Source organism: Olsenella kribbiana (assembly GCF_036408795.1).
Classification (GTDB): Bacteria; Actinomycetota; Coriobacteriia; order Coriobacteriales; family Atopobiaceae; genus Olsenella_L; species Olsenella_L kribbiana.
In genome coordinates, this window is record NZ_JAZGJP010000001.1 from 57,260 (window position 1) to 169,240 (window position 111,981).

General features: G+C 60.2%; 107 protein-coding genes and 3 pseudogenes (2 of these 110 only partly in view). 62 read left to right on the plus strand and 48 right to left on the minus strand.

Annotated features, from left to right (window positions below):
- The 5 genes from VXJ24_RS00235 to VXJ24_RS00255 all read left to right on the plus strand — a co-directional run.
- Positions 1-64, plus strand: the end of a protein-coding gene (locus VXJ24_RS00235) for an Asp23/Gls24 family envelope stress response protein (RefSeq protein WP_330970910.1). The gene continues 731 nt to the left of window position 1, outside the view; only the last 64 of its 795 coding nucleotides appear in the window; its start codon lies off the left edge, out of view; it ends in the stop codon at positions 62-64.
- Positions 57-419, plus strand: coding sequence for a DUF2273 domain-containing protein (locus VXJ24_RS00240; protein WP_330970911.1), 363 nt, complete (start codon positions 57-59; stop codon positions 417-419). Before VXJ24_RS00235 ends, VXJ24_RS00240 begins: the two co-directional genes overlap by 8 nt.
- Before the next feature lie 32 nt (positions 420-451).
- Complete coding sequence (locus tag VXJ24_RS00245) at positions 452-1,021, plus strand: Asp23/Gls24 family envelope stress response protein (protein WP_430623799.1); 570 nt, start codon at positions 452-454, stop codon at positions 1,019-1,021.
- 166 nt (positions 1,022-1,187) lie between these two features.
- Positions 1,188-2,105 carry a nucleoside hydrolase gene (locus tag VXJ24_RS00250; protein ID WP_330970912.1) on the plus strand — a complete coding sequence of 306 codons (918 nt, stop codon included), beginning with the start codon at positions 1,188-1,190 and terminating at the stop codon, positions 2,103-2,105.
- Positions 2,106-2,219: 114 nt separating this feature from the next.
- The gene (locus VXJ24_RS00255; protein WP_330970913.1) at positions 2,220-3,881 is read left to right on the plus strand and encodes a serine hydrolase domain-containing protein; all 1,662 of its coding nucleotides are present in this window, start codon (positions 2,220-2,222) and stop codon (positions 3,879-3,881) included.
- Between the two features lie 86 nt (positions 3,882-3,967).
- Here VXJ24_RS00255 and VXJ24_RS00260 read toward each other — a convergent pair whose 3' ends face one another.
- The 5 genes from VXJ24_RS00260 to dltA are packed head-to-tail and all read right to left on the minus strand — an operon-like array spanning position 3,968 to position 8,484.
- The gene (locus tag VXJ24_RS00260; RefSeq protein ID WP_330970914.1) at positions 3,968-4,168 is read right to left on the minus strand and encodes a hypothetical protein; all 201 of its coding nucleotides are present in this window, start codon (positions 4,166-4,168) and stop codon (positions 3,968-3,970) included.
- Positions 4,165-5,397, minus strand: coding sequence for a D-alanyl-lipoteichoic acid biosynthesis protein DltD (gene dltD, locus VXJ24_RS00265; RefSeq protein WP_330970915.1), 1,233 nt, complete (start codon positions 5,395-5,397; stop codon positions 4,165-4,167). Before dltD ends, VXJ24_RS00260 begins: the two co-directional genes overlap by 4 nt.
- A gap of 13 nt (positions 5,398-5,410) precedes the next feature.
- The gene (dltC, locus tag VXJ24_RS00270; protein WP_330970916.1) at positions 5,411-5,671 is read right to left on the minus strand and encodes a D-alanine--poly(phosphoribitol) ligase subunit DltC; all 261 of its coding nucleotides are present in this window, start codon (positions 5,669-5,671) and stop codon (positions 5,411-5,413) included.
- Position 5,672: 1 nt separating this feature from the next.
- Positions 5,673-6,848 (minus strand): D-alanyl-lipoteichoic acid biosynthesis protein DltB, encoded by a 1,176-nt coding sequence (dltB, locus tag VXJ24_RS00275; RefSeq protein ID WP_330970917.1) that lies wholly within the window; start codon positions 6,846-6,848, stop codon positions 5,673-5,675.
- 13 nt (positions 6,849-6,861) lie between these two features.
- Positions 6,862-8,484, minus strand: a complete 1,623-nt coding sequence (gene dltA, locus VXJ24_RS00280; RefSeq protein ID WP_330970918.1) for a D-alanine--poly(phosphoribitol) ligase subunit DltA — start codon at positions 8,482-8,484, stop codon at positions 6,862-6,864.
- Between the two features lie 181 nt (positions 8,485-8,665).
- Here dltA and VXJ24_RS00285 point away from each other — a divergent pair, with 181 nt between their 5' ends.
- On the plus strand, positions 8,666-9,346 hold the full coding sequence (locus VXJ24_RS00285; RefSeq protein ID WP_330970919.1) for a response regulator transcription factor: 681 nt from the start codon (positions 8,666-8,668) through the stop codon (positions 9,344-9,346).
- Positions 9,343-10,602, plus strand: coding sequence for a sensor histidine kinase (locus VXJ24_RS00290; protein ID WP_330970920.1), 1,260 nt, complete (start codon positions 9,343-9,345; stop codon positions 10,600-10,602). Before VXJ24_RS00285 ends, VXJ24_RS00290 begins: the two co-directional genes overlap by 4 nt.
- Here the strand turns inward: VXJ24_RS00290 and VXJ24_RS00295 are convergent.
- Together VXJ24_RS00295 and VXJ24_RS00300 are read right to left on the minus strand one after the other, a co-directional pair.
- The gene (locus tag VXJ24_RS00295; RefSeq protein ID WP_330970921.1) at positions 10,599-11,255 is read right to left on the minus strand and encodes an HAD family hydrolase; all 657 of its coding nucleotides are present in this window, start codon (positions 11,253-11,255) and stop codon (positions 10,599-10,601) included. The two genes, VXJ24_RS00290 and VXJ24_RS00295, sit on opposite strands and share 4 nt — an antisense overlap.
- A gap of 103 nt (positions 11,256-11,358) precedes the next feature.
- Positions 11,359-11,541, minus strand: a complete 183-nt coding sequence (locus VXJ24_RS00300) for a helix-turn-helix domain-containing protein (RefSeq protein ID WP_330970922.1) — start codon at positions 11,539-11,541, stop codon at positions 11,359-11,361.
- A 139-nt stretch (positions 11,542-11,680) separates the two neighbouring features.
- On the opposite strand from VXJ24_RS00300, the gene VXJ24_RS00305 reads away from it, so the two are divergent.
- Both VXJ24_RS00305 and VXJ24_RS00310 read left to right on the plus strand, forming a co-directional pair.
- A complete protein-coding gene (locus VXJ24_RS00305; RefSeq protein WP_330970923.1) occupies positions 11,681-12,613 on the plus strand; it encodes a ribokinase in 933 nt (310 codons plus the stop codon).
- A gap of 1 nt (position 12,614) precedes the next feature.
- The gene (locus VXJ24_RS00310) at positions 12,615-14,366 is read left to right on the plus strand and encodes an AAA family ATPase (protein ID WP_330970924.1); all 1,752 of its coding nucleotides are present in this window, start codon (positions 12,615-12,617) and stop codon (positions 14,364-14,366) included.
- A 3-nt stretch (positions 14,367-14,369) separates the two neighbouring features.
- Here the strand turns inward: VXJ24_RS00310 and VXJ24_RS00315 are convergent, their stop codons facing one another.
- Positions 14,370-14,699, minus strand: coding sequence for a NifB/NifX family molybdenum-iron cluster-binding protein (locus tag VXJ24_RS00315; RefSeq protein ID WP_330970925.1), 330 nt, complete (start codon positions 14,697-14,699; stop codon positions 14,370-14,372).
- A 150-nt stretch (positions 14,700-14,849) separates the two neighbouring features.
- On the opposite strand from VXJ24_RS00315, the gene VXJ24_RS00320 reads away from it, so the two are divergent.
- The 3 genes from VXJ24_RS00320 to VXJ24_RS00330 are packed head-to-tail and all read left to right on the plus strand — an operon-like array spanning position 14,850 to position 18,651.
- On the plus strand, positions 14,850-16,394 hold the full coding sequence (locus VXJ24_RS00320) for a P-loop NTPase family protein (RefSeq protein WP_330970926.1): 1,545 nt from the start codon (positions 14,850-14,852) through the stop codon (positions 16,392-16,394).
- Positions 16,391-17,839, plus strand: a complete 1,449-nt coding sequence (locus VXJ24_RS00325; RefSeq protein WP_330970927.1) for a P-loop NTPase family protein — start codon at positions 16,391-16,393, stop codon at positions 17,837-17,839. The genes VXJ24_RS00320 and VXJ24_RS00325 overlap by 4 nt, the downstream gene beginning before the upstream one ends.
- Positions 17,840-17,847: 8 nt before the next feature.
- Positions 17,848-18,651 (plus strand): alpha/beta hydrolase family protein, encoded by an 804-nt coding sequence (locus VXJ24_RS00330; RefSeq protein WP_330970928.1) that lies wholly within the window; start codon positions 17,848-17,850, stop codon positions 18,649-18,651.
- Here the strand turns inward: VXJ24_RS00330 and VXJ24_RS00335 are convergent.
- The 3 genes from VXJ24_RS00335 to VXJ24_RS00345 all read right to left on the minus strand — a co-directional run bounded on the left by VXJ24_RS00335 (position 18,648) and on the right by VXJ24_RS00345 (position 20,613).
- A complete protein-coding gene (locus VXJ24_RS00335; protein WP_330970929.1) occupies positions 18,648-19,421 on the minus strand; it encodes an alpha/beta fold hydrolase in 774 nt (257 codons plus the stop codon). The genes VXJ24_RS00330 and VXJ24_RS00335 overlap by 4 nt on opposite strands.
- Positions 19,422-19,503: 82 nt before the next feature.
- Positions 19,504-20,265 (minus strand): Pr6Pr family membrane protein, encoded by a 762-nt coding sequence (locus VXJ24_RS00340; RefSeq protein WP_330970930.1) that lies wholly within the window; start codon positions 20,263-20,265, stop codon positions 19,504-19,506.
- Positions 20,266-20,289: 24 nt separating this feature from the next.
- Entirely contained in the window at positions 20,290-20,613 is a 324-nt protein-coding gene (locus VXJ24_RS00345; RefSeq protein WP_330970931.1) for a hypothetical protein, read from the minus strand.
- A 180-nt stretch (positions 20,614-20,793) separates the two neighbouring features.
- Here VXJ24_RS00345 and glmM point away from each other — a divergent pair, with 180 nt between their 5' ends.
- Positions 20,794-22,131, plus strand: a complete 1,338-nt coding sequence (gene glmM / locus VXJ24_RS00350) for a phosphoglucosamine mutase (protein WP_330970932.1) — start codon at positions 20,794-20,796, stop codon at positions 22,129-22,131.
- 79 nt (positions 22,132-22,210) lie between these two features.
- Here glmM and VXJ24_RS00355 read toward each other — a convergent pair whose 3' ends face one another.
- The 5 genes from VXJ24_RS00355 to VXJ24_RS00375 form a co-directional block, all read right to left on the minus strand.
- A complete protein-coding gene (locus VXJ24_RS00355) occupies positions 22,211-23,167 on the minus strand; it encodes an alpha/beta fold hydrolase (protein ID WP_330970933.1) in 957 nt (318 codons plus the stop codon).
- Between the two features lie 168 nt (positions 23,168-23,335).
- Complete coding sequence (locus VXJ24_RS00360; protein ID WP_330970934.1) at positions 23,336-24,559, minus strand: ATP-grasp domain-containing protein; 1,224 nt, start codon at positions 24,557-24,559, stop codon at positions 23,336-23,338.
- Positions 24,560-24,720: 161 nt separating this feature from the next.
- The gene (locus VXJ24_RS00365; protein WP_330970935.1) at positions 24,721-25,947 is read right to left on the minus strand and encodes an esterase family protein; all 1,227 of its coding nucleotides are present in this window, start codon (positions 25,945-25,947) and stop codon (positions 24,721-24,723) included.
- Positions 25,948-26,084: 137 nt separating this feature from the next.
- A complete protein-coding gene (locus VXJ24_RS00370) occupies positions 26,085-26,387 on the minus strand; it encodes an AzlD domain-containing protein (RefSeq protein ID WP_330970936.1) in 303 nt (100 codons plus the stop codon).
- Positions 26,384-27,187, minus strand: a complete 804-nt coding sequence (locus VXJ24_RS00375; protein WP_330970937.1) for an AzlC family ABC transporter permease — start codon at positions 27,185-27,187, stop codon at positions 26,384-26,386. Before VXJ24_RS00375 ends, VXJ24_RS00370 begins: the two co-directional genes overlap by 4 nt.
- A 103-nt stretch (positions 27,188-27,290) precedes the next feature.
- On the opposite strand from VXJ24_RS00375, the gene VXJ24_RS00380 reads away from it, so the two are divergent.
- The 3 genes from VXJ24_RS00380 (at position 27,291) to VXJ24_RS00390 (ending at position 29,801) form a co-directional block, all read left to right on the plus strand.
- Positions 27,291-28,193: a LysR family transcriptional regulator gene (locus tag VXJ24_RS00380; RefSeq protein ID WP_330970938.1), complete on the plus strand. Its 903-nt coding sequence runs from the start codon at positions 27,291-27,293 to the stop codon at positions 28,191-28,193.
- Positions 28,194-28,306: 113 nt separating this feature from the next.
- Positions 28,307-28,783: a hypothetical protein gene (locus VXJ24_RS00385; protein ID WP_330970939.1), complete on the plus strand. Its 477-nt coding sequence runs from the start codon at positions 28,307-28,309 to the stop codon at positions 28,781-28,783.
- 196 nt (positions 28,784-28,979) lie between these two features.
- Positions 28,980-29,801 (plus strand): coiled-coil domain-containing protein, encoded by an 822-nt coding sequence (locus VXJ24_RS00390; RefSeq protein WP_330970940.1) that lies wholly within the window; start codon positions 28,980-28,982, stop codon positions 29,799-29,801.
- Here VXJ24_RS00390 and VXJ24_RS00395 read toward each other — a convergent pair.
- A complete protein-coding gene (locus tag VXJ24_RS00395) occupies positions 29,798-30,346 on the minus strand; it encodes a hypothetical protein (protein ID WP_330970941.1) in 549 nt (182 codons plus the stop codon). The two genes, VXJ24_RS00390 and VXJ24_RS00395, sit on opposite strands and share 4 nt — an antisense overlap.
- A gap of 77 nt (positions 30,347-30,423) precedes the next feature.
- Between VXJ24_RS00395 and VXJ24_RS00400 the strand changes: the two genes are divergently transcribed.
- Both VXJ24_RS00400 and VXJ24_RS00405 read left to right on the plus strand, forming a co-directional pair.
- A complete protein-coding gene (locus VXJ24_RS00400; RefSeq protein ID WP_330970942.1) occupies positions 30,424-31,776 on the plus strand; it encodes a Y-family DNA polymerase in 1,353 nt (450 codons plus the stop codon).
- The gene (locus VXJ24_RS00405; protein WP_330970943.1) at positions 31,748-31,927 is read left to right on the plus strand and encodes a hypothetical protein; all 180 of its coding nucleotides are present in this window, start codon (positions 31,748-31,750) and stop codon (positions 31,925-31,927) included. The genes VXJ24_RS00400 and VXJ24_RS00405 overlap by 29 nt, the downstream gene beginning before the upstream one ends.
- A 27-nt stretch (positions 31,928-31,954) precedes the next feature.
- Here VXJ24_RS00405 and VXJ24_RS00410 read toward each other — a convergent pair whose 3' ends face one another.
- Complete coding sequence (locus VXJ24_RS00410) at positions 31,955-32,494, minus strand: NAD(+) diphosphatase (RefSeq protein ID WP_330970944.1); 540 nt, start codon at positions 32,492-32,494, stop codon at positions 31,955-31,957.
- Positions 32,494-33,459 (minus strand): hypothetical protein, encoded by a 966-nt coding sequence (locus VXJ24_RS00415; RefSeq protein WP_330970945.1) that lies wholly within the window; start codon positions 33,457-33,459, stop codon positions 32,494-32,496. The genes VXJ24_RS00410 and VXJ24_RS00415 overlap by 1 nt, the downstream gene beginning before the upstream one ends.
- Before the next feature lie 415 nt (positions 33,460-33,874).
- Here VXJ24_RS00415 and VXJ24_RS00420 point away from each other — a divergent pair, with 415 nt between their 5' ends.
- From VXJ24_RS00420 to VXJ24_RS00435, 4 genes are all read left to right on the plus strand, one after another.
- Positions 33,875-37,192 carry an ABC transporter ATP-binding protein/permease gene (locus VXJ24_RS00420; RefSeq protein ID WP_330970946.1) on the plus strand — a complete coding sequence of 1,106 codons (3,318 nt, stop codon included), beginning with the start codon at positions 33,875-33,877 and terminating at the stop codon, positions 37,190-37,192.
- A gap of 195 nt (positions 37,193-37,387) precedes the next feature.
- Positions 37,388-38,323, plus strand: coding sequence for a quinolinate synthase NadA (gene nadA / locus VXJ24_RS00425; protein ID WP_330970947.1), 936 nt, complete (start codon positions 37,388-37,390; stop codon positions 38,321-38,323).
- A gap of 5 nt (positions 38,324-38,328) precedes the next feature.
- Positions 38,329-40,557 (plus strand): L-aspartate oxidase, encoded by a 2,229-nt coding sequence (locus tag VXJ24_RS00430; RefSeq protein ID WP_330970948.1) that lies wholly within the window; start codon positions 38,329-38,331, stop codon positions 40,555-40,557.
- An 11-nt stretch (positions 40,558-40,568) separates the two neighbouring features.
- Complete coding sequence (locus VXJ24_RS00435; RefSeq protein ID WP_330970949.1) at positions 40,569-41,123, plus strand: transcription repressor NadR; 555 nt, start codon at positions 40,569-40,571, stop codon at positions 41,121-41,123.
- Positions 41,124-41,208: 85 nt separating this feature from the next.
- Here the strand turns inward: VXJ24_RS00435 and VXJ24_RS00440 are convergent, their stop codons facing one another.
- Complete coding sequence (locus VXJ24_RS00440; RefSeq protein WP_330970950.1) at positions 41,209-42,435, minus strand: MFS transporter; 1,227 nt, start codon at positions 42,433-42,435, stop codon at positions 41,209-41,211.
- Between the two features lie 219 nt (positions 42,436-42,654).
- Here VXJ24_RS00440 and VXJ24_RS00445 point away from each other — a divergent pair, with 219 nt between their 5' ends.
- Positions 42,655-43,599, plus strand: a complete 945-nt coding sequence (locus VXJ24_RS00445) for a hypothetical protein (RefSeq protein WP_330970951.1) — start codon at positions 42,655-42,657, stop codon at positions 43,597-43,599.
- Between the two features lie 260 nt (positions 43,600-43,859).
- Entirely contained in the window at positions 43,860-44,063 is a 204-nt protein-coding gene (locus VXJ24_RS00450) for a cold-shock protein (RefSeq protein WP_154434155.1), read from the plus strand.
- A gap of 98 nt (positions 44,064-44,161) precedes the next feature.
- Here VXJ24_RS00450 and VXJ24_RS00455 read toward each other — a convergent pair whose 3' ends face one another.
- Positions 44,162-44,872: an HAD family hydrolase gene (locus VXJ24_RS00455; protein WP_330970952.1), complete on the minus strand. Its 711-nt coding sequence runs from the start codon at positions 44,870-44,872 to the stop codon at positions 44,162-44,164.
- 98 nt (positions 44,873-44,970) lie between these two features.
- On the opposite strand from VXJ24_RS00455, the gene VXJ24_RS00460 reads away from it, so the two are divergent.
- Positions 44,971-46,383, plus strand: coding sequence for a Sapep family Mn(2+)-dependent dipeptidase (locus tag VXJ24_RS00460; protein WP_330970953.1), 1,413 nt, complete (start codon positions 44,971-44,973; stop codon positions 46,381-46,383).
- 78 nt (positions 46,384-46,461) lie between these two features.
- On the opposite strand, the gene VXJ24_RS00465 is transcribed toward VXJ24_RS00460, so the two are convergent.
- Entirely contained in the window at positions 46,462-48,894 is a 2,433-nt protein-coding gene (locus VXJ24_RS00465; protein WP_330970954.1) for a tetratricopeptide repeat protein, read from the minus strand.
- Between the two features lie 151 nt (positions 48,895-49,045).
- Here VXJ24_RS00465 and VXJ24_RS00470 point away from each other — a divergent pair, with 151 nt between their 5' ends.
- Positions 49,046-49,399, plus strand: a complete 354-nt coding sequence (locus VXJ24_RS00470; protein WP_330970955.1) for an ArsR/SmtB family transcription factor — start codon at positions 49,046-49,048, stop codon at positions 49,397-49,399.
- On the opposite strand, the gene VXJ24_RS00475 is transcribed toward VXJ24_RS00470, so the two are convergent.
- From VXJ24_RS00475 to serC, 4 genes are all read right to left on the minus strand, one after another.
- Positions 49,396-50,640 (minus strand): diphosphate--fructose-6-phosphate 1-phosphotransferase, encoded by a 1,245-nt coding sequence (locus VXJ24_RS00475; RefSeq protein WP_330970956.1) that lies wholly within the window; start codon positions 50,638-50,640, stop codon positions 49,396-49,398. The genes VXJ24_RS00470 and VXJ24_RS00475 overlap by 4 nt on opposite strands.
- A 107-nt stretch (positions 50,641-50,747) precedes the next feature.
- Positions 50,748-52,031, minus strand: a complete 1,284-nt coding sequence (locus VXJ24_RS00480) for a DUF1015 domain-containing protein (RefSeq protein WP_330970957.1) — start codon at positions 52,029-52,031, stop codon at positions 50,748-50,750.
- Positions 52,032-52,049: 18 nt separating this feature from the next.
- Entirely contained in the window at positions 52,050-53,240 is a 1,191-nt protein-coding gene (locus tag VXJ24_RS00485; protein ID WP_330970958.1) for a 3-phosphoglycerate dehydrogenase family protein, read from the minus strand.
- 37 nt (positions 53,241-53,277) lie between these two features.
- Positions 53,278-54,363, minus strand: coding sequence for a 3-phosphoserine/phosphohydroxythreonine transaminase (gene serC, locus VXJ24_RS00490; protein ID WP_330970959.1), 1,086 nt, complete (start codon positions 54,361-54,363; stop codon positions 53,278-53,280).
- A 306-nt stretch (positions 54,364-54,669) separates the two neighbouring features.
- On the opposite strand from serC, the gene VXJ24_RS00495 reads away from it, so the two are divergent.
- The gene (locus tag VXJ24_RS00495) at positions 54,670-55,029 is read left to right on the plus strand and encodes a phasin family protein (RefSeq protein ID WP_330970960.1); all 360 of its coding nucleotides are present in this window, start codon (positions 54,670-54,672) and stop codon (positions 55,027-55,029) included.
- Positions 55,030-55,032: 3 nt separating this feature from the next.
- Positions 55,033-56,775, plus strand: a complete 1,743-nt coding sequence (locus VXJ24_RS00500) for an ABC1 kinase family protein (RefSeq protein WP_330970961.1) — start codon at positions 55,033-55,035, stop codon at positions 56,773-56,775.
- Positions 56,776-56,855: 80 nt separating this feature from the next.
- On the opposite strand, the gene VXJ24_RS00505 is transcribed toward VXJ24_RS00500, so the two are convergent.
- The 5 genes from VXJ24_RS00505 to VXJ24_RS00525 all read right to left on the minus strand — a co-directional run bounded on the left by VXJ24_RS00505 (position 56,856) and on the right by VXJ24_RS00525 (position 63,708).
- The gene (locus VXJ24_RS00505; RefSeq protein ID WP_330970962.1) at positions 56,856-57,860 is read right to left on the minus strand and encodes an RlpA-like double-psi beta-barrel domain-containing protein; all 1,005 of its coding nucleotides are present in this window, start codon (positions 57,858-57,860) and stop codon (positions 56,856-56,858) included.
- Positions 57,861-58,192: 332 nt separating this feature from the next.
- Positions 58,193-59,311 carry an aldo/keto reductase gene (locus VXJ24_RS00510; protein WP_330970963.1) on the minus strand — a complete coding sequence of 373 codons (1,119 nt, stop codon included), beginning with the start codon at positions 59,309-59,311 and terminating at the stop codon, positions 58,193-58,195.
- 109 nt (positions 59,312-59,420) lie between these two features.
- Positions 59,421-61,271: an ABC transporter ATP-binding protein gene (locus tag VXJ24_RS00515; protein WP_330971159.1), complete on the minus strand. Its 1,851-nt coding sequence runs from the start codon at positions 61,269-61,271 to the stop codon at positions 59,421-59,423.
- An 80-nt stretch (positions 61,272-61,351) separates the two neighbouring features.
- On the minus strand, positions 61,352-63,190 hold the full coding sequence (locus tag VXJ24_RS00520; protein ID WP_330971160.1) for an ABC transporter ATP-binding protein: 1,839 nt from the start codon (positions 63,188-63,190) through the stop codon (positions 61,352-61,354).
- 26 nt (positions 63,191-63,216) lie between these two features.
- Positions 63,217-63,708 carry a MarR family winged helix-turn-helix transcriptional regulator gene (locus tag VXJ24_RS00525; protein WP_330970964.1) on the minus strand — a complete coding sequence of 164 codons (492 nt, stop codon included), beginning with the start codon at positions 63,706-63,708 and terminating at the stop codon, positions 63,217-63,219.
- A gap of 391 nt (positions 63,709-64,099) precedes the next feature.
- Between VXJ24_RS00525 and VXJ24_RS00530 the strand changes: the two genes are divergently transcribed.
- The 12 genes from VXJ24_RS00530 (at position 64,100) to VXJ24_RS00585 (ending at position 76,109) form a co-directional block, all read left to right on the plus strand.
- Positions 64,100-65,032: a phosphate ABC transporter substrate-binding protein PstS family protein gene (locus VXJ24_RS00530; protein ID WP_330970965.1), complete on the plus strand. Its 933-nt coding sequence runs from the start codon at positions 64,100-64,102 to the stop codon at positions 65,030-65,032.
- A 100-nt stretch (positions 65,033-65,132) separates the two neighbouring features.
- Positions 65,133-66,074, plus strand: a complete 942-nt coding sequence (gene pstC, locus VXJ24_RS00535; protein WP_330970966.1) for a phosphate ABC transporter permease subunit PstC — start codon at positions 65,133-65,135, stop codon at positions 66,072-66,074.
- Entirely contained in the window at positions 66,067-67,002 is a 936-nt protein-coding gene (gene pstA, locus VXJ24_RS00540; protein WP_330970967.1) for a phosphate ABC transporter permease PstA, read from the plus strand. The genes pstC and pstA overlap by 8 nt, the downstream gene beginning before the upstream one ends.
- Positions 66,999-67,823, plus strand: coding sequence for a phosphate ABC transporter ATP-binding protein PstB (gene pstB / locus VXJ24_RS00545; RefSeq protein ID WP_330970968.1), 825 nt, complete (start codon positions 66,999-67,001; stop codon positions 67,821-67,823). The genes pstA and pstB (VXJ24_RS00545) overlap by 4 nt, the downstream gene beginning before the upstream one ends.
- Complete coding sequence (gene pstB / locus VXJ24_RS00550) at positions 67,823-68,575, plus strand: phosphate ABC transporter ATP-binding protein PstB (RefSeq protein WP_330970969.1); 753 nt, start codon at positions 67,823-67,825, stop codon at positions 68,573-68,575. Before pstB (VXJ24_RS00545) ends, pstB (VXJ24_RS00550) begins: the two co-directional genes overlap by 1 nt.
- 1 nt (position 68,576) lies before the next feature.
- Complete coding sequence (gene phoU / locus VXJ24_RS00555; protein ID WP_330970970.1) at positions 68,577-69,242, plus strand: phosphate signaling complex protein PhoU; 666 nt, start codon at positions 68,577-68,579, stop codon at positions 69,240-69,242.
- Positions 69,243-69,244: 2 nt separating this feature from the next.
- Entirely contained in the window at positions 69,245-69,922 is a 678-nt protein-coding gene (locus tag VXJ24_RS00560) for a response regulator transcription factor (protein ID WP_330970971.1), read from the plus strand.
- A gap of 1 nt (position 69,923) precedes the next feature.
- A complete protein-coding gene (locus VXJ24_RS00565; protein ID WP_330970972.1) occupies positions 69,924-71,342 on the plus strand; it encodes a sensor histidine kinase in 1,419 nt (472 codons plus the stop codon).
- Between the two features lie 182 nt (positions 71,343-71,524).
- Positions 71,525-72,604 carry an N-acetyl-gamma-glutamyl-phosphate reductase gene (gene argC, locus VXJ24_RS00570; RefSeq protein WP_330970973.1) on the plus strand — a complete coding sequence of 360 codons (1,080 nt, stop codon included), beginning with the start codon at positions 71,525-71,527 and terminating at the stop codon, positions 72,602-72,604.
- Between the two features lie 87 nt (positions 72,605-72,691).
- Positions 72,692-73,966: a bifunctional glutamate N-acetyltransferase/amino-acid acetyltransferase ArgJ gene (gene argJ, locus VXJ24_RS00575; RefSeq protein WP_330970974.1), complete on the plus strand. Its 1,275-nt coding sequence runs from the start codon at positions 72,692-72,694 to the stop codon at positions 73,964-73,966.
- A 21-nt stretch (positions 73,967-73,987) separates the two neighbouring features.
- Positions 73,988-74,869, plus strand: coding sequence for an acetylglutamate kinase (argB, locus tag VXJ24_RS00580; protein ID WP_330970975.1), 882 nt, complete (start codon positions 73,988-73,990; stop codon positions 74,867-74,869).
- 4 nt (positions 74,870-74,873) lie between these two features.
- Positions 74,874-76,109, plus strand: a complete 1,236-nt coding sequence (locus tag VXJ24_RS00585; RefSeq protein WP_330970976.1) for an acetylornithine/succinylornithine family transaminase — start codon at positions 74,874-74,876, stop codon at positions 76,107-76,109.
- Here VXJ24_RS00585 and VXJ24_RS00590 read toward each other — a convergent pair.
- Positions 76,106-76,978 (minus strand): alpha/beta fold hydrolase, encoded by an 873-nt coding sequence (locus VXJ24_RS00590; RefSeq protein ID WP_330970977.1) that lies wholly within the window; start codon positions 76,976-76,978, stop codon positions 76,106-76,108. The two genes, VXJ24_RS00585 and VXJ24_RS00590, sit on opposite strands and share 4 nt — an antisense overlap.
- 57 nt (positions 76,979-77,035) lie before the next feature.
- On the minus strand, positions 77,036-79,069 hold the full coding sequence (locus VXJ24_RS00595; protein WP_330970978.1) for a methionine--tRNA ligase: 2,034 nt from the start codon (positions 79,067-79,069) through the stop codon (positions 77,036-77,038).
- Between the two features lie 103 nt (positions 79,070-79,172).
- Between VXJ24_RS00595 and VXJ24_RS00600 the strand changes: the two genes are divergently transcribed.
- Positions 79,173-79,703, plus strand: coding sequence for a DUF3267 domain-containing protein (locus VXJ24_RS00600; protein WP_330970979.1), 531 nt, complete (start codon positions 79,173-79,175; stop codon positions 79,701-79,703).
- 3 nt (positions 79,704-79,706) lie between these two features.
- Here the strand turns inward: VXJ24_RS00600 and VXJ24_RS00605 are convergent, their stop codons facing one another.
- Together VXJ24_RS00605 and VXJ24_RS00610 are read right to left on the minus strand one after the other, a co-directional pair.
- Positions 79,707-80,066: a P-loop NTPase family protein gene (locus VXJ24_RS00605; RefSeq protein WP_330970980.1), complete on the minus strand. Its 360-nt coding sequence runs from the start codon at positions 80,064-80,066 to the stop codon at positions 79,707-79,709.
- A gap of 264 nt (positions 80,067-80,330) precedes the next feature.
- Positions 80,331-81,077: a beta/alpha barrel domain-containing protein gene (locus tag VXJ24_RS00610; RefSeq protein ID WP_330970981.1), complete on the minus strand. Its 747-nt coding sequence runs from the start codon at positions 81,075-81,077 to the stop codon at positions 80,331-80,333.
- A 152-nt stretch (positions 81,078-81,229) separates the two neighbouring features.
- Between VXJ24_RS00610 and VXJ24_RS00615 the strand changes: the two genes are divergently transcribed.
- The 3 genes from VXJ24_RS00615 to VXJ24_RS00625 all read left to right on the plus strand — a co-directional run bounded on the left by VXJ24_RS00615 (position 81,230) and on the right by VXJ24_RS00625 (position 84,373).
- Positions 81,230-81,850 (plus strand): epoxyqueuosine reductase QueH, encoded by a 621-nt coding sequence (locus tag VXJ24_RS00615; protein WP_330970982.1) that lies wholly within the window; start codon positions 81,230-81,232, stop codon positions 81,848-81,850.
- Positions 81,851-81,916: 66 nt separating this feature from the next.
- Positions 81,917-83,080: a tRNA preQ1(34) S-adenosylmethionine ribosyltransferase-isomerase QueA gene (gene queA / locus VXJ24_RS00620; protein WP_330970983.1), complete on the plus strand. Its 1,164-nt coding sequence runs from the start codon at positions 81,917-81,919 to the stop codon at positions 83,078-83,080.
- Between the two features lie 207 nt (positions 83,081-83,287).
- Positions 83,288-84,373, plus strand: coding sequence for an IS110 family RNA-guided transposase (locus tag VXJ24_RS00625; RefSeq protein WP_330970984.1), 1,086 nt, complete (start codon positions 83,288-83,290; stop codon positions 84,371-84,373).
- A 292-nt stretch (positions 84,374-84,665) separates the two neighbouring features.
- Here the strand turns inward: VXJ24_RS00625 and VXJ24_RS00630 are convergent, their stop codons facing one another.
- The 3 genes and pseudogenes from VXJ24_RS00630 to VXJ24_RS00635 form a co-directional block, all read right to left on the minus strand.
- Positions 84,666-85,121, minus strand: a complete 456-nt coding sequence (locus VXJ24_RS00630) for a HipA domain-containing protein (RefSeq protein WP_330970985.1) — start codon at positions 85,119-85,121, stop codon at positions 84,666-84,668.
- Between the two features lie 141 nt (positions 85,122-85,262).
- A pseudogene (locus tag VXJ24_RS11450) lies at positions 85,263-85,523 on the minus strand (HipA N-terminal domain-containing protein); the annotation flags it as partial.
- Positions 85,520-85,813 carry a helix-turn-helix transcriptional regulator gene (locus tag VXJ24_RS00635; RefSeq protein ID WP_330970986.1) on the minus strand — a complete coding sequence of 98 codons (294 nt, stop codon included), beginning with the start codon at positions 85,811-85,813 and terminating at the stop codon, positions 85,520-85,522. The gene VXJ24_RS00635 and the pseudogene VXJ24_RS11450, both read right to left, overlap by 4 nt.
- A 381-nt stretch (positions 85,814-86,194) precedes the next feature.
- Between VXJ24_RS00635 and VXJ24_RS11455 the strand changes: the two are divergent.
- The 4 genes and pseudogenes from VXJ24_RS11455 to VXJ24_RS00655 all read left to right on the plus strand — a co-directional run bounded on the left by VXJ24_RS11455 (position 86,195) and on the right by VXJ24_RS00655 (position 89,690).
- Positions 86,195-86,782: pseudogene (locus tag VXJ24_RS11455) on the plus strand (IS30 family transposase).
- A gap of 78 nt (positions 86,783-86,860) precedes the next feature.
- A complete protein-coding gene (locus VXJ24_RS11460) occupies positions 86,861-87,151 on the plus strand; it encodes an NUDIX domain-containing protein (protein ID WP_430623800.1) in 291 nt (96 codons plus the stop codon).
- Between the two features lie 405 nt (positions 87,152-87,556).
- A complete protein-coding gene (locus VXJ24_RS00650) occupies positions 87,557-88,912 on the plus strand; it encodes a MurT ligase domain-containing protein (RefSeq protein ID WP_330970988.1) in 1,356 nt (451 codons plus the stop codon).
- On the plus strand, positions 88,905-89,690 hold the full coding sequence (locus VXJ24_RS00655; protein WP_330970989.1) for a type 1 glutamine amidotransferase: 786 nt from the start codon (positions 88,905-88,907) through the stop codon (positions 89,688-89,690). The genes VXJ24_RS00650 and VXJ24_RS00655 overlap by 8 nt, the downstream gene beginning before the upstream one ends.
- 107 nt (positions 89,691-89,797) lie before the next feature.
- Here VXJ24_RS00655 and VXJ24_RS00660 read toward each other — a convergent pair whose 3' ends face one another.
- Positions 89,798-90,163 carry a hypothetical protein gene (locus tag VXJ24_RS00660; protein WP_330970990.1) on the minus strand — a complete coding sequence of 122 codons (366 nt, stop codon included), beginning with the start codon at positions 90,161-90,163 and terminating at the stop codon, positions 89,798-89,800.
- Between the two features lie 130 nt (positions 90,164-90,293).
- On the opposite strand from VXJ24_RS00660, the gene VXJ24_RS00665 reads away from it, so the two are divergent.
- From VXJ24_RS00665 to VXJ24_RS00675, 3 genes are all read left to right on the plus strand, one after another.
- Positions 90,294-90,650, plus strand: coding sequence for a DUF2200 family protein (locus tag VXJ24_RS00665; RefSeq protein WP_330970991.1), 357 nt, complete (start codon positions 90,294-90,296; stop codon positions 90,648-90,650).
- Positions 90,651-90,659: 9 nt separating this feature from the next.
- A complete protein-coding gene (locus tag VXJ24_RS00670; protein ID WP_330970992.1) occupies positions 90,660-92,288 on the plus strand; it encodes a hypothetical protein in 1,629 nt (542 codons plus the stop codon).
- A gap of 86 nt (positions 92,289-92,374) precedes the next feature.
- The gene (locus tag VXJ24_RS00675) at positions 92,375-93,178 is read left to right on the plus strand and encodes a 2,3-bisphosphoglycerate-dependent phosphoglycerate mutase (protein ID WP_330970993.1); all 804 of its coding nucleotides are present in this window, start codon (positions 92,375-92,377) and stop codon (positions 93,176-93,178) included.
- A gap of 135 nt (positions 93,179-93,313) precedes the next feature.
- On the opposite strand, the gene VXJ24_RS00680 is transcribed toward VXJ24_RS00675, so the two are convergent.
- Positions 93,314-93,970, minus strand: coding sequence for a putative ABC transporter permease (locus VXJ24_RS00680; protein ID WP_330970994.1), 657 nt, complete (start codon positions 93,968-93,970; stop codon positions 93,314-93,316).
- Between the two features lie 318 nt (positions 93,971-94,288).
- Here VXJ24_RS00680 and VXJ24_RS00685 point away from each other — a divergent pair, with 318 nt between their 5' ends.
- The 4 genes from VXJ24_RS00685 to sdaAA all read left to right on the plus strand — a co-directional run bounded on the left by VXJ24_RS00685 (position 94,289) and on the right by sdaAA (position 100,474).
- Positions 94,289-95,428 carry an ABC transporter substrate-binding protein gene (locus VXJ24_RS00685; RefSeq protein WP_330970995.1) on the plus strand — a complete coding sequence of 380 codons (1,140 nt, stop codon included), beginning with the start codon at positions 94,289-94,291 and terminating at the stop codon, positions 95,426-95,428.
- Positions 95,429-95,580: 152 nt separating this feature from the next.
- Positions 95,581-97,293, plus strand: a complete 1,713-nt coding sequence (locus VXJ24_RS00690; protein WP_330970996.1) for an ABC transporter permease — start codon at positions 95,581-95,583, stop codon at positions 97,291-97,293.
- Positions 97,294-97,296: 3 nt separating this feature from the next.
- Positions 97,297-98,391 carry an ABC transporter ATP-binding protein gene (locus VXJ24_RS00695; protein ID WP_330970997.1) on the plus strand — a complete coding sequence of 365 codons (1,095 nt, stop codon included), beginning with the start codon at positions 97,297-97,299 and terminating at the stop codon, positions 98,389-98,391.
- Between the two features lie 418 nt (positions 98,392-98,809).
- Positions 98,810-100,474 carry an L-serine ammonia-lyase, iron-sulfur-dependent, subunit alpha gene (gene sdaAA / locus VXJ24_RS00700; protein WP_330970998.1) on the plus strand — a complete coding sequence of 555 codons (1,665 nt, stop codon included), beginning with the start codon at positions 98,810-98,812 and terminating at the stop codon, positions 100,472-100,474.
- A gap of 250 nt (positions 100,475-100,724) precedes the next feature.
- Here the strand turns inward: sdaAA and VXJ24_RS11465 are convergent.
- Together VXJ24_RS11465 and VXJ24_RS00705 are read right to left on the minus strand one after the other, a co-directional pair.
- A pseudogene (locus VXJ24_RS11465) lies at positions 100,725-100,958 on the minus strand (DUF5655 domain-containing protein); the annotation flags it as partial.
- A 42-nt stretch (positions 100,959-101,000) separates the two neighbouring features.
- Positions 101,001-101,462, minus strand: coding sequence for an RpiB/LacA/LacB family sugar-phosphate isomerase (locus tag VXJ24_RS00705; protein ID WP_330970999.1), 462 nt, complete (start codon positions 101,460-101,462; stop codon positions 101,001-101,003).
- Positions 101,463-101,738: 276 nt separating this feature from the next.
- Here VXJ24_RS00705 and VXJ24_RS00710 point away from each other — a divergent pair, with 276 nt between their 5' ends.
- The 4 genes from VXJ24_RS00710 to VXJ24_RS00725 are packed head-to-tail and all read left to right on the plus strand — an operon-like array spanning position 101,739 to position 104,835.
- Positions 101,739-102,194 (plus strand): MATE family efflux transporter, encoded by a 456-nt coding sequence (locus tag VXJ24_RS00710; protein ID WP_330971000.1) that lies wholly within the window; start codon positions 101,739-101,741, stop codon positions 102,192-102,194.
- 29 nt (positions 102,195-102,223) lie between these two features.
- Positions 102,224-102,616, plus strand: a complete 393-nt coding sequence (gene tnpA, locus VXJ24_RS00715) for an IS200/IS605 family transposase (protein ID WP_330971001.1) — start codon at positions 102,224-102,226, stop codon at positions 102,614-102,616.
- Positions 102,617-102,620: 4 nt separating this feature from the next.
- A complete protein-coding gene (tnpB, locus tag VXJ24_RS00720) occupies positions 102,621-103,808 on the plus strand; it encodes an IS200/IS605 family element RNA-guided endonuclease TnpB (protein ID WP_330971002.1) in 1,188 nt (395 codons plus the stop codon).
- On the plus strand, positions 103,732-104,835 hold the full coding sequence (locus tag VXJ24_RS00725) for an MATE family efflux transporter (RefSeq protein ID WP_330971003.1): 1,104 nt from the start codon (positions 103,732-103,734) through the stop codon (positions 104,833-104,835). Before tnpB ends, VXJ24_RS00725 begins: the two co-directional genes overlap by 77 nt.
- 63 nt (positions 104,836-104,898) lie before the next feature.
- Here the strand turns inward: VXJ24_RS00725 and VXJ24_RS00730 are convergent, their stop codons facing one another.
- Positions 104,899-105,921 carry a dipeptidase gene (locus tag VXJ24_RS00730; RefSeq protein ID WP_330971004.1) on the minus strand — a complete coding sequence of 341 codons (1,023 nt, stop codon included), beginning with the start codon at positions 105,919-105,921 and terminating at the stop codon, positions 104,899-104,901.
- 200 nt (positions 105,922-106,121) lie between these two features.
- Here VXJ24_RS00730 and mazG point away from each other — a divergent pair, with 200 nt between their 5' ends.
- Positions 106,122-107,069, plus strand: coding sequence for a nucleoside triphosphate pyrophosphohydrolase (mazG, locus tag VXJ24_RS00735; RefSeq protein WP_330971005.1), 948 nt, complete (start codon positions 106,122-106,124; stop codon positions 107,067-107,069).
- A 123-nt stretch (positions 107,070-107,192) separates the two neighbouring features.
- Here the strand turns inward: mazG and VXJ24_RS00740 are convergent, their stop codons facing one another.
- From VXJ24_RS00740 to VXJ24_RS00760, 5 genes are all read right to left on the minus strand, one after another.
- Positions 107,193-107,987 (minus strand): ABC transporter ATP-binding protein, encoded by a 795-nt coding sequence (locus VXJ24_RS00740; protein WP_330971006.1) that lies wholly within the window; start codon positions 107,985-107,987, stop codon positions 107,193-107,195.
- Positions 107,987-108,904: an ABC transporter permease gene (locus tag VXJ24_RS00745; RefSeq protein WP_330971007.1), complete on the minus strand. Its 918-nt coding sequence runs from the start codon at positions 108,902-108,904 to the stop codon at positions 107,987-107,989. Before VXJ24_RS00745 ends, VXJ24_RS00740 begins: the two co-directional genes overlap by 1 nt.
- Before the next feature lie 105 nt (positions 108,905-109,009).
- The gene (locus tag VXJ24_RS00750; RefSeq protein ID WP_330971008.1) at positions 109,010-109,978 is read right to left on the minus strand and encodes an ABC transporter substrate-binding protein; all 969 of its coding nucleotides are present in this window, start codon (positions 109,976-109,978) and stop codon (positions 109,010-109,012) included.
- A gap of 364 nt (positions 109,979-110,342) precedes the next feature.
- The gene (locus VXJ24_RS00755; protein WP_330971009.1) at positions 110,343-110,861 is read right to left on the minus strand and encodes a type 2 periplasmic-binding domain-containing protein; all 519 of its coding nucleotides are present in this window, start codon (positions 110,859-110,861) and stop codon (positions 110,343-110,345) included.
- A complete protein-coding gene (locus tag VXJ24_RS00760; protein ID WP_330971010.1) occupies positions 110,858-111,016 on the minus strand; it encodes a hypothetical protein in 159 nt (52 codons plus the stop codon). The genes VXJ24_RS00755 and VXJ24_RS00760 overlap by 4 nt, the downstream gene beginning before the upstream one ends.
- A 135-nt stretch (positions 111,017-111,151) precedes the next feature.
- On the opposite strand from VXJ24_RS00760, the gene VXJ24_RS00765 reads away from it, so the two are divergent.
- Both VXJ24_RS00765 and VXJ24_RS00770 read left to right on the plus strand, forming a co-directional pair.
- Positions 111,152-111,280 carry a hypothetical protein gene (locus VXJ24_RS00765; RefSeq protein WP_330971011.1) on the plus strand — a complete coding sequence of 43 codons (129 nt, stop codon included), beginning with the start codon at positions 111,152-111,154 and terminating at the stop codon, positions 111,278-111,280.
- A 350-nt stretch (positions 111,281-111,630) separates the two neighbouring features.
- Positions 111,631-111,981 carry the 5' portion of a pyridoxamine 5'-phosphate oxidase family protein gene (locus VXJ24_RS00770; protein WP_330971012.1) on the plus strand. It continues 129 nt past the right edge of the window, so 351 of the gene's 480 nt are visible here — the first part of the coding sequence; the start codon lies at positions 111,631-111,633; its stop codon lies beyond the right edge, outside the window.

Genomic DNA, 111,981 nt, shown 5'->3' on the forward strand with positions numbered 1-111,981 from the left:
GGGCGACGGCGTGACGATCTCCATGAAGGGCAGGACCCCGAGGGAGGAGGAGGCGCATGAATAGGCCGAAAGTGACGGTCGACGAGGACGAGCCCAAGCGTGATGCGAAGGGAGCATCGGAAGCCAGCAGGGACGCTGTAGCAGACACGGCTTCCACGAAGCAGAAGGCTGGTGCCCGTCCTCTCGAGGCAGCCGAGGCGTGGCTCCACAAGACGTTTCCGGGCCACGAGAATGCGGTGCTCTGCGGCTTTTTGGGCCTCATCGTCGCAATCCTTCTCTTTGTGATCGGCTTCTGGGCAACGCTTCTTGTTGCGCTCTGCGTGACCATAGGCGTCGCAATAGGCCAGATGCTTGACGGCGACCCGAAGATCATCTCATTCTTCCGTGGCCTCATGGGTCCGAAGGATGACGGAAGATAGCTGGAAAATCGAGACGAGCAAGGAGTGGATGTATGGATACAGAGACGAAGGACACAGCAAAGGCCACGTATGCTGCTCCTGATGGACAGGAGAGCATGACCGATACGGAAGACATCGTGGCAGCAGAGGAGGATGACAACTCCGAGGATTCGCTGACGTTCAGCAACGGCGTGATCGAGAAGATCGTCGCCCTCGCCGTACGCGACGTTCCTGGCGTTGTCGGCATGAAGGGCGGCTGGGTGAACCGCGTGCAGGATGCCCTTGGTGCGACCGACCCCAGGAAGGGCGTGACGGTCGAGGTGACGCCTGATGCTGCCGTGCGCGTGAACATCTCCGTCCTGATCGAGTATGGTGCCTATGCACCGCAGATCTTCGAGGACGTGAAGAAGGCCGTCGTGAAGCAGGTCATGGGGATGACGGGTCTCGAGGTTGCAGGCGTGAACCTGCGCATTGAGGATGTCCTCACGCCTGAAGAGGTCTCCCGCAACGCGAAGCGCGCAGCCGAGGAAGAGGCAGATGCCGATGCCGAAAGTGAGGCCGAGGCACAGGAGTCCGAGGAGGATGTGGCACCGGTCGCTTCGACGGAGCCTGCCAAGGCCTAGGAAGCTGAAAAGTCAGCATCTGAACAGCCGAGCAAGAAAAGATAAGCCTGCATGCCTTGCATGCAGGCTTTTTATATATGATTTGTAACCAGGCAGGTCCAGTCGGTTGCCAAATGTCCCCGCTGCGGTATATTTGTCAGAAATCTGGAAACGTTGAGGAGGAGCTATGAGCACATGCGGCACCCCTGCAATCATCGATGTGGATCCAGGTGTCGATGATGCGGCTGCGCTCTTCATAGCGCTGACCTGCTCACGTCTCGATACGTCGCTTGTGACGACCGTCGGGGGATCGATCGGCGTCAACCAGGCAACAGCCAATGCGCTGAAGCTCGAGGCCTTCCTCGGCACCCGTGCACTTGTTGCCAGGGGACGCGACCTTCCGAATTCCGAGAAGCGCCACTACATGCAGCCGACGCTCGGACCGTCCGGTCTGGGCTCCTGGGTCTTTGCCGATGAAGCATGGGACCTCTTCTACAACGTGCCTGCGAAGGATGCCATCTGCCAGACGGCGAAGAGCGCAGCAGCAAAAGGCCAGCGTGCCTGTATGATCTGCCTTGCACCGCTCACGAACCTCGCCGATGCACTCGAGGCGCACCCCGATCTGCCCGATATCCTGGGGCCCGTCTTCTGCATGGGTTCGACCATGGGAACAGGAGATACGCTGCAGCGTGCCGGCAGGAATGTCGCAGCAGACCCTGCAAGCGCGAAGGCGGTCCTTGCCTCCGGTCTCGATGTCTTCCTCGTGCCGGTCGAGGTAGCGGCAGCGGTTCGCATGTCCGATCTCGATATGGCCGATATCGCCCTTTCGGGCCGTGTCGGCAATGCCGTCTATACGATGCTCTCCGGTGCCCAGAGCCTCGACGGCAAGGGCAAGGAGATTGCAGACCCCATAGCGGTCGGCCTTGCGACCCATCCCGAGTTCTTCACGGTCGTGCCCGGCGAGCTTGAAGTCGAAGACGACGGCTCCTGCGGCATGAAGATAGGGGAGGAAGCGGCACATCCGAACTGCCGTGTCGCTACGGCTATCGATGTGCATGCATTCCGTGCCTGGTTCAAGTGGGCTCTGGAGCGCGCCTCCCGCTAGCGGATATCTTCAGCGCACGCTCAGCTGTGCGCCCATTTGTGCTCCTTTGCCGCTTGCCCTCCAATATGCGTCCCATCTCGCCTAGAGTAGATAGGTCGAAGGGGGATGTGGAGCTTGGGTCAGACAAGGATGCGCGATATCTGGATCAAGTCAGCTGTGGGCGTGGCTGCTGCGGCATTCCTCGTTGCTGCAGCCTATGCCGGAGGCGGCTGGGAGCCGCAGGCACCGGTCTATCCCGAGCCAGACGATGCGTGGGATGCGCAGTGCATCGAGGAGGGCATAGAAGGCCCTGCGGTTGGCACCGATGCGCCGAATGCCGTGCAGGACTATTTCCCCGACGAGCCGACCTTCGGCATCCTTTCGGACAACCCCACGACCGATGAGACGCAGGACGCAACAGAAGACGGTACGGCGACTGCCCCGACATCCGGAAAGAAGAGCTACTCCACGTATCGTGCGCTCGACGAGTATCTCGATGAGAACTTCGATGTGGCTGGCACGCCTGGCATAGGCGTTGTAGTCGTCGATGCAGCAGGAGCCGAGTACGAGAGAACGATGGGCGACATCGAGAGCGACCACGACACGATGCTCATAGGCTCGCTCACGAAGTCGTTCACGGCCCTCTCGATCATGCAGCTCGTCGAGGATGGCAAGATCGACCTCGATGAACCGGTGGCAACCTACTGCGACGCCTATGGGACGCCGGACAATGTGACCATCAGGATGCTCCTCAACCAGACAAGCGGATTCGGCTACTACGACTCGCTTGCCGAGGCGACGCCGGGCCTCACGCAGGGCACGTTCTCCTATTCGAATGCGAACTACGACCTTCTCGGCAAGGTCATCGAGGCCGTCTCGGGCGAGGCGTACGACGAGTATGTCGAAGAGCATATCCTGGAGCCGCTCGAGATGGACGACTCCTCGGCGAGCCTTGAGGCGCGTGCCTCTGCCCATGCCTGGAGAAACTACTTCGGCTGGAATGTCCAGGATGGCTTTGTGCACGAGGACGGCGATGATTCCTGGGGCAGCTGGAGCTCGGGCTATATGGCCACAAGCACGGCCGATATGGGCAAGTACCTCATGATGTACCTGAACCAGGGCACCCAGACCGCTACAGGCGGCGCCCAGGTGCTTTCTGCCGCAGGCATACGCCAGATGTTCCTGTCACGTGCTGCCGACCCCTACAGCGATGCCTTCTATGGTATGGGCTGGATCTCGTTCTACTGGGACGATGGGGAGCTCGTGCTCTCGCATGACGGAGATGTCGAGAACGGCGTAGCACGCATGATGATCTTCCCTGAGCGCGGCATCGCGATTGCTGTGCTCGGAGACGCGGCGGATGCCTTCGGCGGCAATACGGCCTTCTACGAGCTTGCGGACGGCGTCGTCGCAAATGTCGTCGGCGGCAAGGCAGAGCCTGTGAGCGCCACGGAGCGCATCGCGACGCACGCACAGGAAGATGCCTTCCTTGCCCTCTTCGTGCTGCTTGCCGTAGCTCCCATCGTGCGCCTCAGACGCTGGCGGAAATGGATAGGCAGGCTTCCGCACGATGTCTCGCTCTGGCGCCTCGTGTGCCTCCACGTGCTGGCGCCTCTGGGCATACTCTGCATGCCAGTATTGCAGGGCTACAAATGGCGGGATGTCCTTACGTTCATGCCAGATGTAAGCATCGTCTATATCGGATCTGCAGCAGTGCTCTTTCTGACCGGTGCCGCAAAGCTCCTCTTCATGCTCCATGTCTGGAAGAAGGAGAGAGGAAGAGAGCTGGCTGCGTAGGCGTGGCTTCTTCAAGAGACGAGAAAGGCCTGCCGGATCGCTCCGGCAGGCCTCTTCCATGTCACGGGGTCTTGTGGCAGCTTGCGCTAGAACCCTGCATAGATGAAGGTCGCAGGTGCCATGTAGCCCGAGAAGCTCACGAACCAGTAGAGCAGGAGGCCCATTGCGATGATGGCAGCGGCAGTCCCGATATAGGTCAGCGTCTCATGGGTCTGCCCGAAGTCGAGTATGCGCTCCTTCGCGGTGGCAAGCGGTGTGAACTCCGCCTTCTCGTCCTTCTTGCTCATAGCTGGATCCCCCTCATATCGTCCGTGCCGGCACCCTCTGCGTCGCCGTAGCCCCAGCCGCCGAGGAACTCGTCGTCCTGGCCGTTCACGAAGTGGTAGACGGCGCGCTCGATATGGACCCAGCCACGCCAGCCCGGGTGCACGGTATCGCAGAAGAAGTAGCGCTCGTACTCGCAGGGGGAGAAGTCGGCGTAGGTGGCACCGGCAGAATCTGCTACATCCCTGACGCGGGCATACCAGGCAGCACGCTGGCTCTCGTCGATGCCGACATGGTCATACCAGGGTCCGTGCATCGGCAGCATGATCATGAGCACGCTCATGCCGCACTCGCGCGTGACATCGAGGAAGAGCGAGAGGTCGGACCACTCGCTCTCGGCCTCGTCGAAGTTCTGGCCACGCTCTGACTGGTAGTTCTTGTTCTTCTCCCAGTAGGAGTCGTAGACACCGATCTCATTGTTCGTGCAGCGCGCCTGGCCATCGGCTGTGGCCTGCTCGAGCCAGGCTTCCCAGTCAGGCTCGCCTGTCGGGATGCCCTGAAGCCTCGTCTTGCTCTTGCTCGGCGAGCCCTGGATCATCTTCTCGAGCTCGCTTCTGATGCGGAGCGTCTTCTCCTCGTGGATCTGGAGGTCGTTCAGCGTATCGAACGGCGTGTCCTGGTTGGCAGCGGCGAGTGTATCGGAGGAGATGCCGAGCTCGCGGGCACGCTCGCGCACTTTGTCCTTCGTCGTCTGCGAGAGCATCGTGTTCTGGCAGAAGTTCCGATAGAGCTCGTAGTTGAACTTGCCGGAGAACTTGTTCTGGGCGCCGCCGCTCTTGAAGAACCACTGCGGGCTCACGAAGAGCACGCACTCCTTGTTCTTTGCATGGGCACAATAGGCGCCTGCCGCGATGGCCTGCCAGAGGCTCTGGTCGAACGGCTCGCCGATGAGCGTCATGTCCACGCCGGGGTTATTGTCTCCGAAGACCTTGAGCGCAATCTCGGGGATGAGGTCGGCATTGAAATAGAACTCGGACGTGCCGAAGCAGAAGCGGCCATCGTCGCTCATGTTTGCGAGCACGAAGTCGACGGCCTCCGATTTCGGCATGCCGTACACATAGTCATAGATGCGCGAGCCATCCGCCTTGTTCTCGAGCTTCGGGTACAGGAACTCGTCTGCACCGACGAGCCCGGCGCCCAGGGCGGCGAGGCTTCCTGCAGTTGTCTTGAGTAGGGTCCTACGGGTGATCATATGCGTGAGTACCTCAGTCGAGCCGCTTCTCCACCTGCTTGATGATGAGATTCGGCGTGTTCATCTCCGAGCGGTCGACCTCGGTCGGCGCAATCGACACATCGAGCTCGTCCTCGAGGGCGACAAGCAGCTCGATGGCGCCCATGGAGTCGAGATAGCCCTCCTCGAAGAGATCGGTGTCCATGTTGTCGGCGACGTCGTCCTCGCCGGAGATATCGCAGAGAAGGTCGATGACCTTCTGCTTCACCTCGTCGTGGCTATACTTTTCTGCCATATCATGCTCCTTTCACGAGCAGCGTAATCTGGCCGCAGAACAGGGCGAAGCCGAAGAACACGAGAGCCATCGTGACGGCCCACGAGCAGATCCGGTACCACGTCTTGTGGCGGTGCGTCTTGTAGAACTTGGTGCGCTCCCAGCTCTGCTCCAGAGCAAGAAGCACGCCGTGGTAGAGGCCGTAGAGGATATAGTCGATCGAGAGCCCATGCCAGAATCCCATGATAAGCATATTGGCGATCATGGCGGTCTGGGCCGTGCGCAGGCGTGCGCTCTTTCCCTTGAAGGCCTTGCGGCGCATGAGGGAGCGGGCTATGCGCATGAAGCAGAAGTCGCGCAGCCACGTCGAGAGCGTGATGTGCCAGCGGTTCCAGAAGTCCGTGATCGAGGTCGAGAGGAAGGGGGCTCGGAAGTTCCTGGGCACGTGGATGCCGAAGGCAAGGCCGGCACCTTCTGCCATCCAGGAATAGCCGGCAAAGTCGAAGAAGAGGTAGAGGCCATAGGCGATGCAGTTCCTGAACTGACGCCAGATAGCGACGGCAGTGCCTTCGTTGTACTGGTTGAAGTACTCGGGCACCCAATACTTCTCGAAGATCGTGGCCAGCACGATCTTGTAGACCATGCCGAGCATGATGAGGAGAATCGCGTTGGCAAGCATGCCGGAGTACTCGTCCTTCGAGGGCACGTTGTCGAGGTCTTCCTCAAAGCGCCTCGAGCGGTCGATCGGGCCTGACGTGAAGGTCGGGAAGAAAATCAGGAAATAGAGATAGTCGCTCATCTTCATGCGCTCGATGAGCCCATCATGCGTCTCGACGAGGACCTGCACCGAGCGGAAGGTCACATATGAGATGCCAGTGAAGCCGAGGATGTTTGCCGAGAAGGCACCCGACACCTTGCAGGCGACGAGCGGCACGAGCGTGAGTGCAAGCGCTATATGGAAGCGCCGGGCGCTCTTGGGGTCGCCCCAGAGGAAGTGCGCACAGAGAAGGGAATCCGCCAGGAAGATGCAGCAGAAAAGGCCCTCCAGAGGCGTCTTCACGAAGAGGGCGAAGAGCATGAAGATCGAGGCATACAGCCCGTATCTCCTCATGCTCCTCTCGTGCAGGCCGAGATAGGCGGCTCCCATCATGAGGAGCGCAAGGATGAAGAAGAAGCTGAAATCGCTGAAGAAAGACATGCGGGATGGACTCCTACGCTTGTGCGAGCATCTTGCGGTCTATCTTAGCATTCGTCGTGAGCGGCATCTCGTCGAGCACCTTCACGGTCTTGGGGACCATGTAGGAAGGGAGATTCTCAGCAAGGCGCATGCGGATCGCACGGGGCGTCTCGTCTTCGGTCGGCTCGGGGTGGTCGAGGACGACGAAAGCCTTGAGCGCAGAGATGCGGTCGTGGCGCTTGACGGGCACGACGGCTGCCATCTTCACGCCCTTCAAGGCTCTGAGCGAGTGCTCGACATCGCCGAGCTCGATGCGGAAGCCGTTGAGCTTGATGAGCGACCCCATGCGCCCCTCGTAGTGGAGCATGCCATCCTCGTCGAGGTGTCCGATATCGCCCGTGCGGAAGGAGCGGACCTTGCGGCCGTCCTCAAGCGTGGCTTCGGAGAAGGCATGCGCGGTCTTCTCGGGCTCGCCGAGGTAGCCCTTCGCCACGGTGTCGCCCACAATCACGACCTCGCCGGACTCGCCGGCTGCGCACTCGGCGCCGAGTGGGCCATCAGGCTCGTCGATGTGATAGACATGGAGCTCCGTGCCAGGACGGGGATATCCGACAGGCAGCGCATCATCGCTTGCGATCATCTCGTCGGTCATCTCGGCGTAGGTGATGGCGACCGTCGACTCGGTCGGGCCGTAGGTGTTTGCGACCACGGCATGCGGGAAGCGCTTCTTGAGGCCCCTAGCGGTACGGTGCGAGAGCGTATCGCCGCAGAAGAGGAAGAGCTTGAGGTCGGGGAGGAGCTCCTCGGAGAAGCTCGGGTCGGCGAGGCACATGTCCGCGAAGGGAGGGGTCGACACCCAGACGTTCATATGGGAGTCCTTGAGCTCGGCAAAGAGGCGCTTGAAGTTCGCGGCCGACTCGGGAGCAAGCGCATAGAGGGAGCCGCCGGTAGAAAGCGCGCCCACGAGCTCGAACTCGGAGAGGTCGAAGGAATAGGGTGCCTGGTCCATGAAGACCTGGCCGCGCTCGCGGATGGCCGGGAACGTATCGAGCCACTCCATGAAGTGGGAGACGTCGTTCTCGGTGACCTCGATGCCCTTGGGCTTTCCGGTCGAGCCGGACGTGAAGATGATGTATTGGGTCTCCTCGCCTGTGACCCAGCCCTGGCTCTCATTCGGCCTGAGCTCGGCCGTCTCGGGAAGCGTGGCTGCCTCGAGCACCTCAGGTGCGCAGATCATGCCCTCCTCATGGTGTCCGGCAGCTGCTGCCTCGTCCCTCGATGTCGCAACAAGGATCGAAGGGGCACATCCGAGCGATTCCTCGATCTCTTCGCACATCGTCTCGACGCGGCTCTGCGGCATGCTTGTGTGCACGGGCACGAAGGCGTGTCCAGCGCGCAGGCAGGCAAGAAGAGAGCAGAGCATGTCGGGGCACTTGCGGCCGAGGACGATCACCGGGATGCGGTCCTGACGGATGCTGGCGAGCCTGTCTGCAAGGACGCCTGAGCGCTTCCAGAGTCCGGCATAGGTGAGCGGCTCCTCGCCGAGCATGCGGAACACCGGCGCCTCAGGGTGGCAGCAGACCTCGATCCAGATGCGCGCCAGAAGGTCGTTTGTCGTCAGGTCTTCCTTCTCCTGTGCCGTACGGACACTCTCCATGAGATGCTCCTTTGTGTCAGCAGCCATAGCGCTTCGGATGATACTGCTGCATCTTAGGCGTCCTCCCTAAACTGGGCCTTAAGCAAGATAAAACCTAAAGACTCCCAAAAGACGGGCCTTGAGGAGCGGATGCAGAATGCGGCCGGGATACGATAGATTCCGGATAAGAGAAAGGGCATCCGTGAAGATTCTTCTGGCAGACGACGAGCGCGAGCTCAGGCAGGCGCTCATAGCGATACTTTCGCATGCAGGATATGAGGTGGAAGGCGCCGCCGACGGCGAAGAGGCGCTCTACGATGCCAAGACCTCTTCCTTCGACCTCATCATCCTCGATATCATGATGCCGAAGATGGATGGGCTCACGGTGCTCAGGAAGCTCCGCCAGGTGGGGATGGATGTCCCTATCCTCATGCTCACGGCCAGGGCTGATATCGATGACCGCGTGGCTGGCCTCGATGCCGGCGCGAACGACTATCTCGTGAAGCCCTTTGCCGCCAAGGAGCTCCTGGCAAGGATCCGTGCAATCACGCACACAAGCCCCGGGGCCGTGAAGGCGCATCCGACGTTTGGGGATATCGAGCTCGACGAGGGGAACTCCGAGATCGTCTCCCACGGCAGGAAGGCGCAGCTCACGGCAAACGAGCTCAAGATCATGAAGCTCCTGCTTGCGCACGCAGGGGGCCTTACCTCGATGGAGGCGATCCGCCGCGAGGTCTGGGGGCTCCTCTCCGATACCGAGCCTTCCGTCATCTGGGTGAACATCTCGAACCTGAGGAAGAAGCTCAAGAGCACCGGTGCCGAAGTGCAGATAGCAGCCGTGCGCGGCCTTGGCTACCGGCTCGAGATGCCGGAGACGAAATGAGCACGCATAGGCTCCAGCGCCTCCTTTTCGGCGGAGCAGATCCGACGGTCCGTGGCATGCGCCGCAAGGTCACGGCAGCAGCGCTTCTTGCCTGTACGCTCGTCCTGGCCTCGGTCCTTGTCGGCATCAATCTCCTGAACTGGAACGCGACGGTACGCAGGCTCGATACCGAGCTCGACTATCTCGAGGATACGGATGGCGAGCTCTCGGCGCTCCTCTCGGATTCCGACGGCTCCTCGCCTGACTACCTTATGGAAGTGCCCTATGACACGCGCTACTTCGTCGTCACGCTCGACTCCGAGGATGCGCCGATCGCCCTCAACATGGACTCGATCGCCTCGGTGCACGATGAAGGCGCGGTCGAGATGGCGCAGGATGCTGTGGCTGCCGGGCAGCCCCGCGGCTTTGCAGGCAGCTACCGCTATCGGGTCGTCTCGACCGTGGGGCAGACGACGGTCTTCTTCCTCTATGCCTACAACGACCTTGCCTACTTCCATTCGTTTCTCATGGCATCGATCGCAATGGGGCTCATCGGACTCGCCGTCTTCATCCTCATCGTCATTCCCTTCAGCTCTGCTGCCATACGCCCTGTCGAGGAGGCGCAGAAGCAGCAGCGCCGCTTCGTGACCGATGCGTCGCATGAGCTGAGGACGCCTCTTTCCATCATCCAGTCGGCGGTCGATGTGATCGAGATCGAGAACGGCGAGAGCGAGTGGACGGAAAGCATCCACAACCAGACGAAACGGCTCGAAGGCCTCACGGACAAGCTCGTTGCGCTTGCGAAGGCAGATGAAGGGGCAGATTCCCTGAAGCTTCAAGATGTCGATTTCTCCTCGCTTGCGATGGAGGTTGCCGAGGACTTCGAAGCGGTATCGGCGGCGCAGGGAAAGCCGTTCACGACCGATATCCAGGAGGGGATCGTCGTGCGCGCCGATGCCGGCATGGCGGGACAGATCGTCTCGATCTTGCTTGACAATGCGTTCAAGCACTCGCCTGATGGTGCTTCAGTCACATTCTCCGTGAAAGGGACCCGTCCAGGCCATGCTCAGATCTTGGTCGCAAACGAGGCGGAAGGGCTCGCTCCCGGTGCACACCCCGAGCTCTTCGACCGCTTCTTCAAGGCAGATCCTTCGCGCACCTACGAAGGGGGCCACGGCATAGGCCTTGCGGTCGTGAAGGCGGCGGCAAAGGCCCATGGTGGCACCGCCGAGGCCGTATCGGATGGACAGGCGCTCACGATCTCGGTCGAGCTCTAGGCAAGTCCCAGGATCTTGCCGAGCTCTTCGGGCGTCTCGGCGATGGCCTCGGCTCCTGCGCCTTCGAGTTCCTCGCGCGGCGCGGTCCTGCCCCAGAGGACGCCGATGCCGGGGATGCCGACCGCATGCGCTGCGTCGATATCGTAGTGGCGGTCACCTATCATCACGGCGCTCTCCGTGCCTGCCTCGTCGAGCACAAGCGCAAGCGTAGCTGCCTTCGTCTGGGGCGCATCGCTCCTCTTGCCTTCGATGAAGGAAAAGAAGGGGGCGATGCCGGCATCCTTTGCCGACTTCTCGACGAGGTGCATCCGCTTCGAGCTGGCAATCGCAAGCATGCGTCCGGATGCCTTGAGAGCTTCTAGCAGCTCCTTCACGCCGGCAAAGGCTGGCCACGCCTCAGGACCGAGCGACGAATAGATCTCGCGGTAGCGGTTCGTGATCTTCTGGGCATCCTTAGCGCTGTAGCCGAAGACCTGGGAGAATGCCTGCGGGAAGGGAGGCCCTATGAGCTGGGGCACATCCTTCATGCGCTCTTCAGGAAGCCCTGCCTCCCGCAGCACCGTCTCGGCTGTACGGATGATGCAGGGCGCGGTATTGGCGAGGGTTCCGTCGAAATCGAAGACGACGAGCTGGCATGCTGCTAGATCTGGCACCGTGATGGATCCTTTCTTCTCGGAATGCCAAGGATACAGCAAAGGAGGCAGCCGGGATATCCTGGCTGCCTCCTTGTGCATTGCGCTTGTACGCACTGCTTCTCTACTTCTCTGCGGGCTCCCACTTGCAGCGGACTGGAGAGACGATGGAACCATCGGCCTTGAGCTTCTTCATGGCCTTGTCGATCTCCTTGCGGTCGATGCCGGTCGCGGTTGCGATCTGGCCTGCGCTCATCGGGGCGCCGTTCTCCTTCATCGTGGCAAGCACTGCTTCGGTGACTTCCATGTGAGGTCCTTTCGACGAATGCATGGCACCTCTGGCCATGCTGGCACCTAGTATACGATGGTGTGAAAACGAAGAGAAGCAGAAACGATACTAGTTATTGATAATTTTCTGGCTGGCAGCCAGCAGGGAGGAGCGCACAATGAACACGGTCGTCGTCTTTGGCAGCCTCAATATGGACCTCTCGATTGCGGCAGAGCGCATGCCGAAGCAGGGAGAGACGCTTGCGGGCGAAGGCTTCTGCACGAATCCGGGCGGCAAGGGCGCAAACCAGGCAGTCGCTGCCGCGAAGGCAGGAGCGCCTACCCTCATGTTCGGTGCTGTCGGAGAGGATGTCTTCGGATCCGCGCTCGTGGATGCGCTGGACAAGGCAGGCGTCGACACCACTGGTGTGAAGAGGCTCTGCGACACGAGCACGGGCGTCGCCGTGATCCTGCGCACGCAGGGAGACAACAGGATCGTCCTCGACCATGGGGCAAATGGCCTCGAAGCGCCCGAGGAGATGGCGGAAGCCGTGGCAGCCGCGGGAGATGCTGGCGACATGCTCCTCTGCCAGATGGAGTGCGACCTCGAGACGACGGCCGCCGTCCTCCATGCGGCCCATGCAAAGGGCATCCGCACGCTCCTGAATGTCGCGCCACCCGAAAAGCTCCCCTCAGGCATCTGGGAAGATGTCGATATCGTCTGCGTGAACGAGACAGAGGCAGAAGCCCTTGTCGGCATCCTGCCCCAGGATGAGGAGAGCGAGAGGCAGGCGCTCTCAGCGCTCTCGGCCCTCGGACCTGCTACGGCTATCATCACGCTCGGCGGCAAGGGGTCTGTCGCGCTCGAGGACGGCAGGTTCCTCGAGGTGCCTGCTGACAGGATCTGTCCTGTCGATACGACTGCCTCGGGCGACACGTATATAGGATATCTGGCCCAGGGGTATGTATCTGGTTTGGGGCTGGACGAAAGCATGCAGCGCGCAACGCATGCCGCAGGACTCACGGCGACCCGTGTCGGGGCGCAGCAGGCCATCCCGTGTGCGGAAGAAGTGGACGCGCTCTTCGGGTCAGCATCCGGAAACAGGCGATAGGATGGATGGTTCTGAGATTCTGGAGAGGGCCCAGGATGCGGGGCTCGAGGATACGCTGGCAGAGCTTCTGGCCCGTCCACGCGACGAGGCCGTGTCAGAGATCGAGCGTACGGTCATAGGCCAGGATGCGGTCGTCGAGGAAGTCGTGGACCTCATGTATGCCTGCCTCGAGCGGATGCTCAGGCGTGCTGAAGGGACCGATGAGCTCGACCTGCCGCGTGCCTGTGCCTTCATGCTTGCCGGCACAACGGCTTCCGGCAAGTCCTTCCTGATGAAGGTTGCCGCGCGTGTGCTGAAGCTGCCGATCGTGACGATAGACTGCACGGGCATCACGGGCGCTGGCTGGGCCGGAGACTCCGTCTCCTCGGAGCTGAGAAGGGTCGCCCATGCGCTCACGCTTGCACCGGGCACGCCGGTCATTGCGTTCTGGGATGAGGCAGACAAGCTCGTCCGCTCCACCTCCGGCCAGAACCGTGGCTTCGATGCACAGGGCAACTTCCTGAAGCTCCTGGACGGCGAGACGATGGTGCTCGAGCCGGAGCAGCCAGGGCAGAAGGAGCTGATGCTCGATACTTCGCGCATCCTCAATGTCTTCGCCGGTGCCTTCATGGGCATCGAGGACATCGTGAAGAAGCGCCTGCTCGAGAACAAGCTCACGGTTGCCGGCACGAAGAGCGCCCATACCTTGATGGACAAGGATGCCCTCTATGCAGAGGCGAATCTCGAGGACCTCATCACCTGGGGCTTCATGCCCGAGCTTGTCGGCCGCTTTGGCGCGGTCGTGAGCGTGCCTGCGCTCTCTAGGGCTGCGCTCAGAAAGATCGTGAAGGGCTCCGAGCGCTCGCTCGAACGCAGGATCCAGAACCTCCTGGGTCCTGGCAAGACGTTCGAGATCGAGGACGATGCGGCCGATGCGATGGCGCAGGAAGCGAAGAGGAGCGGCCTCGGTGCCAGAAGGATCGACCAGCTGGCGAACCGCTATGCAGCCCATGCTATAGCAGGCTTGCAGGACCCGAAGGGCCCGAACAGGGCAACGCTCGTCTGTGCCGAGGATGGCCTCGAGCTTGCCTTCGACCGTGTGGAGGAGCTTGCCGAGGCGGGAAAGGCAGCCAAAGCTGAAGCTGATGCGGCCACGCCCGAGACGGTCGAGCTGCCGAAGAAGAACGTCTTTGCGCCTGATGAAGACCTCGAGAAGCGCGTGAACAAGGCTCTCGCCGGCGCCCGCTTCGGCGATGCGGCGAAGACCCGTGAAGGACGGGAGCTCCTCAGCCGGAGGATCGCTGCCTATAAGGGCCGGCATCTCAAGGACCAGCGCACGCTTCCGGCAGCGGAGCTCCTTCTTGCTTCCGTTATGGGCTATCTGGTCAGGGGCAGAGGGAGTGCGCTCACGCTCGGCGAGACCTGTGCCTACATCCGCTTTGCCGATGTGGCGGTCGCAGGCTCTGTGAGCTACCTCGATATCCTCTTCTTCGGCCGTGTGGATACCTGCGGCATACGTGGGCTCGAGGAGCGTGCCACGGAAGATGCTGCGCTCGCGACGCCCGATACCTTGGCGGCGCTTTCAGCCTATAGGCGCTTTTCTGCCTATCCGGAAGCCGTGCGCAAGGAGGCTGTGAAGCTTGCACAGGCACGTGCGCTTGCGGCCATGACCTCAGAGCAGGAGGCAGCGTGGCTCCGCTCTGATATCAACGATGTCGCGGTAGCGCTCGACAAAGAGAATCCGTTCGGAGACGGCCCCTCGATCATGTTCTGAAGATCAGGCAGACGGGGCATCCTTTGCCTGCGTGAGCTTGTGGGCATAAAGCGCTGCGAGCGCCTCGTCTGCCGTGCCTGACACATTCGGATAGAGGAGGATGCCGGCATCGGCGATGCGCTCCTGCGCTTCGCGGCCGACGGCTCCTGCAATGAGCGCTTCGGCATTGTCGTCCAGAAGGACGCGGATGAGCTCTGAGACGGAGGTCTTGCCGACATGGCGGACAATCCGGCGCTCAGGCTGGTCCTTGCCTGTCTGGCAGAGCATGATGTCGGTCGTATCGGCAAAGCGGGCGGGAATCGTTCCGTCCGCAAGAGAGATGGCACAAAGCATGGGACACTTCCAAGGGTTCTGGCAGATTTCTGCGCTGTTATGGTCAGGTACGTGGATAAGTACCCCTAAATCGGTCTCATGAAACCATGAGTCGGCAAGTGTCTGTCCGGCTTGCTAATATGGAAGGCCGGACGTCGGAAGGAGAGCGCAATGGAGTACCGGAGCATCTTGGGACCAGATGCAGGTGCAGGCGAGCCTCAAGAGATGACAGAGGCCCTTCATGACGGGAGGATCGATTCTCTGATCGATGCTGCCGCTCAAGATCCGCGCTGGGCCGAGGCACGTCCGCTCTTCCTCGCTGCGCCGGCAGGGGAGCGCACCGCTGAGTGGCGGCTCGGCGTCTTTTCAGACCTGATGGCAGACCCTGCTCTGAGGCGCTCGGTCGAGTCGTTCTCTCATGACCTCTCGGCGCTCCTGGACGATCTTGCAGCCGTGCTCGAGCATTTCGGTCCGGCCAAGGCAGCAAGCCTCGACGATGTAAGCCGCTTGGCGCTCCTCTCCTGTGCCGAGCGCTGGTGCACCCTCATCGAGCGCTTCGAGGAGGCGCTCCGCTCTGCGCATCTCGGCGAAGGCCTGGGCTCCTTTGCCCGCTACCTTGCGCGCTACTGTGCGGCTGACAGCTACCTGCGCCTCAAGGACGATATCGCGCATACGAAGAAGCTCCTCGGCTATGTGCAGTGCTCGCTTCTCGTCGACGATATGGGCATGCGTGTCCGCAAGTACCAGGGAGAGCCTGCGCTTTCCCGCGGCCTTGAGGACCTCATCCGCCCCTTTGAGCCTTACGGGACAAAGCCTGAGCCTGAGTGGCCTGCGCCTGCTGCGGCAGAATCTGCGATGGACGCAGCGGTCCTCGAAGCCGCCTCGCGCGACTTCGGCGACCAGTTCCGCGCCCTTCAGACCTTCTGCGAAAGGCACACGGCCTTTGCCGATGAGAAGATCGCACGCTTTGCCTGGGATGTCCGCTTCTATCTGGCCTGGCTCACGCTCACGGACAAGGTCCAGGAAAAGGGCATGCCTGTCTCCCTGCCCACATTTGCGGGAGCAGATGATATCGTGGAGCTGAAAGACGTCTGCGACGGAGCGCTTGCGCTTGGAGACGGATGCGTGCCTATGACGGTGACGCTTGCGCCAGGCGAGCGCCTTGCCGTCATCTCGGGCAGGCCGCACTCCGGCAGGACCACGGCCGCCCGCGCCATCATCCAGGCTGTCTGGTGTGCCTCGATGGGGCTTCCCGTGCTGGCACGCAAGGCGCATCTGCCGTATCGCGGGACACTCTCGACGTGGATGCAGGACACTCACGATGCAAAGCACGGGATGGCAGGAATCCGTGGCGCGCTTGCAGGCGCCGGCGAAGATGCCCTCCTGGTCCTTGACTGCCCTGCGCCTTCTGGCTTTCCTTCAGACCAGCTTGCCTTCACAGAGCTCATCCTGGAAGAGGCACTTGCCTCAGCAGCGTCTGTCGTTGTCACGGCAGGACCTGATGGTGTGACCATTCCCGATGGACTTGCCCATGCCTGCGCGAGCTTTGCCTTCGCAGACGATACGGAGCATCCAGGGGCGCGTTCCTTGAAGCTCGCCCGCCACGCCCCCTGGGGCATGGAGTCCGCTCATGCTATGGCTGAGCGCTATGGCTTGGGGACAGAGCAGCTGAAGGCACGCATCGCCGCAAACAGGCAGGGAGCTGATGCAGAGTGAAGATCCGTCTTCTGTACGCCGACCGCGAAGAGCGGAGCATGGGCGAAGGACCGTTTGGCTGGAACGAAGTGCTCGAGGCGACCGGCACAGATGCTCTCGTGAAGCTCATGGCACAGGGGGATGTAGGCCTGACCGCTGCCGCGAAGCATGCGCTTGCCCACCCGCTTGCCACGGCGACCGAGGTGGCCTATCGCCAGGATGCCGTGCGCGACGCGCTCGAGCATGCACAGGCCGTGAAGCATCTCTTTGCCGTCTGCCAGGGAGAGGCCGTGCATGCGGCAGATGCTGCCGGCACCTCCGATTTCCTCGCGCTTGCCGATGTGGCGGCGCAGCACGTGCAGGCGCTCTCCGAGCTTGCCCAGGTCGCACGCGATATGCACCACGACGTGAAGTCGGTGGCGCTTCGGCGCTTTGCTGACGAGATGGCAGAGCTTGTGGAGGAAGGCTATCTCAAGAGTGCAGACGAGATGCTGCGCGAGATCTGCCGTCCCTCCTCTGCCCTCATGAGCGCCACGCTCGACCCGGAGACGCTCAGGCCCCGCTACGAGCTCAGGAGCTATCCCAGGCGCACCGACTGGCTGCGCTGGAAGGTGACAGGTGCCGTCACGGCTGATATCGAAGACGATGCAGCCGCCGCAGACCGAGCAAGCCGTCTCGCTTCGGCCAGGCGTGCCTTGGCCCCCGTGCTCTGGGAGTGGACAAGCCGCATGGGGAGCTTCTTTGCGGCACTCAGAGACGAGCTTGGCTTCTACGTCGCGGCAATCAACCTTGCCAGCGCCTACAAGGATGCAGGATGTGCCTGGTGCCTGCCTCAGGTCGAGGATGTCCTGCCTGAAGAGAAGCCGGGATACCATGCCCATGCGCTCTCGTATGCGGAGGGCGGCAGCTTCCACCTCATTGCGGACGAGATCTCTGCCAAGGGCATCTCGTGCTGGCTTGCAGGGGGAGCAGACGAGACAATGAGAAGGCAGTTCCTCTCTGCCTGGGGCCAGGCAGAGATTCTGGCGCTCACGGGATTTCCGGTTCCTGCCGAGGAGCTCACGCTTCCGGTAGCGACGCAGGTCGTCTGGCTCTCGTCTGAGGGCAAGGATGTCGAAGAGGGCCTTGCCGAGGCAGGGGAGAAGCTCTCGAAGCTCCTTCCGGGAAGCATCGTGCTCTGGGATGAGCCCTTCTCCTGGTTCAGCCAGAAGGAGGCGGCAGAGCTTGTCTCTGGCCTTATGGGCACCATTGCAGAAGCTGGCGCCGAGCTTGTCATAGCCACCGCGAATCCGCATATCGGCGCCAGGAACCTCGCGCGGCGCGGCGTCTTCCATCTGCGCCTCGAGCAGACGCAGGAAGGCCTGCGTGCGGTGCCGGGCAGGCCCCGCGCCGATACGAGGCTCCAGGACACATTCGAAGAGGTCTTCGGCGAGCGCCTGGATGTGGCGCTCAAAGCCGCACGATAGGGGGATCCATGCCCGAGAAGATGTTCAACACCCATATCCAGTGGACAATCAGGAAGAAGGATGGCCGCAAGATCAAGATATACGGCGAGACGTCGATGCCCAGAGGCTTCGAGAGCGCTCCCTTCCCGCGTCCCACCATCGTAATGGCGCACGGGTTCGGCTCTTCCCATAAGTCCCTCGTGCCGTATGCCGAGGTCCTCGCCCAGCGCGGCTATGTCGTCTACAACATCGACTTCTGTGGCGGCGGACAGGAATCCAAGAGCGATGGCTCATGGGAGGATATGAGCATAGAGACGGAGAAGGAAGACCTGCTGGCGGCTGTCGGCCTCATGCGTGAAGAGCCGTTCTGCGACCCGAAGTGCCTCTTCCTCTTCGGTGCCTCTCAGGGAGGGGTCGTCTGCTCTCTTGCGGCAGACGAGCATCCAGAGCTCTTCCGTGGCATGGTGCTCCTCTATCCTGCCTTCGTGCTGCATGAGGATGCATGCAGGGCCTATCCGGAAGGAGAGCCGCTGCCGGAGCATCTGGAAGCTCTCAGCCGTCCCGTCGGTGCGTCCTATATCGAGGCGGCACGCCGCTATGTGCCCGAGGAGCACATGTCCTATCCAGGGCGTACCCTGATACTTCACGGGGACAAGGATGAGATCGTGCCTCTGGCCTCATCCGAGAAGGCTGCCGCCACCTTCCCGGCGGCGACGCTTCAGACCGTCGAAGGTGCAGGCCACGGCTTTTCGGGCGACGCACAGAAGAAGGCAGCCGAAGCTGCCTTCGATTTCATCTTCCATGTGCTGCATGACAAGGAGAAGAGCGCCTAGCAGGCTGCGGGCACCGGCTCCGCGAGTGCATGCTGGATGCGCAGGCTGTACTCGCGTGCATGATGGAGTGCGAATTCGAGCGGGTGCGCGTCGGGGAACTTCACGATCTTGGCGGTAGGGATTGCCTGCTCGACCGTGCGGATGTCCTGACGGCGGCGCTTCCTGCTTCCTTCGGCGTACCAGTACTCGACGGCCGAGCCGCCTCCGATGGGGCCCTTCGGCAGCTCATAGCTGTGGCAGGAGGCAGAGAGGTTCCAGACGCTTCTTGTCGAGATGCGCTGGAGTGTGCCGCAGATGATGCCGCGCTCCTCTTCAGAGGAGATGTGCTCGGCCAGCCTGCCGAGCCCCTTCGGTACCGAGAGCTTGGCTGCCTCGTAGGAGAGATAGTCTCTCGCTGCCTCGAGCTTCGATACGATCGAGGAGCCCTGATGGGGAAGGACGCCCTCGTCGATGATTGCATGCATGATGCGGATGCGGCTGTCGGCCAGAAGGCGCACGACGACAGATCCTCCGATATCGATGCCAAGAGCACCGAGGATATCGAGATAGCCACGGGCAATGAGCCCGTCTTCAAGCTCCTTTGCCGTGCGCTCGACGCTCCAGAAATCGCCGCCGTCCTGGAAATCATGGCCAGGAAGCACCGGCACGACGACGTGGTAGCGCTCGGAGAGCAGGCGGATGTCAGGAAGGAGCACGTCCCAGGTCACAAGCCTGGGCTGAACCACTAGAAGGATATCGGGAGAGTCTGTCCCGAATTCATGAAATCTCACTGCTTGTCACCTCTGCATCCTTGAAAGACTAGACATAAGAAGCGCCGAGTGCAAGCACACGGCGCTCTGCGGAAGTCTTCTGTCAGGAGCGGAAGTGGCGGGGCGCTGCCGAAAGCGGCGACTGGATCGGCAGCTCTGCTTCGGCTTCCTCCTGGGCCTCGGCGGCACGGGCATCCCTGCCGACCGTCGAAAGCAGGCGGTCGAGGGCAAAGACGACGTAGCCGAGTGCCGTGAAGAAGGCATAGCCGCAGCCGACAAGCAGAAGGACATGCTCGGGGCCAATCTGCGTGACATCGAGCAGGGGATAGGGATAGCGTGAGACGCCCGAGATCTGGAAGTCTCCGGCAAGATCGATGCCTGTGCCGGCAACGAGGAGCTCCGTGATCAGGAGATAGATCAGAAGCGGGCAGGTCCAGACAAGCGGTCCCCACCCATGCATGAGGCCCTTCCGGTCGAAGAGGAGCCAGTCGGCGACGGCAAGCGCCGGAATCAGGTAATGGAGGGCGAAAAACGGGAAGTCCCAGCCGTAACCCCAGAAGGGACCGACCTTCAGAAGGAAGTGCGTGACGGTGCAGGTGACGACAAGGCACATCGTGAGCGCATACTTGAGGCTCGGCTCGATGACAGAGCCGCCGCGGTCCTCCTTGCGATGCACGAGGACAAAGATCGCCTCGCAGAGCCAGTAGATGGCAGAAGCGGCGGCAATGAGGACAGCGAAGTAGTGGAGCCCCTCGAAATGCCAGGAGCCGCTTCTCCAGCCGAAGGTCAGGGCAAGCGCCAGGACGCACAGGGCAGAGATGGCAAGCTTCATCAAGAAGGAGAGGGAAGCGTGATGGATCCGCATGCAGAAGCTCCTTTCTGGGCGCGGCTACGTAAGCGAGAAGGGCAGGCGTGCCGCAAGACGGTTTGCAAGGTCGGAAGCGATTGCCGGCAGGCTCCTCATGGCATTGGCAGCAGACGGTACGAAGAAATAGAGGGCCACGAGCGCGTAGCACACGATGCGCCAGAAGAGGGCAGCACGCGCAAAGCTCCGCCTGTTCATGTTCTTGCTTGCGAAGGCAAAGATGAGGGAAGAGACAAGGCCTACGAGCGGAATGGCAAAGAGGATCGTGAATCCGATATAGCCGCCAGGCGTGATGGGTTCGTCATCCGCCGAGAAGGCTGCGTCCTCTGCTGTGAAATGTCTGGGCATAGCGTGCTCCGATTCTGCTGCGATGATGAGGTGGTATCTACCATATAAGTCCTACTTCTTCCGCGTGGGCAGCCATCGGCAGACGGCAGACGGGAGCGATACCGTTACAATGGGGAAACGAGCTTGTAAGCGATCTGGCCTGCTTGCGTGTGGAGCAGGCGCCGATGCAAGGAGAGAGCGATGAAATATTTCGGTACGGACGGCTTCCGCGGCAGGGCCAATGAAGGCCTCAATGTAGAGCATGCGTTCAGGATCGGCCGCTATGTCGGCTGGTACTACGGAGCGAACCAGGGCAGGAAGGCCCGTGTCGTCCTCGGCAAGGATACCCGCCGTTCGTCCTACATGTTCGAGAGCGCCCTCATCTCGGGCCTCGTGGCATCGGGCGCCGATGTCTACATGCTCCATGTGATCCCGACGCCGGGACTCTGCTATGAGACGCTCGATGGCGGGTTCGACTGCGGCATCATGATCACGGCCTCCCACAACCCCTACACGGACAACGGCATCAAGCTCGTGAACCATGAGGGCTACAAGATGGACGAGGATGTGCTCCTCAAGATCGAGGACTACCTCGATGGAAAGGTCGAGGTGCCGCTTGCGACCGGCAATGCGATCGGCCGCACGATCGACTACATGCAGGGCAGGAACCGCTACATCGCCTATCTGATCGCCTCCTGCGGCTTCAGCCTCCAGGGCATGAGGGTCGGCCTCGACTGCGCCAACGGCGCTGCTTCGAGCGTCGCCCGCCCGGTCTTCGACGCCCTCGGTGCCGATACCTACGTGATCAACAATGCTCCTGATGGCTTCAACATCAATGTCGACTGCGGCTCCACGCACATCGAGACGCTCCAGAACTTCGTGATGTACAACCGCCTCGACGTGGGCTTCGCCTACGACGGCGACGCTGACCGTTGCATCGCGGTCGACGAGAAGGGCGATGTCGTCGACGGCGACCTCATCCTCTATGTCTGCGGCACCTACCTCAAGAAGCATGGCAAGCTTGCCCATGATACGGTCGTCCCGACTGTCATGTCGAACTTCGGCCTCTTCCGTGCCTTCGACGATGCCGGCATCAAGTACGAGGCGACGGCCGTGGGCGACAAGAACGTCTATGCCTGCATGCGCGAGAACGGCTACTCGCTCGGCGGCGAGCAGTCCGGCCACATCATCTTCGGCGATATCGAGACGACAGGTGACGGCGTGATGACAAGCTTGAGGCTCATGGAGGTGCTGCGTGCCGAGAAGGAGAAGCTCTCCGAGCTCACGCGTCCGGTCAAGCGCTATCCGCAGCTTCTCATCAACGTCGAGGTCAAGGATAAGAATGCCGTGATGGAGGCTCCCGAGATCCAGGAAGCAGTGGCCGAGGCAGAACACTTCCTCGAGGGCAATGGCCGCGTGCTCGTCCGTGCATCCGGTACCGAGCCTCTGATCCGCGTGCTTGCCGAGGCACCGGAGCAGGATCTCTGCCAGAAGGCGGACGATATCGTGATCGAGGCGCTCGCACCGTACCGCGTCTAGCACGAACTGAAAGCAGCAAAGAGGCGGGGCGTCTGCATCTGCAGGCGTCCCGCTTCATCTTGATGCTGTCGTTCTGTGCTCAGACGCCGACCTTCTGCTTCGTCCAGACAAGGATGTCGCGCATCACATCGTCCGCATCGGTCTCGTTCAGGATCTCGTGGCGCATGTGCGCATAGATGTGCACGGAGACATCCTTTACGCCGGCATCGCGCGCCATCGAGGCTGCATGCTCGACGCCCTTGCCGCAGGAGCCGACGGGGTCCTCGGCGCCTGCCACGAAGAAGACGGGCAGGTCCTTGTCCCACTTCGCGAAGCAGTCAGGAGAGCAGACGAAGCGGGTGATGGCAGAGACCGTCGCATAGCCGCCACAAGAGAATGGGAAGCCGCAGGCAGGGTCTGCGATATAGGCGTCGACGTTCTCCGTGTTGTAGCTCAGCCAGTCGAAGTCGGTCCTTGCATTCTTGATCTGCTTTGCATAGGCACCGTCGCCGAGCGAATGGAGCATCTCGAGGTAGGCATCCTCGCCGTGGCGCCTTGCCGCCTGCGCAGCGAGGCCATGCATGAAGGCAGAGGCTGCAGGCGGGACGTGTCCCGTGCCGGAAAGGATGCAGGCCTTGAGGTCAGGGTCGCGGTAGGTCGCGAGGTAGGCACGGGCAAGATAGGATCCGAGCGAGTGGCCGAAGAGCACATGCGGCACGCCCGGCACCCTCTTCTCCATCTCCTTTGCCATGCGCCTGATATCGTCGACCATGATCTTGTCGCCGCCCTGGGCAGGAAGCTTGCCCCAGCGCTCTGGAGCTGCGCTCTCGCCGTGGCCTATCTGGTCATGGCCGCAGACGACGTATCCCGCATGGGCAAGATACTCGGCAAAGCGCTCGTAGCGGCTGATGTGCTCCGCCATGCCATGGACGATCTGGAAGATGGCCTTCGGCTCGCCTTCTGGCCACACGATCTTTGCGTGGATCTGGGTGGTGCCGTCTGCACTCGGAAACGTGAGGCTCTCTTTCCTGAGCCTTGCGCTCGTGGATGTATCCATTGCGTGCCTCCCTGCAATCGCTCACGGACCCATCCTAGGCCGAAGCCTCTGATATATACACGGAAGGCAGGCCAGACGGCACAAAAGACGGCGCATGCGGAAGGAAGGACAGGCAGGAAAAAGGCCTGGAAAGAGCTTCCAGGCCAGAAGGAAACTATGCGTGCTTGGCTAGAGCGCGAGGTCTTCCGGACGCGCCGCGTCGTCTGGCGTACGCTCCTGCACGTAGCGGATGAACTCGCGGCGCTCCTCGTCTGTCCTGAGCTTTGCTGTGTATGCCATGTCTCCCATATCGTCGGCAAGGGCAGGGGAGATGCGGTCTGCCTCGAGGAGGCGCTCTCCATAGGTCCGCCTGATATCGGCATCCGAGTGGACATAGCGGTGGCAGTCGCGCTGCGAGGCATAGACGCAGAAGAACTGCTCGCCTTGGGTCACGTCAGTCGCATCCTTCGTGACCATGTCGGCCCATATCTGGTAGACATCGCAGGAGTGTGCATAGTTCATCATGTTCGGCGTGTTGGATCCGGGCGGACGCAGGTTCACCTCGAGGCCGACATAGTCGCCGGCATCTCCCAGGCCTTCCTTGGCCTTATCGAGCCGGAAGAATTCCATGTGGGTGAAGCGGCTCCTGATGCCAAAGGACTTGCCGGCAGCGCGGCCGAGCTTCTGGAGCCTCGGATCGATCGCAGGAAGGCAGGTATAGGCCATATCGAGCTTCTCTTCGGCCACGCGTGCCATGCTCCTCGGGAACTCTTCCATGTTCTCGAAAAGGGGATTGGCGTGGCTGTCGAAGATGGCATCGTAGGAGCAGATGCGTCCCGAGACGAACTCCTCGATCACATAGCTGCCCTTCGGCCTGTCTGCAAAGAAGGCGGCAAGAGCTGCCTCGTCTGCAATCTTGCGGGCACCGAGCGAGCCCATGCCGACTTCGGGCTTCGCGAAGAGGGGATAGCCGACCTGTGCGGCGAACTGCTTTGCATCGTCGAGCGTCGAGGCCTTGATCTGGCGTGCTGTCGGAATGGACCCCATCGCATAGAGCGGCTTCATGCCGGCCTTGCTCTGCCAGACGGCCATCTGCGCGGTCGATGCTCCCGTCACGATATGGAAGTCATCGCGCAGGCGTGCATCCTGCGCGAGCCAGAATTCGTTGTTCGATTCGAGCCAGTCGATCTTTCCGTATTTGTACGAGAAGAAGGCGACGGCACGGAAGACCTGGCTGTAGTCAGCGAGATTCGGTGTGTAGTAGTACTCGGTGAGCGAGCTCTTGAGCTCTGGTGCCAGCCCGTCATACGGGGCATCGCCAATACCGAGGACGGTGACACCGTTTCTCTGGAGCCTGTTGCAGAACTGCCAGAAGACAGGAGGGAACTGCGGGGATATGAAGACGAAATTCATGGACTACCTCTGACGAAGCATTCAGGACTCATTCATGCTAGCGCGTGCAGGGCTACAGGCTTGTTACGGGAAAACATTACGCAATCTTTGCAGGAACTGCCTTGCAGATGAAAAAGGGCCTGTCCCGAAGGACAGGCCCAGATGCATGCAACCGATGCGAGCTACTTTGCGCGGCGCGTGGAAGACCTGCGGGTCGTGGTCTTCTTCGTTGCAGGCTTTGCTGCGGTCTTGGAAGCGGTGGCAGCCGTCTTCTTCGCTGCGGGCTTTGCAGCCTTGGCGGCAGGCTTTGCTGCGGGCTCAGCTTTCTTGGCAGCGGGCTTCGCCTCTGCGGTCTTGGCGGGTGCTGCCTTCTTTGCGGGAGCTGGCTTCTCGGCTGCCTTGACAGCCGGCTTTGCAGCTGCCTTGGGAGCAGGCTCGGCCTTCTTCGCTGCGGGCTTTGCAGCCTTGGCGGCAGGCTTCGCTGCGGGCTCAGCCTTCTTGGCTGCAGGCTTTGCAGCGGGAGCGGGCTTTTCGGCCTTCGGAGCCTCTGCCTTCTTGGGAGCAGGCTTTGCCTCAGCCTTCGGTGCTGCTGCAGGCTTCTCTTCCTTCTTCGGCGCAGGAGCAGCTTCCTTCTTGGCCTCTGCTGCCTCTTCGGCAAGCTCCTTCTTCACGTCCTCGAGGACGATCGGCAGGAAGTAGCGCATCTGCTTCTTCCACCATGGCCAGTCGTGGTTCACATCGTAGCCCCAGAAATCGCACCAGGCACTGATGCCCAGGCGCTTGAAGGAGGCGTCCATGTCGCGCAGGTCGGAAAGGCCATCTTCCCAGGCACCCTGTCCGACGCAGAAGCAGAGCGAGCGGTGGTTGTAGAGGTCGATGTAGGGATGGTCTGCCGGAAGATCATGGAGCAGCTGGACCATATCGTTCATGTAGAGGTTCTCGTCCATCCAGTCGCCGAAGAAGAAGCTCGTGCGATAGACGCCGGAGAGCGCGATGCAGCCCTGGAAGAGGTCCGGACGGCGCAGTGCCGCAATAGCGGAGTGGGTAGCACCCATGGAGCAGCCGGTTGCGAGCGGGCGGAGGTCGGAGCCGTTCCTGTCATGGACATACGGGACGAGCTCGTCCGTCACGAAGCGGAAATAGTCCTCCTGGCGCTGGGCACGCCAGCTCTTGTCGCCGTTCGTGTTCGACCAGGATTCCTGGTCGATGGAGTCGACGCAGAACAGCTGCACCTTTCCACCATCGATGTAGTCGGCAAGCTCGGAGATCATGCCGAAGTCCTCGTAGTTCGTGCACTTCGAGTCCTGGGTCTGGAAGACGATGATGGGGTATCCCGTCATGCCGTACACGATCACGCCGAGATCTTCGCCGAGCACATTGCTGTGGTAGGAAATTGCATCGCGGTACATGAAGCCTCCTCAGATAGCACATCAAACGCTGCCCATGGTAGCAGCACAAATGCCTGGAAGCCCTGCCTGTGCGCATCTCATAACAACAAATTTATAAACTAACGCACAGATATCGGCGAATGAGCCGATTTCTCCGTCTACGCAAGGAAGAGCTCGAGGACAAGCACGGACAGGCAGCAGACAGCGGCGACAGCGAAGAGGCTCTTTCCCCGCCAGGATGCGTAGATGCCAAGGGCAAGCGCGGCTGCGCCTGCCCAAGGCGACTCCGTGCTCTGGAATATCGCCGGTACTGTCATGACTGCCAAGGTCACATAGGGGACGTAGAAGAGGAAGGACTTGAGGTAGGGGCTCTCGATGGGCTTCCTGATGAAGATTACAGGAAGGACGCGCAGAGAGATAGTCGCCGCTCCCATAGCCAGCACATAGAACCACATGTTCATGAGAGGACCTCCTGCGCCTTCCAGGACTGGCGCTTGGCCGCGGCATAGCGGAATGTCGGCACTCCGCCATGCACCGGGAAGAGCCAGGCTGCAGCACCTGCAATCGCGAGCGTCAGGATGATCGTGCGCGTGCCGCTTGAGAGCTCCGAGATGATGGGAGCTGCATCGCAGAGCATGCTTGCGGCAAAGCTCGCGGCCACGACGACGCAGACGGCCTTTTCCTGGTGCGCTGCCGGAATGATCACGGCGAGGAACATCCCGAAGAGGGCGACGGAGAGGGCAGAGAGGATGCGTGCCGGCAAGACATTGCCGAGAAGGGCGCCAAGGGCACCGCCGAGCGCCCAGCCGGGAAGCGCCGGCAGGAAGGAGCCGAAGGAATAGGCCGGGCAGACCTTGCCCGGACGGGCGATCGTGAGCGCGAAGAGCTCGTCGGTATTGTCGTAGGCGATGAGCATGCGCTGCCAGAGCGGCGTCTTCGCATCGAAGCGCTGGGCAAGCGCGGCACCCATGAGGATGTAGCGGGCATTTGCGATGAGGGTCACCGCTACGAGCTCGAGCACGGCTGCTCCCTGGGCGATCGAGGAATAGGCGGCATATTCTCCCGCCGAGGCATTGCAGAGGAAGCTTGCGACGAGCGACTGCAGAGGGTCGAGCCCGGCCCCTGCTGCAGAGATGCCAAGCGAGAACGAGACGGCAAGGTAGCCAAGCGCAATCGGCATGCCGTCATGTGCACCCTGCCAGAAGCAAGATGCTGTCCTTGCCTTCGATGCGCTTCTCTGAGCTGCTGCTGTCTTTTCCATGGTGCCTCCCTGCGCTGTTTTGCATACTTGTACGCCTCGGCAAACCATAAGTAAAACGATTGTATGTAATGGCATAATAAGCAGACCTAATGAAAGGAGCGCCATGAGAGCATCGCGTGCAGGGGTGTGCGTAAAGGTTGCCGAGAAAGGCAGCTTCACGGCAGTGGCCGAGGAGCTCGGCTATACGCAGTCTGCCATATCGCAGCAGGTACGGTCGCTCGAAGAGGAGCTGGGATGCACCCTTCTCGAAAGGCGCCGCGACGGCGTGCGGCTCACGAAGGATGGCTCGGTCCTCATGCCCTATCTCGAAGCCATAAGCCATGCAGAGGATGCGCTCTCGCGCCGGCAGCGGGAGCTCTCAGGCCTTGTCGGCAGCGAGATCTCGATCGGCACGTTCACGAGCGTGAGCCGAAACATCCTGCCTCCCCTCATGAAGGAGTTCAAGGAAATCTGGCCCGAGGTCCATTTCGTGCTGCGCCAGGGAGAGTACACCTCGATTGCAGACTGGGTGCGCGAAGGGGAGCTCGACCTTGGCTTCACCGATATGGAGGATGCAGAAGGCCTCCAGCGTGTGCCGCTTCTCGCAGATGAGATGATGGCCGTCGTGCCGCATGGGCACCGGCTTGCAAGGAAGCGCGCGGTATCGCTCGAAGACCTTGCGGCAGAGCCGCTCATCGTGCTCGATGAAGGCGAATCGTCGGTGGCTCTTCGTGCCTTCGAGCATGCTGGCATCACGCCGAAAGTCGAATATACGGTCACGGACGACTATTCGATACTGCAGATGGTGAGGGAAGGGCTGGGCGTCACGCTCCTCTATGAGCTCATGCTCTCGAACTACGATACGGGCCTTCTCACGAAGCATGTGCGGGAGCGTCCGAAGAGGAACATCTGCCTTGCCTGGCGTTCGGACGAGACCCTGCCTCTGGCCTCGAAGCGCTTTGCGGAGAAGGTCATATCCTCCTCTGCAAGCTCGCCTTACCCGTTCGTCCGTCTGGTCCAGAGCTGAAAGCGCAGTGCCAATTGGTGCCTGATATGGCATGCAAGCGGCTTTTCCTGCAAGGTTTGTGATACGGTCTAGCTAGCTTTCCGCAAGCTTGAACCATCCGGAAGGGGGAATCCGTGTCCAAGAGATTCACGATCAAGAACCACCGGACCGGTTCCGCAGCACATGTGCTCGATATCTTCGATGCAGAGGGGCACATTGCCTACAATGCGAAGATACAGCTTGCAGGCGGTGTCGACCATATGATGCTGCAAGATCCGAATGGCAACGAGATTGCACGCTACCGGGTCCGTGCCTTCGAGGAGCGCGGCATGCTCATGGTGACGATGGCGGACGGCGTGCGCTTTGCGGCAAGCTTTTCAGGCGCCCACCATACGCCGCATCTTTCCGTGCCGGACTACGGCTGGAATCTCGACCGCTCGCCTGTGCGCGGGATGTATCACATCACGAACTTCAGGGGTGACAAGATCGCGACGGTCGTGCGTGGCGAGGAATCTCTCGGCAGCTATGTGGCAACGATCTCCGACTGCCGCCACACGGACGAGCTTCTTGTGCTCGTGCTTGTCGTGCGCTTCCTTCTCGAGCATCGCTGAAGTGAAGAATGCGCATGATGGCAAGTCTTTATGCGCATGGATGAGAGCAAGCGTCGGAATTCTCAGGAATGTGTGGCCGTCGGCCGCTCCATTCCCACCGCTGCCGATTGGGGTGGAAAGGATGAAGCGTTTCCATTAGGCTCGAAGGTAGCGCGGCTCCAAGGCAGGCATTCCGGATGCAGGGAAGTGGTCACGGATGGCAATATTCTCGACAGATCAGGTGAAGGACAAGATCGAAGCGAAGCAGCATGAGCTCGGCACGGTGAAGCAGAGCATCGAGCTGGATCATGAAGAGCTTGCCATGCGCGACGATATCCGGAAGAACTCCGACCAGATGCTTGCCGAATATGCATCACGCGAGAAGGAGCTCGAAGCGACGCTTGCCCACGAGCAGAAGCTTCTGGGGAGCCTCGATATGGTGAGAAAGCCGTTCGAGGAGATGAAGGCCGAGCTTGCCCAGGGCAAGAGCGACTTCACGAAGGACGAGCGGGCGACGCAGGAGAAGAATGCCCGTGCCCTCGAAGAGGCCGAAGAGAGGCTTCGCTCCTTCGACCTCACGCACACGGAGAGGCTCTCGGACGAGGAGAAGGAGCGCCGCTGTGGCCTCGCCGAGGATGTGAAGCTCAGGAACCAGGCGCTTTCGGCTGCCGACGAGGCGCTCAGGCAAGCTGAGAAGCGCTTCGAGGAGAGCCAGAAGCCCGTCTACGACAACATCGCTGCCGTCAAGAACAACCTCGACCGCCACCAGAAGGCCGTCCAGGATGCCCAGATCGAGCTCGAGGACATCGCGCTCAAGCGCGCCTATGTGACAGACTGCATCACGGACAACACGGGAGACGACGAGCTCCACAGCGTGATCCGCCGCAAGGAGAACAAGGCAGAGGCCATCCAGAAGGAGATCGAGAAGCTCGAGAAGCAGCAGCACGCCCATGAGAGCCTGATCCGGTTCCTCTGGGCGTGCCTGATCGTGTTTGCGGCCTTCCTGATCTTCGGCCTTATGCATGTGCTGGGAGACTAGCGCCTCTTGAAATAGATGATGAGCTGGTAGACGCCGAAGACAAGGCAGCCGACGCCGAAGATGACGGCGGACCAGAAGTCAAGACCGGAGAAGGTCTGGTTCATGCCGTAATAGGCAAGGATAGCTGCTGTCGCAAAGCAGACGACGGCATAGCCGATGCGGCGGCTCGTGCGCTTCCGGCGCCTGCCGCGCTCGAGCACCTGCTCGCTTTCGGAGAGCTTCGGCTCCTCGGCCTTCTTGAGGGCCGGGATGAAGCTCAGGTAGAAATAGCCCGACGTCAGGATATAGAGCCCCGCGAAGAGGGCAATGCCGATCCAGAGCGAGGTCGTAGCACCGAAGATCGCTGCAAGCGAGACCGCGAAGATCGTGCGCTGGCGGTCGAAGAAGGCGAGCTGGCGCATCTTCGACTCGGGCACATAGTAGTACTGGTGGAGATAGTCGTTGTAGTAGACATTCCTGCCGGACTTGTCCACCCTCACGACGTCGTCAAGCTGAGGCGATACCTTCTTCGTCGCCGAGCCGGTCGTGGTCTTTCCTTTCGCCATTCCAAACCTTTCTGTCCTGTCCAGGCTGTCGGGCCTGTCTGCTAATATGGGTACATCCGTTCGAAGAAAGGAGCTCCGTGGCAGGCACGCAGAAGCGCTATCTGTGCATAGACCTGAAAAGCTTCTATGCCTCTGCCGAGTGCATCGCGCGCGGGCTCGATCCCTTCACTACCAATTTAGTGGTAGCAGACCCCACGCGCACCGAGAAAACGATATGTCTGGCTGTTTCTCCGGCGATGAAGAAGCTCGGGGTCCCGGGGCGCTGTCGCGTGTTCGAGATTCCCAAAGGCATCGATTACATCATGGCTCCGCCCCGCATGCGCTACTACATGGAGAAGTCGGCCGAGATCTACGGCATCTACCTCAGGAAGATCGCTCCGGAAGACATCTTCGTCTACTCGATCGACGAGGCCTTCTTCGATATCACGCCCTATCTGTCGCTCTATGGGATGACCGCACGCGAGCTCGGCGAGGCGCTCAGGAGCGAAGTTGCAAAGGAGACAGGGATCACCGCGACCTGCGGCCTTGGCACGAATCCCTACCTCGCAAAGATTGCCCTCGATATCACGGCAAAGCATTCGGATGACTTCTTCGGCGAGCTCGACGAGGAGAGCTTCAGGGCGACGCTCTGGAACCATAGGCCGCTCACGGACTTCTGGCGCATCGGCCCTGGCATCGCGAGGCGTCTCGCCGAGATGGGGATACACACGATGGGACAGCTTGCGCATGCCCCGACAGAGCCGCTCTTCCGCGAGTTCGGGAAGGACGCCGAGATCTTGATCGACCATGCCTGGGGCATCGAGCCCGTGACGATGGCAGATATCAAGGCCTACAAGCCGCAGGCGCATTCCCTGAGCTCGAACCAGGTCTTCGGCTGCGCCTATGACGCAGAGGATGCGCTCCTCGTGCTCAAGGAGATGGCAGATGCGCTTGCCCAGCGGCTCACGGAAGGCGGCTTTGTTGCAGGCGGCATCTCGGTCTTTGTAGGCTATGCGATCACGGAGGAGGAGCGCGAATATGCGCAGGAGAGAAGGCGCCTCCACCGCTATGGCCCCGGCGCTTCGGGCTCGAAGTCCTTCCTCGTGCCGACAAGCTCCTCAAGGAAGATCCGGCAGGCGGCAGAGGCGATCTTCCACGACCGGGTGGATCCCGAGCGGCAGATCAAGCGCCTCGGCATCGGTGCCTTCGAGGTCGCTCCTGAGGATGCGAAGGGCGCGCAGATGAGCCTCTTTGCTGAAGAGGAGACAGATGAAGGCGAGCTTTCGCGCCAGCGGACTGTGAACGATATCAGGCAGCGCTTCGGCAAGAATGCGATCCTGAAGGGCATGGACCTCATGCCGAAGGCGACAGCGCGCGAGCGCAACAGCCAGATCGGCGGACACAGATCGGGAGATGAGAACGATGGGGTCGAAGACGTCTGGCGCAGATAGGCCAGGGCGCATCCGCTATGGGCATCCGTCCATGAGCGCAGCAGAGCGGGCAAAGATCTTCATGCCGTTCGATGCGCTGCCGGAATACCGGGGCCTCCTCAAGAAGAAGGAAGAGGAGATCCGCGACAGGCAGAAGCGCGGCCTCATATGAGAAGAGCCTGCTTGTGCAGGCTCTTCGTCAGGCGTTCATGAGATGGTGGCGGGCAAACCACTGGGCAAGAGAGCCCGACACAAGGGCATCGGCAAACTCGTCTTTCGGCACCCAGCGGGCACGGTCGACCTCGCGGTTGAGATGGAAGTCTTCCGTCCTGGCCCGGCAGACGAAGTTCGAGATCAGCGTGTTCGTGCGGGCATAGAACTGGCTTGCATTGAAGCGGAGGTCCGAGACGTCGAGCGCTGTCTCCTCTTTGACTTCGCGCCTGACGGTTTCCTCGAGGCTCTCTCCCTGGGAGACGTATCCAGCCACGAGCACGCCGTGCTTGCCATACTGGTCGATTGCCAGGATCCTGGTCCCGTCAGGGGAGTAGACGATCGTGCTGATGGCAGAAGAAAATGCTGGATAGCGCCATGCATTGCAGGTCGGGCACCACGGCTCCGGGCCGTCTTCTGGCTGCTCCTTCAGCACGAGCTCAGATCCGCAGATGCTGCAGTAGCGCTCATGCGGAAGCGCGATGCCGTCGTTGCCGTGCCATTGAGGCAGCATCTCTTCTTCTGCCATTACAGGGTCTCTCCGGCCTTCTTCGGCCTGCCGTCGAAGTCCTTGCCATGGGTGATGGATTGGGCTTTCTGAGCATCGAAGCCATCATCGAGGAAGCACTTGAGATCGCACTGCAGCTCGCCCTGCGTGCCGTAGTAGAGATCCCAGAAGCTTGCCGTGTGCTCATGGCCCGTATAGGGATCGGTCCACGTCTGGTGCTCCCTGTTCTCGAAGACAGAGGAGGCTTCCTTCCTTGCCCTGTGTGCCATGGCCCGGTAGAGCGAATGGCGGCGGTGCAGGACATTGACCTCGATCGCAGAGGCGATCTGGGACTTCGCATCGGTCAGGTGCGGTGCCCTCATGAGGCGCATGAGGGTCCTGTGGGCATTGATGGCGCCAGAGAAGAGCGCGTGCGGCACGACGAGCCCATAGACCTTCAAGAGCATGTAGCGATACATCCTGTCGCAGATGCCGAGGATGCGCTCGGTGGCATCGAGGCACTCATGGGCTGGGTGGAAGGTCTCGACGGTCTTGCCGGACTTCGTGTAGAGCACCATCTCGTCGAGGTCGCGCTCGACCTCTGCCGTGACGACTTTCGCATCGCGCTCGTCGAGGCCTTCGACGCCTGCCTCGCAGATGCCGCGGGTCCAGCTTGCCACAAACGGTCCGACCCTCGAATCGAGCTCGAAGTGGCTGATATAGCCTGCCACATAGGCACGTCCCGTCGGCCTCTCATGGTCTGAGAGGTAGGCAAGCGAGCCCTTGAAGGCGGCGATGCACTCCTCGATCTTCTCCGTGTGGAGGAGCTTCGCGATATTGCGGTATTCCTTGAGGCGCGGATCGAGATCGAGCGACTCGAAGGGATCGGGGCCCTGGCAGCCCAGAAGATAGGCCTTGCGCTCCTCATCGGAATCGCTCTTGAGCGAGTTCGCTGCCGTGAAATACATGTCCTGCCCGTAGAAGTAGTGCGTGATGATGGCTGGCATGCAGAAGCCCTCCTGTCAATGGTCGTCTGGCCTTGTCGCACTCTACAGTATCGGACATACACGGGCTCCGTGGCGCCGGATGCGTCGAAAAAGCACTAACCTCCGTGTGCGGCAGCAAGAAAGGGCATAAGGTCCTGCCGCCTCCTTTCTGCGCTGGACACTCAGAAGAGGAGATGTCCGGCACCAGACACATGAAAGTGCATCTGTATGAAAGGTTCGAGCAGCTCAGATGTGCCGTGCAGATGCTGGACAGAAGCGGCTGAAAGATTCATGGGGATAGCTGGGATTTGGGCAGAGGGCAGCATCGGCGCGAGCAGCGCCGTGGGCATAATGAAGCGAGAAGACAGAAGCTGCCAGATATTCAGATATCTGCATTGCAGCATTTGCATGAAGGATCTCCGGCTGAAAGGCGGCCATGCTCGAACTCTCCCATATCTCCAAGTCGTATACGACCGGCACGTTCACGCAGAAGGCGCTCGACGATGTGTCGCTCGCATTCCGTGACTGCGAATTCGTCTCCATTCTCGGACCCTCCGGCTCGGGCAAGACGACGATGCTCAACATGATTGGCGGCCTAGACCACTTCGACGACGGCGACCTTCTGATCGACGGCATCTCGACGAAGCGCTACCGCGACCGCGACTGGGACACCTACCGCAACAACAGGATCGGCTTCGTGTTCCAGAGCTACAACCTGATTCCGCACCAGACGGTCCTTGCCAATGTCGAGCTGGCGCTCACGCTCTCAGGCGTCGGAGCGTCCGAGCGCGAGAAGAGGGCGAGAGAAGCGCTTTCCAAGGTCGGTCTTGCCGAACATGCCGACAAGAAGCCCTCGCAGCTCTCGGGTGGCCAGATGCAGCGCGTGGCGCTAGCCCGTGCCCTTGTGAACAACCCTGAGATCGTGCTGGCAGACGAGCCGACAGGAGCTTTGGACTCCGAGACCTCCGTCCAGGTCATGGATCTTCTGAAGGAGGTTGCCCAGGACCGCCTCGTGATCATGGTGACGCACAACCCCGAGCTCGCACGCCGCTACTCGACGCGCATCGTAGAGCTCAAGGACGGCACGATCAGATCCGATACCGACCCTTATGACCCGTCTCTTGATGCCACGCACAGGGCTGCAAAGCCTCCCCGCAAGACTGCGATGTCCTTCCTCACGGCACTCGGCCTCTCGTTTGCGAACCTCATGACCAAGAAGGGAAGGACCTTCCTCACGGCCTTCGCCGGCTCCATCGGCATCATCGGCATCGCTGCGATCCTGGCGCTTGCGAACGGCGCGAACGGCTATATCGAGGATACCGAAGAGAAGATGCTCACGGTCTATCCGCTCCAGATCCAGGGCACGAGCTTCGATATAACGTCCGTCCTCTCGTCGGTGAATGGCACGGCAGGCTCGTCTGGCTCATCTGGCAGCTCCTCTGATGATGGCTCTTCCGATTCCGGCATCAAGGAAGCGCCGACCATCACGAACATGTTCAAGAGCGTCGGAAAGAACGACCTCAGATCGCTCAAGGAATACCTTGACGCCGATGGCGGAGGAATCCGTCAGCATGCCCGCGCCATCCAGTACTCCTACGACGTGAAGCCCGAGCTCTACCTCGAGAATGCCAATGGCACGGTCACGGAGGTGAATCCCGAGTCTTCGTTCACGCAGCTCGGACTCGGTGTCTCCTCCTCGATCTCCTCGAGCATGACCTCGCAGACGAGCGCGTTCCATGAGCTCATGGACGATACCGACCTCATCAAGAGCCAATACAACCTCGTGGCAGGTGAGTGGCCGCAAGCTGAAGACGAGCTCTTGGTCGTTCTCAGGCCTGATGGCACGCTTCCCGATCTCGATGCCTTCGAGCTGGGCCTTCGCGACCACAGCCAGCTCGACTACATGGTCTCGACGCTCACGAACGCCGAGAGCTCCTCCACCGAAGAGTCCGCGATCGATGCAGAAAGCGGAGCGAGCTACTCGACAGACGATATCCTGGCGGCTCACCTCAAGCTTGTCTATCCGACCGACATCTATGCCTATGACGAGCAGTACAGGATCTGGACAGACCGCTCGGATGATGCGGACTTCATGAAGACGCTTGTCTCGTCTGGCAAGGACATCCATGTTGTCGGCATCGTCCAGGCAACAGATTCCTCCTCTTCGCTCGATCCGGGCATCTACTACACGAGCGCCCTCACGAAGGATGTGATGGCACACGCAGCAGATGCCGACATCGTGAAGCAGCAGCTGGCAGATCCTCAAACCGACGTCTTCACCGGCAAGACCTTCGCCGAGGAGGCGGCAGGCACGGCAGGGGAGGATATCGATCTCTCGAACCTCTTCAATGTGGATACGGATGCCCTCAAGGCCTCGTTCTCGTTCGATACCTCGAAGCTCGACCTCGATCTTTCCGACCTCGACATGTCGTCCATGCGGACGCCCACGATCGATGTGCCGGCACTCGACCTTTCGTCTGTCGATATGTCTTCGCTCGACCTTTCCGGCATCGATGTCTCCTCGCTCAGCACGGACGAGATCAAGGAGCTCCTTCCTGACTTCTCCGATATCGATGTGCGGGAGCTCGTCTCCGGCCTCGATATCAAGTTCGACCAGACAGCGGCCCAGGCACTCACAGCCGAGCTTGTGCGAGGCTGGCAAGCCTACATGCAGGAGCATCCAGACGCCCAGGTCCAGGACTACTTCCTCCTCGACAGCACGAAGAAGGAGATCGAGGACGGCGTACGCAAGATTGTGAACTTCGATGAGATCGAGAGCCAGATAGAGCAGCGGCTCTCCGGCATCGTCGACGAGAAGATCCAGAGCTCGGTCGCAAAGGCCCTGGAGTCCCAAATCGTGTCCCAGCTGGCAAGCCAGGTGGAAAGCCAGCTCGAGGCAAAGATCACAACCGCCCTCACGTCCTACATCCAGTCTGCCTTCTCCTCTGTCATGCAGCAGACCTCTGCTGCTATCGAGACCCAGCTCACGAGTGCCCTCCAGACAAGCATGGGCAGGCTTCAGGCCTCGTTCCCGAATGCGATTTCGGTCGATGGGGACAAGATCAAGAGCGCCTTCAGCCTCAATATCGACGAGACGCAGCTCAAGGAGCTCATGGCCGGCATGCTCTCGAACTCGAGCGCCAGCTACGACGACAACCTCGCAAAGCTCGGCTATGCCGATCCTGCAACGCCTTCAGAGATCGACATCTATCCGGGGGACTTCCAGGACAAGAACAAGGTCATAGAGATCCTCGACGACTACAACGACCAGCAGACCGATGAGGCGAAGAAGATCAGCTATACCGATATCGTGGGCACGCTCATGCAGTCCGTGACCCATATTGTCGATATGATCAGCCGCATCCTCATCGCCTTCGTCTCGATCTCGCTCGTCGTGTCTTCGATCATGATCGCCGTGATCACCTACATCTCCGTCCTCGAGCGCAAGAAGGAGATCGGCATCCTCCGCGCGCTTGGCGCGAGCAAGCACAACGTGAGCTCTGTCTTCAATGCCGAGACCGTGATCGAGGGCTTCATCTCTGGCCTCATGGGCATCCTGATCACGCTAGGCGTCTCGGTCCCGGTCAATGCCTATGTGCTTTCGGTCTACGATGTGCCGAACATCATGAGGCTCTCCTGGCAGTCGGCATTAGCATTGATCGGCATCTCGGTCCTGCTCACGTTCCTGGCGGGCCTCATCCCGTCGAGGAAGGCAGCCCATGAAGATCCGGTCGAGGCGCTGAGAAGCGAATAGACTCCGCAGACACCCCTTGTCTGTCCGTCCGGAGATGGCATATTGCAGCCATGCCGCCCGGTGCTTCACCCTTGAGATGGGGAGAGCGCCGGGCGGCTCTCTGTGTGGAGTGTGCAGAAAGCTTTGCATCTGTCTTGTCAGATGACATGACAGCTGCCATACTGCCAACTCGGTGCTGGATACGAGAGGGGATTCATGGACACGAAGACCACAGGCACGATGGCTGCGCGCATCGCCGCGCTCAAGAAGGAGCAGGATGCCGTCATCCTTGCCCACTACTACGTGAAGGACTCTGCACAGGAAGTGGCAGACTATATCGGCGACTCCTTCTATCTGAGCAAGCTTGCTGCCGGACTCGACTGCAAGACGCTCGTCTTTGCTGGCGTGCGCTTCATGGCAGAGAGCGCAAAGCTGCTGTCGCCCGAGAAGCGTGTCCTCATGCCCGAGCCGAAGGCTGACTGCCCGATGGCGCACATGGTCGTGAAGGAGACGGTCGACAACGCTCGTACCGAGTACGGAGACGACCTCGCTGTTGCCTGCTATGTGAACTCGACGACCGAGATGAAGGCATGGTCCGATGTCTGTGTCACCTCCTCGAATGCCGTGAAGATCGTGCGCAGGCTGCCCCAGCACCACGTCCTGTTCATTCCGGACATGAACCTCGGCCGCTATGTGGCTGACCAGGTGCCGGAAAAGCATGTGATCCTGAACGACGGATTCTGCCCGACGCATGAGGCAATCGAGCTTGCCGAGATCGAGAAGCTCAAGGCCGCGCATCCTGATGCCGTGGTCTGCGCCCATCCTGAATGCACGCCCTGGGTCGTCGAGGCAGCAGACTATGTCGGTTCGACCTCAGGCATCATCAAGCGCGTCGCCGAAGGCGAGGAGAAGTCCTACATCATCGCTACCGTGATTGGCGTCCGCCGCACGATCGAGCAGAAGATCGCCGGCCAGGGCAAGGAGATCTTCTTCCCTGAGACGACGCCCATCTGCCCGAACATGGCAATGGTGACAGGCGAGAAGATCCTCTCGTGCCTCGAGACCGGGTCGGGCGAGGTCGAGGTCGATGACGCTGCGACCGAGGGCGCACGCCGTGCGCTCAGGCGCATGCTGGAGCTTGCGAAAGACTAGGAGCCATGGAAACAGAAGAGACTATCGAGGCGGCCCGCACAGCAGAGCCGCAGGACGAATCATGCGATGTGGCGATTGCGGGGTGCGGCGTCGCAGGACTCTTCTGTGCCCTGACGCTTCCTGCCTCCGCCCGCATTGTCATGCTCTCGAAGGGCACGCTCGAGGAATGCGATTCGATGCTTGCGCAGGGCGGCATCTGCGTCCAGCACGACGATAACGACTACAAGGCATTCTTCGAGGATACCCTTCGGGCAGGACACTATGAGAACCGCCGCGAATCCGTGAAGATCATGATTCAGGAGTCGCGCCCGACGATCAAGCGCCTCATCGACTACGGCGTGGAGTTCGCACGCACTTCCGATGGCAGCCTCGCGTTCACGCGCGAAGGCGCGCACTCACGCCCGAGGATCCTCTTCCACGAGGACATCACGGGCAAGGAGATCACGACAAAGCTTCTGGCACAGGTGAAGAAGCTCAAAAACGTCGAGATTCTCGAGAACACTGAGATGGTCGACCTCATCGAGCGCAAGGACCAGAATGGTACGCCGTACTGCGCAGGCCTTGTGGCTGTAAGGCGCGACGGCACGGTGCTTCGCCTGCATGCGCACCATACGCTTCTTGCCACGGGTGGCATCGGCGGCCTCTTCACGCACAGCACGAACTATCCGCTGCTCACGGGAGACGGCGTGCGCATCGCAAAGGAGCACGGCGTCGCGCTCGAGCATACCGACTACATCCAGATCCATCCGACGAGCCTCTGGACGACGAAGCCTGGCAGGAGCTTCCTGATCTCCGAGTCCTGCAGGGGCGAAGGCGCGGTGCTCCTGAACGGCAAGATGGAGCGCTTCACCGATGAGCTCCAGCCGCGCGATGTGGTGTCTGCTGCCATCCACGAAGAGATGAAGAAGGAAGGCACGAACCACGTCTGGCTCAGCTTCAAGAACATCGATGAGCAGACGATCCGCCACCACTTCAAGCACATCTACGAGCACTGCCTCGAGGAGGGCTACGATATCACGAAGGAGCCCATCCCTGTCGTCCCCGCCCAGCACTACTTCATGGGCGGCATACATGTCGGCGAGGATTCCGAGACGACCATGAACCATCTCTTTGCAGCAGGCGAGACAAGCTGCAACGGCGTGCACGGAAAGAACCGCCTTGCCTCGAACAGCCTGCTCGAGAGCCTTGTCTTCTCTGCCCGTGCTGCAAAGAGGATGATCTCTGACCAGAAGGAATTCGGCTCCTGGATGCTCGAGCCGAAGAAGACGGCACCTGCCGCACCCAAAAGGAGGATCGAGATGGACGAGACCATGAAGCACCCTGCCGTGGGCGAGCCGAGGCCGCTCACGCCGAGCTATCAGAAGGGCCACAGCATGGATACCTCTTCGCTGGGCCTCATGATTGACAACCACATCAGGGAGGCGCTTGCCGAGGATATGCCCTACGGCGATGTCTCGACCGAGGCTGTCATGCCCCGTGCCCGCCGTGCCCGCGTGCAGCTCATCTGCAAGCAGCAGGGCATACTTGCCGGCATCGATATCTACTTCCGCGTCTACAAGCTGCTCGATGCCTCTGCCGTGATGGTGGCCCGTGCCGGAGACGGCGACGAAGTCATGCCTGGCCAGGTCATCGCCGAGGTCGAGGCAGACGTCAGGGCACTGCTCTCGGGCGAAAGGACCGCCCTCAATTACCTGCAGCGCATGAGCGGCATTGCAACCTATACGCATGAGATGGTGCAGGCGCTCCAGCAGGCAGGCGCCAAGGCGACGCTCGTCGATACGAGGAAGACGACGCCTGGCATGCGCTACTTCGAGAAGATGGCAGTGAGAATCGGCGGCGGCACGAACCACCGCTTCGGCCTCTCTGATGCTGTCATGCTCAAGGACAACCATATCGCCGCTGCTGGAGGCATCCGCCAGGCTGTGGCAGCAGCGAAGAGGAGGAGCCCCTTCATCTACCGCATTGAGGTCGAGTGCGAGACGATTGCCCAGGTGAAAGAAGCAGTCGCCGCACACACTGATGTCATCATGCTCGACAACATGACGCACGAGCAGATGAAGGAGGCCATCAAGATTATCGATGGCCGTGCCCTCACAGAGTGCTCCGGCAACATCACGCTCGAGAATGCTCCCCAGATGGCAGATCTCGGGATAGACTACATCTCGAGCGGGGCGCTGACGCATTCTGCCGGCATCCTCGATCTCAGCAACAAGAATCTGACGATGCTGGAGTAGAAGCGATGGGAATGGACGGCGCAGCAAGGCGCAGGCAGATCGTGGCAGCACTCGAGGGGAGCGCGCGTCCGCTCTCTGGCAAGGAGCTTTCTGACATGCTCCGGGTGAGCCGCCAGGTCATCGTCCAGGATATCGCGCTCCTTCGGCATGAAGGCCACGAGATCGTGGGGCTCCATACTGGGTATGTGCTCCGCGAGGAGAGGAAGGGGCTTCGCCGCCTCATCAAATGCCACCACACCGACGATCAGCTCGAGGACGAGATGGATATCGTTGTAGATGCGGGGGCCACGATGGAGGACGTGATCGTAAACCACAGGACCTACGGCGTCATCTCGGCCCCGCTCGGTGCCAGGAGCAGGCGGGATGTCCAGGGCTTCCTGGAGGGCATCCATTCAGGGGTATCTTCGCCCCTCATGCTCCTCACAGATGGCTACCACTTCCACCATATCAGCGCGCCTTCCGAGGATATCCTCGATGCGGTCGAGGAGAAGCTGAAAGACCGCGGCTATCTCGTGCCGATCGAGACATGGGAGAGAGACGATATCGAGAGGCACACGAAGCGCTAGAAGCTGCATAAGACAGATGAAAAGGAAGGCCAGGGCGTCTGCCCTGGCCTTCCTGCTATCGATCGGGATTTGTCCGCCGGCTCGCTTACGCCTTTGCGTGCGCGTCTGCCGGGACCTTCAGCATGAAGATGAAGCCGACGACGAAAAGTATTGCGATCGAGAAGACGCCGAGGTTTGCCATGCCCGTGAGCTGCGTCATGACAGCGACAATGAGCGTGCCCATGATGTCGGAATACTTGCCGAAGATATCGAAGAAACCGAAGTACTCGTTCGAGTTCTCCTTCGGGACGAGCTTTGCGAACTCGGAGCGGGAAAGCGCCTGGATGCCGCCCTGGAAGAGACCGACGGCCATGGCCAGGATCCAGAAGTCGATCGCGGTCTGGAGATGGAAGGCAGCGTAGAACGTGATGCAGCCGTAGGCGACGATGCCGACAAGGATCATCTTCTTCGTGCCGACCTTCGTGCCGAGCTTGCCGTAGATGATGGCAGAGGGGAAGGCAACGAACTGCGTTGCGAGGAGCGCCAGCAGAAGCTGCGTCGAGTCGATGCCGAGCTGGGAGCCGTAGCTCGTGGCGAGATTTATGATCGTGTGGACGCCGTCGATGTAGAAGAAGTAGGCAATGATGTAGTAGAGCATCGGCTTGTTGGCGGCGATGCTCTTCATCGTCTTGCCGAGGCCTTGTATTGCCTTCGAGACAGCATGGCGCTCGAGCGGCTTGTAATGCGTCTGGTCGACGTTTCTGAGCATCGGGATCGTGAACGCGAGCCACCAGGCTGCAGTGACGATGAAGGAGAGCTGCATGCTTGCACGGACGGAGATGTCGAAGGGGAGCAGGAGCACGATGGCAAGGCAGCAGATGAAGGGCACGCACGAGCCGATGTAGCCCCAGGCATAGCCCTGGGAGGAGACCTCATCCATGCGCTCGTCTGTCGTGGCATCGACGAGCAGCGAGTCATAGAAGACGAGCGAGCTGTTCAGCATGATCGAGGAGATGATATAGATCACGAGGAACGGCAGCCACGTCGTGGGGATGCCAAGGGCACAGGTCGCGATGACGCCTGTGCCGACCGTGCCGATGATGAACTTCTTCTTCATGCCCTGCATATCGGCAAGAGAGCCCAGGAACGGCATGAGGAGGGCAATGACGAGGGAAGCGATCGTCTGGGCGTAGCTCCAGGCGACAAGCGCGTTTCCTTCTGCCAGGCTGTTGAAATAGATCGGGATGAGCGCTGTCGAGAGCAGGACAAGTGCCGAGTTGCCGACGTCGTAGACAATCCAGCTCTTCTCGCGTTTCGTGAATTTCTGTGCCATAGGTCTTCCGCCTTCCACCGTGTCGTGCACGGTCCCTCTCAAGCAATGGGATAGACTCGTGTGCCATGGACTTTCTAGCGAAATGCGCACCTCCGCATCCGGAGATGTGCGTTGGGGTAGAAAACCCATGAACACAGTACGGTAACGTCTTACCGGACTGAAGGCCTGAACTGGTAAGCGGCAGGTCTTGTTTCGGTAAGGATCATGTGAGGAGCTTCCATGCCTGCAATAATGACGCACGATTTCTTCGGCAAGGACGTCTACGACGAGTGCTTTTCGACGATCGGCATGACGGCAGACGAGCGCGATGCGTTCCTTCTCGGCAACCAGGGACCGGACCCGCTCTTCTACACCCTCATCGATCCTGCGCTCAAGGACTTCCGCAATGTCGGCGACGTGATGCACCATGAGAGGCCGACGTCGCTCATCTGCGCGATGCGCCTGGCCTATGAGGCGCTCGACAGCAGCGACCGTGCAAGCGGGCGTGCCTATGCGCTCGGGTTCCTCTGCCACTATCTCCTCGACTCCGCGATGCATCCGCTCGTCTATGCCGAGCAGTATGCGTTCTGCGATGCTGGCGTCGAGGGGCTTGACCGTTCTGCCGGCTCCTATGTGCACGCAGAGATCGAGCGAGACTTCGACGAGATGGTGCTCTATACGAAGCTTCACCGCACAGTCCAGACCTACAAGCCCTACCGCGAGGTGCTGCGCCTCGACGAGCCGGCGCTCGAAGCCGTGGGCCGCATGTATGCGCTCGTGCTCCAGAGCGTCTATGGCCTCTATGCGCCGCAGAACCTCTATGTGAAGGCTGTGCATGACTTCCGCGTCGTGCAGCATCTGTTCTATTCGAAGAATGGCCAGAAGGCAGGAGTGCTCGGCACTGTCGAGAAGCTTGCGACAAGAAAGCCGTATTCGCTCGAGCGCGCGATGGCGCACCGGGCCCGCGCGGAGGAGACGAGCGACTTCGACAACAGGGGCCACGCTTCGTGGACGAATCCGTTCACGAAGGAGGAGTCGACCGATTCCTTCTGGGACATCTATGACGCAGCCAGGAAGCGCGCTTCGTCTGCGCTTGCGCTCTTCGCCGATGACAGCTTCACGCTCGCGGAGGCAGCAGAGCTCACGGATGGCCTCAACTTCTCGGGCCAGCCAGCGGAAGGTTAAGGGAATAAATTATGCGTCTGGGTTCGGACGGATACGCCGAGCGGCCATATAAATCCGTGAATGGCGACACCGTCTTACTTGACAAGGTATCTACCTGCACTTTTTCTGACCTGTCACAAGAAAGAGATGCCAGAGCGAGATTGTCGGGTTTCGCGAAGGGCGCTTAGGGTATCATAGACAACGCGTTCTTAAGGGCGCAGGTATCGCGCGCAAGCGCACTGTGTTTTGCCCTGTCAGGGCAAATGAAAGAAAGGCACGTCATGGCTCAAGGTACTGTTAAGTGGTTCAACCCCGACAAGGGCTACGGCTTCATCTCTCGTGAGGACGGCGACGATCTGTTCGTCCACTACTCCGAGATTCAGATGGATGGCTTCAAGACCCTGGACGAGGGCCAGGCTGTGGAGTTCGACATCACGACCGGCCAGAACGGCAAGCTCCAGGCTTCCAACGTTCGCAAGATCTAGTCTCAGACAAGACATATCTCTGTGATGCCCGAGAGGCTCCTCTTCGAGGAGCCTCTCGTTTCATATAAAGAGGGATTGTGCTGTCAGGCGTTTCCGACCTAGTCTGTGCCGAGCGGGATGTCGCGCCAGTCTTCGAGATAGATGTCGGCGATGCGGCGTACCTCGTTCGTGTCCTGGAGGGCATCGCCTGAGCAGACGGCACAGGTCGTGCAGCCGGCACGGTGGGCTGAAAGAAGGGCTTCGGCGAGGTCCTCGAAGACGATGCAGCCAGATGGTGCCACGCCGAGCCTCTTCGCTGCCTCCTCGTAGATGTCGGGGAAGGCCTTCGAGCGTGCGACCTCCTGCCCATAGACCTTCACGGGGAACCACTTCTGGATATCGATCCTGTGCATGGACTCGAGGAGATCGGGCGTGTTGGTCGTTGCGAGCGCATAGGGGATGTGCGCTCGCTGGAGCGCTTCGAGGTACTCTGTCACGCCAGGCCTGAGCACGGCCTTCGTTATGTAGAGCGCTCGGCTCATGCGCATCCACTCCTCCACGATATCGTCCGGATCCTCGTCGAGGTGGTAGCGCTCGACCGTGTAGCGTGCCCCCTCGGCAAAGCCCAGGGCAGAGAGCTGCCGGGGAAAGTCGACCGTATAGGGGATGGCGCGCTTTGCAAGGAAGGCGCGGTCCACCTCCTCCCAGAGAGACGCCGTATCGGAGACGGTGCCATCGAAATCGAAGATGGCGGCCTTCTCGGGGAGCGGCCAGAGCCTCTCGGGCGCTGCCGGCGCCAGAGCTTTCTTGTCAGGCGAAGATGAACTCACGGTAATGACCTTCCGCATATTTCTGCTTTGCTGCGTTCAGTATCGTACACTGGGATGGTTCAGAGACGATCGAGATGTGCCTTGAAAGGAGACATCACATGTCAGCAGAACCTACGCGCGCAGAAGTCGACGCCTATGTGGATGAGGTATGGGACGACGTGATCCGTGACATCGACTATCTCGTGCAGGTCGAATCCGTAGAGGATCTGGCGCATGCCGATGAAGAGAAGCCGTTCGGTCCGGGCCCCTATGAGGCGCTCAAACGTGCGCTCGAAGTTGCCGGGCGCCTAGGACTCGAGCCGCACAATTGCGGCGGCCATATCGGCTATGCGGACCTTCCAGGGGCATCCGACAAGCAGATAGCGACAATCGCACATACCGATATCGTGCCGCTCGGCACGGGCTGGCATACTGACCCGCTCCATGTGACGAGGAAGGAAGGCTACCTTCTCGGCCGCGGCGTCCTCGACGACAAGGGCCCCTTCACGCTCTCGCTCTATGCGGCACACTTCTTCGCACGCAAGGAACAGCTTTCGGGCGAGCAGATCCCGTACACCCTTCGCTGCCTTGTCGGCGTGAACGAAGAGACGAACATGGAGGATGTCGAGTGGTATCTGGCCCACTATCCGGAGCCTGACTTCCTGTTCACGCCCGATGCAGACTTCCCGCTGATCTGCGGCGAGAAGGGCCTCTACGGCTGCGCCTTCACGACAGCACCGGTTGCCCAGCGCATCGTCTCCTTCGATGCCGGCACAGCCTCCAACGCTATCCCCGGTGTGGCCGAGCTGGTGCTCAAGGCCGATGCCGACAAGCTTCCGGCAGCAGAGGGCATCGCGATCGAGCCTGCAGGTGAGGGGCTTGCCAAGCTCACGGCCCACGGCAAGGGCGGACATGCCTCGATGCCCGAAGGCACGAAGAACGCTATCGGCATGCTCGTCTCCTATCTCTTGGCAAACGACCTCGTCGAGGGTGACGAGCGCGAGTTCTTCGAGTTCGAGCAGAAGATCTTTGCGGCAAGCGACGGATCGGGCATGGGCATCGCCACATCCGACGAGAAGTTCGGTGCCCTCACGAGCTGCGGTGGCGTCATCCATCTCAAGGACGGCCGCTACTCCCAGACGCTCGACTGCCGCTATCCGACCTCTGTCACGGGCGAAGAGCTCGACTCCAAGCTCGAGACGCTGGCAAAGAGCTTCGGCGTCACATTCCATCCCGAGCGCAAGGTCGAGCCGTTCTACACGGACCCGAACTCGGCCGAGATCCAGACGCTCGTCAAGACCTACAACGAGTTCACGGGACACGACGACAAGCCGTTCACGATTGGCGGCGGTACCTATGCCCGCCACTTCAAGAACGCCTGCGCCTTCGGCCCGCACGACTCCCGCATGGAGACGCCTGAGTGGGTCGGCATCGAGCATGGTCCGGACGAGGGCATCCTCGAGGACCAGCTGAAGCTCGCTCTCAAGATCTACATCGTGAGCATCGCCCGCCTCATGAATCTCGACCTCTAAGGTCTCAAGGCACAGACGCGATACGAAGAAGGCCAGGACGTGCGTCCTGGCCTTCTTTCATGCATGCCGGATCTGATGCTAGCGGTCGGGCTCTCCTTCGAGCGAGCGGCTGATATCGAGCACGACGTCGTCGCCTGAAAGCATCGCAAGCACATCGACGAAGTTCTTCGCGACGGGGAAGACCTCGGCATCGAAGGCAGCGCGCATCGCAAGGACGAAGGCTTCCGAGACTTCCTCGGTTGGCGCTGCCGGCACATTGTGGGAGGCGAGCACGTAGTCCACGTCCTCGTCGGTCTCCATCTTTGCCATCTCTGTCGGCTTCTTCTGGGAGAGCGAGTTCAGGTTCATGACGGCCATGAGGTAGGAGGAGGAGACGAAGCGCGTGCACCTGCGCCACGAGGCGGCAGAGGCCATCTCATCTCCGATCTGCTCGAAGATCTGGGCAAGCGCTGCATAGGCATTGCCAAGCGTCTCGGGGTCGTAGGCGTGCTCGAGAAGAAGGATGAGCGTCTCTTTCGCTCCTTCGAGGTCGCCCAAGGCGGTCTGTGCCTGCGCATGGAGGAGATAGGCAGAGGTGTCCATAGGCGCGAGCACTATCATCGATGCGCTCTGGCGCCTTGCCTCCTCTGCCTCGCCTCCGGCAAGCGCTGCCTGCGCAAGCATGAGGCGCGCCTGGTAGTAGGCATCGGGCACAAGGATGGTCTTCTGCCCCTCGTTTGCCATGAGGCGGTTGAAGAGCGCACGGTCGCAGTAGCTTCTGAAGAAGCGGTGCACCGAGGTCTCGGTATCCGCGAGGCTGTGTGCGCCCTCATAGTCCCTGAGAGCGTCTCTGAGGATTGCTGCGGCATCTGAGTACTGCTGCTTGCGTGCCAAGCCTTCAGCACGCTCCACGGCGCGTGTGAGGGCGTCTCCCGAGATGAAGTCATCCTCGATGGAGAGCGCATCTGAAGAATCCAGGCTTCCATCGATGATGTGGCCCATCGTGCGCTTTGCAGCATCCTGGACGCCTTCGTCCTCCATGTCTTTCGTGACGGAAAGGATGGCATGGACTGCTTCCTCAGCGGTCGTGCCGAGGTTCCTTCCAATCTTTTCTGCTGCCTGGATCCTGGCCGTGTCCTCGTTGATGGCAAGGCCTGAGACATGGTCGCAGCCGAGCGCCTTTGCAGAGGCGCCGAAGATCCTTCTCTTCGAGGTGGCGACTGGCTCGTAGCGGAATGCGGGGCAGAAGCGGACGTCCGAAAGAGACAGCTCCTGAGGTATCGGATTCAGGGCTTCGGACGGTGCATCCATGTGCGCATCGAACGATGCGAAGACAGCCCAGGGATCCGAGATCTCTTCCATATCGAGGAGAGCAAAGCGGTTCCTGTCAAAGTGCACCGTATAGAGGCAGCTGCGCTTCGTGCCCGTCGTCTCCATGGCAGAGACGAATACATCCTTTACGGCAGGGGAGCAGCGGAAGGCGCCTGCGGCAAGAAGAAGACCTACTCTCAGCGCATACTGGCTTGCTTCGCGGGCACGCATGAACTGCGTCGTCGGCACGACCCTGCCGAGGCCATCCACCCAGGCGCTCCTCGGGAAGCAGGTGGCAGGCGTCGCTTCGAGCTCGAAGAGCACCCGTCCCTCATGCATGTTCACGCGGTATCCTGCCTCGAGCCTGTAGGGGAGGCGGAAGCTCTCGAGCTCTGTCGCTATGCCCTTGCGCACTGCCCACTCGCCGTCAGAGAATGGCTCATCGATGGTGGGGAGCTTGTCCGAGATGGTCGGGACCTGCGAGGTGATCGAGCGGGCGACGCTCTGGTTCGTGCGGAAGCACTCCCTCTCCGTCAGGGGTGCATCGTCCTTGTGGAATCCTGTTGTGAAGAGCAGTGCGTTGAGCGCTGCCTCGATGCGAACGAGAGCAAGCTTCGTCCCGAAGGGGACGCGCGGCTGCATGACGCGGAGATAGAAGAGATGGCTCCTATGGAGCAGCACGGCTGTCGTCTGGGGAAGCTCAATGTCCTTGTCGAAAAGGCCTGCCTCCTCGAGCATGCGGGCATACCAGAGCTCGAGCTCTGTCGGCGCCTGCGGACGGGTCTGCACCTTCTGCTGCTCGTCTGGCTGGCTCTCGCCGAGGGCGGCGGCCTTCCGGGTCGCGATGTCGCCGACCTGGGCCTTGAGCTCTGCTATCGCATCTTCTGCTCCAAGAAGCCTCTTGGTGATCGTTTCTGCCGTGAGCGTGGAGAGCGGAGTCGCCGGCGCGCTCGGGGCAGGGGCGGGCACCTCTGCCTTGCGTTCGGTATCTGTATGCTGCTCGTCCATGAAATGCTCCTTCGATGTGCACGTGCCTCCTGCATCGCCCTGTGCCATGCCTGCTGCGGCGGCCCCACAGAGGACAGCTGCTGCAGCTGCCGCTCCTGCGGCAAGCGCAGGAAGCGCGGAGGCAAGCCCTGCCTGGACAAGTATGGTGGCGCAGAGTGCAAGCACGGCGAAGAGCTGGGCTCTTGCCGCGAGCTTTTGCGTGCGCCTCTCCATCCAGGCCTCCCGTCTCCTTCTGGAGCGCAGAGAATGCAGATGCTTTTTACCTACCCCACCGTTTGGAATGGCATACGCGGGATGGCATATCGGACCTGAAAACGCCGCAGAGCGTATACTGATTGGAAATATTGAGAAAGAGGGATTGCTGATGGGCGAAACAGAGAAGCGCTATCTCGAGACGGCGATAGCTGACGACGATATCGTATATGGAGCAACGCAAATCTTCGATGCGCTGTCCGATTTCACGCGCTTCCAGATCCTCTGCGCCCTGAGCATCCAGAACCGTTCGGTCGGCGAGCTCCAGGAGTTCTGCCATGTCTCCCAGTCAGCCATCTCGCACCAGCTGAGGCTTCTCAAGGACCGTGGCATCGTCGCTTCCAAGCGCGATGGGCAGCGGATGGTCTACTCGCTCGACGACGACCATGTGGCAACGCTCATCGAGGTCGGTCTCGAGCATGCAGGCCATTACCGCTGCGAAGGTGATGGCGGAGAAGACGCCTAGCAGGAAGCGGCATCCAAGGCAGGAAGCCTGAGCGGCATGCCATCCACGCAGAGTGGATGCGGCTCTCCCGCGATGAGGGGACGGGCATATCTCAGGTATGCATCGGTCACGTGCATGCCACCTGCTGCAATCATGGAGGCAGGAACGGTGCGCTCCTCGTTTGCGACATCGGCGATTGCGACCGTGCCGATCTTCGTCTGGTAGGGAAGAGAGCTCACGCGCTCGATCGTGCACATGATGCCCGTGGAGCCGGCAAAGGCAGCACGTACGGCGGCGGCACCGAGACTCTTGGCCTCTGCGAGGTCGGTTGCAGAAGCGCAATGCGTTGCTGCGCGCTGGAGCGTCGAGAGCTCCGTGCCGCGTGTCTTCACATGGAGCTCGCGCTTCAAGACTCCTGCGAGGTAGCGGCAGGTGCCGGAAAGCGCCGCCTCATGGCCGAAGGCATCCTTTGCCGCCTTGGCGCCGTCCGCTTCGCAGAGAAGCTTGCCCGAGGCATCGCGCACGCCTTCGGAGGCGGCAATCACGACAGTGTTCTTGTGCTCGAGGAGCGAAGCGACACGTTCCACGATGTGCTCTTCTGTCTGCGGCACCTCCGGCAGGAGGACGAGGTCGGGGCAGGGGAGCTCAGGAGATGAGGCAAGGGCAGCTGCTGCGGCGAGCCAGCCGGCATTCCTGCCCATGATCTCGATGACCTCGACGCTCTTGAGGTCGTAGACGGAGGCGTCACGTGCAATCTCGCCGACAGCGGTTGCAATGAACTTCGCGGCGCTGCCGTAGCCAGGCGTATGGTCGGTGGCCATGAGGTCGTTGTCGATCGTCTTCGGGACGCCGACGAAGCGAATCGGGCTCTCCTTCTCGGCACCGTAGGCTGAAAGCTTCGAGATCGTGTCCATAGAGTCGTTGCCGCCAATATAGAGCACGGCGTCGACGGAAAGCTCGTCGAAGAGGGCGAAAAGCTTCTGGTAGGGCGTCTCGTCCTCCTGATAGTCCGGGAGCTTGTAGCGGCAGGAGCCAAGATAGCTGGCGGGCGTGAGTGCAAGAAGCTCGAGTGCCTTGGCATCAGGGGCTGCCGCATCGAGGTCAACAGTCCTGCCTTCCAAGAGTCCTTCAATGCCATACCGCATGCCCAGGGTATGGGCGCCGGCTTCGCGGGCACAGGCGATGACGCCTGCAAGGCTTGCATTGATTGCGGCAGTGGGGCCGCCTGACTGACCAACGAGAACCGTGCGCTTCTTCCCCATGGTTTGGATCCTTCCTGAGAGTCTGCTCGTGCCTTCATTGTAGCTGAGACAGAGAACGGCTCCCCCGGCATGCCGGAGGAGCCGCCAGCGTATCTCTGTTGGGGCTTTTAGGCCTCTCCTGCTTCCTGCTTCATCGCAAGCTCGGGGTCGATGCCGGAAAGCGGGCGGATGAAGAGGCCGCTTCTGAGCTTCGGCTCGAACCAAGTCGACTTCGGAGGCATGAGGAGTCCTGCATCGGCCACGCGCATGAGCTCGTCCATGCTCGTGGGGAAGAGCGAGAATGCGCAGCCTGCATCGCCTGCTGCCTTCGAAAGAGCCTCTGTCCCCTCGATGCCGCCGACGAAGCTGATACGGGGGTCACGGCGCGGGTCTTCGATGTGGAGCACAGGAGAGAGGAACCTGTCCTGGAGAAGCGAGCAGTCAAGCGAGGCGACAGGGTCCTGCTCCTCCTCTGGGGTGAGGGTGAGCGAGAGCCTATACCAGGAGCCGCCGGCAAAGAGGGCAAACGTGTGGCGCTCTTCAGGTTCGGGCGCTTCCGTGAAGGGTCCCTCTGCGGCAAAGCCAGCATCCTTTGCAGCGGCGAGGAGCTCGTCTGCCGTGAGCCCTGCCGTGTCCTCGACGACACGGTTGTAGGCCAGGATCTTGAGTTCGGAGGCCGGGAAGAGGACGGAAAGGACCAAGTTCCAGGGAGCCTTGGAGCTTGCGTTCGGATGCTCTTCGCGGCGGGCAAGGGCCACCTTCACGGCGCTTGCCGCACGGTGGTGGCCATCTGCGATGTAGGCGCAGGGAATCTGCTCGAGCATGGCCTCGATTGCATCGACAGCGTCTTGGCGGGCAACCCTCCAGACGGTCTGGCGCACGCCATATTCGTCCGTGAAGTCATAGAGCGGACGTCCCGACATCGCAGCATTCAAGATGATTGCGAGGACCGGATTGTCGCGGTAGGCAAGAAATACCGGACCCGTCTGTGCATCGAGGGCCGCGATGTGGTCGATGCGGTCCTTCTCCTTGTCGGCACGGGTATTCTCGTGGCGGCGGATCGTGCCATCGACGAAGTCATCGACCGCAGCGGCACAGACGATGCCCGTCTGCGATCGTCCTGCCTGCTCGAGCCTATAGAGGTAGTAGCACTTCCTGCCATCGGCTACGAGCGTCCCGTCCTCGATGCGCTCGTCCAGGAGCTCCTTGGCCTTTGCATAGACCTCAGGGGCATACATGTCCTGGCCGGGCCCGAAGGCGGTCTCGGGACGGTCGATAGCAAGGAAGCTTTTCGGATGCGCCTCGACATAGGCCTTGGCGGAGGCGCGGTCGAAGACATCGTAGGGAAGGGCTGCAAATGTCGACGCCTTGTCAGGCGCAGGACGAAGGCAGCTCATCGGATAGGCATGCATAGGATGGAATCTCCTTCGCTAGGCAGTGCGTGCCGGCTTGATGACACGGACACGGTAGATGCCATCGATCTTGGAAAGCTCATCGACAGTGCCCTCATCGAGGGGCACGTCGGTATCAAGCAGCGTGTAGGCATGCGCTCCCTGTGCTTCGTTTGCCATCCTCTGGATGTTTGCCGTGGCATTGCCGAGGATCGAGGAGATCTTGCCGATCATGCCCGGAACGTTCTTGTGCAGAAGGGCGACACGGCCGCCTGCCTTGCAGGGGCCAAGGTCGCAGGCAGGGTAGTTCACGGAGTTCCTGATCGTGCCCATCTCGAGGTAGGCCTTCATCTCGCCGACAGCCATGTGCGCGCAGTTCTCTTCGGCCTCGTTCGTGCAGGCGCCCATGTGCGGGGTAATCGTCGTGCGTGGCATCTTCGTCGTCTTCGGCGTCGCGAAGTCGCAGATGAACTTGCCGAGCTGGCCGGACTCGAGGGCTGCTGCCACGGCGTCCTCGTCGATAATGTCGGCACGGGCATAGTTCAGAAGCATCGCAGAAGGTGCGAGGAGCGCCAGCTGCTCGGTCGAGATCATGTGGATTGTGTCTTCCTTCGCGGGCACATGGAGCGTCAGATATTCGGCGCCACGGCAGAGGTCATCGAGGCTCTCGACGCGCTTGACGGAGCGGTCGAGCTGCCAGGCATGTTCGACGGAAAGATACGGGTCGTAGCCATAGACATCGGCACCGAGGGCGACAAGGGCATTGGCGACCTTCGAGCCGACAGCGCCGAGTCCCACGACGCCGACCTTCCTGCCCATGAGCTCATGGCCTACGAAGGCCTTCTTGTTGCGCTCTGCATCCTTCACGATGTTGGGGTCGTCCGTGTGGTCCTCGACCCAGTCGATGGAGCCCTGGGTGTCACGGGAGTTCACGAGGATCATGCCGACAACGAGCTCCTTCACGGCGTTCGAGTTGCCGCCGGGGGAGTTGAAGACGACGATGCCGCGCTCAGCGCACTCCTCGAGCGGGATGTTGTTGACGCCGGCGCCGGAGCGGGCGACGCAGCGGACCGAAGGCCCGAAGTCGAGGCCGTGGATGTCGGAGGCACGGACCAGGATAGCATCTGCCTTGTTGATGTCGTCGGTCTTCTCGTAGCCTTCGCCGAGCTCGGCCACGCCGTCTCGGGTGATGTTCTTTGCGATGTTGTCGAGCACCTTTACATAGCGCATGGATGCGTTCCTTTCGAATCTATGAGAAATCAGGCTCTTATGCGTTTGCCTGCTCGAAGTCCTTCATGTAGGCGATGAGGGCATCCACTGCCTCAGGAGAGACGGCATTGTAGCAGCTTGCGCGCATCCCGCCCAGGATCCTGTGGCCCTTGAGACCGACCATGCCGCGCTCCTTGGCGCCTGCCACGAAGGCCGCATCAAGCTCCTTGGAGCCGGTCGTGAAGACGGCGTTCGAGATGGAGCGGTCCTCGGGCTTTGCCAGGCCCCTGTATAGCTTGGAGGAGTCGATCTCGTCGTAGAGCTTGTTCATCTTGGTCCAGTTGCGCTCGCCCATGGCCTCAAGGCCGCCGGTCTTCTCGACCCAGTGGAACACCTTGCCGCAGAGATAGATGCCGAAGGTGTTCGGCGTATTGAGGAGCGAGTCCTTCTCTGCCTCGACGTGCCAGTCAAGGTACTGCGGGCAGATGTCGGCGCGTGCCGGTGCCTTCTCGAGGAGGTCGTTCCGGACAATCAGGACCGTGACGCCGGCAGGGCCGCCATTCTTCTGGGCGCCCGCATACAGCATGCCATAGCGGGAGATATCGAGCGGGCAGGAGAGGAACATCGACGAGATGTCGGCCACGATATCGACCGAGCCCGTCTCCGGCAGCTCCTTTGTCATCGTTCCATAGACGGTCTCGTTCTGGCAGAGATAGACATAGTCGAGGCTCTGGTCGACGGGGCCGGAAATCGTTGCGGTATGGTCGAAGTGCGCATCCTCAGAGGAGGCCAGAAGGTCTGCCGTGCCATACTTGGCAGCTTCCTTGTAGGCCTTCTTCGACCAGTTGCCAGACACGATGTAGCCGGCATGGCCCGTGAACATGAGGTTCATCGGCACGCCTGCGAACTCGAGCGTGGCGCCGCCCTGCAGGAACAGGATCGAGCAGTTGTCAGGAATGCGATAGAGCTTCTTGAGGGCTGCCTTGGCATCCTGGAGGATCTCTTCGAACTCCGGAGATCGATGGCTCATCTCAAGCACGCTCATGCCACTGCCCTGGTAGTCGAGAAGCTCGGACTGGGCTTCCTGGAGCACACTCTCGGGCATTGCTGCCGGACCTGGGTTGAAGTTGAACACGCGAGCCATCTACATGCTCCCATCGTTCGGCACCTGCGCCAAGGCACAGATGCGCCCTCCTGCCGAAGCAGCGAAGGCGAGATGTATAGATGCGAACACTGTAGCTATTCAGTCTGATACAGCTCTGCAAAAAGCCGGAAATTATCTCAACTGTTACCAAGTGCATCCTGCTGGATAGCATACGGCTGACATTTCTGTGGCAGGTTTTTCCTCCATTCCGGCACGCATAGGGGCCGCCTCCGGAAACGGCGAGAAATTGGACGCGCTCTTCGGGTAGAAAGAATGCATATTGGTTGTTCGAGATAAGGAGCTGCCATGTCCGGATTCGATGCATTCGATACTGCGCACAAGATCTTCCTGGCAGGCGTCGGTGCCGTTGCCACCGCAAGCGACAAGAGCACGGAGATGCTCGACGATCTCATCCGCAAGGGCGAGGAGACCGTGAAGCAGGGCCAGGCCTTGAACGAGGAGCTCAGGCACCGCACGCGCGACGTCGTGGACGGCGTTTCGGATGGTGCCCTGAAGTCGAAGATCGACTCCATGTCCGATGAGGAGCGCGACGCGTTCGTCCGCAAGGTCCAGGAGATGGCAGATGCGGCGAAAGCCTCCCATGTGAAGGTCGACGTCGATGTCGAAGACGCCGAGACCGGGGACGCAGACAGCAAGACGGAGTAGAGCGTGGCAGATTCCGGAAAAGCCGGAGCAAGCTCCAAGAAGACAGATGAAGAGGCAGCCGCCGAGGGCAAGGACGCCTACGAGGGCATAAAGGATGCCGCCTTCGAAGAGACGATAGGGCTTCTCGGCGGCCGCCAGGGCGGATATGAGAGCGGGACGCGCGCCTCGCGCAGGAAGCGCATGGGCGAGATTCTTGCTGTCGTGCGCAAGTACGATATCCTGCACGGCCTCACGCCGGTGACGCTCAGGAAGATGCTCGAAGAGCTCGGCCCTACCTTTGTGAAGGCAGGGCAGATCCTCTCGATGCGCTCCGAGATCCTGCCTGAGCCGTTCTGCCAGGAGCTCACGAAGCTGAGGGCCAATGTCGAGCCGATGGACAGGGATGCCGTCCTTTCGGCCCTGAGGTCCGAATATACGATACCGATTGAGGACATCTTCGATGCAATCGACGATGTCCCCTTGGGCTCTGCCTCGATTGCCCAGGTCCACAAGGCCCGCCTCATTACCGGCGAGCTTGTCGCCGTGAAGGTCCAGCGCCCGCATGTGCAGGAGACGATGGCGCAGGATATCGATATCATGCGCCGCCTTGCCCGCTATGCCTCGCGCTTCCTCCCCGATACGCAGGTGCTCGATCTCGGCTCTGTCATCGAGGAGCTCTGGCATTCATTCCGCGAGGAGACGGACTTCCTCGTCGAGGCGAAGAACCTCGAGGAGTTCCGCCACAACAATGCGAACGTGAAGTTCATCGGCTGCCCCAAGCCCTACATGAAATGGTGCACGCACCATGTCGTGGTGATGGACTATGTGAACGGCATACCGATCTCGAACACGAAGCGTCTGGCCGAGGATGGCTATGACCTGAACGAGATCGGCATGAAGCTCATCGACAACTATGCCCAGCAGATGCTCGACGATGGCTTCTTCCATGCAGATCCCCATCCCGGAAACATCATCATCTCAGGCGGCAAGATCGTCTATATCGATCTCGGCATCATGGGCAGGCTCTCATCGCATGACCGCGATGCGACGCGCGAGATGGTATTCGCTGTCGCAGAGAGGAACTCGGCACGTCTCAAGAACGGGCTTCTGCGCTTCGCCGTCTCAGATACGAGCAAGGTCGACCATGCACAGCTCCTGGAGGACCTCGATGCGATCATCGAGGACTATGGTGCGGCAGATCTGGACGACCTCGATATCGCTGCCTTCATGAACTCACTCATAGCTATGGCAAGGAAGAGCGGAATCGAGCTTCCGGGCACGGTCACGATGCTTGCACGCAGCCTTGTCACGCTCGAAGGCGTCGTGAACGACTTCCTTCCTGGTGTCTCCATCATCGAGATCGTGAAGAACCATATCCGTGCGCATGAGACGCCGCTCGACTTTGTGCAGAAGGAAGCGAAGACCTACGCGCGTGAGGCCGAGGCAGCCTCCCATGGCCTTCTCGAGGCAGCATCGGAGGCAGGCCTTGCCGCCAAGATGCTTACGCGCGGCCAGCTCAGGATGAAGCTCGACTTCTCGGACACGACAAGCCCGATATCCGATCTCGCTGCTGCAGCAGACCGCTTGACGATGGGCATCGTCGTGGCGGGACTCTTCATCGGCTCTTCGGTCATCTACTATGCCCGCATCCAGCCTGTCATCTTCGGCATCCCGATCATCGGCTTCGTCGGCTTCTTCTTGGCGCTCTTCCTGGGACTCTGGATTGTCCGCAACATCATGAAGGAGCGCAAGCAGAACCGGCGCTGAGCTGAGCAGACAGAGCGTTTCATGAAGAAGGCGGCCCTCCGAGGAGAGCCGCCTTCCTTGTGTTCTGGATGTATGTTCGCCTAGCTGACGACGCGGTAGCCGACCGTGCCGACACCGGAGAAGCCGAGGGCAGATGCGACTGCAGGCTGCATGTCGATCTGGCGGTTGCCGGAGTAGGGGCCACGGTCGTTCACGACAGCAGTGACGGTCCTGCCGTTGTAGGTGATCTCGATGATCGTGCCGAGCGGCATCGTCTTCATTGCGACGCCCATGGAGGTCGGCGTCAGCGTATCGCCCGAAGCCGTCGTGCCATACATGAGGCCATCGCCCTCGCCGTACATCGATGCCTCGACGTAGGTGTAGCTCGCGGCTGGCGCTGCGCTCGAAGAGGAAGAAGACGAAGAGGCGGGAGCGGAGGCTTGGGGGGCAGAGCTCTGGGAGGAGGTGTCCTGCTGCTGGCTCTGGGAGGACGTCTCCTGTGCCTGCGTGCTCGTCTGAGCAGAGGAGTCGGAGGAGCTGTCCTGTGTTGCCTCTTGGATCTCGGTCACCGTTGCATCCTGCTGGCCCTTGGCCTGCTCGGCCTCATAGGCTGCTTCCTGGGCAGCGGCGTTCTCCATGGCCTTCTCCTTGGCAGCCTCGATGGCAGCATTTGCGCTGTCATAGGCATCCTTGGCGGCCTGGACCTTGGCTTCCTCGTCGGCCTTCTGCTGCGAGAGCTCGGCCTGCTTCTGCGTGAGCTCCTGCTGAGCTGCGACAAGATCGTTCATATCGTTCGTCGCATTGCCCACGATGTGGTTCAGGTACGCGAGCTGCGTGATGAAGTCATTGAACGTGTCGGCAGAAAGCAGCAGGGCCAGAAGGGAGTTCTGGTCCTGGTGAATCTTGTAGGACGTGGCGATAGCGTTCGAGGCGTTTGCCTTGAGCTCGGGGAGCTGGTCTTCGATCTCCTCGATGCGGGCCTCGTTGTCGTCTATCTGCTGCTGCAGGCTGTCCAGCTCCTGCTGGGCCTGGTCGTACTGCTCGCCGGCCGCGATAGCGGCATTCTGGAGCGATTCGAGGTCGGTGTCTTCAGCAAATGCTGCCACAGGCACCGAACTTGCCACGAGGGCAGCCGTGATGGCTGCTACAGCGGCATGGCGAAAGAATCTTGCAGGTGTTCGCATCTCTTCTAACCCATAATCTCGTCGGGGACCTTATCAGGTCCGTTTGCAGATCTGGAATTGGCTGATTGCGCAGTGCTACTTCTCGTCAATTCATGTTCTCTATACTACTCCCGAAGCCGACATGATTGGCGATTATCCAGCTAAAGGCCACAAGTTGCAAAAATGGTGTCCGCCACATGCACAAAATCATGCATATTGGTGGACACCTTATGCAAAGCGCTACCTGAATGCTATCAGAACAGGTTTCTGGAAGCCTATTCGAAGGCCTCTGCTGCGCGCTCGAGCCAGCTCATGCACTTGATCTGCTGAGGGCAGGCGCGCTCGCACTGGCCGCAGTGAAGGCAGGCCGAGGCAAGGGCGCCTTCCTTCGTTGCATCCTCATAGCCCTTCTTCGCAAGCTCCGTCTGGCCCCAGACAAGCTCGCGGTTGAGTGCCGAGAAGATTTCCGGGATATGGATGTGCACAGGGCAGCCCGGCGTGCAGTAGTGGCAGGCCGTGCAGGGCACCTGCTTGATCTCGGCGAGCGCCTTCTGTGCACGCCCGATCGTTGCCTGCTCGTCATCTGTGAGCGGCTTGAAGTGCTCCATATAGGAGACGTTGTCCTCCATCTGCTGCATGTCCGACATGCCGGAAAGCACCGTGATGATACCGTCAAGCGAGGCGACATAGCGGATGGCCCAGGAGGCGAGCGACGCTTCGGGCTCGGCTGCCTTGAGGATATCGGCGACCTGCTGAGGCGGCGCTGCGAGCGTTCCGCCCTTGATAGGCTCCATGACGACAATGGACTTCCCATGGGCACGTGCTACCTCGTAGTTGGCACGGCTCGTGATGGATGGATTGTCCCAGTCGGCGTAGTTCAGCTGGAGCTGCACGAAGTCGACCTCGGGGTGCTTTGTAAGGAGCTCGTCCAGAAGCTCAGGCGTTGCATGGAAGGAGAAGCCCATGTGCTTCACGAGGCCCTTTTCCTTCTGTTCGTGCACGAAGTCCCAGATGTGGTAGTCGTCGTACTTCCTGAAGTTCGAGGTCTGCAGGGCATGGAGCAGGTAGTAGTCGAAATACCCTGCCTGTGTGCGGTCAAGCGATGTCTGGAACTGCCTCTTGCAGGATTCCTCGTCCGTGCATGCCGCCATTGCGTTGATCTTCGTCGCAAGCGTGTAGGAATCGCGCGGATGGCGCTCGACGAGCGCCTGCCTCGCTGCATCCTCAGAGCCCGCGTAGACATAGGCTGTATCGAAGTAGGTGAAGCCTGCCGCCAGGAAGCGGTCGACCATCTGCTTCGTCTGCTCGATATCGATCGTGCCGTCCTCAAGCTTCGGCAGGCGCATGAGGCCGAAACCGAGCTTCGGGACATCCTTTCCAAAGTATTCGCTCATGATTTTCCTCTCCTTGTAGTTCCCCTGCGACCAAGATACCCGCGATAAGAGACTATATGAAAGGAGCCGGGCCATCTGCCCGGCTCCGGACGCTCTCTGGAACCCTCGGCTATTCGAGCTCGAAGGCGCCGGTGTAGAGCTGGTAGTAGGTGCCCTTCTGGGCGATGAGCTCGTCGTGCGTGCCATGCTCGATGATGCGGCCATGGTCGAGGACGATGATCACATCGGAGTTCCTGACCGTCGAGAGGCGGTGGGCAATGACGAAGGTGGTGCGTCCCTGCATGAGGGCATCCATGCCGCGTTGGACGATCTGTTCCGTACGGGTATCGATCGAAGATGTTGCCTCGTCGAGGATCATGACAGGGGGATCTGCGACAGCGGCGCGGGCAATCGAGAGGAGCTGGCGCTGGCCCTGGGAAAGGGAAGCGGCGTTGTCCCTGAGCATCGTCTGGTAGCCCTCAGGAAGGCGCGTGATGAAGGAGTCGGCGCCTGCGAGCTTGGCAGCTGCGACGCATTCGTCATCTGTCGCGTCGAGCCTGCCGTAGCGGATGTTGTCCATGACGGTACCGGTGAAGAGGTTCGTGTCCTGGAGGACCATGCCGAGGGAGCGCCTCAGGTCTGCCTTCTTGATCTTGTTGATGTTGATGTCGTCGTAGCGGATCTTGCCGTCGTCGATATCGTAGAAGCGGTTGATGAGGTTCGTGATCGTCGTCTTGCCGGCACCGGTCGCACCGACGAAGGCGACCTTCTGGCCCGGCTTCGCATGGATTGTCACGTCGTGGAGCACGATGTGCTCGGGCGTATAGCCGAAGTCCACGTCGTAGAGGTCGACCTTGCCCTCGAGCTGGGTGTAGGTGACAGAGCCATCCTCGTGCGGGTGCTTCCAGGCCCAGAGGTCGGTGCGCTCGTCCGTCTCCTCGAGCGAGCCATCCTTGGCGCGCTTGGCATTGACAAGCGTGACATAGCCGTTGTCCTCTTCAGGCTCCTCGTCGAGAAGCGAGAGGATGCGCTCGGCACCGGCAAGGCCCATGACGACGAAGTTGATCTGATGGGAGACCTGGCCGATCGATCCTGCGAAGCGCTTCGTGAGGTTCAGGAACGGGACGATGATGTCGATACCCAGGATCATGCCGGAGATCGAGGGGTTCGGGATGCCGGCGACAAGGAAGATGCAGCCTGCGAGGGCGACGATTACGTAGGCAAGGTTGCCCGTGTTCATGAGGATGGGGCCAAGGGTGTTGCCGTAGATGTTCGCGTTCTTCGAGGCCTGGAAGAGCTGCTCGTTCACCTTGTCGAAGTCAGTTTCGGTCAGCTTCTCATGCGTGAAGACCTTGATGACCTTCTGGCCGTTCATGGATTCCTCGGCAAAGCCTTCCTCGGCCGCAAGAGCACGCTGCTGCGCCAGGAAGAAGTGGGCAGAGCGGCCGCCGAGCACACGTGTCAGGGCCATCATGATTGCAACCATGACCAGGACGACAAGCGTCAGCGGCACGGAATACCAGAACATGATGTAGACGACAGAGATCATGGCAATGATGGTCGTCAAGAGGTTCGGGAGCGACTGACCGATGAACTGGCGCAGGGTATCCACGTCGTTCGTGTAGTGAGACATGATGTCGCCGTGCTTGTTGGTGTCGAAGTAGCGGATCGGGAGGTCCTCCATGTGAGAGAACATCTCGTTCCTGACCTTCATCATCGTGCCCTGGCAGATGACGGCGCCAAGCTGCGTCCAGCCGATGTTGCAAGCGAGGGCGGCGACGTAGCATCCGATGAGCGTAAGGACGATGCGCAGAATCTGGGGCTGCGCCGTTGCCCAGTCGCCGGTCTGGAACGTGTCCTCGACGACGGCGATGGCCTGCTGCATGAAGATCGAAGGCACCGAGGCGATGATGGCGGCTGCCACGATGCAGAGGATCTGGATGGTCACGAGGCCAGGATAGTAGTGGAAGACAAGCGACATGATGCGCTTGAACGTTGTGCCGGGATTCTGTGCACCATGGCCGCGGCCCGGTGCCTGCTGCTTCTTGGTTGCTTCCTCGCTCACTTCGTGGCCTCCTTTCCTGCTTCGGCATCCTTTTCGAGGATGCCCATCTTCTCGTCGTGGGACTGCTTGTTCTGGGTCATGTAGACCTCGCGGTAGATGTCGTTCGTGCGCAGCAGCTCGTCGTGCGTGCCGATGGCATCGATCTGGCCGTCACGCATGACGACGATGCGGTCGGCATCCTCGATAGAGGAGGTGCGCTGCGCGATGATGATCTTGGTCGTGCTTGGGATGAAGCTCCTGAAGCCCTGGCGGATGAGGCGGTCGGTCTTCGTGTCGACAGCGCTCGTGGAGTCGTCGAGGATGAGGACCTTCGGGTTCTTCAGGAGGGCACGGGCGATGCAGAGGCGCTGCTTCTGGCCGCCAGAGACATTCGTGCCGCCCTGCTCGATATAGGTGTCGTACTTGTCAGGGAAGCGCTGGATGAACTCGTCTGCCTGGGCAAGCTTGCAGGCCTCGAGCATCTGCTCGTCGGTCGCATTCTGGTTGCCCCAGCGGAGGTTGTCCTTGATGGTGCCGGAGAAGAGGACGTTCCTCTGAAGCACGACGGCGACCTCATTCCTGAGCGTGTCGAGATCGTAGTCGCGCACATCGTGGCCACCAACCTTGACGGTGCCTTCCGTCGCATCGTAGAGGCGGCTGATGAGCTGGATCAAGGTCGACTTCGAGGCGCCGGTTCCGCCGAGGATGCCGATGACCTCTCCGCTCTTGATATGGAGGTCGATGTCCTTGAGCGCGGGGCGCTCTGCCTTCTCGGAGTACTTGAAGCTCACGTGGTCGAAATCGACGGAGCCGTCTGGCACCTCCATGATCGGGTGCTCGGGGTTGGCAAGCGTCGGCTTCTCCTGCAGGACCTCGCAGATACGCCTCGAGGACTCTTCAGCCATCGTGATCATGACGAAGACCATGGAGAACATCATGAGGCTCATGAGGAGAGAGAAGCCGTAGGTGATGAGCGCGGAGAGCTGGCCCACGCCCATGGCCTGCGACTGGGTCGTGACGATGGCCATCGAGCCGAAGTAGATGACGAAGGTGTAGATGATATCGACTGCCAGCGTCATGAGAGGCGTGTTCCAGGCAAGGATGCGCTCCACGTGCACGAAGTCATGATAGAGGGTGCCGGAAGCCTCATTGAACTTCTGCTTCTCGTAATCCTCGCGCACATAGGACTTGACGACGCGGATGCCGGAGACGTTCTCCTCGACGGAATCGTTCAGGCGGTCGTACTTGCGGAAGATGCGGCGGAAGATCGGCATGGCTGTAAGCGCGATCTTGAAGATGGCATAGCCAAGGAAAAAGGCGACGATCACGTAGACGACTGCCATGGGGCCGCCGGAGATGAATGCCATGATGATGGAGAAGATGGCAAGCATCGGGCAGCGGATGGCCATGCGGATGATCATCATGTAGGCCTGCTGGACGTTCGTGACATCGGTCGTGAGCCTCGTCACGAGCGAGCTTGTAGAGAAGCGGTCGATATTGGCGAACGAGAAGCCCTGGATCTTGTGGAACAGGTCATGCCTCAGGTTCTTGGCAAGGCCGGTCGCACCGATGGAACAGGTGACGCCTGCAGCGGTGCCGAACGCAAGCGAGACCAGGGCGAGGCAGATCAAGATGACAGCAGAAGGGATGATGCCTTCAAGCGGCTCTCCTGCTGCAATCTGATTGATGAGCTGCGCCGTGAAGAACGGAATGGTGCACTCGATGATGGCTTCGAAGGCTACGAGCAAAGGGGTCTCCCACGCATACTTGCGGTACTCGCGCAGCGACTGCGCCAGCGTATGCACTATCTCCCTCAGTCCGTATTCTGGAAGCGTGCTGTCCGTGCCCGCCTCCATCGCATTCTTGATGCTTCGGGTCAATTTCACTCCGGCATCGCCTTCTTTCTCTCGTCTTCCAGTTCATTCCAATGACCGACCAGCCGGTCAAGCGTCTCGAGCAGCTGCGTGCGCTCGTTGTCCGTGAGGATATCGAACGCATGGGATTCGAATGCCTGCCGGCGCTTGGCAAGCGCTTCTGCCTCTTTCCAGCCAGCATCGGTCAGCGTGATATCGAGCTGCCTTCTGTCCTTCTCGGAGCGCGTGCGCACGATAAGGCCTTCACGCTCGAGCTTCGTCAGCACTTCGGACAGAGATGCGGAGCTGATCGGCTCCGAGTTCTGGAGGTCGCGCTGCTGGAGCGTGCCGCCTGCAAGGCTGAGCTTGATGAGCATATGCTGCTTGCCGCTCCTGCCGCCGCTGTGCACATGCATGAAGTGACCGAAGTAGCCGAAGTCCTGCATGATGCTGTGCTCGATTGTCGATTCTGAACGATGCTCAGGGGGCCTGCAGCAGCGTGCCCCCGTTCCGTTTGCCATGTTTCACCTCTTCTGATTCTCGGGCCCGCCTGTGGAATCGCAAGGTGAGCAAATGTTTTTTCCTATAAAATGTTAGGTACCTAGCAAATAGATGTCAAGGTACCTAGACAACTATGTACAGAGTGTGCAGAGGAGGTGCGCCGGGGGAGAGAACCGTGCAGGAAAACTGCCTTTGTGGAAGCCACGCAATGGCTTCCCTATATAAACAGAGTCGCTGAACTGGGATTGTAAAGGACATGTAAGCCGGTATCAAAGCTGCGTAATAGACGGGTGGGCGCAGATTTCGGAGCTCTTTCAGGCCCTAGCATTCAAATCAGCAGAGGGCAGCCGTGCACCATGCAGGAACTTCCGAATATACACGAAGGGCTGCCCAGTCTCAGGAGGGACAGATATGTCAAAGAGCCTTACCCGTCGCGGCTTCCTTGCTATGAGCGGAAGCGCTGCAGCACTCGCAGGTCTCGGCCTTGCCGCCTGCGGCGGTGGCAGCACGTCCACCACAGACTCCAGCTCGAGCGAGACGAAGAATCTGTCCGGCAGCATCACCGCTGTCGGCTCCACGGCACTCCAGCCGCTCGTCGAGGCTGCATCCGAGCAGTTCATGGAGACCTACCCGGATGTCCAGATCACGGTCCAGGGTGGCGGTTCCGGCCAGGGCATCACGCAGATCTCCCAGGGTGCTGTCCAGATCGGCAACTCCGATGTCTTCGCCGAGGAGAAGCTCTCCAACAAGGATGACGCAAAGAAGCTCAAGGACAACCAGGTCTGCGTTGTCGGCATGGGCCCGGTCGTGAACTCTGAGGTCACGGTCGACGACATCTCCATGGCCGACCTCAAGAAGATTTTCATGGGCGAGGTCACGAACTGGAAGGACGTGGGCGGCTCCGATCAGGACATCGTCGTCATCAACCGCGCTTCCGGCTCCGGCACCCGTGCAACCTTCGAGTCCGCTGTTCTCGGCTCCGACAAGGTCCCCGAGTCCTTCAAGCCGCAGGAGCAGGATTCCTCCGGCACCGTCGCATCCATGGTCGCCCAGACCCCGGGTGCCATCTCCTACCTTGCCTTCTCCTACTTCGCTGACACCTTCAAGGCACTCAAGGTCGACGGCGTCGAGGCAAAGGAAGCCAACGTCGAGACCAACGACTGGAAGATCTGGGCCTACGAGCATATGTACACCGCAGCAGATCCTGACGAGACCACGCAGGCCTTCATCGACTACATGTTCTCCGACGATGTCCAGGGCTCCCTCGTCGAGCAGACGGGCTACATCCCTGTCACTGGCATGAAGGTCGCCCGTGACGCAGACGGCAACGTCACGAACAAGTAAGGGCTTTGGCCCAGCCGCCTTTTAGCGGCATGCGAGGCGGCATCTGCGCACATGCGCCAGGTGCCGTCTTGCCATGCAGCTGCAATTTTCAGGAGGAACAGTGTCCACTAACAGTACAGGTGCTGCGGGGAGCATAGCCGAAGGCTCCTCCTCGAAGTACCGGATAGAGCGGAAGGGAAAGATCCTGACCGGAGCCTGCGTGCTCTTCGTCGTTCTTCTTGTCGTGACGCTCATCTTCATGGTCTGCTCGAGAGGCCTTGCGACCTTCACGGCAGACGGCATCAGCTTCGGCTCGTTCATTACGGGCACGACCTGGAACCCGCACCAGACAGGCGATGATGGCCAGCCGCTCATGGGAGCTCTCCCCATGATCGCAGGCTCGTTTGCTGTCACGCTCCTTTCCTGCGTGCTGGCGCTTCCGTTCGCGCTCGGCGCAGCAATCTTCGTCGTCGAGATCCAGCCGGGCTTCGGCAGCAAGGTCTTCCGTCCGATGATCGAGCTCCTCACGGGCATCCCGTCTGTCGTCTTCGGCCTTGTCGGCCTTTCCATCATCGTCCCCTGGGTCCGCTCCTGGGCAGGCGGCACCGGCTACGGCATCATGGCAGGCTCGATCGTCCTTGCCTTCATGATCCTGCCGACGGTCACGTCGCTTTCCACCGATGCTCTCGCCGCTGTTCCTGAGGCCTATCGCGATGGCTCCTACGGCCTTGGCTGCACGAGGTGGCAGACGATCCTGCACGTCGTGATCCCGTCTGCGCTTCCGGGCATCCTGACTGCTGTCATCATGGGCATGGCCCGAGCCTTTGGCGAGGCACTTGCCGTCCAGATGGTCGTCGGCAACGCAGCCCAGATGCCGCAGGGCCTCTTCACGCCGGCAGCGACCCTCACGTCCGTCCTTACCATGGGCATGGGCAATGAGGCCATGGGCACCGTCTACAACGATGTCCTCTGGTCGCTCGCTCTCGTGCTTCTCGTGATGTCGCTCTTCTTCATCCTGATAGTCCACTTGATCGGCAGGAAGGGGGCGGCCAAGAATGACTAGCGAAGAAGCGAAGGCCACGGCCTTCACGGCGACGAAGTCCACGAAGATGGCCAAGACCCAGGACAAGATCGCAACGGGCATCCTGACCGCTATCGTCGTGCTCATCCTCATCGCGCTTGTCGCGATCATCGCCTACATCGTCGTCTCGGGTGCCTGCAAGCTCTTCGATATCCACTTCCTTACGGCGAAGCCTGAGCAGTTCAAGGCAGGCGGTGGCATCGGACCTGAGCTCTTCAACTCGTTCTATCTCTTGATCCTGACGCTACTTATCTCGCTCCCGATCTCTCTTGGCGGTGCCATCTTCCTGACGCAGTACGCACCGGTCGGTCCTGTCACGAGCATCGCGAAGACCGCGATCGAGACGCTCTCGAGCCTCCCTTCGATCGTCGTCGGCCTCTTCGGCATGCTGATCTTCGTCCTGCAGTTCGGCTGGGGCTTCTCGATCCTCTCTGGCGCCCTCGCGCTCACGATGTTCAATGTGCCTATCCTGGTCCGCGTCATCGAGCAGGCGCTCGAGGCAGTGCCGCGCGACCAGAGGGACGCTGCCCTTGCTCTCGGCCTCACCCGCTGGGAGGCAACGACCCAGGTGCTCATCCCTGCCGCCATGCCTGCCATCGTCACCGGCGTCATCCTCTCCGCAGGACGCGTCTTCGGCGAGGCAGCAGCGCTGATCTACACGGCAGGCCAGTCGGCACCGGCTCTCAACTGGGCAGCACCGATCACGAGCCAGGCGAACCCGCTCAACGTGTTCAGGCCTGCCGAGACGCTTGCCGTCCATATCTGGAAGATCAACTCCGAGGGCGTCGTGCCTGACCTCTCTGCCGTGTCTGCGGGCACCGCAGCAGTCCTCATGGTCTGCATCCTTGCCTTCAACATCATCGCCCGCATCGTGGGCAAGCATATGGGGAAGAAGATGACGGCCGAATGAGCATGAATCAGACCATGGCAGCATCGCTCGTGACGCCGGCAGGCAAGAGCAGCTACGCTGGAGGCGAGGCAGCCATCAAGACAGTCGATGTCACCGTCGACTACGGAGAGAAGCGTGCCCTCAAGGGCACGAGCCTCGAGTTCGGCCTCGGCTCCGTCACAGCCCTCATCGGCCCTTCAGGCTGCGGCAAGTCCACCTTCCTGCGCTGCCTCAATCTCATGAACCGCGAGATTCCGAACTGCAGGATCGGCGGCGAGATCTACTACCACGGCACGGAGATCAACCAGCACAAGATCGATACGTTCTCCCTGCGCACCCATGTCGGCATGGTGTTCCAGCAGCCGAACCCGTTCCACAAGTCCATCTACGAGAACATCGCCTTCGCACCCAGGAAGCACGGCATCACGAAGAAGGCAGACCTCGATGCGCTTGTGGAGAAGAGTCTCAGGCAGGCTGCCATCTGGGATGAGGTCAAGGACAAGATCTATGGCTCTGCCTATGCGCTCTCCGGTGGCCAGCAGCAGCGTCTCTGCATAGCACGCACCCTTGCCATGAACCCTGATGTCATCCTTATGGACGAGCCTTGCTCGGCCCTCGACCCGATCGCCACCTTCGCGATCGAGGAGACGATCCGCGACCTCGCGCAGCAGGGCATGTGCATCATCATCGTCACCCACAACATGGAGCAGGCCATGCGCGTCTCCGACCGCACCGCCTTCTTCCTTCTGGGCGACATGATCGAGACCGGCGAGACGGCAGAGCTCTTCTCCCATCCGAAGGACCAGCGTCTCGACGACTATCTGACGGGAAGGTTTGGATAATGGCGACACCAATATCGGTCGAGCATCTCGACCTGTTCTATGGGGACTTCCAGGCCCTCCACGACATTTCCGTGAACATGCCTGCCGGCAAGATCACGGCTTTCATCGGGCCTTCAGGCTGCGGCAAGTCGACGCTCCTGCGCTGCCTCGACCGCATGAATGACCGTGTCCAGGGCTGCAAGGTCACAGGCACCGTCAAGCTCGGCGAGACCGATGTCTACAAGGACATCGATGTCTATGAGCTGAGGCGCCGTGTCGGCATGGTCTTCCAGAAGCCGAATCCGTTCCCCATCTCCATCTACGATAACGTGGCCTATGGCCTCCGCCGTCATGGCCGTCCTTCGAAGTCCGAGCTTGACGGAATCGTCGAGTCCACGCTCAAGGGCGTCGGCCTCTGGGATGAGGTCAAGGACAAGCTCGACCATTCCGGACTCTCGCTCTCCGGCGGCCAGGCACAGCGTCTCTGCATCGCACGTGCGCTTGCCGTGAACCCGGATGTCCTCCTCATGGACGAGCCGACAAGCGCTCTCGACCCGATCTCTACCGGCCTTGTCGAGGAGCTCGCGCAGCAGATTGCCAAGGAGCATACTGTCATCATCGTCACCCATAACATGCAGCAGGCTTCCCGCATCTCCGATGTGACTGCCTTCTTCTATCTGGGCAAGCTCATCGAGTGCGGATCGACGCCGCAGATCTTCACCGCACCGAAGGAAAAGCAGACGGAGGACTACCTCACAGGAAGGTTTGGCTAATATGTCGAGAACCGCATATCTCAAGCAGCTCAATACCCTGTCCGAGCACATGACCGAGCTTGGCAACCAGGTTGTCCAGTCCATTCGCGATACGGCACGCGCCGTGGGCGACGCGGACTCCGGCGCCTCCAAGGATGTCCAGGACCGCCACAATGACTCCGAGAGGCTCCGCCGCAGCATCGAGGATTCCTGCATGAACCTCATGCTCCTGCAACAGCCGCTTGCATCCGACCTGCGTCTCGTCACGGGCTGCTTCCGCTCCATCACAGACCTTGCCCGCATCGATGAGATGGCCTACGAGACAGCCCTTCTCATCGAAGAGTACGATATCGCACATTCCGAGCTTGCTCCCGAGCTGGCGCAGCTCGCCGAGAAGGTTGCCCGCATGGTCGAGAAGGCACTCAAGGCCTTCGAGGGCTCAGACGTTAAGATGGCCGAGGAGGTCTTCCCGCTTGACAACGGCGTCGACGAACTCTTTGAAAAGATCCGCAGCGATGTAGTAGAGTTGCTGAAGACTGGTGCCGAGCCGGCAGCTGTCGCTCCGGAAGTCCTTACCATCGCCAAATACTACGAGCGCATGGGCGACCACTCCCAGAGCATTGCTGACTGGGCAATCTTCAGGGCTACGGGAAGCTACCGCGGCCGCACGATGGGGGACAAGGACTAGCTGTGGTCTACTACGTCGAAGACGACAAGAATATCCGCGATCTCACGATCTATGCGCTGACGCAGGCGGGCATCGATGCCAGAGGCTTCGACTCCGATGTCGAGTTCAGGCGCGGATGCGCTGAACGCGTGCCTGATGCCATCCTCCTCGATATCATGCTGCCCGATACCGACGGCATCCAGATCCTGAAGAGGATCCGCCAGACGCCTGAGCTCAAGGATGTTCCCGTGATGATGCTCACGGCGAAGGATACCGAGCTCGATACGGTCCGTGCCCTCGATATGGGTGCAGACGACTATCTCACGAAGCCCTTCGGCATGATGGAGATGGTGAGCCGTGTCCGCGTCATGCTCCGCCATGTCGGCAAGCACTCGCAGTCGCAGCACGCCGAGGTCCTGAAGTGCGGGCCGCTCACGCTCTGGCCCAGCAGGCGTGAAGTGACCTTGAACGGCGAGGAGCTCCAGCTCACGATGAGGGAATTCGATCTGCTTGAGTTCCTGATGCGCTCGCCGGGCGAGGTCTTCACGCGCGAGACCCTGCTCCAGCGTGTCTGGGGCTGGGACTTCGATGGCGGGTCGCGCACGGTCGATGTCCATGTCCAGACGCTGCGCTCCAAGCTAGGAGATGCAGCCGACCTGATCGAGACGGTCAGAGGCGTGGGGTACCGTCTGAGGGGATAGCATGGCTGAGAAGCATGAGGCCCGGTCTCTTTCCAGCATCATCTTCAGAGCGCTCACAATGTTCGCCGTGGGCGTGGCTGTCGTGGCCACGCTTGCGGCGGCTTTTGTCTTCCATGCGACGCTCGTCGACGATGCAAAGCATGAGTTGACAGACCAGTGCGCAACAATAGCGGCATCGCTCAATTCCGACGATACGACCGATACGGATCAGGATATCGTGCGCATGCTGACACCGCAGAAGATGAGGGCGACGCTCGTCGCTCCTGACGGCACGGTCATCTACGACACAAAGTTCGAGGCTTCGAGCCTGCCGAACCACGCAGACCGACAGGAGATCCAGGAGGCTCTGTCTTCTGGCACCGGGGAGACCGAGCGCCCCTCCGATACCGCAGGCAATGTCTCGCTCTACTACGCGCAGCGGCTTGGCTCGGGCGACGTCCTGAGGCTCTCTGAGGACCGGGAGTCCGTGACAGCGATCTTCACGCACGATATCGGCCTTCTTGTCTCGATTGTCGCGCTCGTCGTGCTCGGTGCCTGGGCGGCAAGCCGCATGCTCTCGAAGCGCCTCGTGAAGCCCATACTTGATATCGATACGACAGCTGCCAAGGCAGAGGCTCCCTACCGTGAGCTTGAGCCTCTGGTAGACCGCTTGAACGACCAGCAGGCAGAGCTCATAGCCCAGATGGACAAGCTGAGAGATGCTGACGCCTATAGGCTCGAGTTCACGGCGAACGTGACACACGAGCTCAAGACACCGATTGCCTCGATCCAGGGCGCTGCTGAGCTGATACGTGACGGCATTGCCCGTCCCGAGGACATCCCTGAGTTCGCCGGACGCATCTACAGCTCGGCCAGGCGCCTCTCGTCGCTTGTGAGCGACATCCTGACGCTCTCCAAGATGGATGAGTCGGAGCGTGCGGGCGACTCGCAGCTCCTGGGCCCCAAGACAGAATGCGACCTCTACCAGATTGCAGGAGACGTTACGGACCGCCTCCAGGACAAGGCAAAGCGTGCCGGTGTGCGCCTTACGCTCGAAGGGCAGAAGTGCATGGTCGTCGGCAATGCGGGGCTGCTCGATGAGATGGTATCGAATCTCTGCGACAACGCTATCCGCTACAACCGCGTAAATGGCAAGGTATACGTCTGGGTGTATCAGATAGCGGGTCGTCCGACCGTATCGGTATCCGATACCGGCATCGGCATCCCCGAAGAGGCGCAGCCGAAGGTGTTCGAGCGCTTCTACCGTGTCGACAAGAGCCGCTCTCGTTCCAACGGAGGAACAGGTCTCGGCCTTGCTATTGTGAAGCATGCTGCCGCTTTCCATAACGCGAAGATCGATCTCAAGAGCAAGCTCGGCGAGGGGACGACCATCACGGTCACGTTCCCGAGTGCCGATGAAGCTATGCAGAATAATGGATAGATTGTCCTAACTTCTACTCGGCACCTGCATCCGCACTGTTGCAGGAATGTGTCCAGAAGGAAAACAACGCAAGCTTGCGGGGCTCATCCACCTCATGCGTGCTAGGATGCTTGCAACAAATCGAAGCCGCCTGATACGTGACTGTGCATACATGAGATTCAAGGAAAGATGAGGTGTTGGTGATGTCCCAGAGCATACGTGCCTGCGTCGTAGGTGCTACTGGTTATGCTGGCATCGAAGCTGTGAGGCTCCTTCTCCGCCATCCTTCCTTCGAACTGGCGATGGCAACAGACAGAAAGCTTGTCGGCACGAAGCTCGCCGAGGTCTATCCCGGCCTCGCCGGCATCACGGACCTGGCCTTCTCGGCACCTGTCGCAGAGGATATCGCCGCAGCAGCAGATGTCGCCTTTCTCGCGGTGCCGCATACGGCGTCTCTGGCACTCACGCCTGCGCTTATTTCAGCTGGCGTCTCCGTCATCGATCTTTCTGCTGACTACCGCCTGAAGGATGCCTCAGTCTATGAGGAGTGGTACGGCGTCAAGCACACCTCTCCTGAGCTTCTGGACGAGGCGGTCTATGGGCTGCCCGAGCTAGCGCGCAAAGACCTTGCAAAGCTCGCCGAGAAGCGTGAAAACGGCAAGGCCGTGCTGGTGGCTGCTCCTGGCTGCTATCCAACGGCGACGGCGCTTGCTTCGGTGCCGGCGCTCGAAGCAGGCTTCGTTTCTGGCGACCTTGTGATCTCCGATGCCATCTCCGGTGTCACCGGTGCCGGCAGGACGCCCAATGCACGCACTCATTTCTGCCACGCCGACGAGTCCGTCGAGGCCTATGGCGTTGCCCATCACAGGCACACCCCTGAGATGGAGCAGACGCTCTCGGCTGCTGCCAGACATCCCATCTCTGTCGTCTTCACGCCGCACCTGGCTCCGCTCAAGCGCGGCCTTCTGGCTACCGTCTATCTGCCCATGGCAGAAGATGCCACGGCAGATGAGTTCTTTGGTGCCTATGCAGCACGCTATGAGAAGGAGCCCCTTGTCGAGGTGCTGCCCCAGGGCCAGATGCCGCAGACTGCCTCTGTGGCTGGCTCCGCACGTGCCCAGGTGGGCCTTGGATTCGATACGCGACGACGACGCATGGCCATCGTCTCCTGCGCGATCGACAATCTGGGCAAGGGCGCTGCGGCACAGGCAATCCAGTGCGCAAACGCCGTCTTCGGCCTCCCGGAAACAGAAGGGCTCGATTTCATACAGCCCCTGGCATGATCGGTCGCGGGCAGAGGAGACATAACTTGCACGTCTCCGTCCATCCGGCAGCAGAAGCTGCCTCTGCTCGAAAGGCCTGAAAAACAAATGAATGCATATGAACCTATTGCGGTCCCTGTCTCTGCTACCGGGGCCATGCCGGAAGGCTTCTCAACCTCAGAAGGCGGTGTCTGTGCCGCTCAAGGCGTGATGGCCTCTGGCGTCCACGCTGGCTTCCGGAAGAATCCCGAAAGGCTCGATCTGGCTGTCGTTGTCGCCGACAAGATGGCTATCTGCGCCGCCACGTTCACGCAGAACCAGTTCTGCGCAGCTCCGGTCCAGCTCGACCGCAAGCGTGCTGCCACAGGCAAGATCCGTGCGGTGATGCTCAACTCCGGCATCGCGAATGCCGCGACAGGAGAGCTGGGACTCGCGCATGCAGAAGAATCCGCCCATATGCTCGCCGAGGCGCTCGGCTGCGAAGACAGCGAGGTCGAGGTCGCATCGACCGGCGTCATCGGCCCGCAGCTCGAGATGGGGCCCTTCGAGTCGGGCATCCCGGAAGCCGTGTCAAAGCTCGCAGCAACCGCTGAAGGCGCGCATGATGCGGCCATGGCAGTCATGACAACAGATACGCACCCGAAGGAGGCAGCACTTCAGGGGACCTTGCCTTCGGGCACGAAGATCCACCTCGGCGGCTTCGTGAAGGGCTCCGGCATGATCCAGCCGAACATGGCTACGATGCTCTCCGTCGTGGCGACCGATGCAAATGTCTCGCAGAAGGCAGCGCATGCAGCGCTTCTTGCTGCGGTCCAGGACTCCTACAACAAGGTCACAGTCGACTCCGATACCTCGACGAACGACTCCTGCTTCCTTATGGCAACAGGGGCGGCTGGTGGCCCTGAGATCCAGGAAGGCTCGGCGGACTTTGCCGTCTTTGCGGCAGCATTGAAGGAGCTCTGCCAGGAGCTGGCGCGCCAGATCGCGGCAGATGGCGAAGGCTCGACGAAGCTCATCACGGTCGATTGCGTCGGCGCCAGGACAGACGCAGAGGCAGAGACCGTGGCGCGTGCCATCGCGAACTCGCCGCTCGTGAAGTGCGCCGTCTTCGGCAATGATGCGAACTGGGGCAGGGTTGCAGCCGCAGCCGGCAAGTGCGGCGTTCCCTTCGACCAGACGAAGGTCGATATCGACTTTCTGGGTGTTGCGGTCTGCCGCAAGGGACAGCCGGTTCCGGTCGATGAGGATGACATGCTCGTGCGCTTCAAGGCAGACGAGGTGCCGATAGCCATAGACCTCGGGCAGGGGAGCGCGCACTGCCGCATCTGGACCTGCGACCTCACGCATGACTACGTTTCGATCAATGGCGACTACCGGAGCTAGCGCTCAGGAAAGGATATTTCAATGAAGGCAGAAGAGCGCAAGCGCAGAAGCGAAGCCGCACAGAAAGCAGAGGTCCTGACCGAGGCCCTGCCCTGGATCAACAAGATGAACGGCCGCACGGTCGTCGTGAAGTACGGCGGCGCTGCGATGGAGAATGCAGACCTCATGCGCCAGGTCGTGGGCGACCTCATGCTCATGAAGCTCATGGGATTGAGAATCGTGCTCGTGCATGGTGGTGGCAAGGCCATCAATGCCCTCTTGAAGCAGCTCGATATCCCTGTGAAGTTCGAGCGTGGACTCCGTATCACCGACGATCAGACGATGGAAGCCGTGCAGATGGTCCTCATCGGCAAGGTCAACCAGACGCTTGTCCGTGGCCTCAACGCCTACGGCAATGTCGGTGTCGGCATCTCGGGTGCAGATGGCATGACGTTCGAGGTGGAGCAGACCGATCCCGCGCTGGGACGAGTCGGCACGATCACCCACGTGAATACCGAGCTCATCGAGTCGGTGCTCGATGATGGCTATATCCCCGTCATTGCAAGCGTCGGCTGCGGAGAGGATGGCTTCTACAACATCAACGCCGATGTCGCAGCCTCAGAGGTTGCAAGCGCCCTCGGTGCCGACAAGCTCGTCTATCTCACGGATGTGGATGGCCTCTTCCGCGATGTGGAGGATGAGGAATCGCTGATCTCGCAGCTCACGAAGAGCGAGGCAGAAGAGCTGCTGGGAAGCGGCACGCTCTCAGCAGGCATGATTCCGAAGATTTCCTCGGTCGTAGAAGCGCTCAAAGGCGGCGTCAAGGAAGTCCATCTGCTCAATGGCACCTTCCCGCATGCATTGCTTCTGGAAGTGTTCACGGATGCCGGCATCGGCACGATGATTGTACAGGATGAGGAGTAGCAATATGGCTGATTTCATGGCAGAAGACGCCGAGTACGTTATGCATACCTATGGCCGGCTCCCGATCGAGCCGGTGCTTGGCCATGGATCCACTCTCGTGGACTCGACGGGCAAGGAATATCTCGACTTCTTGGCAGGCGTCGGCGCGGTCTCTCTGGGACACTGCAACCCGGTCGTGCGTGATGCCCTCGCCGAGCAGGTCGGCAAGGTCTGGCAGACAAGCAACTACTTCTATGCGGAGAACAGGGCGGAGCTTGCGCATGATCTCTCGGACCTGCTCTCGAAGACGACGGATGCAGAGGGTCACATCACGGGCTCTACCGGCACGAAGTGGCAGACCTTCTTCGGCAACTCCGGTGCCGAGGCAAACGAAGGCGCCATCAAGGTCGCACGCCGCTGGGGCGAAGAGGAGCTCGGCGGCGCTACGGGCATCCTGACAGCGCAGCGGAGCTTCCACGGACGTACGCTCGCAACGCTTGCAGCGACCGGCCAGGCAGCCTTCCACAAGTCGTTCCTGCCGATGCCAGCAGGATTTGCGGCCTTCCCGCTGAACGATGCGGATGCCCTCGAGGCTGCCATCGTGAATCCTCCGGCAGGCACCGGTCCCCTCTGTGCTGTCATGCTCGAGTGCATCCAGGGCGAGGGCGGCGTCTGGCCGGCTGAGGCAGCATTCCTGAAGCGTGCTCGCGAGCTCTGCTCTGAGCACCACCTCATGCTCATCATCGACGAGGTGCAGACCGGCTTCTTCCGTACCGGCGCTCCCTTCGCCTACCAGCTTGCCGGCATCGAGCCTGACATCGTCTCCCTTGCGAAGGGCATCGCGGACGGCTTCCCGATGGGTGCTGTGTGCGCTCGCGAAGAGGTCGCTTCGCTCATGCATCCGGGCGACCATGGTTCGACCTTCGGCGGCAACTGCCTTGCGGCGACGGCAGGACGTGCCTGCGTCGAGGAGATGGTCAAGGAGGACATCGGCGAGCACGTGATCGAGGCAGGAAACCATCTGGCAGAAGGCCTCGCGAAGCTTCCACATGTGACCGAGGTCAGAGGGCATGGCCTCATGCGTGGAGCCCAGCTCGATGTACCGTTTGCGACTGAGGCTGTAGACAAGGGCCTTGAGGCAGGCCTCATCCTGAACCACATCGGCGACTCGATCCTGCGCTTCCTGCCTCCTCTTGTCATCACCAACGCTGAGATCGACACGATGCTCGAGCGCCTGGGGAAGATCCTCGAAGAAGCCTAGGATTCCTCGCAGGCCCTTACCATCGTCCGGAAGAGCGCGTCCGTCACATCCTGGGGCGCCTCTTTCGGAAGCGTATGGCCATGGCCTGGGACAATCACAAGCTCTGCGCCTGGGATGGCAGAGGCGATAGCCTCGGTCTCCTCGGGCTTTATAACGTCATTCTCTCCCGCCATGATCGTGGTCGGACAGGAGATTGACATGAGGCTCTTTGCCTCGATATGGGGCTCCTCGTCCATGAGGCGAAGGAGGTCTGCGGTCGTGCGTGCCTCTGCTGCGGCAGGAGTAAAAAGCGCAGGGTCTATGGCACCTGCCGGATCGAGCGACTCTGTCCAGCTTGCCCACTCGTCGAGCTCGCGTGCTGCACCCTCAACATCCCAGCCGTCGCTGTAGATTCCCTCGGGCGAAAGGTTTGCGCCGGATGCCGTGCAGGAGAGGACCCGCTCAGGACAGTCGCGTGCCAGAAGAAGGGCCAGGATGCCGCCATCCGAGAAGCCGAGGATGTGGAACTTGCTTATGCCCCATGCGTCCATCACGGCAAGGGCATCTGCTTCCATGAGCTCATAGGTGAGATGCTCTGATCCCCGTGTGCTCTTGCCCTGGCCACGCGAATCGACACCGATGGCAGGATTTCCGCCTGCCACGACCGCATCGATCGTCGGTCCGAATATGCCATGCTCCTCGCCATTTCCATGGAGGAAGAGGACGGGTGCATCCTCTGGATTCTCTTTCCAGGGCGCATCTGCCCCATAGGCAAAGGCAGCGATCCTCGCGCCATCAGGACGCTCGATAAGCTCAGCTCTGAGAGGTGCCACATGGGGGCGCTCATAGGGCGAGGGAAAATGGAGCTGTGGCGGGACAGGCATATGCATGGGGAAAGGTCCTTTCCAAAGGAAAGCGCCCGCCCGAAGGCGGACGCTTGAAGTGGTCTATTTCTGCCCTGGCTTCTTCTCGAAGAAGTCGTAGCGCGGAGGCAGCGCCACGAGCTCGTGTGCCTCAGGCGTCTCTCCCTGCGCTTCGGCGAGCTCGGTGACGCCGTCGAAGGCGTGGTCCCAGCTGAAGAAGAGCTCGGGCTTGAAGTTCAGATGCTCGCAGATCTTCGCGCAGCCGAAAGGCGTTGCCGGATGCATGAGGAGCGTCACGGTACGAAGCGCTCGGAACGCATTGGCAAGTGCCTGGACATAGGCGTCGTGGTCGTCCTTGGCGGCCTTCGACTCGTCGCCCCAGCGCTTGTTGGCAGCGCGGCAGTACTCTTCTGCAACAGAGAGTGCCGTATGGGCATCGAAGACGGCGCAGGCACGCTCGAAGGCAAGCGTCGCCTCGTTTGCAGCATCGACAACTTCCTGCTCAGGTGCGACTTCTGGCAGGTGCCCGTCGCAGTTGTTTGCGGCACCGTAGAAGCAGCTCCTCGCAAGGCGGTTGAAGATGTTCGTCAGGAAGGCGCTCTCCTTGAGGGCAGGGTCGACGACGCGCGGATCGTCCTTCACGAGAATCTCTTCGCCGGTCTTCTTGTCCTTGTGGCTCACGGAGGTGTCATAGGGCTTCGGGGAGAAGCTCACAGCCTTCTGGTCGAGAGCAAGGCTCAGCCAATGGGTGCGGAGCTGCTCGGGCGTGTAGTGGTCCAGAAGCTCCTCTGCCATGGGCGGTTTGATCTTGCCGGAGCTCGAGGCCTTCTTGTTCATGAAGAGGATGTGGTAGTTCGCGACTGGCGTGTCCTGGAAGAGGCCCCAGTCGAGCGCTTCCCACATCGCAGGCTGTGCGACGCAGTAGAAGTAGATGTTGTCCTGGCCTATGAACTGGAAGACCTTTGCATCGTCTGCACACCACCAGTCATGCCAGTCCGTGGAGGAGTAGCGGCCTTCAGGGGCATTCGCAAGCACGGTCTGGACGAAGGAGATAGGTGCCCAGAGGCTCTCAGGCCAGACCCAGACCGTGAGGTCCTTTGTGTCTTCGAGATCGGGTGCCGGGACGCCCCAGGAGATGTTGCCGGTGAGGCGGAAGGGGAGAAGCGTCTTGCCGGTGCGGAAGCGCACACCTGCCTCTTCGAGGATCTCGCGGGCATGGTCGCGGTCTTCCCAGTTCTCGAAGCTGACAGAGAAGGACTGCTGGTTGCCCTCTGCCGGCGTCACGGTATGGGCCGGAAGCTTCGGCTCTGCAGCTCTGAAGGCGTCCTCGAAGCGCTGCTGGATGTAGATGACCGGGTCGACGAGGCTCTCGCGGACCGTCTTCGTGACAATCGGGCGCACCTGCGGAGCCTTGTCCCACTCGTCCGTGAGCTTCTCGAGGTCCTTGCGGAAGGCAGGGAGATCGAAGTACCAGTTGTCGACAGGACGGAGCTCCGGCTTCGTGCCGGTAAGCTGGCTCACCGGGTCGATGAGCTCTTCGGGGTCGAACTGGTGGCCAAGATCGCACTCGTCAGCGTAGGCCTTCTCGGACTTGCAGCCCTTGACGGGGCAGCGGCCGATGACCTGGCGGCCATTCAGGAACTGGCCTGCCTTCACGTCGTAGAACTGCCTCGTGGACATCTTCCTCAGATAGCCACGCTCATAGAGGCGCTCCAAGATCTCCTTCGAGAGCTTTGCATGGATCGGACGTGCCGGTTCGAGGCCAGAGCCTGCAAAGATATCGAGCGAGATGCCATAGGCATCCAGAGCTTCCTTCTGGAGGTTGTGGTTCGCTTGGACATAGTCGACAATCGTGCCCTCGTAGCCTTCCTCTTCCACCTTCTTGCGGTAGCCCTCCATGATGGGGGAGCCATAGCAGTCGGTACCCGAGACGAAGATCACGTTCTTGCGGCCGATGCGGTCGCGCAGGAAGCGGGCGAAGAAGTCGGCAGGCACGAACACGCCGCCGATATGCCCGAAGTGGAGATTCTTGTTGCCATACGGCATGCCGCCGGTGATGACCGCACGCTTGGGGAACTGCGGGCGCTCTGTGGATGCTTTAGCTGCTTCTGAAGCCATGACCTATCCTTCATTCTTGGCTATACGGCACGCTCTATTGTATGCCACGGCAGGCGGTATGGGCAGAATGGAATATGTGTTTGCTGAAGGAGGGAGAGCGTCTGTGGAAGTCAGAGGAGAGGTCGATGTGCTCGGCGATGCCGTGCTGCAGAGAAGGATGCTTGTGCAGTCTGTGCTCGTGCTGGCCCTGGGCCTGGCTCCCTCGCTCATTGCGGCAGCCTTCGGCGGATGGGCCATCTTCCGTAACGGCTGGGCCGTGCTCTGGACTGTCCTTGTCACGATGGCATGCTTTGCTGTCCACGAGCTCGTGCATGCCCTCTTCTTCCTCATCATGTCCCATGGCAAGTGCCATATCAGCTTCGGGGCTGCGGCAGGCTTCCTCTACACGAGGACTGATGACTGCATGCTGCCGAAGGGGCGCTTCGTCTGCGTGCTCCTGGCGCCGACCATTCTCGTGACGGCAGGCATCGTTGCTGCTGGCTTCGTCCTGTCCTATCCTGCAGAGTCGCTGATTGTGGCAGCGGTGCATCTCTCCGGCTGCGTAGGGGACTGGGACATGGCCGGGACGATTGCCACGACGTCCCATGTCACCCATGTGAAGGACTCCGAAACCGGCTGCATCCTTCTGGGGTAGCACTCAGAGCTCGAGGACAGCAGTGCATGCCTGCGCAAGACCGAAGTCGTGCGCAGCGGGCATGACGGAAGCGCCATGTGCCGTCTGCCCGAGGAGCATGTCGGCTGCCATCTTCCGGTTTCTGGCATCGAGCGGGGCTGTAGGCTTGTCTGCGAAGATCACGGGAGCTTCATGGGGGCACAGGGCGTCCGGAACAGATTCCGGATCTGCTTTGCCGCCATTCTCGGGCAGGGTGCTGATTGCGTCGATTCTCGCATGGCTGCCAATCCCGAAGACCATGCATATGCGGACAGCACTGACGCAGCTGATGATGCCCTTGCTCATATGGAGCATGCTGACCAGGACGTTGCTGCGTGCCTCCATGAGATGAAAGACATTCTGCGTTTAAGGAGGTCTTGCCTCAGTGGTGGGGTCTTTCAGTTCCAAGAGCTCGACCCATACTGTATGACGGCGCCGTTTGTGTTATGGATTTCACCGCATGGGCGGATATCTGCCTTCCGTTCGGCGGTTCATGATAAAGCGCCCTGAAACGCAGGAGCGTTGATAGAAGGCAAACATGCAAGGCGGAACCCCAAAGGATTCCGCCTTGCATGTTCTATGCCTTATGCAGGCATTCCTGCTGGTTCACTAGCTCCGGTATCGTGCCATCATCTCGGAGAAGAGCTCCTGCACCGAAGGCGGCGTGTACGTGATCGCGTTGGCTCCTGCCTCTATTGTGGCCAGGATGGTATCCGGCTTGTTGCCGCCGGTTGCAATGATAGGAACTGTCGGATGCTTGGCACGGATGGCCCGCACGATATTGGCTGTCTCCTTGCCTCCTGCAACATTCAGGATGGCAGCGCCTGCAGCGAGGCGGGCATCGATATCGGTCTGGGGTGTCGCGACTGTCACGACGGTCGGGATATCGACAGCGCGGGAGACGCCGAGCAGGTTCACATTCGAGATCGGCGCATTGAGGACGACGCCCATGGCACCCTGGGACTCCACGTCCTTCGCAAGCGATATTGTTCTCATGCCACGTGTCGTGCCGCCGCCGACGCCGCAGAATACCGGCACGCTCGCAGCGCTGATGATGGCAGCGGAGATGGACTGCTGGGGCGTGAAGGGATAGACCGCAAACACGGCATCCGCATCGCAGTTCTTGATGATGGCAAGGTCGGTCGTGAAGACGAGGCTCTTGATCCTTCTGCCGTAGATGACGATGCCGGAGGCACGTCTTATCTCCTGTGGCATCTTCAGGATGTTGTGGCGGAGCCTCGACTCGATCGAGGGGACGGTACGCTCTTCCTTGGGGATCTGAGGGTTGCCCGAAAGCGGGGGAGCGCTTTCCACGACGGGGGGATTGCCGGGATTGATGGGCGTTGCTTCGGGCATGGGGCACCTCGCTCTGTCTTTGGGATTTTTGCTGCCTTCATGCTACCCACCTGCGCGGGTTTTACGCTTTTCGCAGAACAAATTTCTGTGGCTGCAACAGATGGCTTTGAATGCTACGGTTGTAGCAGCAATAGACCATAAGAGAGGAATCTATGGGCACACCGCTCCTTCTTCATGCCTGCTGCGGGCCCTGCTCGCTCGAGCCGGTGAAATATCTGCGCGAGGAAGGCTTCGAGCCGACCATCTGCTGGACAAATCCGAACATCCAGCCCATTGAAGAGCATGACAAGCGCCTGAAGACCCTGCTTGCCTGGGCAGATGAAGTGGCCCACGTGCCGGTGATCGTTGCAGAGGACCGCCGCGATCTCTGGGAGGCGAAGGTGGCGCCAGCAGGGCTTGCGCGCGAGGCGCGCTGCCGTGCCTGCTACCGCGTGCGTCTCGAGGAGTCCTGCAGGGTGGCGAAGGAAGAGGGCTTCCACTACATCTCGACGACGCTTGTCGTCTCGCCCTACCAGCTCTTCGATGCCTGCCATGAGGTGCTTTCGAAGCTTGCACCGAAGTATGGCCTGGAAGAGGTCTGGCGCGACTTCAGGCCCCATTATCCGGAATCGGTCACCGATTCCCGTGCGCTCGGGATGTATCGGCAGAACTACTGCGGCTGCCGCTTCTCTGCGGCAGAAGCTGCCATCGAACGGCATGAAGCACGCGACATGCGCAAGGCCGAGCACAAGGCGAATCGGGCAGCAGCTCGATGTGTGCCTTGTGCACAGTGAGCCTGAAAGCTCAAAGCGCGCTATCATCAACAAGGCATAACGTAAAGAACAAAAAGGATTATCTCTATGCGCACTGACGATTTCGACTATCCGCTGCCTGATGAGCTCATCGCGCAGGAGCCGGCAGACCCGAGGGATTCCTGCCGTCTCTTCGTGCTGCACCGCGAGAACGGTGGCCACGAGTACCGCACCTTCACCGATATCGGCGAGTACCTCGAGCCGGGAGACCTGCTCGTCGCAAACAAGACCCGTGTCATGCCGGCACGTCTCGTCGGCAGGAAGCGCCAGACAGGCGGCGTCTCCGAGACATTGCTCCTGAAGCGCCGCGAGGACAAGGATCCTCTGGGACATGTCTGGGAGTGCCTCGTGAACCCGGGAAAGCGCCTGAAGCCGGGCAATGTCGTCGAGTATCGTCCCGGTGGCGCCCATGCACCGGAGACGGCTCCGGTCGTCCTTACGGGCGAGATCGTCGACTACGTGGACGATTCGCGCGGCGGCAGGCTCGTGCGCTTTACGCCGGCAGAGGGGCTTACGCTCGACGAGGCCATGCACAAGGCAGGACATGTGCCCCTGCCTCCCTACATCACGCAGTATGAGGGCGACCCCGAGAAGTACCAGACCGTCTATGCCATGCATGAGGAGCACTCCGCAGCAGCCCCGACAGCAGGACTTCACTTCACGCCGGAGCTCATCGAGCGCCTCGAGAAGCAGGGCATCGGCTGGAAGACTGTGGAGCTCGAGGTCGGCATCGACACCTTCCGCCTCGTCGAGGAGGACGATCCTACGAAGCATGTCATGCATACCGAGCGCTATCACGTCCCGCAGGATGTCGTGGATGCCGTGCATGCAACGAAGGCAGCGGGGCACCGCGTGATTGCCGTCGGCACGACGAGCGTCCGGTCGCTCGAGAGCGCCTGGGAGGCAGATGCACCGGTCTCCAATCCTCCGGTAACGGCACGCCGCTTCGAGGATGCACAGGATTCTGCCAAGGTCACGGGCAAGGGCGATATCGTGGAGCGCAAGAACGCCACGACGAACCTCTATCTCATGCCGGGCTCGACCTATCACGTGGTCGATGCCCTGATCACGAACTTCCATGTGCCGCGCTCGACGCTCATGATGCTTGTCTCCGCCTTCGCGACGAGGGACCAGATCATGGATGCCTACCAGGATGCAATCGACCACCGCTTCAGGATGCTCTCCTTCGGCGATGCCATGTTCATCGACTAGGCTATCTGCAACATATCAAGCTACGAAGAAGGCCGGATCTGCTCAGTGCAGGTCCGGCCTTTGTGCTGCCTTGTGGCTGCTTGTCCTAGACGATATGGAGAAAGGCAGCTGGAACCTCATTCAAGAAACAAGGGCCCTCTGTGGGGCATCGTGGGTTAGGCTTCGGTTGTCCGACCGGCTTACCACATTTCGCAGGAGGTCCCAGCCATGCTCTATCGTACCAGCATCGGGCTCGACGTACACGCGCGTTCCATCGCCGCCACGGCCTTCATCCCGGAGACCGGGGAGATAGTCCAGAAGGCCTTCCCGTATGACGCGGGCAAGGTCGCCGAATGGGCCAAGGGCATGCCCCAGCCCGCAAGATGCGTCTACGAGTCCGGCCCCACGGGCTTCGACCTGAAGAGGAAGCTCGACAAGGCAGGCGTCCCATGCGTGGTCGGCGCCGTCTCCAAGATGCTCAGGCCCTCTGGCGACAGGGTGAAGACCGACAGGCGCGACGCCACCTTCCTTGCGCGCATGCTCGCCGTGGGCAACATCGTCGAGGTGGCCATGCCCACCGAGGCGATGGAGGCCGCACGCGACCTGGCGCGGGCACGCGAGGACTGCCGCCACGACCTGATGCGCGCGAGGCATCTGCTCTCGAAGTTCCTGCTCAGGAAGGGGATCGTGTATCCCGGAAAGACCGCATGGACGAAGGCCCACAGGGAATGGCTCGGCAGGCTCGAATTCGCGGACCCCTGCGAGCGGCTCGTCTTCGGGGAATATCTCGAGAGCGTGAGGTCGCTCGAGCTCAGGCGCGCAAGGCTCGACAGGGCCATAGAGGAGCGCGCTGCCGGGGAGGACATGGCCCCTGCGGTCTCGGCCCTGAGGTGCGTCAGGGGGATATCGACCGTGACCGCCTTCTCCATCGCAGCCGAGATCGGGGACTTCTCCCGCTTCCCGGATGCACGGTCGTTCATGTCCTTCGTGGGGCTCGTGCCATCGGAGTCATCGAGCGGGGAGAGCGTCTCGCGCGGCAGCATCACCCGGACGGGCAACATCCATGTGAGGACGCTCCTCGTGGAGGCGGCATGGCAGCACGCACGGCCCCTGAGGCCGATGTCTGCGGCAGCCATGGGCGATGCAGCGGGCGTGCCTGCAGATGTCGCCGAGGCTGCCGCGCGGGCGAACCGCAGACTTCACAGCCGTGCTGCCCATCTGAGAGGGCGCGGCAAGCCTGCCAGCGTCGTGAACGCCGCCATCGCGCGCGAGCTCGCAGGGTTCGTCTGGGCGCTCGCCAGGATGGCCGGATGATGCCGCTGCGGCCCTGGGCCGCAGCCTGACAGATGGGTCCTTCCCGGAAGCCCGCGCCTGGCTCGATGGCGCGTGGGGCAATCCGCGAACGCACTATGCGCAGCCTTCGGGCCACGCGCGATCCTAGACACGCGGAACTCCCCAGCCGGAAGCATCGGAATGCGCTACCCAACGCGCGGATATCAGACTCGCAGTCGTGCGTCGAATCAGACACGCCACAAAGGCGCAGGGCTTCCGGAGGACGATATAGAGAATGGTCCCATCCTCGGAGCGGAATCCGGGGATGGGACAATCATGCCTCTTGACAGAAGGATCTACATATCAGCGCGTCTGCAACGTCAGCGTAGTCACATTGAGATCCGTCACGTGCACCGACTAGGCTCATGGCGCTCAAGTAGGGAATCCTCGGTCCATTCAAAAGCGAGCCCTCGCGGTCGAATCTCTCTAGCAGAAGGACTGAATCCGATCCTATTCTGAGCAGTCTTGCCACAGGGACCGCGAGTCCGACCGCCCTGGCGACGTCGAGGCTGGTCTTCTCCCATGCCATGACGTCCCACTCGTCGCCTGGGTGCGAGAACTTGGCGAGAAGGAGCCTGCCCCCGTCCGTTATCGATGCCTTGGGGCGGGCGCCGCCGAGCGAGCCGGAGCCCGCATCCAGGAGCTCCTTGACCTGATTGTTTTCAATGCTGCCAAGGGAGATCTGGTTCGATGCTGATAGCAGGCGCTTGAGATCAACAAGGGGTGGCACGCTCTCGTTCGGGGAGAGGTATCCGTCCGAGCCGGGAATGCGGAATCGCAGGGCACCTTGCCTCGAGGCATCATATACGCCCAGAAGGTAGTCAATTTCGTCGCGCGTTCGGAGTGCGGACCCGTTCGCATCCGCCTCAAAAACAGCGCGCCTGTCGATGAGATGGCGGCCCCAACGGTCTGGCGCAGAGTCTCTTAGAGCCCCAGGAAGTCCCTCGCAGAATCCTGCTGCGTTCCTTAAGGGGAGCGACGGGTCAATTGCATAGGCTCCCGCCGACGTAAGGTACCCCTGGTCGTAGACAAAGGATGAGCTGATGCACCCCCGACGCAGGCTGAAGTGGCAGGCTCCCACGAGAGCGTTACCTTTGGGACCAGAAGTAAATACCTGCACCGCGGGGATCACTGCCTGCTCCTCACACGCTGCGGAAGCGCCTGGTCGGCCCTCGCGCGTCCCAAGTCTGTCTGATAGGGGTCCGTTGCATCAACCACGGCGTTGAGGGTCTGCAGCGCCCGACACGCGTTAAGGAACGTCTCGAGACTGACGGAGGGGTCGCCGTTCTCCAGGCGCGAGATGGTCGCACGCGAGACGTTGGCCTTGTCGGCAAGCTCCTGCGAGGTCAGGCTGTATAGCCTGCGCCATGTGGCTATGTTCTCGCCGATACTCTTGGCTGCTAGTTTCGTTTTTGCAGACATGGGTCGCTTCATATTGTCACCTGTCATATGTATATCACGTAAAGTACTCTTACGTATAATATTATAAACGTAAATGGTAATACAAGCTCGTCTGTAGGGCTCTGCGGTGACGCGTAACCAAGGATGTCACTCCGCCTTGATGCGGCGGATATATTCCGGAAGCTCCTCGATGGGCATGTTCATGTGGGTTTCACAGCTGGAGCCTTGCACAGACTTCAACGCCCCGCTGGTTTAGGGTGGCGAATCCGCACTCCGAGTGCAACAGGATATTACGAGGTAGCCGCCCAGGCACGACCTATGATGATGCTTGCAGAGACATGCATCATTGGAGGCACCATGGACGGCTACAACCGTCTTGGCATCGCGTAGCGCGAGGACATCATGGTCCGCTGGAAGGGCCATGAGGGGGTCAGCCAGATAGCGAGGGAGCTCCACAGGGACAAGTCGGCCATATCCCGCGAGATCAGGCGGAACGGCTGGCAGGGCCCTGCAGGGCGCCGCTGCCGCGCGCCTGCGGCACAGAGGAAGGCGGACAGGAGGAGGCTGCGCTGCAGGCGCCCCAGGCTCATGGACGAGCCCGAGAGGCACTCGCTGGTCGTGAGGCTCATGCGGGACGAGCACTGGTCCCCGGAGGCGATGGAAGCCGCATAAAATCTGGAATCCCACTGTCCATTATATTGACAGGGCTCACGTCCATACCGTCGCTCCCGGCAGGGCAAGGAGTTCTCGGATGCAGAGGGCCTCCAGGAGGCGCTGGGAGCGCCGGCCTGCTTCTGCCATCCCCACCATCCATGGGAGCGGGGCACCAACGAGAACACCAATGGCCTTCTCAGGGACTGGTTCCCGAAGGGCGTGAGCCTCGACGATGTCAGCGACAGCGAGGTGCAGGAGGCATGCGATCCACTCAACCGGAGACCACGCAAGCGTCTCAAGTGGAAGTGTCCCTGGGAGGTCTACCACCACCAGTAGTTGCACTTGCTCTGAGGATTCGCCACCAATTCCTGCTGCTCGCATCCGCGGTATGGAGAAGAGCTCGGAGAAGCAGTCGTGCGCCGGCTCAATGAGGAGTTGGGACTTCCAGCAGACGCTGTCTCGGGCACAGAGGATCACGGCACCTACGTCTACCGCACCGTCTTTGCTCAGGACCTCATCGAGTATGAGTGCGACCATGTCTTTCTGGCTCGCTGCTCAGGTCAGCCACATGCAGACCCGGAAGAAGCGGAAGAGCTCAGCTGGGTGCCGCTTCGGCAGACAATTGATGAGGTGACTTCCCATCCTGAGCGCTTCACCTCATGGTTCCCAGGAGTACTTGCTCTTGCTGCATCGCACATAGCCTGATAGATCTGACATCCAGGCACATAGCTGAATATCAGGCGTGAATTGCGCCGCCACAGAAGGCGCGGCATGAGTGCGGAGCCAATCTGTAGAGTGAATCAACATCGGCTAAAGACGATGCTCTTGAGCTAGACTGAGCCAGACAGAGGAAGGCTATGACAAGGTTCCTGAAGGGCGCCAAGCGGTCCGGTTCTGCTGGGTATTATGGATCTTCTGGGCCCTGCCTCTGCTCAAGAGATGCTAATCTGAGAGCAGCCTGAAAAGGCATCGCCTCTGCAAGAGATAGAGCTTCTGCGCACAGGAGGGTCTGCATGCTGGATCTGACAGGAATCGCTGACAGCCCTGCTGCCACCGCACATCCTGTCTGGAGCCTCTGGTGCGCTGCTGCATGGAAGAAAGATTGGGTCCATGAACGTCAGATCTGAAATCGGCGTGGGATTGGGGCACCTCGCCCGCTGGGGTCTCCGCACGGTGTTCAGGCGCAACGCTTCGCAGCTGCCGGGACGCATTGCCTTGACCGTCGATCCCGATATCATCTCTCGCCTCGCCGAGAAGCTGCAGAAGGGCTCCATCGTCGTCTGCGGCACGAACGGCAAGACGACCACGAACAACATCATCGCCTCCGCTATCGAGGCGGGAGGACAGCGCGTGCTCTGCAACCGTGCTGGCGCGAACATGGCGCCAGGCGTCGTGGCTGCACTTCTGCCTGGATCGGGCGCCGACTGGGGCGTCATCGAGGCAGATGAGCTCAGCACCGTGAACATCGTGCCGGAGCTCAGGCCAAAGCTCATGGTCCTTCTGAACCTCTTCCGCGACCAGCTCGATCGCGAAGGGGAGATCGACCGTGTGCAGGATACGATCGTGCGTGCACTGGCATCGTCTCCCGAAACGACGCTGCTTGTCTGCGGCGATGACCCCATCAGCATGGGTGTGGCCCGCCGTGCAGCTGAGGCGGGCACGAAGGTGCTTTCCTTCGGCATTGCAGAAGACCTGCATATGCCGCCTGAGCGCGTCCCTGAGGGTGCCTTCTGCCAGGTATGCGGAACCGAGCTTGTCTACGACTATCGCGCCTATGCTCAGCTTGGTGCTTTCAGATGCCCGAAGTGCGGATTCGCACGTCCTACGCTTGACTACCAGGCAACGAATGTCCATGCAGGGCGTTCCGGTGTCGAGTTCGATGCCACCTGCATCGCTACGGGCGACCAGGTGCATCTGCGTGCCAACTTCGGGGGCGTCTACATGGTCTACAACCTGCTTGCCGCCTTTGCAGCGGCGACCATGGCAGGGGTCGATCCGAAGACATTCCAGCGTGCGCTTGATTCCTACAGCCCTGCAAACGGGCGCCTCCAGCACTTCGATGTAGATGGCCGCGAGGTCGTGCTCAACCTTGCAAAGAATCCTGCAGGCTTCAACCAGAATATCCAGCTCCTGCTCGAGGACAAGCGTCCGAAGGCTACTTATATTGTCATCAACGACAACTACAACGACGGACGCGATATCTCCTGGATCTGGGATGTCGACTTCGAGCGTCTTGCTGGCGAGGGAAAGAGCCTTCTTGTCCTTGCGGGGGGACTACGTGCAAACGACCTGCAGGTGCGCTTCAAGTATGCTGGCATCGATGCCCAGATAGCGAAGGATGTCTCAGCGGCGCTCGAGGCGGCCAAGGACATGCCGAAGGAGCAGCCACTCTACGTGCTCACAAACTACAGTGCGCTCTGGCCGGCCAAGGCAGAGCTCGAAAGGATGGGGAAGAGGCATGAATAGCGCGGAGGCAACGTCCGCACCGAAGACCGATGCACCGACGCTCACGATAGCCCATCTCTATCCGGAGCTCCTGAATCTCTATGGAGACTCGGGCAATATCCTCGTGCTCAAGAAGCGCATGGAGTGGCGTGGCATCACGGCAGATGTCCGGGAGGTTCATGTCGGCGATACGCCGAGCTTCGCCGATGTCGATATTGCCTTCATCGGCGGCGGCTCCGACCGCGAGCAGAAGATCGTCTGCGATTTCCTGCTCCAGCAGAAGGACGAGCTCAAGGCCTATGTGGAAGACGGTGGCGTGCTTGGTGCTGTCTGCGGCGGCTACCAGCTTCTCGGCGAGTCCTATCTCATGGGCGAGGAGCGTGTGCCAGGACTCGAGCTTGTCGATCTCTATACCGACCGCGGCACGCCCCGCATCATCGGCAATATCGCAATCAAGAGCGACATCTGCGAACATCCGATAGTGGGCTACGAGAATCATGGTGGAAGAACGCACCTGGGGAGCGGCGTGAAGCCTCTGGGCGAGGTCCTCTATGGACGGGGAAATGACGGCATCACAGGATTCGAAGGCTGTCTCTGGAAGAACGTGCTGGGCACCTATATCCATGGACCGCTCCTGCCGAAGAACCCCGGCGTGGCTGACTGGTTCATTTCTCGCGCTCTCGAGCGGAAGTACGGCAAGGGCGCCATTGCGATCGAGCCTCTTGACGATACGGAGGAGCTAGCTGCGAACAAGGTCATGTTCGACCGGATGATGGCAAGCAGGAAGCAGGAAGACTAGAGGTCTCCTGGCATAGCAGAACAAGAATGAGGGCGGTCTGACAGAAGCCAGACCGCCCTCATCTGCACGTGGCTCAAATCAGGGCCAATGGCATTTTCAGACAGATGCTAGGCAAGGGATGCAAGCGTGCGGTAGAGCCACTCGGCCTTGTCAGGCGTGACGGCAGAAGGATCTGCCTCTGCGGCGAAGGCGAGGACCTGCTTGAACGGCTCAGCGTCAGCTCCGCTGACAGCTGCAGGCTCGTGAGCCGTGACGCCCCTGTGGTCGCTCACGTGCTCGACGAAGGCAAGGATGTTCGGCGTCGTCTGTGCGATGGCAGCATCGTCAGCTGCTGCATAGGTGTTGAGGGCATCGATGATGACCTGGGAAGGGGTGCCGCAGGGGACGAATCCGGGTGCTGCGTCCATTGCATCGGTGATGGTGGCGCCAAGCGCGACGAGGGCGCCGGCAAGCTGGTCCTGTGCTGTGCTCATGAGTGACCTTCTTCTCTCTGGTAGTGGTGCTGCTCACTCGATGATATGCTTGTGGGGAAGGAACTTTCCGAAAATCACAGGATATACGTTACTCGTTTGATAGCAAATATAATTTCTGGAGGAAATCCCGATGGCAAATGCTGAAAAGGTCAGAAGCATGCAGCTCCAGAAGGTCTGGGGCTGCCTTGTCGCGAAAGCCGTCCGTAAAGGCAGGACTGAGGATGAAGTGTATGCCGTAGCCCAGTGGCTTCTGGGCTATGCGAGGGAAGATATCGATCGCCTTGCAGAGGAAGGCTGCACCTACGGCGAATTCTTCGACAAGGCACCTGCCCTCAATCCGAAGAGGAATCTCGTGACCGGCAGGATCTGCGGCGTCAAGGTGGAAGATATCGAAGACCCCTTCATGCACGATATGCGCGTGCTCGACAAGATGGTAGACGAGCTGGCCCACGGAAAGCCGCTTGCCAAAGTTCTCAGGGCAAGCTGAGGAGCCGCCATGCCGGAAGAAGAGCGCGATATCTACGATTCCAGCGTGCCGGTACCCGAGAGCTATGCGTGGGACAGATCTGGCCTTGCGTCTGCACGGCTGGCTGGAGTGCTCGATATCGGCTCGCGCATCCTTTCCGTCTTGCTTGTCCTTGCTGCCCTGTGGTCCTTCCTCGCACATTCAGATGCCTTCTCTGGCATGGGCGCGCTGCTTGCACTTCTGGGTGCTGCCATAATTCTGGGCTGGGGCATCATGCTCTCTACTGCATCTGCACTGCGCCGCCATCTCTGGAAGCTTGCTCCTGCCTCCCGCCATGACTATGCACTCAAGCTCTACCACGGCGTTTCTGGCAAGAACCCGAAGAAGGCAGCAGAGCTTCTTCTGGGCATGGCCCGTGCCGATGTGGAAGACGGGAGGATCGGGCAGGCTGCTGCCGCGCTTTCACATGTGGATGCTGCGTTCCTTCAAGGGGACGAGCTCAAGCTCTGCTATCTTCTATCCTTTGCTGCAGCAGCTCCTGGTGGTGGAAAGACAGCAGATGACGCCCTTGTGCGCTACCTTGCAGTGCCTGCACAGAGATTCGAAGGCTTCCCTGATGAAGGCGAAGCCAGGTCCTGGCTTGAGGATGGCGGCACCGAGGCAGCATCGGCAGCTGTCAAGTGCATCCGGAATTCCAAGCATATGCATCCTGTGGCAATTCTCGCCATCTCTCTCATGCTTTCCCACAGCCTTGCCTTCATCGGCATGCTCTACGGTCTGAACACAGAGGCTGGCTGGAAGCTCCGCTGCGGCTATGCATCGGCTGCTGGCTTCCTTGCCTCGCTTTCGATCGTTGTCCTCGGCATCCTTCTTGCCCGCGCTGCCGCAAAGGCACCTCTCTACGGCAGAAACGGCAAGCCATCGAAGGTGCTGAGGGCATCTCTTGGTGCCTGCGCTGTCATAACCGCTCTGTGCCTTGCCCTCCAGCTGGCAATCGATGGCCCCTTCATGCATGACGGGAAAGAGCGGATTCTTGCAGTGGATGTGCCAGACAGCTATACCGGCCAGAACTATGATTTCATTGCCGTCGACTGGCCTGGATACGATCCGGACGAGACAACGACTGACTACTGGCGGACGCGTGACCTTTTCTTCATGGAGAAATGGAGCGAGGCCAGTTACTACGACAGCGAGAGGCAGCAGGTGACCATGCCGGATGCCGATACGTCCCGTGATGATGCAGATGATGCCGATACCTCTTCTGCCAGCGAGGATGCTTCCGGCGCGACTGCGGATATCGGCATGGCGGGCACGGGGTATGCCGGCATGGAACAGAGGATGCAGGTGCTCGCCTCCTATCTCGCAGAGCATGCAATCGTACCCAAGACAGGCGTCTTCGAGATGGATGCCGACGCAAAGGGCAACCCCTATGCAAGCCTCGGAACTGGCACGGATATCGAGGGGGACAAGTCTGTCACCGTCGAGTACCGCATCCTCTCGAATGGGGAGACGTCCGATGAACAGGGAAATCTCGTCGAATCGTTCGTGGTCGAGAAATGGTATCCGGAAGATGCAGGCAGAGAAGTCGAGATCGTCGGCTTCTATCTCGTGGACGAGAGGACGAATGCAGTGACCGACGAAGAGACGACAAGCTGGTAGATAGAGCCTCCACGCATCCTGCTGCATGATATGGGGTCTTCATACCGCTTGGCTATGATGGAGGAAGACGTGGGAAAGGCGGCAGCATGGCACAGTCGAGGCTCATAATCATGCGGCACGGAGAGAGTGCCTGGACGGACCCCTCTGTCAACAGGTTTGCGGGCTGGGTCGATGTAGCGCTGACTGAGCGCGGACGTGCCCAGGCCAAGGAAGCTGGCGTCCTCATGAAGGAAGCCGGCATAGCACCCGATGCGGTCTTCACATCGCTTCTGAGCCGCTCCATCGTGAGCGCCGATATCGCGCTAGAAGAGCTCGGCCGTCTCTGGATACCGGTCCTTCGGAGCTGGAGGCTCAACGAGCGCCACTACGGAGCCTTCCAGGGCCAGACTCGTCCTGCCATGCGTGCGAAGTACGGAGACGAGCTCTTTGCAGCCTATCGCAGGAGCTTCGACGTGAGGCCTCCTGCGATAGACGAAGATTCCCCTTGGTTCCAGGGTTGCGATCCACGCTATGGAACAGCAGCAGAGGACGGGCTTGGCGGACCCAATCCGGCAACGATCAGGAGCGAATGCCTGAAGGATGTCATCGCCCGACTCGAGCCGTTCTGGAAGTCCTATGTGACGCCACCTCTGCTCCTGGGACAGACGGTTCTTGTCGTGACCCATGGCTCGGTTGTCCGCTCTCTCATCAAGGTCATCGAGGGTCTCTCTGACGACGATATCCGCTCCGTCAATGTGCCGACCGGCCAGCCGCGCGTCTATGAGTTCGAGAGCGGCATCTTCGGCGAGCTCCATCTCAAGGGGCCTGGCCGCTATCTCGATCCAGATGCTGCAAAGAGAGGTGCAGAAGAAGCTTGCGCTCTTGGCTCTGCACCTGCGGCAACGGAATAGCTGTCAGCGGTACTTTGCCTGCATTTCTGGCTTCGGCTCGCAGTGGATGTGTTTCACGATATTGAGTTGATGCATGCAGGATGTACAAGCATGGGTACCTAAGGAGCAGTCTGCGTAGGCATGAAAGAGCCCCGATTATGAGAGCGCCAGAATCGTATAGGAAAGAAAGCAGCATGCCGCAAAGATTGCAAGGGCTAATGCAAAGAAGACGTTAGCTGCATTGTGGCTACGGATTTTCCTGCCCTGAAGCCAGATGAACGCATGCGCCACAAGCGGGAAGGCAAGCCAGAGGTAGACCATTGCAGCAAGCGCTATGAACACATCGTTGAAGAGCCAGGCTTGGCCACCCACATTGAAGGGCAGATACGAGTTGTCCCAGAAAGGATAGTGACCCGTCGCATCAGGCTGGTTCACAAGAAGTCCGATGCCAAGTTCCATGAGCATAGCGAGAAAGACGGCGCAGATGAACGAGACGGGGATGGCCTTCTTCCTTGAGCCAGACTTTCTGACAAGCCAATCCTTTGCTGGCTCGAGCGCCAATGTCATGCCCAGTGCCCCGAAGCCGTAGCACCAGTAGGGATGGAACCAGGGATCGATATAGAGCGCATAGTCTGAGTCGACGATTCCGAAGAGGCTGTTCGTCATCCAGCAGTAGGGGAATTCAAGCCAGTGTCCGATGAGGCAGCAGGCGCAGAATGAGGTGACAAGTGCCTGCCAGAACCAGCGTTTGCGTGGATGGAAGAAGCAAGCCGAGCCATCAGGCATGGAAAGAAGTCCCTGCAGCTTCGACACGTCGAACCTCCTGATTCCGCAATGCAGCATATACGTCTTGTCTCCTTACCCATTCCTTATAGACACAGTGCAGGCTCTGGCAAATGGGACAGATTCTGTATGTTTCGCTGAGGATTGGGCTGGAGGTACACCTGCAGCATATATACGCTGGATAACCACCTTTTCGGTGAATTGCAGAGAAATGCATTTACATGAATATCAGAGCCGTCTGTCGAAATTTCTGCGTACCCATCTACAAGGTGTACTCAAATAACTGTAAAGACACTGCAAACGCAGTGCAGACAGGGGAGTCATTGCTCGGGAGAAAGGTGTTGCGTCATGAGGAATCTGACACGCAGGAACTTCTTTGAAGCAGCGGCAGTGGGAGCGGCAGCGCTTGGCATGGCAGGATGCGGAGGATCGGGATCTGGTTCCAGCTCTTCATCGAGCACAAGCTCCAACAATCTTAACAGGATTGCCAGCCAGGACATGATCGATGCCGGCAAGAATGACGGCGAGCTCGTCGTCTACGGCTCCTGCGAGGAGGAATACCTTGCAGCTGTGACGTCCCACTTCGAGGAGCTCTTCGGCATCAAGACGAGCTACCAGCGCCTCTCCACGGGCGAAGTCGAGGCAAAGATCGAGGAAGAGAACGGCAATCCTTCCGCCGATGTCTGGTTCGGCGGAACGACAGATCCCTACAATGTGGCATCGGGCAAGGGCCTGCTCGAGGTCTACAAGGCCAACAACGCCAGCCATCTCATCGATGACAAGTTCAAGAGCACGAACGATGACTGGTACGGCATCTACAAGGGCATCCTTGGCTTCATGTACAACAAGGACGAGCTTGACCGCCTGAAGCTCGATCCTCCCCAGGACTATCCCGATCTCATCGATTCGAAGTATCAGGGGCTGATCTGGTCCTCGAACTACAATACGTCCGGCACAGCAAAGCTCATCATCAACACGGTCATCCAGAAGTATGGCCACGATGATGGCATCCAGTACCTTGTGAACCTCGACAAAAATATCGCGCAGTACACGAAATCGGGCTCCGGTCCTTCAAAGTCCATCGGCATCGGCGAGTGCACGATCGGCCTCGGCATGCTGCACGACGGCATCTACCAGATCGTCGACCAGGGCTACGACAACGTTGGCCTTGTCATCCCGAGCTCCGGCGCATCCTATGAGGTAGGCGCCACAGCCATCTTCAAGGGCTGCAAGCATGAGGATGCCGCAAAGCTCTGGGTCGAGTATGCGCTCTCTCCTGAGTGCGTGAACCTCGGCCAGGAGAACGGCTCCTACCAGTTCCTTGTCATCGACGACGCGACGCAGCCGGAGATCGCGACCGAGTATGGCCTCGATCCAGACAACGTCATGGATTACGACTTCGAGGATGCCAAGGAGCACACCGAGCAGTATGTCGCTGATGTCATGAATGCCCTCGGCGGCGGCGATGACCGCTTCAAGACCGAGTAGACGCAGCGTACAAAGCTGCTGTGGCGGCAATTCCTGAGAGGGGCCGGCGCAGAGGTTCGCCTCGAGGCGCCGGCCCCTTCCTGCAGCAGGAAAGGCCGCCTGCAGTATGACTGCATCGGCCTTTCTGTTTATCGTCCCTGAGGGAGACGTCTATGGCAAAAAATCAAGGCACCGCGCTCGACCGCAAGAAGCTCATGGCCGACCCCATCATGGTGACGACTATCATCGTGCTCATTGCGTTCCTGACGCTCTTCATCCTCTATCCGCTTGCAATCCTTCTGGTCGATTCTGTTATCACCGACCAGGGCATCTCGCTTTCCGTCTTCCAGCGCGTACTCGCTATGCCTTCCTTCGAGACGGCCATCACGAACACATTGAAGGTCGGATTCCTCGTCTCGATCGTATCTTCGCTCGTCGGCTTGCTCTTTGCCTACGTTGAGGTCTACGTCGAGCTGAAGAGCAAGTTCATGGCAAGGATCTTCAATGTTGTATCGATCCTGCCTGTCGTCTCTCCGCCCTTCGTGCTCTCGCTCTCGATGATCTTGCTCTTCGGCAAGTCGGGCATCATCACGCGCGGGCTTCTGGGCATTCCGGACAACAACGTCTATGGCTACTGGGGCATCTTCGTCGTGCAGACGCTCACGTTCTTCCCGGTCTGCTACATGATGCTCAAGGGCCTGCTCAAGAACATCGACCCCTCCCTCGAGGAGGCTGCCCGTGACATGGGCGCCTCGCGGTGGAAGGTCTTCACAAGCGTCACGCTGCCGCTCATCCTTCCGGGCCTCGGCAATGCCTTCCTTGTCACCTTCATCGAATCCATCGCTGACTTCGCGAACCCCATGATCATCGGCGGATCGTATGACACGCTGGCAACGACCATCTACCTGCAGATCACGGGAGCCTACGATAAGCAGGGTGCCTCTGCCATGGCAGTCGTGCTCCTCTGCATCACGCTTATCATGTTCATCGTGCAGAAGTATGTGCTCGAAGCGAAAAGCACCTCGACGCTCACCGGCAAGGCATCGCGCGGCCGCATGCTCATTACCGACAACTCGGTTCGCATCCCACTTTCCATCTTCTGCGGCATTGTCGCTGTCTTCGTCATGGTCATGTATGCCTGCGTCCCGCTCGGCGCGCTCTTCAAGACCTGGGGCCGCGACTACTCGCTGACGCTCAAGTGGTTCACGCTCGTGTTCACGCGCTACCATGGCCTCGAGGCGTTCAGGGATTCCTTCCTGCTGTCGCTCATTGCAAGCCCGATCACAGCCCTGCTCTCCATGATCATCTCCTATCTGGTCGTGAAGAGGGACTTCCATGGAAAGGGCTTCATCGAGTCTGTCTCCATGCTTGCCATGGCAGTTCCTGGCACCGTCCTCGGCGTCGGCTATATCCGCGGCTTCTCTGGCGGCATCTTCCATACCGGCGTCATGCAGTGGTTCTACGGCTCTGCTGCCATCCTGGTCGTCGTCTTCATTGTGAGGTCGCTTCCGACCGGCACGCGTTCGGGCATCTCGGCCCTGCGCCAGATCGACAAGTCCATCGAGGAGTCGGCATACGACATGGGAGCGAACAGCTTCCAGGTATTCATGACGGTCACGCTGCCCCTTATCAAGGATTCGTTCCTGAGTGGCCTTGTGACGACGTTCGTGCGCTCCATCACGGCAATCAGCGCCGTCATCCTGCTCGTGACGCCGCAGTTCTTCCTCATCACGGTGCAGATCAACGAGTTCGCCGGCAAGGGCGAGTACGGCACAGCCTGCGCCTTCTCCACCATCCTCATCCTTATCACCTATGGCGCGGTCCTTTTGATGAATGCCTTCATCAAGCGCTTCGGCACCAGCGCCAAGACTTCCAAGGAGGCCTGATCCATGGGAAAGCAGAAGAAGGGCGTGCGTCTCGAGCACCTCTCCAAGATCTACAAGGACCCGAAGACCGGCAAGGATTTCTATGCCGTACATGATGCGAACATCACGATAGAGCCGGGAGAGTTCGTGACCCTGCTTGGACCGTCTGGCTGCGGCAAGACGACCATCCTGCGCATGATTGCAGGCTTCGAGAGCCCTGATGAGGGACAGGTCTATCTGGGAGACGAAGCCATCAACGAGCTCACGCCAAACAAGCGCGATACTGCCATGGTCTTCCAGAGCTATGCCCTCCTGCCTCACTACAACATCTTCGACAACGTGGCCTATGGATTGAAGCTCCGCAAGTTCGACAAGGAGACCATAAGGCAGAAGGTCACGAACATCTTGAAGCTCGTCGGCCTCGAGGGCATGGAAGACCGCATGACGAACCAGCTCTCAGGCGGCCAGCAGCAGCGTGTCGCCCTTGCCCGTGCCCTTGTCATCGAGCCGGGCGTGCTTCTCTTCGATGAGCCGCTCTCGAATCTCGATGCAAAGCTCCGTGTCGATATGCGTACCGAGATCCGCCGCATCCAGCAGGAGGCCGGCATCACGGCCATATATGTCACGCATGACCAGAGCGAAGCCATGGCAATAAGCGACCGCATCATCGTAATGAAGAAGGGCCTGGTCGACCAGATTGCAGACCCCAAGACTATCTACTACCGTCCGAAGGACGAGTTCGTGGCAGACTTCATCGGCGAGGCGAACTTCCTGCGTGGCACGCTCGTATCCAAGACAGGCGATACCGGCATTGCAAAGATCGAGAATAGTGAGATTCCTGTTGACGGCGTCGAGGATATGGCGCCGGGATCGAACATCACGCTCGTCCTGCGTCCCGAAGCGGCTCACATCGCCGACGAAGGACAGCTTCCCTGCAAGGTCGTGCTGTCCCGCTTCATGGGCAACTACCAGAACTACCATGTCGAATGCGGCAGCCACCTGATCAAGGTGACGGAATTCAATCCCAAGAACAAGCATGAGTACCATGTGGGGGATAGCGCTTTCGTCCAGTTCACTAAAGACGACCTGCATGCGCTGGCGGGAGAGCCCAAGGACTGAACCTGAAGACCCTCTTTCGCACACGCTCGGCAGGCAGCTGTGCAACGGGCTGCAGAATCCCCCGGTCCCAGGTGGCCGGGGGATTCTGCTGTATATGCCTATCCTGAGGGCTGCGTATGAGCATCTCCAGACAAAGCGGCAGAAGCATCGGCTCTGCTTCTTGAACCAAGCAGGAACATGTAGACCTGCAGCAAGCATCTTGGGGCCGTCTTCCCGGATGCGTTTCCGCTTCTCTTCTCCTTTGTTACAGATGCCCCTTCGCTCGTTCTCTGGTACCTCGATTTTGATACAACAGACTCATCGAAGCGGAACTCCTGTTCATGCGCATGCCGCTGGAATGTCTCTGCAGGGACCTGCCATGAAAGCCTGCATGCAGGCTTGCCGCAGATGCTGCTGCCTTCAAGAGAGGACGCCTGATATGAGCCATAGCAAGACACTGGGGCTTTCTGACATTATCGGTCCCATCATGGTCGGTCCCTCTTCATCCCACACGGCAGGAGCGCTACGCATCGCGCTCATGGCACATGAACTGATGGGGCGGCCTCCGAAGGAGATGCGCTTCACCCTCTATGGCTCGTTTGCCCATACCTATCGCGGCCACGGGACCGACCGTGCTCTCGTTGCAGGCCTTCTGGGCTTCAGGCCGGATGACCTGCGCATCCGCGATTCGTTCGAGATTGCACGGGCACAGGGCATCTCGTTCGATTTCCATGTCGACTCCAAGGCGAAGCCCCGCCATCCCAATACGGTCGATGTCTGGGTACGTGATGCTGCGGGCGAAGTGCTGAGCGTACGCGGCGAATCGATAGGCGGCGGTGCAGCTCGGCTGACCAGGGTCGATGGGATAAAGGTCGAGATAACGGGGGAATATAGCGCCGCTATCATCTACCAGCAGGATATGCCGGGCGTTCTCGGATTTGTGGCATCGACATTGGGTGATGCCGGAATCAATATCGGCAACTCGACAATCCTGCGGGAACGCAAGGGCGGCCTTGCCTACAACGTGCTCGAAGTGGACAGCACGATTCCCGACGAGGTGCAGCAGGTGCTGCTGAAAGATCCGAGAGTGTTGCGCATCCGGTTCATCTCGGCGTTCTCGCTCCCAGAAGGAGCGGGTGCCGCTACGCCGCGCTATACGCCTGAGGAGGCACAGGAGCTCTTCCCGAAGCTCGACTATCAGGATGGCACCTCGATTCTGGCGCATGCCTACACCTGCAACATCAGCCTTGGACGTGCATTCCTCGACCGCGAAGAGCTGCTTCTTGCCATGCAGGGCAAGGATATGTCTGGCACCTACGCCTATCTCGACCGTGTACTCCAAGTGATGAGGGAGTCTGTCAAAGCGCCGCTGGAGCATGGCATGCACACGATGGGCGGACTCATCGGCGGCGAAGCCCATGCCCTGATGCAGCTGTGCGCTGGCGACGGAGAATCTCATGCCTCGGACAAGCTGCATCAGGTATTCAGCGGCGTCTTTCCGAAAGCCGCCGCTTATGCCATGGCGGTGCTCGAGACGAATGCCTCGATGGGCCGCATCGTGGCGGCGCCTACCGCGGGTTCGGCAGGCGTCCTTCCCGGCGTGATTGCCGCTCTCAACGAAGCTGGAGATTTCAGCCAGGAAGAGCTCCGGGATGCTCTGGCCAATGCTGCTGCTATCGGCTATATCGTGACAAGGAATGCGACGGTTGCCGGTGCAGAAGGCGGCTGCCAGGCAGAGATCGGTACCGCCTCCGCCATGGCAGCAAGCGCAGCGACGCAGCTTCTCGGAGGCTCTCCCCAGCAGTGTCTGGCTGCAGCTGCCATCGCGCTCACGAATCTGCTTGGCCTTGTCTGCGATCCGGTCGCAGGGCTTGTCGAGGAGCCCTGCCAGAAGCGCAATGCTTCGGCTGCTGCCAATGCGCTCGTCTCGTGCGAGCTTGCACTTGCTGGCATCCATTCGACCGCTTTCTTCGACGAGACAGTGGATGCGCTGAAGCGTGTCGGACACTCGCTGCCATTCGAGCTCAGGGAGACCGCCCTGGGCGGCATTGCTACCTGTGAAAGCTGCCTCGAATCGTGCCGGAAGGCTCCGCACGGAAGCTAGCTGTCCGCTGCGCCCAGAGGGTTCGCCCTTCGAACGACGGAACACCGCCTTCCGGTGCACAGCATCGTATGGGCAGCCAAGCTGCGTGACAGCATTGAGCAGGCTGTCTGCCCCTTCCGCCTTAAGCTCCGCGTCGTTTGCTTGCAGCGAGCTCGCATGCCTCATGCAGCCAGGCAAAGAGCTCGCTGTCAAGTTCTGCTGCATCGCATATGACCAGATGGTGTGTCCATCTGCCTGGATATGCCTCTGTTTAGGCAGCTATGCGCGCCGATGCGAGTTGGTGGTCCAGTCCGGACGTCAGCGTGATGGAGCTTTGGGGTATCCGTGCCTTGCGGCGGACTGAAAGAGGCGACACGCAGGCGAATGCATGCCTGTTCAAGAGCGTTATCTGCGTCTTCTGGACACGGATGCTGAATTCTGGAAGAGCATCTTCTGCCCGCTGCATGAGTGCCGCATAGAGCGGCAGGGCTTCTTCATGTCCAGAGAAGAGTGATGCTTCTTCGGAATCGAGAGCTAGCCTGCTCCATCACTTCAGCGGCTGGGTGTGTTCCTCGTCGATCTTTGCTACCTTGTCGCGGCGGCGGACATACTTTGCAGCTGTCAGGGGCTCTGTTGCCATCCATGTCTTTGCAATTGCCATGGCAAGCACGGGGCCGATGATCTTGCCGCCGATGCAGAGGACATTTGCATCGTTGTGCTGCCGTGCCAGCTCGGCGCAGACCGGATCCTGGCAGACACAGGCAAAGATGCCGCGCACCTTGTTTGCAATCATTGCAGAGCCATAGCCTACGCCGTCTACGAAGATGCCGCGGTCGCACTCGCCTTTGGCAACGCTCAGGGCTGCAGGAAGCACAAAGTCGGAAAGGTCGCATGATTCATGGTCATAGGTGCCAAAGTCCACGACCTCATGTCCCTCCGATTCAAGCCACTCCTTGATCTGGTTTTTGAGGTCCGTTCCTGCATGATCGTTTGCCATTGCAATCTTCATGGATGCTCCCTCCGCCGAATGACGAGACCAGGCGATTGAATCGCTTTGATGCCACAAGTTTAGATGTGCCAGCATCTGTATGTGCTTCTCATGGGTGGATTCTCGACCGATGGAGATCTGGTGCATGTCAGAAGGCGAGACCGATGACACGGAACAGACTTACGGAAGCTCTGCTATGCATTAAATTTATGACAGGATAGTCATTATAAGCATTACACATGTGCAGCCATCTGCAAGAGACTTGTACCAGAACAAGACTCTGAAGAATGGATATCAATGGATGTGCACACATTTACGAACGCCGACCTCAGGAAGCTCATCATCCCGCTCTTTCTGGAGCAGCTCCTTCTTGCTTTTGTTGGCATTGCCGATGTCTTCGTCGTCGGATTCGTCGGCGAGTCTGCCGTCTCAGGCGTCTCGCTCGTCAACTCCTTCAATACGATATTCCTGAACCTTTTCGTCGCACTTGCTACCGGTGGTGCTGTTGTTATCAGCCAGTACATCGGACGCAAGGACAGGGAGCAGGCAGCAGCTTCTGCCTCCCAGCTCCTCACAGCATCCGTGCTCATGTCTGTCGTGGTCGCTATCCTCGTCCTCATCTTCAACAGGCCTCTGATGGGGCTCATGTTCGGAAAGGTCGAGGATTCTGTCATGGATGCCTGTGTGACCAAAAGCGCGGCGCAAGCCCCTTCCTTCAGGCATGGGGTCAAGCCGCGCATCGCCGTCAGGTGATAGCTATCTGCAAGTGGTATAATGCCCGCATGAAATACAAGAGCAACAACAACGTCGTCTACAGCTGCAAGTACCACGTGGTCTTCTGCCCGAAGTACCGCAGGCCGGTGCTGGTGGACGGCGTGGATGAGCGCTTCAAGCAGATAGCCCAGCAGGTGGCAGATGGCCTCCATTTCGAGATCATCGAGATGGAGGTCATGCCCGACCATGTCCATATGCTCCTGGAGGTGGATCCCCAGCTGGGCATCCACAAGGCCGTGAAGAGGATCAAGGGAAGGACCAGCCACGACCTGCGCGAGGAGTTCCCTTGGCTGAAGAAGAGGCTGCCCACTCTTTGGACCAACTCCTACTTCGTCTCGACCGTGGGCGGGGCGCCCTTGGCAATCGTGAAGCAGTACATCGAGAACCAGAAGGGCGTGTGAGCCCATGGGCGTCTCAATGGCCTACGAGATCCGCATCTACCCCAACGCCGCCCAGCGCGAGCTTGCCGAGCGCACGTTCGGCTGTTGCAGGTGGGTCTACAACAGGTGTCTCGAGACCAGGAAGGCCGAATACGAGAAGACCGGGAAATCGCCGTCTGTCTACCAGCTCCAGAAGCTCGTCACGGCCTGGAAAAGGACGGATGCCCCCTGGCTTGCCGAGGTGGACTCCCACGCGCTCCAGCAGGCGGCCGTGAACCTGGGGAGGGCCTTCGATGGGTTCTTCCGCCGCTGCAGGGCGGGCGGAAAGCCCGGATACCCGCGCTTCAAGTCGAAGCGGGACACGAGGCAGAGCTACAGGACCAACTGGGGCATCTCCGTGCCCGACGCCCGCCACATAAAGCTGCCCAAGCTGGGCCTGGTCAAAGCGCGGATCTCGCGCCCGGTCAAGGGAAGGATCGTATCTGCGACCATCAAGCGCGTGCCTTCCGGCAAATACTTCTGCGTGCTCGGGGTTGAAGACGCGCCTGTTGAAGAATGGCCTGAAGCCAGGACGCCCGTGATGGGCGTGGATGCGGGCGTGAAGGATCTCGCGACGCGCTCAGATGGCATCAAGATTGCAAACCCCAAGGCGCTTGCCAAAGGCGAGAGGAAGCTCGCCCGGGAGCAGAGGCGCCTGTCCCGCAAGCAGAAGGGGTCCAAGAGAAGGGAGAAGCAGAAGAGGAAGGTAGCGCTCGTCCATGAGCGGATAGCCAACCAGCGCAAGGATGCCATCCACAAGGCCACGACGGATGCGGTGCGCGAGAGCCAAGCCATCGCCGTCGAGGACCTGAACGTCAGTGGGATGGAGAAGAACCGCCGTCTGGCCAAGTCCGTCGCGGACGCCTCCATGTCCGAGATGGCCCGCCAGCTGGAATACAAGTGCGCCTGGCACGGGCGGCGTTTCGTGAAGGTGAGCCGCTGGTATCCATCCTCGAAGATGTGCTCGTGCTGCGGGCATGTCCTAGAGGAGCTGCCGCTCTCCGTCCGTGCGTGGACGTGCCCCGTCTGCGGGGCGAGCCACGACCGCGACCTCAACGCGGCGGTCAACATCGCGCGGGAAGGAGCGCGGCTTCTGAATGAAGCAGACGGTACCGCAGGGCTTGCGGGAACCGGGGACGCGAAAGCGCCCCGAACGCTCGTGGAGCAGGCGTAAGACCAGCTTCCGCCGCAAGGCGGAGGAAGGCTATCTGCGTCGAAGCGAGAATCCCCCGGCTTCAGCCGTGGGGAGTGTCAACTACCTGTGCATCTCAGCCTATTCCTATCCGATGCTTGCCATCTACAATGCAGGGGCCGCACTCTATCGCAGCTTCGGCAAGGCGAGCACGACGATGTATATCTCGATCGTTTCCAACATCGTGAATGTCGTCGGCAACTGCATCGGTGTCTTCCTGCTGCATGCCGGTGTCGAAGGTGTCGCCTGGCCCTCGCTCATCTCCCGTACGCTCTCTGCTGTCCTCATCACCGTGTTCTGCTTCTCCGAGAATAATCCGGTGCAGTATGTGCGCTCCTGGATCTTCAGGATCGATGGGGAACTCCAGAAGAAGATCCTGCGCATTGCCGTTCCGAATGGCATCGAGAGCGGCCTCTTCCAGCTCGTGAAGGTTGCACTTTCGAGCATCGCCGCGCTCTTCGGAACCTATCAGATTGCCGCAAACGGAGTGGCGCAGAGCATCTGGACCATGGCAGCACTTGTCTCGGTCTCGATGGGACCGGCATACATCACGGTCATCGGACAGTGCATGGGAGCGCGCGACATCGAACAGGCAGAGTTCTACTTCAGGAAGCTCACGAAGATCACGCTTGCCTTCTCGATTGGCTGGAACATCCTGATCTTTGCTGTCACGCCGCCGCTTGTGGGGCTCTATGCCCTGAGCGAGGAGACGAAGCGGCTTACGATCCAGCTTGTCCTCATCCACAATGTCTTCAATGCGCTTGCCTTCACGTTCGCAGACCCTCTGGGCAAAGGACTCCGTGCGACGGGAGATGTATTCTTCACGACAGCCGTCTCGCTCTTCACGACCATCGTCGTGCGCCTTCTGTTCTCGATCATTCTCGGCATCTGCTTCAACATGGGCGTCATAGGCATTGCCCTTGCTATGGGCATCGACTGGACCGTGCGCGGAATCATCTTCTGGGTGCGCTTCAGGCGCAGTGCCTGGAAGAAGTGCCACGTGATCTAGAAAAGCAATTCATCGTATAGATAGGAGGATGCAGCTTAGCAGAGAGCTGCATCCTCTCTTTTCCTAATCCTCTTCGTTGCGCGCAAAGAACGACGCGGCGTTCTGGAAGAACATGGCCTCTGCGATGTCCTCTCCGAAGCGTCTGGCAACCAGAGCATGGAAGGCTGGCATGTCCTGTGCACCTGAGAGCCAGGACGGCGTCGTCGAGCCGTCGAAGTCGCTGCCCAGAGCGATGATGTGCTCGCCTCCGAGCTCGAGGAAGTGATCGATGTGATAGCTTAGCTCATCGAAGGTGACATCAGGCTGGCCTGAGTCTTTGCCGCTTCCCTGGTTGAAGCGATCGGCGATGAAGGAGCGGAAGTAGTTGATGCCGACAAGGCCACCGCGATCCCTGATAGCCTCGAACTCGTAGTCCGTGAGATTGCGGGGATGAGCACAGACAGAGCGGCTGTTGGAATGCGTCGCCACGAATGGACGGGTGGCATGGGACAGGACATCCCTGAAGCCGGCATCGTTCAGGTGCGAGACATCTGCCACGATATGGAGCTCCTCCATGCGCTTCAAGGCCTTGATGCCGAAGGAGGAGAGGCCTTCTTGCGTGTCGTTGCCGGAGCCGATGCAGTTCTGCCCGTTCCAGGTCAGGGTGATCATCTTGACGCCGTCAGAGCGCATCTCATCCAGGACCGAGAGGCCATTCTCGAGAGGAGAGGCATTCTCGACCGTGAGCATTGCGGCAACACGTCCATCCGAGAAGGCGTCCTCCACCTTCCTGCCATCCAATACCTGGCAGACCTCTGGTTTGTGCTCCTCGAGCTGTTCCCTGAAATAGGATGCGACCTTTCGGTAGAACTCGTGCGGCTTGAGTCCTGTCTTTGAGAGGTCATCTGGCACCCAGACCGCAAAGCACTGGCACCAGCTTCCTGCCTGCGCCATACGCTCGAGCGAAAGCTGCAGGCTGTTATGCGTGAGGTCGTCCCCCTCCCGTACATTCGAGGCATAGCGTGAAAAGGGCTCCACGTCGTGCATGGAAAGACTGTCCAACGTATCGCAATGAAGATCGAAGATGCGGATGCTATCTGCTGCCATATCCTTCTCCCAGCTCGCTGTGCGTCATATCTGATGCTTTGATTCTATGTCAGCATCAGAGGAGGTGCCGATATGGCCTTCCTGCGGCAACAGACAGCAACATGCATCTGAGCAGCTTGCTGCCATTATCCGCTTTGGGCCTGACTCAAGAGTGCATCTGGACTTATCATGGTGCGGAACAGACGAGAGAGGATGGCCTCATGGGCGAAGACGCAAAGCTTGATATCTCTGCTGCGGCCCAGGCTGGCAGAGCGGCCAAGGGTGAAGACAAGCTTGGCAGGCTCTGCGACGAGGTGGATGCAGACACCCGCAGACGAGAAGGATCTCCAGAAAGCCAGCCCGAGTTCGAAGAGCTTGCGCGCACGGTCTGGCGCCTGAGACAGGCCGATGGCTGCCCCTGGGACCGGGTGCAGACGCATGAGAGCATAGCAAGGAACATGATCGAGGAAGCCTATGAGGCAGTGGACACCTTCCAGGCGCACGATGATGCGCATATGCGCGAGGAGCTCGGCGATGTGCTTCTGCAGGTGCTGCTCCATGCGCAGATTGCGGCCGATGAAGGCTCCTTCGATATCCACGACGTCTGCGGGGATCTGAATCGGAAGCTCATCCGCAGGCATCCGCATGTATTCGGAACGCCTGAAGGAGACGTGCCCCGCGTCTCGGCAGAAGGCACTCAAGAGGTGCCGGATATCTGGGACAAGGTGAAGCGTGAAGAGCGCGAAGCGAAGGGCGAGGCCCCCGGCGAGGAGCCTGGACTTCTTGATTCTGTGCCCATATCGCTTCCTGCCCTCATGCAGGCCCAGAAGATATCGAAGCGTGCTGCCAAGATGGGCTTTGACTGGAAGACCACAGATGATGTCTGGGACAAGGTCAATGAGGAAGTGGGGGAGTTCGAAGCTGAGCCCTCTGGCTCCGAGCGCGCCTTCGAAGAGTTTGGCGATGTCCTCTTCTCGCTTGTCAATGTCGCACGCAAGGAGCATATCGACGCAGAAGCGGCACTGGCCTTCGCGAACCGCAAGTTCCGCAGCCGCTGGGCTTCTATGGAGAGTGCTGCCGAGGCTTCGGGAAAGCCTCTGGATGCATGCTCCGATGAGGAGTTCGACCAGCTCTGGAGGCGGGCAAAGCAGGAAGAGCGGGGACAGTAATTCAGTGCAGAGATTCCATCCCGTGTGAGAGCGATAATCTCATTGCATCATGAATGAAAGAGCCTCTCCCGTTCTCTGATGGAATGGGAGAGGCTCTCTATTGCAACCGGTGAAGGGAAACGTTTACGACAGGAGCATGCGGTCGTTGGCAAGCTCGCCGCCCGAGACCTCCTCGAACTTCTTCAGAAGGTCTGCGACCTTGAGCTTTGCCTTCTCTTCGCCGCGTACATCGTAGATGATCTGGCCTTCATGCATCATGATGAGACGGTTGCCGAGCCTGATGGCATCGTGCATGTTGTGTGTCACCATGAGGGTCGTAAGGCCGTTCTCGTCGACAAGCTTCTGCGTGAGCGAGAGGACCTTGGCAGCCGTCTTCGGGTCGAGGGCTGCCGTATGCTCGTCGAGCAGGAGCAGCTTCGGCTTCTTGAGGACTGCCATGAGAAGCGTCAGCGCCTGGCGCTGGCCACCAGAAAGCAGTCCCACCTTCGAGGTCATGCGCGTCTCAAGGCCGAGGTCGAGTTCCTTCAGGCGGTCGACATAGCTTTCGCGCTCGGACTTGCCGATGCCCCAGGCAAGGCCGCGGTGCTGGCCCCTGCGTGCAGCAAGGGCAAGATTCTCGTCGATCTGCATGTCAGCTGCTGTGCCGCGCATGGGGTCCTGGAAGACGCGTCCCAGATCGGCTGCACGCTTGTATTCGGGCAGGCGCGAGACATCCTGTCCGTCGAGCTCGATCGTGCCGCCATCAGGCGGGAAGACGCCTGCGACGATGTTCAGGAGCGTCGATTTGCCGGCGCCATTGCCGCCGATGACCGTGACGAAATCGCCGTCTGCAAGATCGAGGTTCACGCCGCGCAGAGCCGGCTTCTCGTTCACCGTGCCCTTGTTGAAGGTCTTTGTGACATTCGTGAGCTTGAGCATCAGCGCTCGCCTCCCTTCGAGTAGGAGAGACGCTGCTGCCTGCGCTCCAGGATGACGGGGATGACAAGGGCAAGGGCGACGATGATGGCAGAGAAGAGCTTCATATCGTTTGCGTCCATGCCCATCTGGAGGACGATGGCACGGATCAGGAAGTAGACGACAGAGCCGACGACCGCGGAAGTGAGGCGGCTGCCAAAGGCCTGGAGCTTGCCCGGGGTGAGACGGCCGAGCACCTCGCCGATCACGATGGCAGCAAGGCCGATAACGATGGCACCAGTGCCCATGTTGATGTCAGCGTACTTCTGGCTCTGGCAGACAAGAGCGCCAGAAAGACCGACAAGGCCGTTCGAAATCATGAGGGCAAGAAGCTTCGTCACACGCACATCGATGCCGAGCGCGCGGCACATATGCTCATTCTGGCCCGTGGCGCGGAGGGCAGAGCCAATCTCGGTGCCGAAGAACCAGTACAGAAGCACGATGCAGAGCACGGCGACCAGGATGCCGATGATGAAGGATGCGACGCTCTGGGAGACACCCAGAAGCGAAGCAAGACGGGTGAAGACAGTGTCGACATTTAGGAGCGGAACATTGGACTTGCCCATGATGCGCAGGTTGATGGACCAGAGTGCAATCTGAGTAAGGATTCCTGCAAGGATGGCAGGGATATCGAAGACCGTATGGAGCAGGCCGGTGACAGCGCCTGCAATGACACCGGCAAGGGTGCCAAGAAGAATGGCGAGAAACGGATCGAGGCCAAGCGCGACCGATGCGGTCGCGGCGACGCAGCCGCCCAAGGCAAAGCTGCCGTCGACCGTAAGATCTGCGATGTCGAGCATCTTGTAGGTGATGAAGACGCCCAGGACCATGATGCCCCAGAGAATACCCTGGTAGACGGCCCCGGTAAGAGCAAGAAGCATTGAGCTTTCCTCCTTTTCCAAAAGCATGCCCGGCGAAAATGGGCCGGGCACAGAATAGAGCAGCGATACTGGACGGCAGGAAGGTCCTGCCAGAGCTCTGTCCTCTTACTGGATGACAGAGAGGTCGACGCCTATCGCCCTCGCGGTCTCTTCGTTCGTCGAGAGCGTGCATTCGCTGGCATCGAGCGTCTCGATCGGCATGTCAGCAGGCTTCGACTCGCCCTTCAGGATCTTCACGGCCATCTCGCCCGCCTTGTAGCCAAGCTTGTTGTAGTCAATGCCGTAGGTGGTAAGGCCGCCGTTGTCGACCATGCCCTTCTCGCCGCAGATGACGGGCAGCTTGTCCTCGTTGGCGACCATAGCGACCGTTGTCATTCCGGCAGCGATCGTGTTGTCTGTCGGAGCGTAGCAGGCATCGACCTTCCCGACCATGGACTCGACGACCTGCTGGATCTCGTTCGAGCTCGAGACCGAGTAGCGCGTGACCTCGAGGCTGCGCTTGGCTGCAGCTTCCTCTGCCATCTGCACCTGGACATCGGAGTTGGACTCGGCCGTGCAGTAGAGGACGCCAACCTTCTTGGCATCAGGAAGGAGCTGGACAAGCAGGTCGAACTGGTCATCGACCGGCGTGAGGTCGGAGGTACCGGTGACATTTCCGCCCGGGGCATCGTTCGAGGCGACGAGGCCGGAGGCGGCAAAGTCGGTGATAGCGGTGCCGACGATGGGGATTTCTGTCGTGGCGCCTGCCACTGCCTGGGCAGCAGGGGTGGCGATGGCAAGAATCAGGTCGTCGCCGTCGTTCACGAGCTTCTGCGCGATGGTCTGGCAGGCAGACTGGTCATTCTGGGCATTCTGCTGGTCGATCGTGTAGGAGATGCCCGAATCGTCGAGCGCCTGGACGAATCCCTTGTTTGCCTGGTCGAGCGCTTCATGCTCGGTGAGCTGCAGGACACCGATCTTGAACTTCTTTTCGCCGCTCGTACCGGAGCATGCGGCAAGGCCACCTACGGCCAAATATGCTGCAGCACCTCCGAACATTGCAAGTGCACCGCGACGCGTGATGTTTTTGGTCATGCTGACAGCCTCCTCATTGTCGGTGCGCTGCTTTCGGGCCAGAAGTATCCAAGCAGGACGTTCAGCCATCTTCTGCAACGCAAATTGATACTAAAAGCATCCTACTTTCATAAAAGATGTAAAAAGGCAATGGCATGCAAGTGATAACGAGTATTTAACCGCATGGATAAGGAATTGAGCAGCCAGCTTTCCGTCTAGAGCCCAAAGCATGGAAACGAAGGGCCGGCACCGCATTGTGCACCTCTCCCAGACCCGCCGCCCTGCCTTGACGGGCATTCAGGACAGCAGGCCTGGTGCCGAGGCTGACAGGACGCGCCTCATGCATGGGTGCGCCCCGTCCTTTCCAGCACCTCGTCGCTGGGGCTCACCTCTGCTCATGCGAAGCGCAGCGGGCACAGAGAAGGTCGAGGAACTCCTCTCTGATCGCATCGGCCGCAGCATCGTGGCGCACGAGATAGCCGACATTCATGATCTCAACGGTCTCGAGCGACACCGGAATGATGCCGCGGTCAGATGGATAGACTCCTGTTGCGATGTTGTAGCCATCATGCTCCGACAAGAGGCGCGCCAGAGATCCGTTGTCGCTGAGCGCGACATGGCTGTAGCAGGGAAGGTCGGCAGGCGGTTCCTCGGCGAGATCGGCCGACCCTTCCGTGCCCTGCAGATGGGCGAAGCGCGGCATGCCTGCCAGCTCTTCGGGCCTGATGCTTTCCTTCTGCGCGAGATCGCTGCCGGCGCGGACGAACACGTGCGGACGTGCGATGAACAGCGGCCTGAATTCAAGGCCATTCGATTCGATGGAGCGCCCTACGACATGCCTGTTGTAGTCATTCAGGTAGATGATGCCCGCCGAGCTCCTGTGGTCATGGACATCCTGGATCACCTGGATGGTGCTCGCTCGCTCAGGGTGAGATGGCAGGCACGTTCGGTGTGGGCATCGAGCAGGACGCCGAAGGCTTCGACGACGACTTCGTAATGCTGCGATGACACTGCAAAGCGCACCTCGGATTCGCCGCCCTCGGTGAAGCGTGACAGCACGAGATATGCCCGATCGACAATCTGGCGCGCGTAGCTTATTGCCTCGAGGCCCTCGTCGGTGGGACTGACGCCGCGGCTCGTGCGCTTGAAGATCGTGATTCCCAGCTCGCGCTCAGCGTGCCTGCAGTGCTTGGTGTGAGCACATCCATCTTTGTCCTTGTTGCCTGGATAGCACGCACCCGCAAGGCCCCGCTCGGAAAGCTGATACTGCTTGCGGTCTGCGTGGCGCTTGGCTGCATGAATGGTCTAGTGCTGATCGTCTGATAGCAGCTGCCGCAACGGATGCAACAAGAAGCATGACGGAACAGCAGATCAAGATCGCCCGCCCATGCACCCGTGATGCGTGGCTTTCATGAGCTGCTTAGATACGAGACCGGCCATGCAACAGCCGAGCATGTCAATTGCTGGAGCTTCGATCAAGCCGCACCATTTCTCTGAGTGCTTAGCAAGAAGGATGGCGGCAGATATAATCAAAGGCGAGACTGATGACTCTGAACAGGGGCTTTCGCCACACCCGTTCTGGAAGGACGGAGACACAGAAGCGGTCCCGCCAAGCGTCTTCTGGATGCATTGAACCAAGCAGCAGGACGGGCAAGCGATAAGGAATGCGAGCTATGGAGTTTCGGAAGATAAGGAAGAAGAGAAACGAGATCGGCATCGATGCTGCAAAGGATCTGCTGGCTCGTTCCAGACGGGGAGTTCTGGCTGTGAATGGTGACGACGGATATCCCTATGCCATTCCGATCAACTTCCTTTATGACGGAGAGCGCAATCAGATCATCTTTCATGGCGCAAAGGCAGGGCATAAGGTCGATTCCCTGAAGAGGAGCGACAAGGTATGCTTCACGGTCTTTGGCAACGAAACGATCAAGGACGAGCCATGGGCACCATATATGCAGAGCACGGTCATCTTCGGAAGATGCCATCTGATAGACAGCCCTGAAGAGAACATCAGGTACGTGAGA

Coding starts and splice junctions, on each gene's coding strand:
- VXJ24_RS00740 (WP_330971006.1), bottom strand. CDS start 107,987: ATGCTCAAGCTCACGAATGTCACAAAGACCTTCAACAAGGGCACGGTG.
- VXJ24_RS00480 (WP_330970957.1), bottom strand. CDS start 52,031: ATGCATGCCTATCCGATGAGCTGCCTTCGTCCTGCGCCTGACAAGGCG.
- VXJ24_RS00610 (WP_330970981.1), bottom strand. CDS start 81,077: ATGCCCGAAGCAACGCCCATCAATCCCGGCAATCCCCCCGTCGTGGAA.
- VXJ24_RS00675 (WP_330970993.1), top strand. CDS start 92,375: ATGGCACAGTCGAGGCTCATAATCATGCGGCACGGAGAGAGTGCCTGG.
- VXJ24_RS00420 (WP_330970946.1), top strand. CDS start 33,875: ATGCTCGAACTCTCCCATATCTCCAAGTCGTATACGACCGGCACGTTC.
- phoU (WP_330970970.1), top strand. CDS start 68,577: ATGTCGAGAACCGCATATCTCAAGCAGCTCAATACCCTGTCCGAGCAC.
- VXJ24_RS00345 (WP_330970931.1), bottom strand. CDS start 20,613: ATGCCCAGACATTTCACAGCAGAGGACGCAGCCTTCTCGGCGGATGAC.
- VXJ24_RS00250 (WP_330970912.1), top strand. CDS start 1,188: ATGAGCACATGCGGCACCCCTGCAATCATCGATGTGGATCCAGGTGTC.
- VXJ24_RS00730 (WP_330971004.1), bottom strand. CDS start 105,921: ATGGCAGCAGATAGCATCCGCATCTTCGATCTTCATTGCGATACGTTG.
- VXJ24_RS00315 (WP_330970925.1), bottom strand. CDS start 14,699: ATGCTTTGTGCCATCTCTCTTGCGGACGGAACGATTCCCGCCCGCTTT.
- VXJ24_RS00695 (WP_330970997.1), top strand. CDS start 97,297: ATGGGAAAGCAGAAGAAGGGCGTGCGTCTCGAGCACCTCTCCAAGATC.
- VXJ24_RS00725 (WP_330971003.1), top strand. CDS start 103,732: ATGAAGCAGACGGTACCGCAGGGCTTGCGGGAACCGGGGACGCGAAAG.
- queA (WP_330970983.1), top strand. CDS start 81,917: ATGCGCACTGACGATTTCGACTATCCGCTGCCTGATGAGCTCATCGCG.
- VXJ24_RS00615 (WP_330970982.1), top strand. CDS start 81,230: ATGGGCACACCGCTCCTTCTTCATGCCTGCTGCGGGCCCTGCTCGCTC.
- VXJ24_RS00415 (WP_330970945.1), bottom strand. CDS start 33,459: ATGCCAGCCATCATCACGCACTACTTCTACGGGCAGGACATGTATTTC.
- VXJ24_RS00410 (WP_330970944.1), bottom strand. CDS start 32,494: ATGGCAGAAGAAGAGATGCTGCCTCAATGGCACGGCAACGACGGCATC.
- VXJ24_RS00665 (WP_330970991.1), top strand. CDS start 90,294: ATGGCAAATGCTGAAAAGGTCAGAAGCATGCAGCTCCAGAAGGTCTGG.
- pstA (WP_330970967.1), top strand. CDS start 66,067: ATGACTAGCGAAGAAGCGAAGGCCACGGCCTTCACGGCGACGAAGTCC.
- VXJ24_RS00465 (WP_330970954.1), bottom strand. CDS start 48,894: ATGGAGAGGCGCACGCAAAAGCTCGCGGCAAGAGCCCAGCTCTTCGCC.
- VXJ24_RS00515 (WP_330971159.1), bottom strand. CDS start 61,271: ATGTCGCTTGTCTTCCACTACTATCCTGGCCTCGTGACCATCCAGATC.
- argC (WP_330970973.1), top strand. CDS start 71,525: ATGTCCCAGAGCATACGTGCCTGCGTCGTAGGTGCTACTGGTTATGCT.
- VXJ24_RS00625 (WP_330970984.1), top strand. CDS start 83,288: ATGCTCTATCGTACCAGCATCGGGCTCGACGTACACGCGCGTTCCATC.
- VXJ24_RS00710 (WP_330971000.1), top strand. CDS start 101,739: ATGGATGTGCACACATTTACGAACGCCGACCTCAGGAAGCTCATCATC.
- VXJ24_RS00330 (WP_330970928.1), top strand. CDS start 17,848: ATGCCCGAGAAGATGTTCAACACCCATATCCAGTGGACAATCAGGAAG.
- VXJ24_RS00390 (WP_330970940.1), top strand. CDS start 28,980: ATGGCAATATTCTCGACAGATCAGGTGAAGGACAAGATCGAAGCGAAG.
- VXJ24_RS00290 (WP_330970920.1), top strand. CDS start 9,343: ATGAGCACGCATAGGCTCCAGCGCCTCCTTTTCGGCGGAGCAGATCCG.
- VXJ24_RS00245 (WP_430623799.1), top strand. CDS start 452: ATGGATACAGAGACGAAGGACACAGCAAAGGCCACGTATGCTGCTCCT.
- VXJ24_RS00510 (WP_330970963.1), bottom strand. CDS start 59,311: ATGAGCGAATACTTTGGAAAGGATGTCCCGAAGCTCGGTTTCGGCCTC.
- tnpA (WP_330971001.1), top strand. CDS start 102,224: ATGAAATACAAGAGCAACAACAACGTCGTCTACAGCTGCAAGTACCAC.
- argJ (WP_330970974.1), top strand. CDS start 72,692: ATGAATGCATATGAACCTATTGCGGTCCCTGTCTCTGCTACCGGGGCC.
- VXJ24_RS00495 (WP_330970960.1), top strand. CDS start 54,670: ATGTCCGGATTCGATGCATTCGATACTGCGCACAAGATCTTCCTGGCA.
- VXJ24_RS00260 (WP_330970914.1), bottom strand. CDS start 4,168: ATGAGCAAGAAGGACGAGAAGGCGGAGTTCACACCGCTTGCCACCGCG.
- sdaAA (WP_330970998.1), top strand. CDS start 98,810: ATGAGCCATAGCAAGACACTGGGGCTTTCTGACATTATCGGTCCCATC.
- VXJ24_RS00475 (WP_330970956.1), bottom strand. CDS start 50,640: ATGGGGAAGAAGCGCACGGTTCTCGTTGGTCAGTCAGGCGGCCCCACT.
- VXJ24_RS00310 (WP_330970924.1), top strand. CDS start 12,615: ATGGATGGTTCTGAGATTCTGGAGAGGGCCCAGGATGCGGGGCTCGAG.
- VXJ24_RS00240 (WP_330970911.1), top strand. CDS start 57: ATGAATAGGCCGAAAGTGACGGTCGACGAGGACGAGCCCAAGCGTGAT.
- VXJ24_RS00485 (WP_330970958.1), bottom strand. CDS start 53,240: ATGCGCTATGTAAAGGTGCTCGACAACATCGCAAAGAACATCACCCGA.
- VXJ24_RS00565 (WP_330970972.1), top strand. CDS start 69,924: ATGGCTGAGAAGCATGAGGCCCGGTCTCTTTCCAGCATCATCTTCAGA.
- VXJ24_RS00525 (WP_330970964.1), bottom strand. CDS start 63,708: ATGGCAAACGGAACGGGGGCACGCTGCTGCAGGCCCCCTGAGCATCGT.
- VXJ24_RS00365 (WP_330970935.1), bottom strand. CDS start 25,947: ATGTACCGCGATGCAATTTCCTACCACAGCAATGTGCTCGGCGAAGAT.
- VXJ24_RS00470 (WP_330970955.1), top strand. CDS start 49,046: ATGGGCGAAACAGAGAAGCGCTATCTCGAGACGGCGATAGCTGACGAC.
- argB (WP_330970975.1), top strand. CDS start 73,988: ATGAAGGCAGAAGAGCGCAAGCGCAGAAGCGAAGCCGCACAGAAAGCA.
- VXJ24_RS00360 (WP_330970934.1), bottom strand. CDS start 24,559: ATGAATTTCGTCTTCATATCCCCGCAGTTCCCTCCTGTCTTCTGGCAG.
- VXJ24_RS00655 (WP_330970989.1), top strand. CDS start 88,905: ATGAATAGCGCGGAGGCAACGTCCGCACCGAAGACCGATGCACCGACG.
- VXJ24_RS00750 (WP_330971008.1), bottom strand. CDS start 109,978: ATGACCAAAAACATCACGCGTCGCGGTGCACTTGCAATGTTCGGAGGT.
- VXJ24_RS00585 (WP_330970976.1), top strand. CDS start 74,874: ATGGCTGATTTCATGGCAGAAGACGCCGAGTACGTTATGCATACCTAT.
- VXJ24_RS00685 (WP_330970995.1), top strand. CDS start 94,289: ATGAGGAATCTGACACGCAGGAACTTCTTTGAAGCAGCGGCAGTGGGA.
- dltD (WP_330970915.1), bottom strand. CDS start 5,397: ATGATCACCCGTAGGACCCTACTCAAGACAACTGCAGGAAGCCTCGCC.
- VXJ24_RS00650 (WP_330970988.1), top strand. CDS start 87,557: ATGAACGTCAGATCTGAAATCGGCGTGGGATTGGGGCACCTCGCCCGC.
- dltA (WP_330970918.1), bottom strand. CDS start 8,484: ATGGAGAGTGTCCGTACGGCACAGGAGAAGGAAGACCTGACGACAAAC.
- VXJ24_RS00380 (WP_330970938.1), top strand. CDS start 27,291: ATGAGAGCATCGCGTGCAGGGGTGTGCGTAAAGGTTGCCGAGAAAGGC.
- VXJ24_RS00340 (WP_330970930.1), bottom strand. CDS start 20,265: ATGCGGATCCATCACGCTTCCCTCTCCTTCTTGATGAAGCTTGCCATC.
- VXJ24_RS00450 (WP_154434155.1), top strand. CDS start 43,860: ATGGCTCAAGGTACTGTTAAGTGGTTCAACCCCGACAAGGGCTACGGC.
- VXJ24_RS00405 (WP_330970943.1), top strand. CDS start 31,748: ATGGGGTCGAAGACGTCTGGCGCAGATAGGCCAGGGCGCATCCGCTAT.
- VXJ24_RS00670 (WP_330970992.1), top strand. CDS start 90,660: ATGCCGGAAGAAGAGCGCGATATCTACGATTCCAGCGTGCCGGTACCC.
- VXJ24_RS00530 (WP_330970965.1), top strand. CDS start 64,100: ATGTCAAAGAGCCTTACCCGTCGCGGCTTCCTTGCTATGAGCGGAAGC.
- VXJ24_RS00520 (WP_330971160.1), bottom strand. CDS start 63,190: ATGGAGGCGGGCACGGACAGCACGCTTCCAGAATACGGACTGAGGGAG.
- dltC (WP_330970916.1), bottom strand. CDS start 5,671: ATGGCAGAAAAGTATAGCCACGACGAGGTGAAGCAGAAGGTCATCGAC.
- VXJ24_RS00745 (WP_330971007.1), bottom strand. CDS start 108,904: ATGCTTCTTGCTCTTACCGGGGCCGTCTACCAGGGTATTCTCTGGGGC.
- pstB (WP_330970969.1), top strand. CDS start 67,823: ATGGCGACACCAATATCGGTCGAGCATCTCGACCTGTTCTATGGGGAC.
- serC (WP_330970959.1), bottom strand. CDS start 54,363: ATGGCTCGCGTGTTCAACTTCAACCCAGGTCCGGCAGCAATGCCCGAG.
- dltB (WP_330970917.1), bottom strand. CDS start 6,848: ATGTCTTTCTTCAGCGATTTCAGCTTCTTCTTCATCCTTGCGCTCCTC.
- VXJ24_RS00590 (WP_330970977.1), bottom strand. CDS start 76,978: ATGCATATGCCTGTCCCGCCACAGCTCCATTTTCCCTCGCCCTATGAG.
- VXJ24_RS00595 (WP_330970978.1), bottom strand. CDS start 79,069: ATGGCTTCAGAAGCAGCTAAAGCATCCACAGAGCGCCCGCAGTTCCCC.
- tnpB (WP_330971002.1), top strand. CDS start 102,621: ATGGGCGTCTCAATGGCCTACGAGATCCGCATCTACCCCAACGCCGCC.
- pstB (WP_330970968.1), top strand. CDS start 66,999: ATGAGCATGAATCAGACCATGGCAGCATCGCTCGTGACGCCGGCAGGC.
- VXJ24_RS00370 (WP_330970936.1), bottom strand. CDS start 26,387: ATGAACATGTGGTTCTATGTGCTGGCTATGGGAGCGGCGACTATCTCT.
- VXJ24_RS00460 (WP_330970953.1), top strand. CDS start 44,971: ATGTCAGCAGAACCTACGCGCGCAGAAGTCGACGCCTATGTGGATGAG.
- VXJ24_RS00355 (WP_330970933.1), bottom strand. CDS start 23,167: ATGGATACATCCACGAGCGCAAGGCTCAGGAAAGAGAGCCTCACGTTT.
- VXJ24_RS00690 (WP_330970996.1), top strand. CDS start 95,581: ATGGCAAAAAATCAAGGCACCGCGCTCGACCGCAAGAAGCTCATGGCC.
- VXJ24_RS00605 (WP_330970980.1), bottom strand. CDS start 80,066: ATGGAGGCACGCAGCAACGTCCTGGTCAGCATGCTCCATATGAGCAAG.
- glmM (WP_330970932.1), top strand. CDS start 20,794: ATGAAATATTTCGGTACGGACGGCTTCCGCGGCAGGGCCAATGAAGGC.
- VXJ24_RS00430 (WP_330970948.1), top strand. CDS start 38,329: ATGGAAACAGAAGAGACTATCGAGGCGGCCCGCACAGCAGAGCCGCAG.
- VXJ24_RS00705 (WP_330970999.1), bottom strand. CDS start 101,462: ATGAAGATTGCAATGGCAAACGATCATGCAGGAACGGACCTCAAAAAC.
- VXJ24_RS00375 (WP_330970937.1), bottom strand. CDS start 27,187: ATGGAAAAGACAGCAGCAGCTCAGAGAAGCGCATCGAAGGCAAGGACA.
- VXJ24_RS00300 (WP_330970922.1), bottom strand. CDS start 11,541: ATGGAAGTCACCGAAGCAGTGCTTGCCACGATGAAGGAGAACGGCGCC.
- VXJ24_RS00440 (WP_330970950.1), bottom strand. CDS start 42,435: ATGGCACAGAAATTCACGAAACGCGAGAAGAGCTGGATTGTCTACGAC.
- VXJ24_RS00445 (WP_330970951.1), top strand. CDS start 42,655: ATGCCTGCAATAATGACGCACGATTTCTTCGGCAAGGACGTCTACGAC.
- VXJ24_RS00660 (WP_330970990.1), bottom strand. CDS start 90,163: ATGAGCACAGCACAGGACCAGCTTGCCGGCGCCCTCGTCGCGCTTGGC.
- VXJ24_RS00635 (WP_330970986.1), bottom strand. CDS start 85,813: ATGTCTGCAAAAACGAAACTAGCAGCCAAGAGTATCGGCGAGAACATA.
- nadA (WP_330970947.1), top strand. CDS start 37,388: ATGGACACGAAGACCACAGGCACGATGGCTGCGCGCATCGCCGCGCTC.
- VXJ24_RS00305 (WP_330970923.1), top strand. CDS start 11,681: ATGAACACGGTCGTCGTCTTTGGCAGCCTCAATATGGACCTCTCGATT.
- mazG (WP_330971005.1), top strand. CDS start 106,122: ATGGGCGAAGACGCAAAGCTTGATATCTCTGCTGCGGCCCAGGCTGGC.
- VXJ24_RS00320 (WP_330970926.1), top strand. CDS start 14,850: ATGGAGTACCGGAGCATCTTGGGACCAGATGCAGGTGCAGGCGAGCCT.
- VXJ24_RS00435 (WP_330970949.1), top strand. CDS start 40,569: ATGGACGGCGCAGCAAGGCGCAGGCAGATCGTGGCAGCACTCGAGGGG.
- VXJ24_RS00395 (WP_330970941.1), bottom strand. CDS start 30,346: ATGGCGAAAGGAAAGACCACGACCGGCTCGGCGACGAAGAAGGTATCG.